Origin of the sequence: Actinomadura sp. RB99 (assembly GCF_014706005.1) — a bacterium.
Classification (GTDB): domain Bacteria; phylum Actinomycetota; class Actinomycetes; order Streptosporangiales; family Streptosporangiaceae; genus Spirillospora.
Map to the genome: position 1 here is coordinate 1 of NZ_JABMCA010000024.1, position 115,343 is coordinate 115,343.

The 115,343-nt window shown below is 74.2% G+C and carries 79 protein-coding genes (1 of these 79 running past the window's edge); 37 read left to right on the plus strand and 42 right to left on the minus strand.

Annotation, left to right across the window (positions count from 1 at the left end; translation table 11 throughout):
• From amrb99_RS21905 to amrb99_RS21925, 5 genes are all read right to left on the minus strand, one after another.
• Positions 1-1,791: DUF5682 family protein (locus amrb99_RS21905; protein ID WP_190858910.1), on the minus strand; the 1,791-nt coding region annotated here is incomplete at its 3' end.
• Positions 1,791-2,885, minus strand: a complete 1,095-nt coding sequence (locus amrb99_RS21910; protein WP_190858912.1) for an AAA family ATPase — start codon at positions 2,883-2,885, stop codon at positions 1,791-1,793. The genes amrb99_RS21910 and amrb99_RS21905, both read right to left, overlap by 1 nt.
• A gap of 15 nt (positions 2,886-2,900) precedes the next feature.
• Entirely contained in the window at positions 2,901-5,093 is a 2,193-nt protein-coding gene (locus amrb99_RS21915) for a DUF4132 domain-containing protein (RefSeq protein ID WP_190858914.1), read from the minus strand.
• 110 nt (positions 5,094-5,203) lie between these two features.
• Positions 5,204-5,479 carry a hypothetical protein gene (locus tag amrb99_RS21920; protein WP_190858916.1) on the minus strand — a complete coding sequence of 92 codons (276 nt, stop codon included), beginning with the start codon at positions 5,477-5,479 and terminating at the stop codon, positions 5,204-5,206.
• Complete coding sequence (locus amrb99_RS21925; protein ID WP_190858918.1) at positions 5,469-6,005, minus strand: sigma-70 family RNA polymerase sigma factor; 537 nt, start codon at positions 6,003-6,005, stop codon at positions 5,469-5,471. Before amrb99_RS21925 ends, amrb99_RS21920 begins: the two co-directional genes overlap by 11 nt.
• Before the next feature lie 249 nt (positions 6,006-6,254).
• Between amrb99_RS21925 and amrb99_RS21930 the strand changes: the two genes are divergently transcribed.
• From amrb99_RS21930 to amrb99_RS21940, 3 genes are all read left to right on the plus strand, one after another.
• A complete protein-coding gene (locus amrb99_RS21930; protein ID WP_190858920.1) occupies positions 6,255-7,442 on the plus strand; it encodes a helix-turn-helix transcriptional regulator in 1,188 nt (395 codons plus the stop codon).
• Between the two features lie 100 nt (positions 7,443-7,542).
• Positions 7,543-7,797: a hypothetical protein gene (locus amrb99_RS21935; protein WP_190858922.1), complete on the plus strand. Its 255-nt coding sequence runs from the start codon at positions 7,543-7,545 to the stop codon at positions 7,795-7,797.
• A gap of 305 nt (positions 7,798-8,102) precedes the next feature.
• Entirely contained in the window at positions 8,103-9,260 is a 1,158-nt protein-coding gene (locus amrb99_RS21940) for a cystathionine gamma-lyase (protein ID WP_206700053.1), read from the plus strand.
• On the opposite strand, the gene amrb99_RS53250 is transcribed toward amrb99_RS21940, so the two are convergent.
• The 4 genes from amrb99_RS53250 to amrb99_RS21960 all read right to left on the minus strand — a co-directional run bounded on the left by amrb99_RS53250 (position 9,225) and on the right by amrb99_RS21960 (position 17,478).
• The gene (locus amrb99_RS53250; RefSeq protein WP_190858924.1) at positions 9,225-11,411 is read right to left on the minus strand and encodes a DUF4132 domain-containing protein; all 2,187 of its coding nucleotides are present in this window, start codon (positions 11,409-11,411) and stop codon (positions 9,225-9,227) included. The two genes, amrb99_RS21940 and amrb99_RS53250, sit on opposite strands and share 36 nt — an antisense overlap.
• A 10-nt stretch (positions 11,412-11,421) precedes the next feature.
• On the minus strand, positions 11,422-14,793 hold the full coding sequence (locus amrb99_RS21950) for a DUF4132 domain-containing protein (protein ID WP_190858926.1): 3,372 nt from the start codon (positions 14,791-14,793) through the stop codon (positions 11,422-11,424).
• 56 nt (positions 14,794-14,849) lie between these two features.
• On the minus strand, positions 14,850-16,238 hold the full coding sequence (locus tag amrb99_RS21955; RefSeq protein ID WP_190858928.1) for an FAD-dependent oxidoreductase: 1,389 nt from the start codon (positions 16,236-16,238) through the stop codon (positions 14,850-14,852).
• A 130-nt stretch (positions 16,239-16,368) separates the two neighbouring features.
• Positions 16,369-17,478, minus strand: coding sequence for an amidohydrolase family protein (locus tag amrb99_RS21960; RefSeq protein ID WP_190858930.1), 1,110 nt, complete (start codon positions 17,476-17,478; stop codon positions 16,369-16,371).
• A 125-nt stretch (positions 17,479-17,603) separates the two neighbouring features.
• Here amrb99_RS21960 and amrb99_RS21965 point away from each other — a divergent pair, with 125 nt between their 5' ends.
• Entirely contained in the window at positions 17,604-19,016 is a 1,413-nt protein-coding gene (locus amrb99_RS21965) for a glutamine synthetase family protein (protein WP_206700054.1), read from the plus strand.
• Here amrb99_RS21965 and amrb99_RS21970 read toward each other — a convergent pair.
• Entirely contained in the window at positions 19,013-19,207 is a 195-nt protein-coding gene (locus amrb99_RS21970) for a hypothetical protein (protein ID WP_190858935.1), read from the minus strand. The genes amrb99_RS21965 and amrb99_RS21970 overlap by 4 nt on opposite strands.
• A gap of 79 nt (positions 19,208-19,286) precedes the next feature.
• On the opposite strand from amrb99_RS21970, the gene amrb99_RS21975 reads away from it, so the two are divergent.
• The 3 genes from amrb99_RS21975 (at position 19,287) to amrb99_RS21985 (ending at position 21,935) form a co-directional block, all read left to right on the plus strand.
• Positions 19,287-19,820, plus strand: a complete 534-nt coding sequence (locus amrb99_RS21975; protein ID WP_190858937.1) for a CGNR zinc finger domain-containing protein — start codon at positions 19,287-19,289, stop codon at positions 19,818-19,820.
• Positions 19,821-20,001: 181 nt separating this feature from the next.
• Positions 20,002-21,342, plus strand: a complete 1,341-nt coding sequence (locus amrb99_RS21980) for an aromatic acid exporter family protein (protein ID WP_190858939.1) — start codon at positions 20,002-20,004, stop codon at positions 21,340-21,342.
• A gap of 35 nt (positions 21,343-21,377) precedes the next feature.
• The gene (locus amrb99_RS21985) at positions 21,378-21,935 is read left to right on the plus strand and encodes an NAD(P)H-dependent oxidoreductase (protein ID WP_190858941.1); all 558 of its coding nucleotides are present in this window, start codon (positions 21,378-21,380) and stop codon (positions 21,933-21,935) included.
• Here amrb99_RS21985 and amrb99_RS21990 read toward each other — a convergent pair.
• Positions 21,870-23,255, minus strand: coding sequence for an MFS transporter (locus tag amrb99_RS21990; protein ID WP_190858943.1), 1,386 nt, complete (start codon positions 23,253-23,255; stop codon positions 21,870-21,872). The two genes, amrb99_RS21985 and amrb99_RS21990, sit on opposite strands and share 66 nt — an antisense overlap.
• 60 nt (positions 23,256-23,315) lie before the next feature.
• Between amrb99_RS21990 and amrb99_RS21995 the strand changes: the two genes are divergently transcribed.
• The 4 genes from amrb99_RS21995 to amrb99_RS53255 all read left to right on the plus strand — a co-directional run bounded on the left by amrb99_RS21995 (position 23,316) and on the right by amrb99_RS53255 (position 26,909).
• On the plus strand, positions 23,316-23,882 hold the full coding sequence (locus amrb99_RS21995; protein WP_206700055.1) for a TetR/AcrR family transcriptional regulator: 567 nt from the start codon (positions 23,316-23,318) through the stop codon (positions 23,880-23,882).
• A gap of 80 nt (positions 23,883-23,962) precedes the next feature.
• Positions 23,963-24,544, plus strand: coding sequence for a TetR/AcrR family transcriptional regulator (locus tag amrb99_RS22000; protein WP_190858945.1), 582 nt, complete (start codon positions 23,963-23,965; stop codon positions 24,542-24,544).
• Positions 24,545-24,592: 48 nt separating this feature from the next.
• Positions 24,593-25,384, plus strand: a complete 792-nt coding sequence (locus amrb99_RS22005) for an MBL fold metallo-hydrolase (protein ID WP_190858947.1) — start codon at positions 24,593-24,595, stop codon at positions 25,382-25,384.
• Between the two features lie 166 nt (positions 25,385-25,550).
• Complete coding sequence (locus amrb99_RS53255; RefSeq protein WP_190858949.1) at positions 25,551-26,909, plus strand: NAD(P)-binding protein; 1,359 nt, start codon at positions 25,551-25,553, stop codon at positions 26,907-26,909.
• Between the two features lie 12 nt (positions 26,910-26,921).
• Here amrb99_RS53255 and amrb99_RS22015 read toward each other — a convergent pair whose 3' ends face one another.
• Positions 26,922-29,162, minus strand: coding sequence for an ATP-dependent RecD-like DNA helicase (locus tag amrb99_RS22015; RefSeq protein WP_347256787.1), 2,241 nt, complete (start codon positions 29,160-29,162; stop codon positions 26,922-26,924).
• A 309-nt stretch (positions 29,163-29,471) separates the two neighbouring features.
• Here amrb99_RS22015 and amrb99_RS22020 point away from each other — a divergent pair, with 309 nt between their 5' ends.
• The 4 genes from amrb99_RS22020 to amrb99_RS22035 all read left to right on the plus strand — a co-directional run bounded on the left by amrb99_RS22020 (position 29,472) and on the right by amrb99_RS22035 (position 33,571).
• Positions 29,472-29,786, plus strand: a complete 315-nt coding sequence (locus amrb99_RS22020; RefSeq protein WP_190858953.1) for a hypothetical protein — start codon at positions 29,472-29,474, stop codon at positions 29,784-29,786.
• 51 nt (positions 29,787-29,837) lie between these two features.
• Complete coding sequence (locus tag amrb99_RS22025) at positions 29,838-31,595, plus strand: M28 family peptidase (RefSeq protein ID WP_190858956.1); 1,758 nt, start codon at positions 29,838-29,840, stop codon at positions 31,593-31,595.
• Positions 31,596-31,698: 103 nt separating this feature from the next.
• A complete protein-coding gene (locus amrb99_RS22030) occupies positions 31,699-33,000 on the plus strand; it encodes a serine hydrolase domain-containing protein (protein WP_241755789.1) in 1,302 nt (433 codons plus the stop codon).
• A gap of 67 nt (positions 33,001-33,067) precedes the next feature.
• The gene (locus amrb99_RS22035) at positions 33,068-33,571 is read left to right on the plus strand and encodes a GNAT family N-acetyltransferase (protein ID WP_190858959.1); all 504 of its coding nucleotides are present in this window, start codon (positions 33,068-33,070) and stop codon (positions 33,569-33,571) included.
• Positions 33,572-33,581: 10 nt separating this feature from the next.
• Here the strand turns inward: amrb99_RS22035 and mtnA are convergent, their stop codons facing one another.
• A complete protein-coding gene (mtnA, locus tag amrb99_RS22040) occupies positions 33,582-34,616 on the minus strand; it encodes an S-methyl-5-thioribose-1-phosphate isomerase (RefSeq protein WP_190858960.1) in 1,035 nt (344 codons plus the stop codon).
• A gap of 159 nt (positions 34,617-34,775) precedes the next feature.
• On the opposite strand from mtnA, the gene amrb99_RS22045 reads away from it, so the two are divergent.
• The 4 genes from amrb99_RS22045 to amrb99_RS22060 all read left to right on the plus strand — a co-directional run bounded on the left by amrb99_RS22045 (position 34,776) and on the right by amrb99_RS22060 (position 42,696).
• Complete coding sequence (locus tag amrb99_RS22045) at positions 34,776-35,549, plus strand: hypothetical protein (protein ID WP_190858963.1); 774 nt, start codon at positions 34,776-34,778, stop codon at positions 35,547-35,549.
• Positions 35,546-37,105: a DNA polymerase Y family protein gene (locus amrb99_RS22050; protein WP_190858965.1), complete on the plus strand. Its 1,560-nt coding sequence runs from the start codon at positions 35,546-35,548 to the stop codon at positions 37,103-37,105. Before amrb99_RS22045 ends, amrb99_RS22050 begins: the two co-directional genes overlap by 4 nt.
• Positions 37,106-37,137: 32 nt before the next feature.
• Entirely contained in the window at positions 37,138-40,434 is a 3,297-nt protein-coding gene (locus amrb99_RS22055; RefSeq protein WP_190858967.1) for an error-prone DNA polymerase, read from the plus strand.
• Positions 40,435-40,557: 123 nt separating this feature from the next.
• On the plus strand, positions 40,558-42,696 hold the full coding sequence (locus amrb99_RS22060; protein ID WP_190858969.1) for a protein kinase: 2,139 nt from the start codon (positions 40,558-40,560) through the stop codon (positions 42,694-42,696).
• A 46-nt stretch (positions 42,697-42,742) separates the two neighbouring features.
• On the opposite strand, the gene amrb99_RS22065 is transcribed toward amrb99_RS22060, so the two are convergent.
• Entirely contained in the window at positions 42,743-43,687 is a 945-nt protein-coding gene (locus tag amrb99_RS22065) for a Ppx/GppA phosphatase family protein (protein WP_190858971.1), read from the minus strand.
• Between the two features lie 86 nt (positions 43,688-43,773).
• Between amrb99_RS22065 and amrb99_RS22070 the strand changes: the two genes are divergently transcribed.
• Positions 43,774-44,202, plus strand: coding sequence for a PH domain-containing protein (locus amrb99_RS22070; protein ID WP_190858973.1), 429 nt, complete (start codon positions 43,774-43,776; stop codon positions 44,200-44,202).
• Positions 44,203-44,214: 12 nt separating this feature from the next.
• Here the strand turns inward: amrb99_RS22070 and amrb99_RS22075 are convergent, their stop codons facing one another.
• From amrb99_RS22075 to amrb99_RS22095, 5 genes are all read right to left on the minus strand, one after another.
• On the minus strand, positions 44,215-45,126 hold the full coding sequence (locus amrb99_RS22075; RefSeq protein WP_190858975.1) for a PfkB family carbohydrate kinase: 912 nt from the start codon (positions 45,124-45,126) through the stop codon (positions 44,215-44,217).
• A 12-nt stretch (positions 45,127-45,138) separates the two neighbouring features.
• A complete protein-coding gene (locus amrb99_RS22080; RefSeq protein WP_190858977.1) occupies positions 45,139-47,094 on the minus strand; it encodes a substrate-binding domain-containing protein in 1,956 nt (651 codons plus the stop codon).
• Positions 47,084-48,622 (minus strand): sugar ABC transporter ATP-binding protein, encoded by a 1,539-nt coding sequence (locus amrb99_RS22085; protein WP_190858979.1) that lies wholly within the window; start codon positions 48,620-48,622, stop codon positions 47,084-47,086. The genes amrb99_RS22080 and amrb99_RS22085 overlap by 11 nt, the downstream gene beginning before the upstream one ends.
• On the minus strand, positions 48,619-49,641 hold the full coding sequence (locus amrb99_RS22090; RefSeq protein ID WP_347256794.1) for a LacI family DNA-binding transcriptional regulator: 1,023 nt from the start codon (positions 49,639-49,641) through the stop codon (positions 48,619-48,621). The genes amrb99_RS22085 and amrb99_RS22090 overlap by 4 nt, the downstream gene beginning before the upstream one ends.
• A 192-nt stretch (positions 49,642-49,833) precedes the next feature.
• Positions 49,834-50,046 carry a hypothetical protein gene (locus tag amrb99_RS22095; protein WP_190858981.1) on the minus strand — a complete coding sequence of 71 codons (213 nt, stop codon included), beginning with the start codon at positions 50,044-50,046 and terminating at the stop codon, positions 49,834-49,836.
• Positions 50,047-50,130: 84 nt separating this feature from the next.
• Here amrb99_RS22095 and amrb99_RS22100 point away from each other — a divergent pair, with 84 nt between their 5' ends.
• Both amrb99_RS22100 and amrb99_RS22105 read left to right on the plus strand, forming a co-directional pair.
• Entirely contained in the window at positions 50,131-51,192 is a 1,062-nt protein-coding gene (locus amrb99_RS22100; protein WP_347256788.1) for a DUF2293 domain-containing protein, read from the plus strand.
• Positions 51,193-51,265: 73 nt separating this feature from the next.
• Positions 51,266-52,057: an SAM-dependent methyltransferase gene (locus amrb99_RS22105; protein ID WP_190858982.1), complete on the plus strand. Its 792-nt coding sequence runs from the start codon at positions 51,266-51,268 to the stop codon at positions 52,055-52,057.
• Positions 52,058-52,088: 31 nt separating this feature from the next.
• On the opposite strand, the gene amrb99_RS22110 is transcribed toward amrb99_RS22105, so the two are convergent.
• Positions 52,089-52,919, minus strand: coding sequence for an aldo/keto reductase (locus tag amrb99_RS22110; protein ID WP_190858983.1), 831 nt, complete (start codon positions 52,917-52,919; stop codon positions 52,089-52,091).
• A 68-nt stretch (positions 52,920-52,987) separates the two neighbouring features.
• On the opposite strand from amrb99_RS22110, the gene amrb99_RS22115 reads away from it, so the two are divergent.
• Positions 52,988-53,689, plus strand: coding sequence for a histidine phosphatase family protein (locus tag amrb99_RS22115; protein ID WP_347256789.1), 702 nt, complete (start codon positions 52,988-52,990; stop codon positions 53,687-53,689).
• A gap of 25 nt (positions 53,690-53,714) precedes the next feature.
• Here amrb99_RS22115 and amrb99_RS22120 read toward each other — a convergent pair whose 3' ends face one another.
• The gene (locus tag amrb99_RS22120) at positions 53,715-54,446 is read right to left on the minus strand and encodes an FCD domain-containing protein (protein WP_190858984.1); all 732 of its coding nucleotides are present in this window, start codon (positions 54,444-54,446) and stop codon (positions 53,715-53,717) included.
• A gap of 168 nt (positions 54,447-54,614) precedes the next feature.
• Between amrb99_RS22120 and amrb99_RS22125 the strand changes: the two genes are divergently transcribed.
• The 3 genes from amrb99_RS22125 (at position 54,615) to amrb99_RS22135 (ending at position 57,960) form a co-directional block, all read left to right on the plus strand.
• Positions 54,615-55,523, plus strand: coding sequence for a proline iminopeptidase-family hydrolase (locus tag amrb99_RS22125; protein WP_347256791.1), 909 nt, complete (start codon positions 54,615-54,617; stop codon positions 55,521-55,523).
• Between the two features lie 62 nt (positions 55,524-55,585).
• Complete coding sequence (locus tag amrb99_RS22130) at positions 55,586-57,052, plus strand: APC family permease (RefSeq protein ID WP_190858985.1); 1,467 nt, start codon at positions 55,586-55,588, stop codon at positions 57,050-57,052.
• A complete protein-coding gene (locus amrb99_RS22135) occupies positions 57,052-57,960 on the plus strand; it encodes an acetamidase/formamidase family protein (protein WP_190858986.1) in 909 nt (302 codons plus the stop codon). Before amrb99_RS22130 ends, amrb99_RS22135 begins: the two co-directional genes overlap by 1 nt.
• Before the next feature lie 44 nt (positions 57,961-58,004).
• Here the strand turns inward: amrb99_RS22135 and amrb99_RS22140 are convergent, their stop codons facing one another.
• On the minus strand, positions 58,005-58,973 hold the full coding sequence (locus amrb99_RS22140; RefSeq protein WP_190858988.1) for a zinc-binding dehydrogenase: 969 nt from the start codon (positions 58,971-58,973) through the stop codon (positions 58,005-58,007).
• Positions 58,974-59,106: 133 nt separating this feature from the next.
• Between amrb99_RS22140 and amrb99_RS22145 the strand changes: the two genes are divergently transcribed.
• The 5 genes from amrb99_RS22145 (at position 59,107) to amrb99_RS22165 (ending at position 62,490) form a co-directional block, all read left to right on the plus strand.
• On the plus strand, positions 59,107-59,634 hold the full coding sequence (locus amrb99_RS22145; protein ID WP_190858990.1) for a pyridoxamine 5'-phosphate oxidase family protein: 528 nt from the start codon (positions 59,107-59,109) through the stop codon (positions 59,632-59,634).
• A 52-nt stretch (positions 59,635-59,686) separates the two neighbouring features.
• Positions 59,687-60,184: a DinB family protein gene (locus amrb99_RS22150; RefSeq protein ID WP_190858993.1), complete on the plus strand. Its 498-nt coding sequence runs from the start codon at positions 59,687-59,689 to the stop codon at positions 60,182-60,184.
• A 73-nt stretch (positions 60,185-60,257) separates the two neighbouring features.
• On the plus strand, positions 60,258-60,857 hold the full coding sequence (locus amrb99_RS22155; RefSeq protein ID WP_190858996.1) for an RNA polymerase sigma factor: 600 nt from the start codon (positions 60,258-60,260) through the stop codon (positions 60,855-60,857).
• Positions 60,850-61,884 (plus strand): CU044_5270 family protein, encoded by a 1,035-nt coding sequence (locus amrb99_RS22160; RefSeq protein ID WP_241755790.1) that lies wholly within the window; start codon positions 60,850-60,852, stop codon positions 61,882-61,884. The genes amrb99_RS22155 and amrb99_RS22160 overlap by 8 nt, the downstream gene beginning before the upstream one ends.
• A 51-nt stretch (positions 61,885-61,935) precedes the next feature.
• Positions 61,936-62,490, plus strand: coding sequence for a hypothetical protein (locus amrb99_RS22165; RefSeq protein WP_190858998.1), 555 nt, complete (start codon positions 61,936-61,938; stop codon positions 62,488-62,490).
• 22 nt (positions 62,491-62,512) lie between these two features.
• On the opposite strand, the gene amrb99_RS22170 is transcribed toward amrb99_RS22165, so the two are convergent.
• The 20 genes from amrb99_RS22170 to amrb99_RS22265 all read right to left on the minus strand — a co-directional run bounded on the left by amrb99_RS22170 (position 62,513) and on the right by amrb99_RS22265 (position 107,624).
• Positions 62,513-65,641 (minus strand): family 78 glycoside hydrolase catalytic domain, encoded by a 3,129-nt coding sequence (locus tag amrb99_RS22170; RefSeq protein WP_190859000.1) that lies wholly within the window; start codon positions 65,639-65,641, stop codon positions 62,513-62,515.
• A 27-nt stretch (positions 65,642-65,668) separates the two neighbouring features.
• A complete protein-coding gene (locus amrb99_RS22175) occupies positions 65,669-68,194 on the minus strand; it encodes a beta-L-arabinofuranosidase domain-containing protein (RefSeq protein ID WP_190859002.1) in 2,526 nt (841 codons plus the stop codon).
• Positions 68,191-70,224 carry a hypothetical protein gene (locus tag amrb99_RS22180; RefSeq protein WP_190859005.1) on the minus strand — a complete coding sequence of 678 codons (2,034 nt, stop codon included), beginning with the start codon at positions 70,222-70,224 and terminating at the stop codon, positions 68,191-68,193. Before amrb99_RS22180 ends, amrb99_RS22175 begins: the two co-directional genes overlap by 4 nt.
• 101 nt (positions 70,225-70,325) lie before the next feature.
• A complete protein-coding gene (locus amrb99_RS22185) occupies positions 70,326-73,286 on the minus strand; it encodes a glycosyl hydrolase (protein ID WP_190859007.1) in 2,961 nt (986 codons plus the stop codon).
• A 31-nt stretch (positions 73,287-73,317) separates the two neighbouring features.
• Entirely contained in the window at positions 73,318-76,515 is a 3,198-nt protein-coding gene (locus tag amrb99_RS22190; RefSeq protein ID WP_190859010.1) for a family 78 glycoside hydrolase catalytic domain, read from the minus strand.
• A 95-nt stretch (positions 76,516-76,610) separates the two neighbouring features.
• Entirely contained in the window at positions 76,611-79,817 is a 3,207-nt protein-coding gene (locus amrb99_RS22195) for a family 78 glycoside hydrolase catalytic domain (RefSeq protein ID WP_190859018.1), read from the minus strand.
• An 11-nt stretch (positions 79,818-79,828) separates the two neighbouring features.
• Positions 79,829-82,558: a family 78 glycoside hydrolase catalytic domain gene (locus tag amrb99_RS22200; protein WP_206700056.1), complete on the minus strand. Its 2,730-nt coding sequence runs from the start codon at positions 82,556-82,558 to the stop codon at positions 79,829-79,831.
• 46 nt (positions 82,559-82,604) lie between these two features.
• Positions 82,605-86,360 carry a glycosyl hydrolase gene (locus amrb99_RS22205; protein WP_190859033.1) on the minus strand — a complete coding sequence of 1,252 codons (3,756 nt, stop codon included), beginning with the start codon at positions 86,358-86,360 and terminating at the stop codon, positions 82,605-82,607.
• Positions 86,357-90,349: a family 78 glycoside hydrolase catalytic domain gene (locus tag amrb99_RS22210; protein WP_190859035.1), complete on the minus strand. Its 3,993-nt coding sequence runs from the start codon at positions 90,347-90,349 to the stop codon at positions 86,357-86,359. The genes amrb99_RS22205 and amrb99_RS22210 overlap by 4 nt, the downstream gene beginning before the upstream one ends.
• Entirely contained in the window at positions 90,350-92,434 is a 2,085-nt protein-coding gene (locus tag amrb99_RS22215) for a family 43 glycosylhydrolase (protein ID WP_190859037.1), read from the minus strand.
• 209 nt (positions 92,435-92,643) lie between these two features.
• Positions 92,644-94,065 (minus strand): L-fucose/L-arabinose isomerase family protein, encoded by a 1,422-nt coding sequence (locus amrb99_RS22220; protein WP_190859039.1) that lies wholly within the window; start codon positions 94,063-94,065, stop codon positions 92,644-92,646.
• Positions 94,066-94,097: 32 nt separating this feature from the next.
• Complete coding sequence (locus amrb99_RS22225) at positions 94,098-96,308, minus strand: alpha-L-rhamnosidase C-terminal domain-containing protein (RefSeq protein ID WP_190859041.1); 2,211 nt, start codon at positions 96,306-96,308, stop codon at positions 94,098-94,100.
• A 9-nt stretch (positions 96,309-96,317) separates the two neighbouring features.
• Entirely contained in the window at positions 96,318-98,816 is a 2,499-nt protein-coding gene (locus tag amrb99_RS53260) for an alpha-L-rhamnosidase C-terminal domain-containing protein (protein ID WP_190859043.1), read from the minus strand.
• Between the two features lie 210 nt (positions 98,817-99,026).
• Entirely contained in the window at positions 99,027-101,075 is a 2,049-nt protein-coding gene (locus amrb99_RS22235) for a bifunctional aldolase/short-chain dehydrogenase (protein WP_190859045.1), read from the minus strand.
• 60 nt (positions 101,076-101,135) lie between these two features.
• Entirely contained in the window at positions 101,136-102,302 is a 1,167-nt protein-coding gene (gene rhaI / locus amrb99_RS22240) for an L-rhamnose isomerase (protein WP_190859047.1), read from the minus strand.
• A 57-nt stretch (positions 102,303-102,359) separates the two neighbouring features.
• On the minus strand, positions 102,360-102,692 hold the full coding sequence (locus amrb99_RS22245; protein WP_190859050.1) for an L-rhamnose mutarotase: 333 nt from the start codon (positions 102,690-102,692) through the stop codon (positions 102,360-102,362).
• A gap of 3 nt (positions 102,693-102,695) precedes the next feature.
• Positions 102,696-103,781, minus strand: coding sequence for a rhamnose ABC transporter substrate-binding protein (gene rhaS, locus amrb99_RS22250; protein ID WP_190859052.1), 1,086 nt, complete (start codon positions 103,779-103,781; stop codon positions 102,696-102,698).
• Between the two features lie 124 nt (positions 103,782-103,905).
• Complete coding sequence (locus tag amrb99_RS22255; protein WP_347256792.1) at positions 103,906-104,934, minus strand: ABC transporter permease; 1,029 nt, start codon at positions 104,932-104,934, stop codon at positions 103,906-103,908.
• Positions 104,931-106,082 (minus strand): ABC transporter permease, encoded by a 1,152-nt coding sequence (locus amrb99_RS22260; protein ID WP_190859054.1) that lies wholly within the window; start codon positions 106,080-106,082, stop codon positions 104,931-104,933. The genes amrb99_RS22255 and amrb99_RS22260 overlap by 4 nt, the downstream gene beginning before the upstream one ends.
• Positions 106,083-106,085: 3 nt before the next feature.
• Complete coding sequence (locus tag amrb99_RS22265; protein WP_190859056.1) at positions 106,086-107,624, minus strand: sugar ABC transporter ATP-binding protein; 1,539 nt, start codon at positions 107,622-107,624, stop codon at positions 106,086-106,088.
• 388 nt (positions 107,625-108,012) lie between these two features.
• Here amrb99_RS22265 and amrb99_RS22270 point away from each other — a divergent pair, with 388 nt between their 5' ends.
• The 6 genes from amrb99_RS22270 to amrb99_RS22295 all read left to right on the plus strand — a co-directional run.
• On the plus strand, positions 108,013-109,038 hold the full coding sequence (locus amrb99_RS22270) for a substrate-binding domain-containing protein (protein WP_347256795.1): 1,026 nt from the start codon (positions 108,013-108,015) through the stop codon (positions 109,036-109,038).
• Positions 109,035-109,751, plus strand: coding sequence for a (Fe-S)-binding protein (locus amrb99_RS22275; protein ID WP_190859060.1), 717 nt, complete (start codon positions 109,035-109,037; stop codon positions 109,749-109,751). The genes amrb99_RS22270 and amrb99_RS22275 overlap by 4 nt, the downstream gene beginning before the upstream one ends.
• Positions 109,748-111,205: a LutB/LldF family L-lactate oxidation iron-sulfur protein gene (locus amrb99_RS22280; protein WP_190859062.1), complete on the plus strand. Its 1,458-nt coding sequence runs from the start codon at positions 109,748-109,750 to the stop codon at positions 111,203-111,205. The genes amrb99_RS22275 and amrb99_RS22280 overlap by 4 nt, the downstream gene beginning before the upstream one ends.
• Positions 111,202-111,822 carry an LUD domain-containing protein gene (locus amrb99_RS22285; protein ID WP_190859065.1) on the plus strand — a complete coding sequence of 207 codons (621 nt, stop codon included), beginning with the start codon at positions 111,202-111,204 and terminating at the stop codon, positions 111,820-111,822. The genes amrb99_RS22280 and amrb99_RS22285 overlap by 4 nt, the downstream gene beginning before the upstream one ends.
• Positions 111,823-111,872: 50 nt before the next feature.
• The gene (locus amrb99_RS22290) at positions 111,873-113,306 is read left to right on the plus strand and encodes a rhamnulokinase family protein (RefSeq protein ID WP_190859067.1); all 1,434 of its coding nucleotides are present in this window, start codon (positions 111,873-111,875) and stop codon (positions 113,304-113,306) included.
• Between the two features lie 215 nt (positions 113,307-113,521).
• Positions 113,522-115,343, plus strand: partial view of a LuxR family transcriptional regulator gene (locus amrb99_RS22295; protein WP_190859070.1) — the 5' portion only. Its footprint extends 1,154 nt past the window's final position; the window shows 1,822 of its 2,976 coding nt (coding positions 1-1,822); the start codon lies at positions 113,522-113,524; its stop codon lies beyond the right edge, outside the window.

Sequence of the window (115,343 nt, forward strand, 5' to 3'; positions counted from 1 at the left end):
GTCCCGGTCGACGCGCAGCGTCCCGGCAGCGTGCAGCAGCGCGTCGCGGGCCGCGGCGAGCGCCCGCAGCCGGGCGCGGTCGGCGGGCGCCGGGCCGCCGCGGATCCCTTCGGCGAGCCACAGGATCCGTTCCGTGCACTCCTCGATGACGGCGCCGAACAGCGGGCTGCGGGCCGTCCCGAGGACGTGGTCGTGCCGCCACAGGCCGAGGACGACGTCCAGCGCGCGGCCGAGCGCGCCGAGGTCGGACGCGCCCCCGATCCCGGCGGCGATGGACGAGGCGATGCGGCCGGACTGGCCGGCGCAGCCGCACAGCGCCGCGTCGAACAGCGACTCCGCGAGCCGCTCGATGTCGCCGCCCGCGGCGGTCGTCCGCTCGTCCAGCGCGGCCGCCGCGGCGTCGCCGAGGGTCGGGCCGTAGGCGCCCGCCTCGATCAGCGCGGCGAGCCGGGCGCCGTCGGGGTCGGACGGGTCGAGCTGCCAGACCTCCTCCAGCTCCGGGTCGGCGCCGGTCGCCGGGCCCGACTCGCGGCGGGCGCCGGGGACGCCGAGGACGCGCAGCCGGTGCAGCGCGCGGCTGCGCTCCAGGCCCCGCGCGGTGGTCAGCTTCAGCGTGATCCGGCCGCCGGCGGCGAGGCCGAGCCGTTCCAGCTCGGCGGCGGCGTCGTGGACGAGCGGCGGCGCGGGCGTGTCGCGGTGCAGGCGGCCGACGCGGTTCCCGCTCAGCGCGGCCACCATCTCGGCGACCGCGGGGTGCGCGCCCGGCGCGAGGGGGCCGCGCGCCGTCCACGGCAGCCGCTGGTCGAGGTCCTCGCCGACCAGCGCGGACACCAGCCCGTCGAGCAGGTCGGTGCGTGCGGGCGAGCGGTGCCCGCGCAGCCGGGTGAGGCCCTCGGTGAGGGTCCGCGCGGCGATCAGGTCGGCGGTCGACACCACCTGCCTGCGCTCGCGCAGCCGCGTCACGACCGTCTCGGTCAGCGCGGCGGCGGCGCCGTCCGGGCCGTCCTCCCAGAGCCGCTGGTAGTACTCCGGCGACGGCATGCCGGACTGGTAGCCGGTGAACGCGTCGAGCCGCCGGAACGAGTACGGGACGAGGAAGCCGCCGCCCGTCGCGCCCTCCTCCGGCGCGGGGACCTCCGGCCATCCGGTGCCGCCGGTGCGGGTGAGGGCTTCGAGCGCGGGCTTGTGGAACCCGCCGGTCACCACGACGACCGGCCGGTCCCCCGCGTCGGCCCGCGCCGCGCGGACCCACGCGGCCATGTACGACTCGCGCGCGGAGTCGTCGGGCCCCGGCTCCGCTTCGCCGCGTACCAGGTCGAAGTACGCGTCGAGGCGCGCGGGCAGGTCGTCGGCGTCGATCTCGAACAGGTGGTCCCACAGCACGTCGGTGTTGTCGACGGCGAACTCGCGGCACAGCCGCTCGGTGGCGTCGGCGTAGCGGCGCTCGGCGTCGGCGTACCGGTTGCCGCGCTCGGCGAACGCGGGATGCCACGCGGGCAGGTCGATGAACCGCAGCTCCGCGCCGGCGGCCCGGCCCGCGTTGAGCGCCGCCCATTCCGGCGAGTAGTCGCAGAACGGCGACCACGACGCGTGCACCCGCTCGGCGTCCCGGTGGAAGCTGTAGATCGCGATCGGCGGCGTGTGGCCGAGGAGCAGCTCGTCCAGCCGCCCGTTGAAGTCGGCGGGGCCCTCGACGAGCACGTACGCGGGGCGCAGCCGCGCGATGGTGTCGCGGACGAGCCGCGCGCACGCCGGGCTGTGGTGCCGGACGCCGATGAACGTGACGGCCATCAGCCGGGCAGCCGGTGCCGGGCCGCGTGCAGCGCCTTCCACTGCTCGCCGTCGCGCCGGCCGGCGGCCTGCTCCAGGTAGCGGCGCAGCCGGGTCAGGTCGTCCGCGCTGTCCTTGGCGGCCGTCCCGGCGAGGCACTCGACGATGTCGGCGGCGCCGCCGGGCTCGCCGCGCAGGAACCAGCCCCGCACGCCGACCGCGTGCGCGACCGACACCGCTTCCGCCGTGCTCATCACGGCCGACAGCCGGTCCATCGGCCGGCCTTCCTCGGTGGTGGCGTTCCGCAGCTCCCGGAACGTGGTGACCAGCACCTCCAGGACGTCGCGGCGCGGCGCGACGCCGACGCCGCTGCGCTCCAGCAGCCGCGCCGCCTCCCGCTCGACCAGGTCCAGCTCGGTCGCGAAGTCGGCGATCGGGAACACCGTCTCGAAGTTGAACCGCCGCTTCAGCGCGGCGCTCATCTCGTTGACGCCGCGGTCGCGGGTGTTCGCGGTCGCGATGACGTTGAACCCCTCCCGCGCGAACACCATCGACTCCGGCCCGGACAGCTCCGGGATGGCGAGGACGCGGTCGGACAGCGGCGACAGCAGCGAGTCCTGGACCTCCAGCGGGCAGCGGGTGATCTCCTCGAACCGGACGACCCTCCCCTCGGCCATCCCGGTCAGCAGCGGCGCCGGCACCAGCGAACGGGTCGACGGCCCCTCCGACACCAGCAGCGCGTAGTTCCACGAGTACCTGATCTGGTCCTCGGTGGTCGCCGCGCCGCCCTGGATCGTCAGCGTGGACGTCCCGGACACCGCCGCCGCGATCAGCTCCGACAGCAGCGACTTCGCGGTGCCGGGCTCGCCGACCAGCATCAGCCCGCGGCTCGTGGCGAGGGTGACCAGCGCGCGGTCGATCAGCGCGGTGTCGCCGACGAACTTGCGGGTCACGCCGAGCGCGTCGTCGCCGACGATGAACCGGCGGGCCCCGGTCAGGCTCAGCGCCCAGCCGGGCGGGCGCGGCCCGTCGTCGTGCTCGCGGAGCCGTTCCAGCTCGTCGGCGAACCGCACCTCCGCGGGCGGCCTCTGGTGGTCGGCGGTCTCTTCAGGCATGGTGTCCGTTCCGGGTCAGGCGGCGGATTCGGTGAGGGCGGTCAGGTCGGCGAGGATCTCGGACGCGGTGACCGGGTCGAGCTCGCCGAAGCTCGGCGGGTCGTCGTTCGAGGCGCGTGTGCGGTACAGGGCCGGCTTGTCGCCGAGCCACACGTGCCTCAGGGTCTGGTGGTCGGCGGACGCGGTGACGTCCCCGGCGTAGATGCCGGGGTCCGGCTCAACGACGACGCACCGGCCGCGGGCCGCGAAGCGGGAGACCCACCGCTCGACGCCGCCGTCCTGGGGGCGGCCGCGGTCCCAGCCGCGGCGCGCGAGCGCGAGGACCGCCTCGTACGGCACCTTCAGGTTCTCGAAGCGCCGCAGCCGCCCGCTCTCGCGCTCCTCGGCGGTGAGCGCGTGGACGGGCCGTCCGAGCTGCGGGAACGGCTGCAGGATCGCGTAGTCGGCGAACACCTCGGCCCAGGCCGCGACGCCCGCGCCGCCGAGCCGCACCGGGTGCGCGATCTCGACGGCCGCGTCCTCGCGGAGGTCGAAGGAGTCGTCACCGGAATCGGCGAGCGTGCCGTCCTCGGCGATCCTGAAGGCCGCCGCGCCGTCCCCGGTCGCGGCGGTCCAGACCAGGCCGCTCGCGAACCGCCGGACGAGCGGATGGCCGGTCACGAACGCGCGGAACTCGGCGGACGTCCACCGGCGCCGCTCCACCATCGCCTTCTCGAAGCGGAGCAGGAGCCCGGCGGCCGCGTCGCGGACGTCCTTCTTCAGCTCCGCGAACGCCTCGTACGCGGCGGGCGCGAGCGCGGGGTCGTCCTTCGCGCCGGGCTTCGGCAGCGCCTTGCGGGGTGCGCCGTCCTGGTCGGTGACGACCGGCCTGAGCGCCTCGTCGAACCCGACGGTGAAGCGGCGCGGGCCGTAGTCGAGCGTCAGGGTGCCGGCCGCGTCCAGGCCGAAGCCGGGGACGAGCCGGTCGGCGAGCTGGTCGGGGGTGAGGCCGAGGCCGCGAGCGGCCTCCCGGACCTTGCGGCTCGCGGCGTCCTGGACGCCCGCGAACCTCGACTTCCGTGCGATGCCGTCCAGCTGCGCCAGCGCGGCGTCGGTCCCGATCTCGGCGAGCACGTCGAGGCCGGTCAGCGCGTGGCCGTGCCGTCCCTCGCCCGGCCAGGCCCGGATGACGGGCGCCAGGCGCCGGGCGGTCCCGTCGTCGCCGCTCCAGCCGAGGCGGGCGAGCGCCCAGCCGTCCTGGGACGGCCCGCCGGCGTCCTGCCATCGGCGGAACAGCGCCCAGCCGAAATCCGCGAGCGACGCCGGGTCGCACGCCTCCTTCACCCTCGCCAGCCCGGAGGCGGGCGGCAGCGCGAGCAGCGCCAGGAGGTGGCGCGTCGCGTCGGCGGTGAGCGCGCTCCGGCCACCCGCGAGCAGGACCCGCGGCAGCCCCTCGAGGGCCGCCCAGCCGCGCGGCTTCGGCGGGCGGGCGAGGCCCGTCTCCAGCGGGTCGGCGGCGAGCAGGCGGGCGACCGCCTCGGCGGCCGCGTCGCCGTGCGCGGCGCGGGCCTCGGCCAGGACGGCGCCGCCACCGGACGGCTCGCCGCACTCCGCCAGATGCCGCAGCGCCCGCTCGGCGGACCGCCGCGCCGTCTTCGCGGTGCCGAGCGCCGCGGGGACGAGGTGGGCGACGGCGGCGGTCCCGTGCCGGCGGAACCACCAGCGGGCCTCGGAGTCTTCGCCGCGCCCGAGGAGCCCGCCCATCAGCACCGCCACCCTGGCGTCCAGGAAGGGCGCCAGCAGCCCGCCGGAACGCGGCGACTTCTTCACGAGGTGCGCCGCCGGCGGTACCGCGTCCATCTCGTAGCGGGCGAGCAGCACCCGCATCCAGCGGAAGGCATCGTGCCGTTCCGGCGCCTTCCAGCCGGCGAGGAGGGGACGCACGACGTCCTCGGGACCGTGCAGCATGGCGCCGACGGCGCCGTCACCGCCGTCCCGGACCATGCGGGCGAGCGTTTCCGCGCCGGCCTCCGGAGGTGCGGCGACCGCGCCAGGATCGCCGTCCAGCCACTCCTCCCGCTCACCGTCCCGCCAGGCGGTCCGCGGGTCCGGCGCCGCGAGGCCGGCGAGCACCGGCGGCTCGAACCCCTCCCACGGCGGCACCGCGAGGATCCCCGGCAGCTCCGCGGCGGACGCCTCCGGAACGTGCGCGCTCGCCCCGCCGCTCATCGGTCGGCCGCCTCGGCTCCGCGCCGGCGGGACCGCCGGCGCGCTCCCGCCGGGAGGTGATCTTCCATGCCGCCCAACGGTAGAGCAGCGCGCCGACAATCCACCGACGTTTAGTGACGTGCCCGGGAACGCCCCGAAACCTCCCCGGCCGGGGTCCGCAGCTCGCACGCGCCGTCCTCGCACGTCCGCTCAAGGCGGCCCCTGGACAGGGCCTCGGCGAGCCCCATGAACCAGCAGGCCGGGCAGCCCCGCAGCGCCACCAGGCCGACCGGCGCCAGGACCAGCCCGGCGATCCCGATCAGGGGGACGAGCGCGACCGCGCCCGCGAGCGCGCCGAACCCCACCGCGCCCCGCACCAGATGCCGTCCCAGCGGTTCACCGGACATGGCCGCCCTCCAGCGCCTCGTGGACCGCCGCCCGCGCCCGGTGCAGCCGCGACTTCATCGCGGGCACGCTCAGCCCGAGCGCGCCGGCGGTCATCCTTCCCGGGATCCCCTGCACGTCCCGCATGATCAGGACGCGCCGCTGGTCCGCGGGCAGCGCGGCGATCGCCGCCGCGACCCGCTCGGCCTCCAGCCGCCGCAGCACGTCGTCCTCCGCCGACGGCACCGCGCCGTCCGGGACGTCCCGTACGCCGAGCATGGGCCGCGCCCGGCGCAGGCACTCGTTGCGGACGATCCGGAACATCCACGACGCCAGCGCGCCCGACGCCCGCAGCGTCCCGATCTTCCGGTACAGGATGATCAGTGCCTCCTGCGCGGCGTCCTCGGCGTCCTGCGGCGACGCGCACAGCGCGTGCGCGAACCGCCGGACGTGCGGGTGCGACCCCGACACCAGCGCCGCGATCGACTCGGCGTCGCCCCGCTGCGCCGCGGCGACCAGCCGCTCCCCCGGCCAGGCCCGCTCAGCCACGCGCCCTCCTCCTGCGCCGCACGACGGTGGCGGTGCACGCGCACACCAGCACCGCCGCACCCGCGACGGCCACTGCGACGATCATGATGACCTCCGTTCCGTGCCGGCCGGTCCACCGGCACGCCCATAGGAGGCCCCGACCCCCCGAAAGGATTCGCGCCGTCCCCGTTTCCGCACGGAAACCCCGCCCCGCCGCCACCCCCTATCCTGCGCGGTCCGGCGTACGTTGGATGATCGGGGTGGTCGACCATGACGGACGACGTGCGGCGCATCGGCGACAACATCCGCGCCGCCCGGCGAGCACGGGGCATGTCTCTGGAGGTCGCGGCCGGGCTCTGCGGCCGCACGAAGGGATGGCTGAGCCGGGTCGAGAACGGGCGCCTGCGCCTTGAGCGGCGCTCCGACATCGCCGCGCTGGCTCAGGCCCTCGAAGTGTCGGCGGACGCCCTCCTCGGCATGCCCGCACCGGAGATCCGCCCCGACCGCCGCGAGTTCAGCCTCGTGCCATTGCAGAACGTGCTCCTCGACGCCGCCCCGGACGACCCGCCGGACGTCCGCGCGCGACCTGTGGCCTTCCTACGAGAGGAGCTGGAGCGCGTCGACCAGGCACTGAGGAAAGCCGAGTACGCGGCGGTGGTGCGGCTCCTACCCGAAGTCATCGGCGAGCTGTACGTGCACGCTTCCACCGGCACCGGCCCCGACCGGGACGAAGCCTTGCGGCTGCTGATCCGCGCGTGCGGCTCCGACGGAACGTGCACCCTGCGCCACCTGGGCGAGACGAACCTGGCCTGGATCAGCGGGGAACGCGCGCGCGAGGCGGCGGAGCTTCTCGGAGACCCGGTCTGGGTGGGCGCCGCCGCGTTCGGCCGCGCTCACGCCCGCAGCTCGACGAACAAGCCTCGCGCTCTCATGACCTCGGCGCGGGCCGCCGACACCGTCGAGCCGCATGTCGGTGACGACCGCTTCTCACGCGAGGTCTACGGGATGCTGCGCCTGTCGTCCGCCCTGGCCTGCCAGGTGGTGGACGACCATGACGGCGCCAGGCAGCACGCCGCCGAAGCGGCGCGCATCGCTGAACCCTTGGGTGACGCCCCGGACGCCTGGGAACTGTTCGGCCCCGCCAACGTCGGCGTCTGGCGCACGTCGCTCGCCGTGGAGGCGGGCGAACCCGGCGAGGCCCTGACGCACGCGGACGCGGTCGAGCCGCGTGCCCTCGCGTCCAACAACCGGCGCGGCGCCCTGCGCATCGAGCGGGCCCGTGCCCACGCGATGCTTGGGCACAACGCGGAAGCCGTGCGCGAACTGCGTCAGGCCGAACGTCTCTCCCCGCAGCAGGTGCACAACCATCCCTTGATCAGGGACCTCATCGCCGACCTGCTCACCCGCGCTCCGGGCCGCGACTTGCGCGGGCTGGCCTGGCGCATGAACCTCGCCTGAGCGTTGAGTCGCGGCGGGTTTCGGGGGCGAAACCGAGGACCCGGAACCGTACTTAGCGTGTTCGTCTCGTCACGGAATGCGAGACGGATGCGGAGGGTGCATGAGGCGGGGGTGTTGCGAGCCGCCGGTGCTCTACTCGTGGGACGTGCCGGAGGCGTCGGCGGGCGGGGTGTCGGACGACTGGGCGACCGTGGCGCGGCATGTGGACGCCGCGCTGCGCGGGGCGCCGGGAGGGGCGCGCGGCGTCGTCCGGCGGGTGCGGGTCAGCCTCATCGGGCGCGGCGCGTACATCGACCTCGGCGAGGTCGCGGAGGCGGCGCGGCTGGACGGCGGCGTCGTGTGGACGGCCCGGTGAACGCGCTGCGGTACCTCGACGCGCTGGCGGGCGAGCTCGCCGGGAAGGGGCGGACGGTCGCGCTACGGCTCGGGGATCCGCCGCTGCTGCGGTTGTCCCACCGGTCGGCGCCGCACGTCGGGGAGAGTGTCATGGTGGTGGTCGTGGACGGGACGCCGTGGTTCCGTGATTCGGTGGGACGGCTCGTGGGGCCGTGCTCGGACGTGCGGGCGGCCGGCGTCGTGGTAGGGCGGGCTGTCGGGCGGGGGCGTCTTCGTGCTGGTGGGAGGCGTGCGGAACGATGGTGGCGACGAAGAGGAGGACGTGTGACGCGTGAGCTTGGGGACGGGACGCTGGCGGTGGGGGCCGGGAGGCCGCCCGCGAAGAAGTACGCGCCGCCGTTGCCGGGGCCGGTCTTCGCGGCGCATTTCCATCTGCCGGGCGAGCCGGTCGGGCCTTACACGTACGGGCGCGACACCAATCCGACATGGACGCTGCTGGAAGCGGCGATCGGAGAACTGGAGGGCGGCGCCGAGGTCGTTTCCTTCTCGTCGGGAATGGCGGCGATCGCGGCGGTGGTGCTGTCGCAGGTGCGGTCCGGTGACGTGGTCGTCCTGCCGGACGACTGCTACCAGACGACGCGGGCGCTGAAGGAGCGACTCGAATCGTACGGGGCGGTCGTGCGGATGGCGCCGACGGCGGGCGACGCGCAGATCGAACTGCTCGACGGCGCCCGGCTGGTGTGGCTGGAGACGCCGTCCAATCCGAATCTGGACGTGTGCGACATCGCAAGGCTGGTCGAGGCGGCGCACGAGGCGGGCGCGCTGGTCGCGGTCGACAACACCCTGGCGACGCCGCTCGGACAGCGCCCGCTGGACCTCGGCGCGGACTTCTCGGTGGCCAGCGACACCAAGGCGCTGACCGGGCACGGGGACCTGCTGCTCGGGCACGTCGCGACGCGGGACGCGGCGCTGGCGGAGAGCGTGCGGCTGTGGCGCAAGACGGTCGGCGCCGTTCCTGGGCCGATGGAGGCGTGGCTGGCGCACCGTTCCCTGGCCACGCTGGAATTGCGCCTGGACCGCCAGGACGTCAATGCGATGGCATTGGCGGAGGCGCTGCGGGAACGGCCGGAGGTCGCCGGGCTGCGGTATCCGGGATTGGCGGACGACCCGTCCCACGAGGTCGCGGCGAGGCAGATGCGGCGGTTCGGCTGCGTCGTCTCGTTCGTGCTTCCGGACGAGGCGTTCGCGGAGCGTTTCCTCGGCGCGATGCGGCTCGTCAACCAGGCGACGAGTTTCGGGTCGGTGCACAGTTCCGCCGAGCGCAGGGGACGCTGGGGCGGCGACGCCGTGGACCCGGGGTTCGTCCGGTTCTCGGTCGGCGTGGAGAACACCGGCGACCTCGTCGCCGACGTCCTCGCCGCCCTCGACGAGGCCGGGAAGGCCCCGTCAGCCGAGGCCCGCGAGGTCGGCGAGGATCTCTGACAGCAGGACCGGGTCGGCGGCGGCGAAGCCGTTCTCGGCGGGGAGCGCCGGGTCGTACTCGCCGGGCGCGGGTGCGATCCAGACGTGCTCCAGCCTCTGCTCGGGGTGCAGGTCGACGTAGCCGGCCACGATGCCGGGATCGAGTTGGACGACGACGTGGTGGGCGCCGGCGCGGCGGGAGATCCAGCGCTGGACGCCGCCGTCGAGGGCGGCGCCGCGCTCCCAGCCCGTCCGGGTCAGGCCGAGGATCTTCCCGTAGGGCACGCGCAGCCCCTCGAAGCGGGCGAGGCGGTCGTCGCGGCCCGCGCCGTCCGCGAGGGTGTGCACGGGGCGGGCGAGCTGCGGGAACGGCTGGACGATCTCGTAGTCGGCGAACACCTCCGCCCAGGCCGGCAGGGCGTCGCCGAGCAGCAGCGGGTGGGCGATCCGCACGTCCGCGGAGACCTCGAAGGCGTCGTCGCGGACGTCGGCGGGCGTGCGGTCCTCGGCGAGCCGGAACGCGGTGCCGCCGGACGTCCAGACCAGGCGGCGCGCGATGTGCCACATCAGCGGGTGCCGGACGAGGAACGCCGTGAACTCGGCGGGCGTCCAGGTGCGGCCCTCGACCATCGCGGTCTCCAGGCGGGCGATCTGGACGGACGCGACGGTGCGGACGTCCTTCTTCAGGGCCGTGAACCGCTGGTGGGCGGACGGGTCGTCGCCGGGGCCGGGCTTGGGGAGGGTCTTGCGGCGTCTGCCGTCCTCGCCGGTCACGTAGGGCCGGAGCAGCTCGTCGAAGCCGACGGTGAAGCGGCGCGGGCCGTGGTCGAGCGTCATCGTCCCGGCGTCGTCGAGGCCGAAGTCGGGGACGAGCCGGTCGGCGAGCTGCCCGTCGCTCAGCCCCTTGCGCGCGGCGACCTGGCGCAGCTTGGCCTGCGCCTGCCGCTGCAACCCCTTGTAGCGGCTGGCCCGCGCGATGCCGTCGAGGTGCAGCAGGGCGAGGTCGGTGCCGATCGCGGCGAGCGCGTCGAGCCCGGCGGCGGCGCGGTCGTGCCCCGCCTGACCGGGCCACTCCTTGATCAGCGGGGTGAGGCGGCGGACGGTCTCGTCGTCGCCGAACCGGCCGAGCGCGGGCAGGACGAACGCGGACCGACCCGGCGTCCCGGCGTCCCGCCACGCCTCGAAGAGCGCCCAGGCGAAGGCGGTGAGGGACGCCGGGTCGCACAGCGCGGCGGTCTCCTCGGCGGCCTCGTGCGCGCCGGGGAACGCGTCCGGGCGCAGCGCCATCGCCCAGAGGTGGACGAGGTTGCGGGCCGCGCCGGGCGGCAGGCGGCGCCCGTCCCGCAGGACGGGCCGGGGCAGCGCCTCGGTGTCCAGCCAGCGGGGCAGGTCCGGCGGCTTCGGCCGCTTGTGGGCGGGTTCGGCCTGCTCCGGCGCGCCCGCGAGCAGCGCGGCGACGGCCTTCGCGGCCTCCTCGCCGTGCACTCCGGCCGCGCCGACGACGTCACCTTCGATGAGGCGCAGGGCGTGGACGGCGTTGCGGCGCGGGCCGACGCGCTTGCCCAGCGCGTCCGGCACCAGGTACGGGACGGCGCCGAGCCCGTGCCGGGCGAACCACGTCCGGGACACCTTCTGCGCCGACTTGAGCCGGTAGAGCCAGTCGGCCATCAGCCGGGCGACGTCCGCGCCCAGGAACGGCAGGAGGACGGGCCCGGTCCCGAACGGGTTGGCCCGCGCCATCCGGACCGACACGTCCCACGCCGCCTCCTCGAAGCGCGCGACGATCGGCTTCAGCGAATGGTCGAAGTCCCAGGTCACCGGGGGCGGCTCCCAGGCGGCCAGCAGCGGGCGGGCGAGGTGCTCGGGCGCGCTCGCCAGGAACCCGGCCTGGCTCGGCAGGTACATCGACCCGTCGCGGACCTTCTCGGCCTCCCGTTCCCAGTCGCCGTCCGCCCACGGCCCGCCGTAGGGCCGCATCGCCGCCCACCGCTCGCGCTCGTCCGGCTCCCAAACGATGCGCCGCTCGCCCGGCGGTTCGAGGCCGGGCACGACCGTGCCCCCCGCCGCGCCGCCCGCCGCGGCCTTCGGCGCGGCGGGCTTGCGCAGCCACGGCGGGTCGACGAGGTCGGCGGGCAGCGCGTCGAGCGGCGCGTCCGGCACGGCGTCCTTCACGGCGTTCCTCTCAGCGGGCGTCGGCGGTGAGCGCGGTCAGATCGGCGATGACCTCGGACGCGGTGACCGGGTCGAGCTCGCCGAACGGCAGCGGGTCCCCGTGGTGCATCCACAGGTCGTCCTGGCGGCGGCACAGGCACACCTGCCGCAGCGTCTGGTCGCCGAGCGCGTCCGGTTCTCCGACGGGGATGCCCGGGTCGAGGTCGATGACGACGTGCCGGCCCGTCCCGGCGGGACGCGAGATCCAGCACTCGACGCCCGCGTCCTGCGGCGCGCCGCGCTCCCATCCGCGCTTGACCAGCCCGAGCAACCGGCCGGCCGGGACGGCGGCGCCCTCGAACCGGGCGATGTGGCCGCTCTTGCGCTCCTCGTCGGTCAGCTCGTGCACGGGGCGTCCGAGCTGCGGGAACGGCTGCAGGATCTCGTAGTCGGCGAACACCTCCGCCCAGGCGGCCACCAGGTCGCCGGCCTGCATGTGGACCGGGTGCGCGACGCCGACCACGACCGTCTCCGGAAGGTTCAGGGCGGTGTCGTGCACGCCCGCGAACGTGCCGTCCTCGGCGACCCGGAACGTGATGCTCTTGTACTGGTCCATCTCCACGGCGATCCACACCAGGCGCCGGACGAGGTGCCGGAACAGCGGATGCCCGGCGAGCAGGTCCCGGAACTCGGTGAGGGACCACCGGCGGTTCCGCACCATCGCCGTCTCCAGGCGGGCGATCAGGTCGGCGGCGACGGTCCGGACGTCCTTCTTCAGCGTGGAGAACGCCTTGTACGCGGCGGGCGCGAGCTCGGGGTCGTCCTTGGCGCCGGGCTTGGGCAGGGCCTTGCGGCGCTTGCCGTCCTCGTCGGCGACGTAGGGCCTCAGCTGCTCGTCGAACCCGACGACGAACCGGCGCGGACCGTAGTCGAGCGTCATCGTCCCGGCGTCGTCGAGGCCGAAGTCGGGGACGAGCCGGTCGGCGAGCTGCTCGGCGGTCAGCTCGAGCCCGGCCGCCACCTCAGCGATCTTGTCCTGGGCGCGCGTCCGGAGCCCCTTGAACTTCACCTTCTGCGCGATCGAGTGCAGGTGCATCAGCGCGACGTCGGTGCCGATCTCGGCGAGGACGTCCAGGCCGGTCACCGCCTTGGCGTGGCCGCCCTCGCCGGGCCAGGCCCGGATCACGGGGGTGAGGCGGCGGACGGTGCCGTCGTCGCCGAGCAGGCCGAGCTGCGCCAGCGCCCAGCCGTCCTTGGACGGGGCGCCGTTGGCCTCCCAGCGCCGGAACAGCGCCCACCCGAACCCGGCCAGCGACGCCGGGTCGCACAGCTCGCGGACGGCGCCGACCCCCGCGTAGACCTCGCCGGGCTTCGACATCGCCAGCATCGTCAGCACGTGCGGGACCGCCGTCTCCGGAAGCGCGCGCTCGCGGTCGCGGAGCAGGATCTGCGGCAGCATCCGGACGTCGGCCCAGTCGCCCACCGCGGGGATCTTCGCTGGGAGGATCTCCAGCGGATCGACGGCGAGCAGCGCCTCGATCGCGTCGGCGGCCTCGTCGCCGTGCGCGCGCGCCGCGTCCACGATGCCGCCGGTGCCGTGGTGGGACGCGACGAACCGCAGCGCGGCCTCGGCCGCCCGCCGCTCCGCGCCCGCCTTGCCGAGCGCGGGCGGCACCAGCGCCGGGACGGCCGCGAGGCCGTGCCGGACGAACCAGGCGCGCGCCGTGCGGCCCGCCTGCTTGAGCCGGACGAGCCAGTCCGCCATCAGCCGGGCCGTCTCGTCGCTCACGTACGGCATCAGGATCGCTCCGACGCCCGCGGGATCGCGCCGCGCCGCGACCACGGCGGCGTCGAGGGCGTCCAGTTCGAACCGGGCGACGACGACGCGCATCCACTCGTCCACGTACCAGGGCTCGGGCGGGTCCCAGTCGGCCAGCAGCGGCCGGACCAGTTCCTCGGGCCCCTCGACGAACAGCATCGGCTGCATGTGGTCGAGCAGTTCGCCCCTCCGGAACTTCGCGACCTGCGTGGACCAGTCCAGCCGCTCCACCCACCGCCAGTAGTGGTGCAGGTCGACCTTCCACTCCTCCCGCTCCCCCGGCTGCCACGCGATCGCGCGGATGCCGGGCGCGGGCAGGTCCTTGAGGACGACCGGCTTGGACTTCGCACGCGGGCGGTTCCAGGGCGGGTCCACGAGCAGCGGCGGCAGCGACGCGGGATCGGCCTCCGGGACGCGCGCGCCGGCGTCCAGCGCGGCCCGGACCGCCGCCCCCGACGCCTCGGGGAGAGCGGGGAGCAGCTCGTTCGCGAGCGCCGCCTCGGCGCGCACGTGTACCGTCAGCAGGTCGGACGCCGCCGGGCGGTCGGACGCGGCGGCGAGGAACCGCAGCGCCCGCGCCGGGAACCGCCGCGCCGCCGCCAGGACCGCGGCCTCGGCGTACTTGCGGTCGAGCCGGTCCAGCAGCGCCTGGAACGCGGCGTCTACCGGCAGCACGGCGAGCGCGTCGAGCAGGGTCCGCGACGTGTCGCCGTCGAGGTAGGGGTCGTCGAGCGCGTCGGCCAGCAGGTCCACGACCCCGTCCGGGCCGATCCCGTCCACGAGGCTGGTGATGACGGCGGCGCTCCGGCTCTGGAAGCCGAGGCCCAGACCGAGCGCGTCGAACTCCGCGCGGTCCGCCACCGCGCACTGGAGCAGCCACCGCTCGGCCGTGTGGACCGCGGCGGCCGTCGCCTGCGGGTCGGCGAGCAGGTCGGCGAACCAGGCGCGCCGCTCGGGCATGAGGTAGGAGGCGACGGCCTTCTGGACGAGGGTGCCGCGATGGCGCGCCAGCCCGTCCGCCGCCTCGGCGTAGACCTCGTCCTCCGCGGTGGCGAGCAGGGCGCGCAGCCGCCGGGCGCTGTCCTCTTGCGCCCATCCTCCCGACCAGTTCTCCTCGGGACGGCGCTCGCGCACCCCTTCCCACCGGCGCTCCATACCGACGACGTCGAAGGGCGCCCAGAGTCCGGCGCGGGCGACGTAGGCGCACGCGGCGAAGACCACGCCGTGCTCCTCGGCCCACGCGTCGATGAACGGGTCCCGCCGCGTGTACATGACCTGCCCGAGCGGCGCGGCGACGAGGGCCACGGCCGCGGCGCCGAGCGGGTCGGGCTCGCCGCGCAGGTACGCGCGCCCGGCCTCGGCCACCGCGGGCGGCGTGCCCGGCAGCGCGAGCACCGCCTCCACGTCCGGCCGGAACTCCTTCAGCATCGCCCTGGCCGTCTCGGCGCCCTTCCGGTCGGCGGGCACCGCCGGCCAGGCGTGCGGCCGGTCGCGGCGGGGGTGCAGCCTGCGCAGCCACGCGTCGGGCATCACCAGGGTGTTCTCGTCGGGGCGGGCCTCGGCCGCGGCGTCCGTCGTGCTCATGACGGCACCGTAGGGGAGATCACCGACAAACCGGCACCGGAACGATCAAGCCGGCGTCACGGGAAGCGGCGCATGTCCTCCTCGACGCGCTCGGCGGCCTTGCGGGCGGCGATGAGGACGGGGTCCCAGACGGGCGAGAACGGCGGCGCGTAGCCGAGGTCCAGGCCGGTCATCTCCTCGACGGTCATCCCGTGCCACAGCGCGATGGCCAGGCCGTCGACCCGCTTGGCGGCGTTCTCCTCGCCGACGATCTGCCCGCCGAGCAGCCGCCCGGAGCGGCGCTCGGCGATCAGCTTGGTCTTCATGGCGGTGGCGCCCGGGTGGTAGCCGGCGCGGGTCGTGGACTCGACCACGACGCTCAGCGCGTCGAACCCGGCGGCGGCCGCCTCGCGCTCGTTCAGGCCGGTCCGCGCGACCTCGACGTGGCAGATCTTGGAGACGGCGGTGCCGACCACGCCGGGGAACGTGGCGTAGCCGCCGCCGAGGTTGATCCCCGCGACGCGGCCCTGCTTGTTGGCGTGCGTGCCGAGCGCGATCGCGACCGGCAGGCCGGAGACGAGGTGGCGGGTCTCGACGCAGTCGCCCGCCGCCCACACCCGCTCGGTCCGGGTCCGCATCCGCCGATCGGTGACGATCCCGCCGGTCGGGCCCGTCTCGATCCCGGCGGCGCGGGCGAGGTCGCTGCCGGGCCGGACGCCGAGCCCGAGGATCACCAGGTCGGCGGGGAGCGTGCGGCCCCCGGCGCGGACCGCCGCCACCCGCCCGTCCGGACCGGTGTCGAAGCCCTCGACCCGGTCGCCGAGGTGCAGGTCGACGCCGATGCCGCGGATCGCGTCCGCGACGAGCGCGCCTATGTCGGGGTCGAGCGTGCTCATGGGCTGCTCGGCGCCGTCCACGATCGCCACGTCGAGGCCGCGCGTCACCATCGCCTCGGCCATCTCTAGGCCGATGTAGCCGCCGCCCACGACGACGGCGCGGCGCGGCTTCTCGCGCTCCAGCACGCGGCGGATGGCGATCCCGTCGTCGAGGACCTGGACGCCGTGCACCCCCTCGGCGTCGGCGCCGGGCAGCCGCGGGCGGGTCGGCACCGCGCCCGTCGCGATCATGAGCTGGTCGTAGGGCTCCCAGGTCTCGCCGCCGCCGTCCACGTCGCGGACGCGCACCCGCCCGCGCTCCGGGTCGATCTCCGTCGCCTCCGTGCACAGGCGCAGGTCGATGCCCCGGTCGCGGAACTCGGCGGGCGTCCGGGCGATCAGCGCGTCCGCGTCGTCGACCACGCCGCCGACGTAGTACGGGATGCCGCACGCCGAGTACGACGCGAAATGCCCGCGCTCGACGACCGTGACGTCCAGCTCGCCGGGCCCGCGCCGCCGGCGCGCCTGCGACGCGGCGCTCATCCCGGCCGCGTCGCCCCCGATGACGAGCAGCCGCTCGCGTCCTGCCATGGGCACCTCCCGAAGATCGCTCCCCGAGCGTATCCGCGGCGCCCCGCCGGCCGGACGCGGCACCGATCGGACACGGCGCTGATCGGACGCGGCGCTGATCAAGCACGGCACCGGTGCGGCACGGCGCCGGTCAGAGGCGGTAGACGCGGCGGGCGTTGCCGGACGCGACGAGCCCCGCGACCCGCTCGGCGTCGGCGGACGTCCAGGCGCCGTCCTCGACGCCGCCCGCGAGGAGCCCCGCGAGGCCGCGCCGGAACAGCAGCGCGCCCAGGTGGTACAGCTCGGCCAGGCCGAACGCGTCGGAGGAGTACAGCACCTTGCCGAACGGGGCGAGCTCCAGCAGCTCGGCGATCAGCGCGGGCGCCCGGTGCCCGAGGTTGTGCGTGGCGAGCCCCGCGTCCACGTACACGTTCGGGAGCACCTGCGCGAGGTACCCGGCCTGCCGGTGGAACGGGTAGTTGTGCAGCAGCAGCGCGGGGGCGCCCGCCGCGTCCATGGCCCGCAGCAGCGAGATGAGCAGCAGCGGGTCGCCGCGGCGCAGGTCGGCGTCGACGTCCCCGTACCCCACGTGGAACTGCACCGGCAGCCCCAGGTCGACCGCGCACCAGATGAGGAAGCGGTGCAGGATCTCGTCGCAGACCCGCATCTCCTCCTGGCGCAGCAGGATCCCGGCCGCGCCGGTGACCTCCGCGTCCGACGGCCGCACCCCCGACAGCTCCAGCCCGGCGCGGTACGCGGCGATCGACTTGGCGCCCGCCGCGTCCGGCGCGCGGGCGGCGAGCCGGGCGCGGACCTCGTCGGCGAACCGGTGGGGGTCCACGCCGTCCGACAGGACCTGCTCGGCGACCGTCTCCAGCCGGACGATCTCGTGCGCCCGCGCCCCGGCCAGCCGCCCGAGGGCGGGCGGGTCCAGCAGGGCGCGCGGCGCGTAGCCGGTGTCCACGCACAGGGCCTCCAGCCCGGCGGCGGCGAGGAACCGGCGGTTCACCTCCGCCGCGCCCAGCTCGGCGCGGCGGGCGAGGTAGGCGTCCGGCTCCGCGTGCGCGTCCAGGTCCAGGACGGGCGCGCACCAGCGCCGCAGCGCGAAGCCGACCTGCGTGTCGAACATGCTCGTCCCGGGCGGCCCGCCCGACCCGGCCTCGGTGAGCATCGCCTCGAACGCCGGGCGGTCGAGGTCGTCCTCGTACACGCCGTGGCAGTGGTGGTCGATCAGCGGCAGCGACTCCAGGTATTCGAGCACCCTCCCTACGTCCCCGGAAACGCGGCGGCGTCCCTGAAATCGCGGGGCGTTCTTCCTACGATGCCTCTGCGGGCACCCGCCCTGCGGGAAGGCCCGCGTCCGCCGCCATGACCGGGAGCCGCACCGTGGAACAGACCTTCGACACCGTCCTCGACGGGCAGGAGCGCGCCCGGCGGGGCGCGCGGGCGGCCGAGGCCGCCCGGCGGCTGGCCGGGGAGGACATCGCCGCCGTCGCGCTGACCTGGGTGGACGTCAGCGGGATCACGCGCACCAAGACCGTCCCGGTCGGGCGGCTGGAGCACGCGGCGACCTGGGGCGTCGGGATGTCTCCGGTGTTCGACGTGTTCCTGCTGGACGACTCGATCGTGTCCGGCCGGTACGCCGGCGGCCCGGTCGGCGACCTGCGGCTGCACCCCGACCTGGACCGGCTCGTCCCGCTGGCGGCGCTGCCGGGCTGGGCGCACGCCCCCGCCGACCGGTACGCGCAGGACGGCGCCGCCCACCCGCTCGACGCGCGGGCGCTGCTGCGCCGCGAGACCGACCGGCTCGCCGCGGGCGGCTGGGCGGCCCGGACGGCGTTCGAGATCGAATGGGCGGTGTCGGCCACCCCGGACGAGTTCACGCCCGCCTGCCACGGCCCGGCGTACGGGATGACCCGCGTCAGCGAGCTGGCCGGCTACCTGCGAGCGCTGCTCATCGCGCTGGACCGGACGGGCGTCTCGGTCGAGCAACTGCACCCCGAGTACGCCGCCGGGCAGTACGAGGTGTCGGTGGCGGCCGAGGACCCGGTCGGCGCCGCCGACACCGCCGTCCTGGTCCGGGAGACGATCCGGGCGGTGACGCTGGAGCACGGCATGCACGCCTCGTTCTCCCCGAAGGTCGTGGCGGGCTCCGTCGGCAACGGCGCGCACGTCCACCTGAGCCTCTGGCGGGAGGACACCGGGGACGGCCCGGCGAACGCGATGGCGGGCGGTCCGGGGCCTTGCGGGATGACGGACGCGGGCCAGGCGTTCGCGGCGGGGATCCTGGACCGGCTGCCCGCGCTGCTGGCGATCGGGGCGCCGGCGGCGGCGAGCTACCTGCGGCTCGTCCCGTCGCACTGGGCGGGGGCGTTCGCGTGCTGGGGGCTGGAGAACCGGGAGGCGGCGCTCCGGTTCGTCACCGGCGCGGAGGGCGAGCGCGACCATGCGGCGAACCTGGAGATCAAGTGCTTCGACGGGGCCGCGAACCCCTATCTCGCGCTCGCGGCGCTGCTGGCGGCCGGGCGGGCCGGGCTGGACGCGGGGCTGACGCTGCCGGACCCGGTCGAGGTCGACCCGGCCGGGCTCTCCGGCGAGGAGCGCGCCGCGCGCGGCGTCCGGCCGCTGCCGGTCTCGCTGGCGGAGGCGGTGGCGGTGTTCGAGGAGGACGCGATCCTGCGGGACGCGCTGGGCGAGGCGGTGACCGACACGGTCGCGGCCGTCCGGCGGGGCGAGGTCGCGCTGTTCGACGGCGCGGCGCCGGAGGAGATCGCGGCCGCGACCCGCTGGCGGCACTAGCGGCCGGGCTCGGGCGGGTCGGCGGTGCCGGCGGTGCCGGCGACGGCGCCGGGCGCGAACGGCTGGACGCGCACCTCCAGCTCGCCGCAGGCGCAGCGGGTGTAGCTCACCACCCCCTCGGAGGTGAGGTGCCGGGACAGCACCTCGTAGACCTCGGAGCGGGGCCAGCCACAGTGCGGGCAATCCTCCACGGCGCGTCCTCAGGGAAGCTTGTAAGGGTTAAAATCAGGATGCCATTTACAGGATGGCATGGGAGCGGGAGCCGGGGCAATGCGGATAACCGGGTACAAAAGCCACGGGGTGGCGGCGGCCGTCGCCCTGGTCAACGCCGTGACCAGCGCCGACGGCGACGACTCCGTGGACGCGCTGCGCGAGCTGCTGCGCGTGAACGGGTTCTTCTGGCACGAGTTCGACCCGGCCGACGCCGGGGAGTTCCGCCGGTGGGGGCGAACGCTGCGCCGGTTCTTCGACGCCGCCGACCTCGACGAGGCGATGCGCCTGCTGAACGGGCTGATGCTGGAGCTGCCGCTGCACCCGCACCTCGCCGAGCACGACCCGCACGGCGTGCACATGCACTACGCGCCGCCCTCGTCCCGGCTGCCGGACCGGTTCCGCGCGACGACGCTGATGCACCTCGCGGAGCTGGTCGTCGAGCACGGCATCGACCGGACGGGCGTCTGCGACGCCGAGGGCTGCGACCGCGTGTACGCCGACACGTCGCGGGCGGGGCGGCGCCGGTTCTGCTCGGAGTCGTGCGCGAACCGGACGAACGTCGCGGCGTTCCGCGCCCGCCGCCGCGGCTGACCGCGGCCCGCCGCCGGCGGCCGAGGCGGCCGGCCGGAGCGCTTCGGCACGCCCGATCGCGGGGTTTGCCGGGACTTTGCCCCGCATCGGGAAGGAAGCGGATCGGCGTCCTCTTGAGTATCGAGTGCCCGAAAGGGCATGCCGACCCACGTACCGCTGATCCCTACCCACGTGTGCACAGATGCCTTTCGTTTTCCGCCGTCCCGGCTTCCTCGACCGCCCCGGTCTCCGCGACCGGTCCGGCCGCGCCGTCCGCTCGCCGATCCAGGTGGCGACCGAAGCCCCGTCGTCGGTGTACCGGATCGCGCGGCTGACGCTCACCGCCGTCGCCGCGTTCCTGATCGCCCGGTTCGTGCTGCCGAGCACCGGCCAGCCGCCGCTGCTCGCGCCGCTGACCGCGCTGCTGGTCGTCCAGCACTCCGTCTACGAGACGATCAAGCACAGCCTGCTGCGGGTCGGCGCGGTCACCTCCGGGGTGATGATCGCCGTCCTGTTCGCCCACGGGGTGGGGTTCTCCTGGTGGAGCCTCGGCCTGTCGATCCTCGCGGCGCTGGTCATCGGGCAGGTGCTGCGGCTCGGCGACCAGTTGCTGGAGGTGCCGATCAGCGCGATGCTGATCTTCGCGCTGGGCGCGTCCAACTGGCCCGGCGCGACCGACCGGATCCTGGAGACGCTGGTCGGCGCCGCCACCGGGCTGGTCGCCACGTTCCTGGTGCCGTCGGTGCGGGTGCGGCCCGCGGAGGAGGCCGTCCAGGACGTCGCCGAGCAGCTCCGCGAGCTGATCCAGGACATCGCCGACGGGCTGCAGGGCGACCGCACCGAGGGCGAGGCGGCCCGGTGGCAGGAGGAGGCGGAGCGGTTCGCCCGCGACATCGGCCGCACCGACCAGGACCTGCGGGACGCGGAGGAGAGCGTCCGGCTCAACCCCCGCACCCAGGCGCGGCGGCTGGTGGACGCGGGCGTCGCGCTGCGCAACGCCGTCGAGACGATGGAGCACTTCACGCTGTCGCTGCGCGGGCTGACCCGGTCGCTGGCCGACGACGAGCGGCTCGGCCCGCGCGGCCGGCTGCTCACCGATCCGACGCTGCGCCGCCAGCTCGGCGACGCGCTGGCCGGGATCGCCGCGAGCGTCGCCGCCTACGGCCGGCTGGCCCGCTCGGACCTGGCCACCGACGCCCGCCCGTACCTGGCGGAGAACGAGCTGGAGGTGCGGGTGGACATCGCCCGCGAGCGGCGCGCCCGGCTCACCCGCAGCCTGCATGAGCGGGCCGCGGCGGGCGACCTGTGGCCGCTGTACGGCGAGGTGTCCATGGACATCGACCGGCTGATCGAGAACCTGCGCGTCGAGCACCGCGCCCGCGCCCGCGAGCACTGGCGGCGGCACCGGGGCGCGACCCGGCACCTGCCGGAGCGGCCGGTCCGGGTCGTCCAGCAGGCGGGGCACCAGCTGCGCCGCGCGGCCGCGTCCGCCGCCGCCGCGGCCGAGCGGACCGCCCGCGACTCCGACGACTTCTACCGCTGAACGCGGCGGGGCGCCGGCCCGGCTAGTTTGGGATCATGGCGACGTTCCGGGTGCTGATGATCTGCGGGAGCCTGCGCAAGGGCTCGACGAACGAGGCGGCGCTGCGCACCGCCCTGGCCGTGGCCCCGCCCGTACTGGACGGGACGATCTACACCGGAATGGGCGATCTCCCGCACTTCAACCCCGACGACGACCGGGAGCCGCTGCACCCGGCCGTGGCGGGCCTGCGCGCCGCGATCGGCGCGGCGGACGCCCTGCTGCTGTGCACGCCCGAGTACGCAGGCGCGCTGCCCGGCTCGTTCAAGAACCTGCTGGACTGGACGATCGGCGGCGGCGAGATGTACGGCAGGCCGGTCGCGTGGATGAACGTCGCGTCGCCCGCCGCCCCGGCCGGGGGCGAGGACGCGCACGCGTCGCTGCGCAAGGTGCTCGGCTACGCGAGCGCCGAGATCGTCGAGGCCGCCTGCGCCCGCGTCCCGGTCACGCGCCCGGACGTGGGCGAGGACGGCCTCGTCCACGCCGACGCCCTACGCGACCAGATCGCCGGAGCGCTCGGCGCGCTCGCCGCCCACCTCGCCGCCCCGCGCCCGTAGGCGGAGCGCCAGCAGGAGCGCGGGCAGGGCGCCGAGGACGGCGATGCACGCCGCGGTGACGAGCATCGCGCCCAGCCCGCCCAGCCGGTACGGGACGCCGAGCACGGCGACGCCCGCGGCGATCCCGGCCTGCTTGGCGGCGCTGGTGATGCCGCCCGCGACGCCCGCGCGTTCCGGCGGCGCCGCCGCGAGCGCGACCTGGCTGGAGACGAGGTTGCCGATCCCGCCGAGGCCGCCCACGACGAACCCGGGCACCAGCGCCGGCCACGAGCGGGCCGGGTAGGCCGCCAGGAGCAGCAGCGAGGACACCGCGATCAGCAGCGGGCCGAGCGCGACGAGGACGGCCGGCGGGAACCGGTGCGAGACGCGGGCGAGCAGCAGCGGCGTCGCGAGGGCGGGGAGGCTGTAGGTGAGGAACCACGTCCCGGCCCGCGCCGGCGAGGTGCTCATCTCGCCCTGCGCGTAGAGCGAGAAGTAGCCGAGGGCGGCGGCTCCGGCCGCGTGGTAGGCGAACGCGGCCGCCGCGTTGGCCGCGTAGAGCCGGTCGCGCAGCAGCGACAGGTCGATCATCGGCTCGGGGACGCGGCGCACCGCGAGCACGGCGGCCCCCACGGCGGCCGCCGCCAGCGGGAGCAGCACGCCGGGGGCGTTCCAGCCGAGGCGCGGCCCCTCGATCAGCGCCCACATCGGGCCGCCGAGCGCGGTGGTGAGGCAGGCCGCGGCCACCGCGTCGAACGGGCGGGGCCGGGGGTCGCGGGACTCGCGGACGGCCGGCAGGGCGACGGCGAGCGCCGCCAGCCCGACCGGCACGTTCAGCAGGAAGATCGCCCGCCAGCCGAACAGCCCGGTGAGGACGCCGCCGGCGAGCGGGCCGGTGGCGATCGCGGCGCCGGACGCGGCGGCGAACACGCCGATCGCCCGGTTGCGGGCGCGGCCCGCCGGGTAGGCGGCGGCCAGCAGCGGCGACGCCGTCCCGTACAGCACGGCCGCGCCGCAGCCCTGGACGGCCCGCAGCGCGGCCAGCGCGCCCGCGGTCGGCGCGAGCGCGCAGGCCAGGGACGCGGCCGTGAACGCGGCGAGGCCGGCCAGGAACGTCCGGCGGCGCCCGAGCCGGTCCGCCAGCGCCCCGGCGGGCAGCAGCAGGACGGCGAGCGCGATGGCGTAGGCGTCGATGGCCCACTGCACCCCGCTGAGGCCCGCGTCCAGGCGCCGCCGCAGGTCGGGCAGCGCGACGTTGACCCCGACGAGGTCGAGGACGAGCAGGTAGCCGGCCGCCGAGGCGACGGCCGTGGTCCACGCCGGACGGTGCGCGACGCGCATGGCGCCTCCTTAATATACAGCGTAGATATACGGCGTATATTAAGGGCTAGACTGCGATCCGTGAAGACCCCGGCCCAGCGCGGGCGCGGCACCCGCGGCCTCACCAGGGACGAGGTGCTCGACGCGACCGTGGACCTCGCGGAGGAGCGCGGCCTCGACGCGGTGAGCATGCGCGCCGTCGCCGACCGGCTCGGCGTGACCCCGATGGCCCTGTACCGCTACGTCGGTGACAAGCAGGGGCTGCTGGACGGGCTCGTCGAGCGCCTGCTGCGCGACATGCCGGACGACGACCCGGCGCTCCCCTGGCGGGACCGGCTGCGCGCGTTCGGGTCCGGCATCCGCGCGATCGCGCGCCGGCACCCCGACCTGTTCATGCTGCTGCTCACCCGCCCGACCGTCACCGAGGAGTCGCGCCGCCCGCGCAACGCGATCCAGGCGATGCTGCGCGACGCCGGGGTGCCGGAGGACGTCGTCCGCCCGCTGCAGCGGCTGCTCGACACGGTCGGCATGGGCCTGGCCGCCTCGGAGGCGAACGGCCGGTTCACCGGCGACCCCGAGGGCGTCGAAGAGGTGTACGACCTGGCGGAGGAGATCTTCATCGCCGCCATCGAGCGGTACGCCTCGTAACCGCACCGCGCATTCAGCCTCTCCAAAAATAGGGAGACCGGTCTATTGAATCGTTAGACCGGTCGGTCTAGAGTGGCGGCATGGCACCACGGGGCGAGACGAGAGAACGGGTCCTGCGGACGGCGGCGGAGCTGTTCCAGCGGCAGGGCTACCACGGCACCGGGCTGAACCAGGTGCTGGCCGAGAGCCGGGCGCCGAAGGGATCGCTGTACTTCCACTTCCCGGAGGGCAAGGAGCAGCTGGCGTCGGAGTCGGTGGCGCTGGCGGGCCGGGAGGTCGGCGACTCCCTCGCGGAGGCGGTCCTCGCCGCCGGGGACGCGCGGGCCGGCCTGGCGGCGATGGGCGGGTACTTCGCCCGCAACCTCCTCGACTCGGACTTCGCGAAGGGGTGCCCGGTCGCGACCGTGGCCCTGGACTCCGCCGCGGAGAGCGAGCCGATCCGCGCGGCGTGCGACACCGTCTACGGGGAGTGGCGGCAGGGCATCGCGCTGGCGCTGCGCGGCTGGGGCGTCCCGGACGACCGCGCCGAACCGCTCGCCGCGACGGTCCTGTCCTCGCTGCAGGGCGCCATCATGCTCGCCCGCGTCCAGAAGGACACGACCGTCATCGACACGGTCACCGCCCACCTCGCCGACCTCGTCGAGCAGACCACCACTCGCTGACCCGCGGCGAGCCGCCGCAGGTCAGCGCATACAGGGAGGCGTTTCGTCATGCGCGTGCACCATCTGGACTGCGCCCGGATGCGGGAGATCGAGCCCGCCGACGGGCCGGACAGCCCGCTGAGGCCCGCCCACGGCGTCAGCCACGTCCTCGTCGTGGAGACGGACGCGTCCGGGCTCGTCCTGGTCGACGCCGGGATCGGCACCGGCGACATCGCGGACCCGTCCGGGCGGCTGATGGACGACTGGGTGGAGATGACCCGGCCGGCGCTCGACCCCGCGACGACGGCCGCGGCGCAGATCGAGGCGCTCGGCCTGTCCCCCTCGGACGTCCGGCACATCGTGGTGACGCACCTGCACCGCGACCACGCGGGCGGGCTGAGCGACTTCCCCGACGCGGCCGTGCACCTGTTCGAGGCGGAGCGGGCGGACGGCGGCAAGACCCCGGCGCAGCTCGCGCACGGCCCGAAGTGGGTGACCTACGACAGCGGGCCCGGCGAGCACTGGAACGGGTTCGACGGCGTGCGGCCGCTCGACGGCATTGCCGAGGACGTCCTGCTGATCCCGTTGCACGGGCACACGCCCGGCCACGCCGGGGTCGCGGTGCGGGACGGGGACCGCTGGCTGCTGCACGCGGGCGACGCGTACATGTACCACGGCGAGGTCGACCGGCCCGATCCCGTCGGGCATCCGCTGATGGACCTGGTCCAGGCGAGCGGGGAGGTCGACCGGGAGCAGCGGCTCGCCGGTGTGGCGAGGCTGCGCGAACTGGTCCTCGACCCCGGCAGCGGCGTCGAGGTGTTCTCGGCGCACGACCCCTGGGAGTTCGCCCGCTACCGGTGAACCAACGGGGGCGCCGCGCCCGAGCCGGCGCTGGCCGGCCCTGATCAGCCGTCGTTCTTCACCGCAGTGCGATCGCGAGGGTGTCCGGGACTGTCATCACGAGACGTCCCGGGCGCCCTCGTCGGCATGCCCGGCCGGGACATCGGCTTCGAGTGAGCGGAGGAACGTGAGCCGTCAACAGCGCGTGCTCGTGGTAGGGGACACCGAGATAGCCCGCCGCACCTGCGGCGCACTGACACGGCAGGGGACGCGCGCCCTCCACCTGCCCCAGCCCGACGACCAGCGGCTCCAGAGCGCGCTGACCGACGACGTGGACGCGGTGGCGCTGCTGGTGCGCGGCGACGTGATCGCGCTGCGGTACGCGCTGCTGGTCGAGTACCTGCGGCCCGGGATCCGCCTGGTGGTCCTGCTGTTCGACCGCACCATCGCCGACCAGCTGCTGACGACCATGCCCAACTGCCAGATCACCTCCCCCGCCGACATCGCGGTGCCGGCCATCATCGGCGCCTGCATGGGCGACCCCGTCCTCGCCGTCGACACCGCGTCCTCCCCGCCCCGCGTCATCAGCGGCACGCCCGACGGGATCGACACCCGGGACTGGCGCCCGCGGCACCGCGTCCGCAACCTCGCCAGGACGCTCGCGGGACAGATCCGCCCGCACGACCGCACGAGCCGCCTCCTGCTGACCGGGCTCGGCGGGCTGGCCTTCACCCTGCTGGTCGAATGGCTGCTGGCGACCCTCGCGCTGCACGCCGACCCGCTCACCGCCTTCTACACGGCGACCCGGATCGTCGCCACGGTCGGGCCGGGCGAGACCGGGCACGCGCCCGGCTGGTACCTCGCCGCGGCCAGCGTCAACATGCTGCTCGGCGTCGTCTACACCGCGCTGTTCACCGCCGGGATCGTCAACCGCTTCCTGTCGGCGCGGAGCATCGACATCGTCGGCCCGCGGATCCGCCCGAGCCGGGACCACGTCGTGGTGGTGGGGCTCGGGCAGGTCAGCCTGCGCCTGTGCATGGCCCTCAGGAAGCTGGGCATCCCGGTGATCGCGGTGGAGCGCGACCCGCGGGCCGCCAACCTCCGGCTCGCCAGGTCCGCCGGCATCCCCGTCCTGATCGCCCACGCGCAGGACCGCGAGGTGCTCGCCGGGCTCGGCCTCGAACGGGCCCGCGCGCTCGCCGCGATGGGAGCCGACGACCTCGACAACGTCGAGGTCGCCATCGCGGCCCTGGCCATCGCCCCGCGCCTGCACGTCGTCCTGCGCGCGGGCGACAGCGCCGTGATCAGCGAGACGAGGTCGCTGTTCTCCATCGGGGAGGTCTGCGACATCACCGCCCTGAGCGTCCACGCCGTCGTCCACGGGCTGAACGGGCACTCCCCTCGCTTCGTCCACCCCTACCGCGGCGGCATCGTCGCCCATCCCCCCGCCCCGGCGGACGCGGACGCGCCGGCGCCCGACGCGCCGCCGTCCGAAGCGGAGGAGGCGACGCTCGTCTCCTCGTCGTCCGTCCGGTGCGGCTGCTGAGCCGCCCGCCCGCTACGGGTGGTTGAGGCGGTGGGCGAGGGCCGTGTGGCGGCGGCCCGCGCCCGCCGTGCGGACGGCCGCGGCGAGCGCCCGCCGCGACCCGACCAGCACGACCAGCTTCTTCGCGCGGGTGATGCCGGTGTAGAGCAGGTTGCGGCGCAGCATCATCCACGCGCCGGTCGTCAGCGGGATCACGACCGCCGGGTACTCGCTGCCCTGCGACCGGTGGATCGTGATGGCGTAGGCGTGCGCCAGCTCGTCCAGCTCGTCGAAGCCGTAGTCGATGCTCTCGTCCTCGTCCGTGAGGACGGTCAGCGACTGCTCCTCCAGGGACACGGCGGTGACGACGCCGACCGTCCCGTTGAACACGCCCGCCTCGCCCTTGTCGTAGTTGTTGCGCAGCTGGGTGACCTTGTCGCCGACGCGGAACACGCGCCCGCCGTAGCGGCGCTCCGGACGGTCGTCCCGGTGCGGGGTGAGGGCCTCCTGGAGCTGCGCGTTCAGCGCCCCCGCCCCGGCGACGCCGCGGTGCATCGGGGTGAGGACCTGGACGTCGCGGCGCGGATCGAGGCCGAACCTGCGCGGGATCCGGTTGGCGACGACGTCGACGGTCAGGTCCGCCGCCTCCTCCTGCTCGTCGCAGGCGAACAGGAAGAAGTCGGGGTAGCCGCGCGTCTGCGGGTGCTCGCCGGTGTTGACGCGGTGCGCGTTCACCACGATCCCGGACCGCTGCGCCTGCCGGAAGATCTTCGTCAGCCGGACGCGCGGGACCGCCTCGGCACCGAGCAGGTCGGCCAGCACCTCGCCCGCGCCGACCGACGGGAGCTGGTCGACGTCGCCGACCAGCAGCAGGTGCGCGCCGCGCGGGACCGCCTTGACCAGCTTGTTCATCAGGATCAGGTCGACCATCGAGCTCTCGTCGACCACGACGAGGTCGGCGTCGAGCGGGCTGTCCTGGTCGTACTTGGCGTCCCCGCCGGGCTGGAGCTGCAGCAGCCGGTGCACGGTCGCGGCCTCGTGCCCGGTCAGCTCGGCGAGCCGCTTGGCGGCCCGCCCGGTCGGCGCGACCAGCACGATCTTCGCCCGCTTCGCGGCGGCGAGCTCCACGACGGACCGGACGGTGAAGCTCTTCCCGCAGCCGGGCCCGCCGGTGAGGACCGCGACCTTGGACGTCAGCGCGAGCTTGACGGCCTCCTCCTGCTCGGGCGCGAGGGCCTGCCCGGTGCGCTTCTTCAGCCACGGCAGCGCCTTGTCCCAGTCGACGTCCGCGAACGCCCCGAGCCGGTCCTCCTTCGCGTCGAGCAGCTCGCGGAGGCCGCGCGCCACCGACCGCTCCGCCCGGTGGAACGGGACGAGGTAGACGGCCGGGATCGTCGCGGCGTCGTCGCCCTCCCCCGGGATCGGCTCGCGGACCACGCCCTCGTCGCGGGCCAGCTCGTCCAGCGCCGGGACGATCAGCTCCCGCTCCACGCCGAGGATCTTCTCCGCCGCCGTGACGAGGTTCGGCTCGGGCAGGAAGCAGTGCCCGTCGTCGGCGGCCTCCGACAGCGTGTACTGGAGGCCCGCCTTGATGCGCTCCGGGCTGTCATGCGGGATCCCCACGGCCTGCGCGATCGTGTCGGCGGTCTTGAACCCGATGCCCCACACGTCCGCCGCGAGCCGGTAGGGCTCCTTCTGGACGGTCTCCACCGACCGGTCCCCGTACTGCTTGTAGATGCGGACGGCGAGCGACGTCGAGACGCCGACGCCCTGCAGGAAGACCATCACCTCCTTGATGGCCTTCTGCTCCTCCCACGCGTCGGCGATCCGCTTCGTCCGCTTGGGGCCGAGCCCGGGGACCTCGACGAGCCGCTCCGGCTCCTCCTCGATGATCCGCAGGATGTCGGTGCCGAAGTGGCCGACCATCCGGTCCGCCATCACCGGCCCGATGCCCTTGATCATGCCGGAGCCCAGGTAGCGGCGGATGCCCTGCACGGTCGCCGGGAGCACGGTGGTGTAGGAGTCGACCTCGAACTGCTTGCCGTACTTCGGGTGCGACCGCCACCGACCGCTCAGCTTCAGGCTCTCCCCCACCTGCGCGCCGAGCAGCGCGCCGACCACGGTGAGCAGGTCGCCGCCGGTCCGCTCCGTCGCGACCCGCGCGACGGTGTAGCCGGTGTCCTCGTTGGCGTAGGTGACGCGCTCCAGCACCGCCTCCAGCACGACCGGACGCGGCGGTTCGGGCTGAGCCGGGTTCGGGGGGCGCGACGTCACGAACCTCATGATGTCGGATCCGCGGCACCGCTCCGACCCGATCCTCGACGGCTCGTTCGACATCCCGGCGCGGGGACGACGCGGGCGGGCGTTCGCGGGATGTGTCGGCGCAAACCTCCGGATCTCGGGTCCGTGCGGCGCGGCCGGGCCGATTTTCTTGATCGTCAGCGGAACATGCAGATCATCGCGGTCGGGAAGTGATCTTGTCGGCCGGACCGTGGCCGGATCCGGCAGCGGTTCTGGATCTTCCGTTGATCGCGACGTACGTTCCGGGCGCACCCGTACCGCACGTACTGGGAGGTAACGCTGGTGTTCCGCTCCCGAACCCCGGCACTGGCGGCCCTGAGCGCCGCCGCCGTCACTCTCGCCGCAGCCGCCCTCGACGCCGCCCCCGCCACCGCCCAGCCCGCTGCTGGGAACGATCCAATCGCCGGTTTCACCGCGCAGGGCTCCCGCTGGCAGCGCCAGTACGAGAAGCTCTTCAGCGCCCTCCCGTCACCGCAGGTGGCCCGCTCGCTGGACGCCGAGCTGTCGAGCGAGCCCGCCGTCACCACGACGACCGGCGACTGGCATCGCGTCCAGCGGATCGTGAAGCGGTTCGCGTCGTACGGCCTGAAGCCGTAGGTCAAGACCTATTACGCCTACACGTCCCTGCCGAAGAAGGTCAACCTCCAGATGACCGCGCCGCAGGCCGCGACGCTGCCGGTCAAGGAGAAGCCGCGGCCCTGGCAGAAGCACTTCGACGAGGTCATCCCCGCGCACAACGGGCTGTCGCCGTCCGGGGACGTGCAGGGCGAGGTCGTCTACGCCAACTACGGCCGCCCCCAGGACTTCGAGCAGCTCCAGAAGGCCGGCGTCTCGGTCAAGGGCAAGATCGTCCTCGTCCGGTACGGGCAGGTGTTCCGCGGGATCAAGCCGCGCGACGCCGCCCGGTACGGCGCCAAGGGCGTGCTGATCTACTCCGACCCGGCCGACGACGGGTTCGCCCGGGGCCCGGTGTACCCGGACGGGCCGTGGCGCGCGTCCGACGGCATCCAGCGCGGCAGCGTCGCGCAGATCCAGCTCGCCTCCGGCGACCCGCTGACGCCCGGCTGGTCGGACGACTCCCCGAAGGCCCGGCGGCTGAAGCCGTCCGAGGCGCCGATGCTGCAGGGACTCGTCCCGACGCTGCCGATCTCCTACGGCGCCGCCGAGCCGCTGCTGCGCTCGCTCACCGGCGCACAGGCGCCGGACGGCTGGCAGGGCGGCCTGCCGTTCACCTACCGCCTCGGCCCCGGCGGCACCAAGGTGCACCTCGACCTCCAGAACACCTTCCAGGTCCGCAAGCTGTGGGACGTCACCGTGACGATCCCCGGCAGCGAGCGCCCCGACCAGGAGGTCGTGCTCGGCGCGCACCACGACGCGTGGGCGTACGGCAGCGACGACAACCTGTCCGGGACGGAGAACGTCCTGCAGATCGGCCGCGCGCTCGGCACGCTCCTCAAGCAGGGCTGGCGGCCCAAGCGGACGGTCGTGCTCGCCACCTGGGACGGCGAGGAGTACGGCCTGTTCGGCTCCACCGAGTACGCCGAGCAGCAGGGCGAACGGCTCCGCAACGCCGTCGCGTACGTGAACATGGACGGCGCGGGCGGCTCCCAGTTCGGCGCCGAGGCGACGCCCGCGCTGGACCAGTCCGTCATCGACGCGGCCAAGGAGGTCGCCTGGCCCGGCACGAGCGGGACGGCCTATGACGCGTGGAAGGCGCAGAACGACGGCACGACCCCGATCGACCGCATCGGCGGCGGCTCGGACTTCCAGGCGTTCTTCCAGCGCTACGGCGTGCCCGCGATGAACCTCGGCTCCTCGTCGCCGGGATCGTCGGGCAACTACCACTGCTCGTGCGACGACTTCTACTGGATGTCGCACTTCGGCGACCCGACCTGGCAGTACCACGCGGCGATGTCCCGGCTCGTCGGCATCGCGGCGCTGCGGCTCGCCGACGCGGACGTCATCGCGATGCGGTACTCGCCGTACGCCGCCGAGACCGCCCAGTACCTGACCGCGTTCACCGAGCAGCAGCGCACGCGGCTCGGCAAGGTCGTGGTGGACGTCTCGCGCGACATCGACCAGGCCAAGGCGTGGCAGAAGGCCGCCGACGCGTTGCAGGCGCGCGCGCAGCAGGCCCTCGGCAAGGGCGACACGGCGGAGTTCCGGCGGCTGAACGCCAAGCTCATGCAGGACGAGCGCGACCTGCTGGCCCAGTCGGGCCTGCCGGGCCGGCCCTGGTACCGGCACCAGATCTACGCCCCGGGCATGGACACCGGCTACGCCACGCAGCGGCTCCCCGGCCTCAACGACGCGCTGTTCCTGCAGAACGACCCGGCGGCCGCGAAGGCGTACGAAGCGCGCCTGTACGACTCCCTCCGCGCGGCCACCCGCACCCTCACCCCGTAAAGCAGGGCCGCTCTGCGGCGCGATCCGCCAGGGCACCGTGCGGACCATCGCGATCACCGGACAGTCCCTCGTGATCATGATTCGGGACGCAACGGGAGGCACGATGGCCGCGGATCGGCTCAGCCGGCGCGACTTCGGCAAGATGATGGGACTGGCCGGGCTCGGGCTGACCGCGCCCGCCCTCGCGGGCGGGTGCGGGACCGAGACCCGGCGGGCCGCGCCCGCCGCGGGCACCCGGACCTGGCGCGTCAGCGGGGCCGCCGGGGCGGGCCTCGGCGGCTTCGACTCCGCGGTCAAGACGCTGATGCAGGCCCGCGACATCCCGGCCGGCGCGCTCGCCGTGATGCGCCAGGGCAAACTGCTGCTGGCGCGCGGCTACACCTGGAGCGACGACACGGCCCTGAGCGTCCAGCCCACGTCGCTGTTCCGGCTCGCGAGCCTGAGCAAGGCGGTCACCGCCGCGGCCGTCATGACGCTGGTCCAGGCCGGGAGGCTCGGCCTGGACGCGCCCGTGACGAGCCTGCTGGCGCTGGCGCCGCCGGCGGGCGGGTCGCTGGACCCGCGCCTCGGGCAGGTCACCGTCCGGCGGCTGCTCCAGCACCTCGGCGGATGGGACCGCGACATCTCCGGCGACCCCACCTACAAGGACCGCAGCATCGCCGCCCTGCTCGGCGTCCCCCTCCCCGTCTCGAAGGAGGACATGGTCCGCTACGGGGCGGGATGGAAGCTCGACCACGACCCCGGCACCACCTACGCCTACAGCAACTACGGATATCTGCTCCTCGGCCAGATCGTGGAGAAGGTCTCCGGCACGGACTACGCCTCCTACGTCCAGCAGAAGGTCCTCGGGCCGATGGGGATCACGCGCATGCGGCCGGGCAGGTCCCTCGAGAAGGACCGCGCGCCGGGCGAGGTCCCGTACTTCTCCCAGCGCACCGGGCCGTCGGTGTTCGACGCGGCGGGCACGACCGTCCCCGCGCCCTACGGCTCGTTCAACGTGGAGAACCGCACCCCGATGGGCGGGTGGCTCGCCTCCGCCGTCGACTACGTCCGGTTCACGAAGATCTTCGACGGCGGCACGGGCGTGCTGAACTCCGCGTCCCTCGCCTCGGTGTTCGCCAAGCCCGAGACCGGGCTGAACTCCGGCGGCTCCTACTACGGCTTCGGCTGGTTCGCCCGGGACGTCACGGGCGGCCGCAACACCTGGCACGACGGCGCCTACGACGGCACGAGCACCATCGTGACGCGCCGGTACGACGGCGTGACCTGGGCCCTGCTGTTCGACCAGCGCGACGACCCGTCCGGCCTGCCCTACGACTACACCACCTTCAGCGCGCCGCTGCACACGGTCGCGAACGGGCTGACGACCTGGCCCTCGGTGGACCTGTTCGGCACCTACTTCTAGGGCCCCGACGCTTCTAGGACCCCGACGGCATCCGTTTCGCGAAGTTCATGGCGGTTACAAGGCGATCATGGACATCGAGATCACGGCGGGGACGGCGGACGACATCGACTCTCTGGAGCCGCTGTGGCTGGCGATGCTCGACCACCACCGCCGCGTGACCGGCGCGCGGTGGCCGGTGCGCGGCGCCGCCGACTCCTGGGAACGCTGCCGCGCGGAGTACCGGACGTGGCTCGACGAGGACGGCGCCCTCCTGCTCATCGCCCGGCCCGCCGCCCCGGCGGCCGGGCCGGACCCGGCCGGGTACCTCGTCTGCCGGCTCCGGTCGTCGGGACCGACCTTCGACCTCGGCGCGCGGCGCGGCGAGGTGGACTCCCTCGTCGTCTCCGACGCGGTCCGCGGCAACGGCGTCGGCTCCGCGCTCCTCCGGGCGTGCAAGGAGGAGCTGCGGAGCCGCGGCGTCACGTACTGGTCGATCGGCGTGGTGGAGGCCAACCGGGACGCGGTGCGGCTCTACGAGCGCATGGGCTTCGGCTCCTGGAGCCGCGAGCTCCTCGCCCGCGTGGACGACTGAGACCGCCTGATCACCCGGTCGGCCGTGCCCCGCCGGGGGTCTCGCCCTTCGCCACCTCCAGGACGCCCGTCTCGGTGACCAGCGCGGTCACCAGGCGGGCGGGGGTGACGTCGAACGCCGGGTTGAACGCGCCGGCGCCGTCCGGGGCCGTCCGGACGCCGCCCCAGGCCAGCACCTCGTCCGCCGCCCGCTCCTCGATCGGGATCCCGTCCCCGGACGGGAGCGCCAGGTCCACGGTGCTCCACGGCGCGGCGACCACCAGCGGGACGCCCGCCGCCGCGCACGCCAGCGCCACGCCCAGCGAGCCGACCTTGTTGGCGGTGTCGCCGTTCGCCGCGATCCGGTCGGCGCCGATGACGGCGACGTCCACCAGCCCGCGCAGGATCGCGCCGGGCGCGGCGCCGTCCGCCTGCACCAGGCACGGGATCCCGGCCCGCACCAGCTCCCAGGCCGTCAGGCGGGCGCCCTGCAGCAGCGGGCGCGTCTCGTCGACGTAGACCGTCTCGACGCGGCCCCGGCCGTGCAGCTCGCGGACGACGCCGAGGGCCGTCCCCCACCCGGCGGTCGCGAGCGCGCCGGCGTTGCAGTGGGTGAGGACGCGCAGCGGACGGTCCGGCGTGCGGGCGGCGATCCAGTGCGCGCCGAACGCGCCGATGGCCCGGTTGCCCCGCACGTCCTCGTCGAGCAGGGCCTGCGCCTCGGCGACCACGGCGTCCACGCCCTTCGGGACGAGCGGGACGGCCCGGTCGACGCCCGCCGCGAGGTTGACCGCCGTGGGGCGCGCCTCCCGGATCCGGGCGATCGCCGCGTCGCGCGCCGCGCCGTCCCAGCCCTCGCGCTCGGCCTGGAGCAGCGCGACGGCGACGCCGAACGCGCCGGCCACGCCGAGCGCGGGCGCGCCGCGCACCACGAGCCGCCGGATCGCGTCCACGAGCCCGCCGACGTCCCGCACCACCACGTGCTCGACGCGCCCGGGCAGCACGGTCTGATCCAGCAGCCGCAGCCCGTCCCCGGCCCATTCCACGGTGCGCACGTCGTCGGTCATACCGCCCATTCTGCCTCCCGGACGCCGGGAAGCCTTACCCGGCAGGGCTTTCCGGCCGCCCGCACGCACCCGCTGTTCCATACCGTGACCTGCGGTAACTTGACAGGGGTCGAACCTGTGTTCGAAATTAGGCGGAGGGGCGCGAGAGGAGGGACGACCGTGCCGGAGGCGGCGCTGCGGGACCTGGCGAGGTCGCTGGAGCACGCGTCCGCGCCGCCCGCCCGCGCGGTCCCCGTGCTGCCCGCCCTGCGCCCGGTGATCCCCAGCGGGCTGCGCCCCGGCTCGCTCGTCGGCCTGGACGGGCCCGGCGCGGCCTCGCTCGCCCTCGCGCTCGTCGCGGGCGTCTCGCGGCACGGCGGCGAGGACGGCGCGGGCGGCTGGTGCGGGATCGTCGGCGTCCCGTCGTTCGGCGTCGTCGCCGCCGCCGGGATGGGCGCCGAGCCCGAGCGGCTGCTGCTGGTCGACGACCCCGGCGACCGCTGGCCGGACGTCGTCGCCGCGCTGGCCGAGGCGGTCGAGCTGGTGCTGCTGTGCCCGCCGGAGCGCCCCGGCGCCGCCACCGTCCGCCGGCTGTCCGCGCTCGCCCGCAAGCACGGCTGCGTCCTCACGCTGACCGGCCCCTACGCCCGCGACTGGCCGGGCGTACGGCTGCGGCTGCGGCTGGACGGCGTCGCCTGGGAGGGCGTCGGCGACGGCCACGGGCGGCTGCGCGGCCGCCGCGCCCGGGTGGTCGCCGAGGGCCGCGACGCCCCGGGCCGGGGCCGCCGCGCCGACCTGTGGCTGCCCGCCGCCGACGGAACCGTGGCGCCCGCCGCCCCGGCGCGGCGGCCGCTGGAGATCGTCCCGCCGCCCGCGGTGAAGGACGGCGCGCCCGTCCACACCCGCCGCGACGGCGCACCGGCCGCCGTCGCCGTCAGGGAGGGGATCGCGTGACGCGGGTGCTGGCGGTGTGGTGCCCGGACTGGCCCGTGACGGCCGTCGGGGTGGACGCCGGGACGGCCGGGGCCGTGGTGGTCCAGGGGCGGATCGCGGCGTGCTCGGCGGCGGCGCGGGCCGAGGGCGTCCGGCGCGGGCAGCGGCTGCGGGACGCCCAGCGCCGCTGCCCCGACCTGGTGGTGCGGGAGCGCGACACCGACGCCGAGGGGCGGCTCTTCGAGGCGGTCGTGGAGGCGGTCGCGGAGCTGGCGCCGCGGGTCGAGGTGGTCCGCCCGGGGCTGTGCGCGATCGCGGCGCGCGGCCCGGCGCGGTTCTACGGCGGCGAGGAGGCGCTGCGGGTCCTGGTGCAGGACACGGTCGTCGAGGCCGGGCACGACTGCGGGTCCGGGATCGCGGACGGCCTGTTCGCCGCCGAGCTGGCCGCGCGCGCCGGGCAGGGCGGCGTGGTCGTGCCGGAGGGCGGCGCGGCGGCGTTCCTCGCGCCGTACCCGCTGTCGGTGCTGGACCGCCCGGAGCTGGCCGACCTGCTGGCGCGCCTCGGCATCAGGACGCTCGGCGCGTTCGCGGAGCTGCCGTCCGGGCACGTCGCGGGGCGGTTCGGCGCGGACGGGGCGCTCGCGCACCGGCTGGCGCGGGGCGAGGAGCCGCGCCCGATCGCGCCGGTCCGCGCGGCGGCGGACCTGTCGGTCCGCGCGGCGTTCGACCCGCCCGCCGAGCACGCCGAGCAGGTCGTGTTCACGGCGAAGCGGCTGGCCGGCGAGCTGCACGACGGGCTTGCGGCGGGCGGCCTGGCATGCGTGCGGCTGGAGGTCGAGGCCGGGTTCGCCGACGGGCACGTCCTGCGGCGGCTGTGGCGGCACGACGGGCGGCTGTCGGCGCTCGCGGTCGCCGAGCGGGTGCGGTGGCAGCTGTCGGCGTGGCGGGACGGCCGCCCGGCGGCGGGCACCGACCCCGAGGGCATCGAGGCGCCCGCCGGGGAGGAGGCCGTGTGGGGCGGCGTGACCTGGCTGGAGCTGACGCCCGACCAGCTCGTCCCGGACGGCGGGCGGCAGGAGGCGCTGTGGGGCCGGACCGCCGTCACCGACCGCATCGCCCGCGCCGCCGACCGGATCCAGGGGCTGCTCGGGCACGGCGCGATCACCCGTCCGGTGCTCGCGGGCGGGCGCGGGCCGGGCGAGCAGGTCGTCCGGGTGCCGGTCGGCGACCTGCCGCCGGCGAACCCGCCGGACGGGCCCTGGCCGGGCCGGCTGACCGCGCCCGCGCCCGCCGTGGTGCCGGTCGCGGCGCCGGAGGCGGAACTGCTCGACGCGGACGGCGCCCCGGTGGAGGTGTCGGCGCGCTGCGCGGTGTCGGCGCCGCCGGCCGCGCTGCTGCTCGGCGGCCGCCCGTCGGCGGTGACCGGGTGGGCGGGCCCGTGGCCCGCGGACGAGCGCTGGTGGGACCCGGCGCACGCGCGGCGCCGCGCCCGCTTCCAGGTCGTCACCGAGGACGGCGCCGCGTACCTCCTGGCCGTCGAAGGCCGCCGCTGGCACGTGGAGGCCGCCTATGACTAGCGGTCCCCCTTCCGCCGGCTCGGGGGTGCGCCGTGGGGTGGCGTAATCCGGCGATCCCGTGGCGGGAGTTCGAGGAGCGGCTGTCGTGGCGGTCCGGGGAGCGGCCGCCGGACGAGGCGCGGGACGAGGCGCCGCCGGAACCACGGCAGGAGACGCGGGAGGCGCCGCGGCGCGCGGAGGGCGGCGTGCCGTGGGCGGAGCTGCACGTCCACTCGTCGTTCAGCTTCCTCGACGGCGCCAGCTCACCGGACGCGCTGGTCGCGGAGGCGGCGCGGCTCGGCGTCGAGACGATGGCGGTCACCGACCACGACGGGATGTACGGGGCGGTCCAGTTCGCGCAGGCGGCGCACGAGTCGGGCATCGGGACGGTGTTCGGCGCGGAGCTGAGCCTCGGGCTGCCGGGCCCGCAGACCGGCGAGCCCGACCCGGCGGGGCGGCACCTGCTCGTCCTGGCGCGCGGCCCGGAGGGCTACGGGCGGCTCTGCTCGGCGATCACCGGGGCGCAGCTCGCGGGCGGGCGCAAGGGCCGTCCGGTGTACGACCTGGACGCGCTCGCCGGGGCGCACGGCGGGCAGTGGGCGGTGCTGACCGGCTGCCGCAAGGGACCGGTCCCGGCGGCGCTGGAGTCCGGCGGCCCGGACGCGGCCGAGCGGGAGCTGCGCAAGATGATCGGGATGTTCGGCCGGGACAACGTGTTCGTGGAGCTGGTCGACCACGGCCACCCGGACGACGACGAGCGCAACGACGCGCTGTTCGCGCTGGCCGCGCGGGTCGGGGCGGGCGTCGTCGCGTCCAACAACGTGCACTTCGCCGCGCCGGGCGGCGACGCGCGGCTGGCGCAGGCGATGGCGGCGGTGCGCGCGCGCCGCAGCATGGACGACATGGTCGGCTGGCTGCCCGCGAGCGGCACCGCGCACCTGCGCAGCGGAACGGAGATGGCGGCGCGGCTGGCGCGCTTCCCCGGCGTCCTCGACCGGACGGCGGAGCTCGGCCGCGAGTGCCGGTTCGGCTTCGACGTGGTCGCGCCCCGGCTGCCCGACTGGCCCGTCCCGGACGGCCACACCGAGGCGACCTGGCTGCGGCACCTGGTGAAGGAGGGCGCGCTGAAGCGGTACGGGCCGCCGGAGCGCGAGCGGGTCTCCGGCGCGTACGCGCAGATCTCCAAGGAGCTGGACGTCATCGAGCAGCTCGACTTCCCCGGCTACTTCCTGATCGTCCACGACATCGTGGAGTTCTGCCGGAGAGAAGGCATCCTGTGCCAGGGGCGCGGGTCGGCGGCGAACTCGGCGGTCTGCTACGCGCTCGGCATCACCGGCGTCGACGCCGTCCGGCACGGGCTGCTGTTCGAGCGGTTCCTGTCCCCCGGCCGCGACGGCCCGCCCGACATCGACCTCGACATCGAGCACAGGCGCCGCGAGGAGGCCATCCAGTACGTCTACCGCAAGTACGGGCGGGAGTGCACGGCGCAGGTCGCGAACGTCATCAGCTACCGGCCGCGCATGGCCGTCCGGGACGCGGCGCGCGCGCTCGGGTTCTCCCCCGGCCAGCAGGACGCTTGGTCCAAGGGCATCGACCCCCGCGACCCGGTCGGGTCGGAGACCGACATCCCGGCGCCCGTCATGGAGCTGGCCGGGCGGATGCTGACGCTGCCCCGGCACCTCGGCATCCACTCCGGCGGCATGGTCATCGCGGACCGCCCCGTCGGCGAGGTCTGCCCCATCGAGTGGGCGACGATGCCGAACCGCAGCGTCCTGCAGTGGGACAAGGACGACTGCGCCGCCGCCGGCCTGGTGAAGTTCGACCTGCTCGGCCTCGGCATGCTCGCGGCCCTGCACGACTGCTTCGACCTCGTCGCCGAGCACCACGGGCAGCGGCACGACCTCCAGTCGATCCCGCCGGAGGACCCCGAGGTGTACGAGATGCTGTGCGACGCCGACACCGTCGGGGTGTTCCAGGTCGAGTCGCGCGCGCAGATGGCGACGCTGCCCCGGCTGCGGCCGCGCGAGTTCTACGACCTGGTGGTGGAGGTCGCGCTGATCCGCCCCGGCCCGATCCAGGGCGGGTCCGTCCACCCGTACCTGCGGCGCCGCAAGGGCCTCGAACCCGCGACGTGCCCGCACCCGCTGATGGAGCCGGCGCTGCGGCGCACGCTCGGCGTCCCGCTGTTCCAGGAGCAGATGATGCAGCTCGCCGTGGACTGCGCCGGGTTCACCCCGAACGAGGCCGACCAGCTGCGGCAGGCGATGGGCGCCAAGCGCGCGCCCGAGCGCGTCGAGCGCCTCCGCGAGCGGCTGCTCAACGGGATGGCCGAGCGCGGCATCCCCGCCGGCATCGCCGAGGACGTCTACGAGAAGATCCTCGGATTCACCGGCTTCGGGTTCCCCGAGTCGCACGCGCAGAGCTTTGCGCACCTGGTGTACGCGAGCGCCTGGCTGAAGCGGCACTTCCCCGCCGCGTTCACGGCCGCGCTCGTCCGCAACCAGCCGATGGGGTTCTACAGCCCGCAGTCGCTGCTGGCGGACGCGCGGCGGCACGGCGTCGTCGTCCGGGGCGTGGACATCAACGCCAGCAACGTGCATCCGACGCTGGAGGAGCCCGTCGAGGTGGCGTCGGACCATCCGCACGCGCCCGCCGCGCCGCAGCCCGCGATCCGCGTCGGCCTCGCCGGCATCCGCAACCTCGGCGAGGACACCGCCGAGCTGATCGCGGCCGGACGCCCCTACACGAGCATGGAGGACCTGGCCCGGCGCGTCCCCGTGTCGGCGGCGGCGCTGGAGGCGCTCGCGACCGCCGGGGCGTTCGGCTGCCTCGGCATGACGCGGCGCGAGGCGCTGTGGGCGGCGGGCGCCCTCGCCGGCACCGGCCCCGGGCAGCTCGAAGGCGTCACGCCCGGCGCGGCGGCCCCCGCGCTGCCGCCGATGACGCCGATCGAGGAGACCCTCGCCGACCTGTGGGCGACCGGCGTCTCCCACACCCACCCCGTCGCGCACGTCCGGGACGCGCTCGACGAGCTCGGCGCCCTGTCGTCCGAACGCCTCGCCGCGACGCCGTCGGACACCAACGTCGTCGTCGCGGGCCTGGTCACCCACCGGCAGCGCCCGCCGACCGCCGGCGGCATCGTGTTCATGACGCTGGAGGACGAGACCGGCATCATCAACGTCGTCTGCCCGCCGCAGGTGTTCCAGCGGCACCGCGGCCTGGCCGTCGACTCGCAGGCGCTGCTGGTCGGCGGGCGCCTCGAACGCGCCGACGGCGTCACCAACGTCCGCGCCACCCGGCTGCGCCGCCTCCCCGTCCCCGGCCGGGTCCGCGCCCGCAACTTCCACTGATCGCGGGCCGAACGCGGGCCCTGCCGGGCGCGTCCCACATGTGTCATCGTTGTCACGGAGAGGGTCGCGTGCCGCCGTGGAGGCGGCCGCCAAGGCGCGGCTCCGGCGAAAGGCAGATCGCCGATGGAGAGCCCACGCTCACAGCCACGGCCCACCGCACCCGCGCCGCGGGAGCTGGAGCCGGACGATCCGACGCGGGTCGGGCGGTACCGCATCGAGGCCCGGATCGGCGAGGGCGGCATGGGCGCGGTGTACCTCGGCCGCGACCCCGGCGGGCGCGCCGTCGCGGTCAAGGTCGTCCGCCCCGACCTCGCCGGCGACCGGATGTTCCTCGCCCGCTTCCACGACGAGGCCGCGCACGCCCAGCGGGTCGCGTCGTTCTGCACCGCGCAGGTGCTGGAGCACGGCGACGACCTCGGCCTCGCCTACATGGTCACCGAGTACATCGAGGGCCCCTCGCTGCTCGACCACGTCACCGCCACCGGGCCGCTGTCGCCCGGCATGCTGCACGGCGTCGCGGTCGGCGTGGCCGCCGCGCTGGTCGCGATCCACAGCGCGGGCCTGGTGCACCGCGACCTCAAGCCGAGCAACGTGCTGCTGTCCATCTCCGGCCCGCGCGTGATCGACTTCGGCATCGCGCGGGCGCTGGACGCCGCGTCCTCGCACACCCGGACCGGGCAGGTCGTCGGCACCCCCGGCTGGTTCGCGCCCGAGCAGATCACCGCGCAGCGGATCACCACGGCGGTGGACGTGTTCGCCTGGGGCTGCCTGGTCGCGTTCGCCGCGACCGGCCGCAACCCGTTCGGGCAGGGCTCCTTCGAGCTCATGGCGGCGCGCGCCGTGCACGCCGAACCGGAGCTCGGGCCGGTGCCGGAGCCGCTGGCCGGGCTCGTCCGGGCCGCGCTGCGCAAGGACCCCGACCAGCGGCCGAGCGCCCGGGAGCTGCTGCTCGACCTGGTCGGCGGCGCCGGCGAGGCCGACGTGTCGCACACCCTCGGCGCGTCGTGGACGACCCCGCCGGTCCCCCGGCCGGACGTCACGTCCCGCGACCCCGGCGGCGCGGCGCCCCGGCCGCACTCGCCCGGCGGCGCGGCCCCGATGCCGCAACCGCCCGCCGGCGGTGCCGGGCCGGTGCCGCATCCGGCGACGGCGCCCGCGAACGAGCTCGCCCAGGCCGCTCCGGCGCCCGAGAGCGAGCGCCGGCAGCAGATCCCGCACGCCCGGACCACGCCGTCCCACGAGGCGTACGCCTCCCCCGAGATCGGCCCGCCGCCCGTGACGGTGCCGCACGGACGGCGCGACCGCCGCGGGCCGGTGATCGCGGCGGCGGGCGCCGTCCTCGTGGCCGCCCTGGTCGCGGCCGGGGGCGCCTACTTCCTCACCCGCCCCGACGGCGACCACGGCAAGAGCGGCGGCAGCGCCGCCCCCGCCACGGGATTCCCCTCCGGGCCCATGCTGGTGCGGATCGACACCCGGCCCGGCTGGCCGAAGGACTGCCACGCCGACATCGGCACCTACACGCCCGGCTCCGCCGCGCCGAAGACGCTCGTCGGCGGCCCGTCCTGCGACACGCTCCCCGAACGCTCACCGGACGGCACGCGCATCGCGTTCAGCCGGTCCAGCGGCGGGACGAACTCGGCGTGGGTCATGAACGCCGACGGGTCGGACGCGCGGAAGGTCACCGACATCGCGGGCGGGCGGGTGACCTGGTCGCCCGACGGCAAGCGGCTCGCCTTCATGGGCGGCGCCGGCGTCGGCGACACCACCGGGACCCACCAGATCTACGCGATCGCCCTCGACACCCGCACGGTCACCCGGCTCACCGGCGACGACTCGGCCAAGGACGACCCCATGTGGTCGTCCAAGGGGCAGATCGTCTTCTGGAGCAGGAAGGACGGCGCCGAGCAGATCTACACCCTCGACCCCGACCACCCGTCGCGGCAATGGACGCGGCTGACCAAGGACGGCGTCCGCGCGGTCGACCCGGAGTGGTCGCCGGACGCCTCCAAGATCGCCTACACGCACGGGCCCTCCGCGACGAGCGACATCTGGCTGATGAACGCCGACGGCTCGAACCCGCACCCGCTCACCACGGGCGGCGCCCACGCCATGGACCCGGGCTGGTCCCGCAACGGCCGCTGGCTCTGCTACGTCAGCGGCCCGGTCGGCACGCCGGAGATCCACGCCGTCCGCGCCGACGGCACCGGCGACCGCGTCATCACCCCGGCGGGCCAGGTCCTCGGCCACCCGAGCTGGTCATGACGGCCCGCAGCCCGCACGCACGGCACCCGAACGGCGGTACAGCGGTCTAGCGGCCCGGCGTCAGCGGCGACGCGTGGTCGATGCGCCGCAGGATGACGCCCTCGCGCAGCGCCCAGGGGCAGATCTCCAGCTCCTTCAGCTCGAACAGGTCCATCGCCGCGTCGGCGACGATCGCGCCCGCGAGCAGCTGCGGCGCCCGCGACTCCGACACCCCGGGCAGCTCCGCGCGCTCGGCGGACGTCAGCTGCGCGAGCTTCTCGGTCCAGTCGGTGAGGTCGGTGTCCTGGAGGACGCGCCGCTGGTACGGTCCATCGCCCGAGGGCGCCGCGCCCGCGATCCGGGCGAGCTGCCGGAACGTCTTGGACGTGGCCACCGCGTGGTCGGCGGGCCCGTACCGGGACACCTCCCCGACGTGCCGGGCGATCTCCGCGCGGACGTGCCGGCGCAGCGCGCGGACCTCGTCGGCGGGCGGCGGGTCGGCGGTGAACCAGTCGCGGGTGAGGCGGCCCGCGCCGAGCGGCAGCGAGAACGCCGCGTCCGGCTCCTCGTCGATGCCGGACGCGATCTCCAGGGAGCCGCCGCCGATGTCGACCACCAGCAGCCGCCCGGACGACCAGCCGAACCAGCGGCGGACGGCCAGGAACGTCAGCCGCGCCTCGTCCTCTCCGGACAGCACGTCGATGCCGATCCGCTTCTCCGCCCGGATGCGGTCGAGGATCTCCTCGCCGTTGGCGGCGTCGCGGATGGCGGAGGTCGCGAACGCGACCAGGTCCTCGACGCCCTTGTCCTCGGCGACCTGCAGGGCCTCGTCGACGAACTCGCGGAGCAGGCGCTCGCCCCGCTCCGACAGCCGGTCGCCGTCCTCCAGGTGCGCGGCGAGGCGCAGTTCCGCCTTGTGGGAGAACGCGGGCAGCGGGCGGGCTCCCCGGTGGGCGTCCACCACCAGGAGGTGCACCGTGTTCGAGCCCACGTCAAGCACGCCGAGTCGCATGTCCCCGACGGTATCGGACACCCGCGCGGCGGGGACGCCAGACCGGCCTTCACCGGACGGAACACCCTTGCCACTACGGTGGGCGCATGGACGGGCAGGAGTCGCGGCGCTGGCGGGTGCCGCCCAAGGTCGTCGCGGCCAAGTGCGCGGCGGCCGCGGCGGTCGCGGCGGTGGCCGCGTTCAGCGGCGGCGACTCGGAGCGGCTGCTGCTGGCGGGCGTCGCGGCGCTGGGCCTCGCGGCCGTCGCGCTGCGGGACCTGCTGGCGCCCGTCCGGGTGGCCGCCGACCGCGACGGCATGACGGTCGTCACCGGGTACGCGGGCCACCGCCGCGTCCCGTGGGAGGCGGTGACCGCGATCCGGGTGGACGAGCGCCGCCGGCTGCTGCTGCACACCCAGATGCTGGAGATCGAGACCGCCGACGACCTGCACCTGTTCAGCGCCTTCGACCTCGGCGCGGACGTGCACGACGTCGCCGACGACCTCTACCGCCTCCGGGCCCGCACCACCCGCTGACCCGCCCGGCGGTCAGGCGGGCAGCTCGTCGGGGGTGGGGTAGGAGGTCTGCGCGCCGGGCTTGCGGACGGCGGCGGCGCCGACACGGGTGGCGTAGCGGGCGGCGTCGCGCAGGGAGTCGCCGCGCGCGAGGCGCAGGCAGAGCGCGGCGGTGAACGCGTCGCCGGCCCCCGTGGTGTCGACGGCCTCCACCTTCGGCGACGGGATCGGCGCCGTGCCCTCGGCGTCGGCGACGACGACGCCGTCCGCGCCGAGGGTGATGACGGCCGAGCGGGGGCCCGAGCGCAGCAGCGCCGCCGCCATCCGCTCCGGGTCCGTGCCGTCCGCCGTGCCGGGGCCGCCGAGCAGCCAGGCGGCCTCGTGCTCGTTCACCACGAGGGGGTCGCAGAGCGCGAGGACCTCGGCGGGGACGGGCGCGGTGGGCGACAGGTTCAGCACGACGCGGGCGCCCGCCGAGGCCGCCGCGCGGGCGGCGGCCTCGATCGCGGGCATCGGCACCTCGAGCTGGAACGTCACCACGGACGCGGCGGCGATCATGTCGCGGGCGGCGGCGACGTCGTCCGGGGTGAGCCGGGCGTTGGCGCCGGGCGAGACGATGATGCTGTTGTCCCCGTCCGGCCCGACCGTGATCAGCGCGACGCCGCTCGGGCCCGGCGTGGCGGCCAGGTGCGCCAGGTCCACGCCGGCCTCGGCGAGCGCGTCGCGCAGCAGCGCGCCGTGCCCGTCGTCGCCGACGCGGCCGACGATCCCGACCCGGCCGCCGAGCCGGGCGGCGGCGACCGCCTGGTTGGCGCCCTTGCCGCCCGGGTGGGTGGCGAGGTCGGAGCCGAGGACGGTCTCCCCCGGCGCGGGCCGCCGGTCCACGCCGACCACCAGGTCCGCGTTGACCGAGCCGACCACGACGACGTCGTACTGTTCCGGCACGGAACTCCCCTTCTACTGCGTGGCGAACTGGGCGGCGTTCTCCGGCGTGGCGATCTTCACCGGCACCGGCGCGTTGGCGACCAGCCCGCCGCCCTTGGCGGCCTTGAGCGCGCTGTCCACGGCCATCTTGCCGAGCAGCCGGGGCTGCTGGGCGACGGTCGCGTTCAGCGTGCCGGCCTGGACGGCCTTGATGCCGTCCGGGGTGCCGTCGAACGCGACGACCTTGACCTGCTTTCCGGCCTTGCCGCCGAGCGCCTTGATCGCGCCGAGCGCCATCTCGTCGTTCTCGGCGAACACCCCGTTCACGTCGGGGTGCGACTGGAGCAGGTTCGTCATGACGTCCAGGCCCTTGGTCCGGTCGAAGTCGGCGGGCTGCTTGGCGACGACCTGGATGCCGGGGTACTGCTTGAGGCCCTCGCCGAAGCCCTGCCCGCGCTCGCGGGAGGCGGAGGTGCCGGGCTGCCCCTGGATCACGACGATCTTGCCCTTGCCGCCCAGCAGCCGCGCCATCTGCGCCGCGGCGTCCTTGCCGCCCGCGACGTTGTCGGACGCGACGAGCTGCTCGACCTTCGCGCCGTTGACGGTGCGGTCGGCGGCGACGACGGGGATGTCCGCCCGGTTCGCGGCCTTCACCGCGGGCGCCGCGGCGTCGGAGTCCACCGGGTTGACGATGATCGCCTTCATCCCCTGGCTGGTGTAGTTCTGCACCTGGTTGACCTGCTGCGACGCGTCGTTCTGCGCGTCGCCGACGGTCAGCTTCACCCCGACCTTCCTCGCCTCGTCCTGCGCGCCCTGGCGGAACTGGACGAAGAACGGGTTGTTCAGCGTGGACACCGACAGCCCGATCCGCACCGAGCCGCCGCCCGCCGCGCCGCCGGACTTGGAGTCGTTGCCGCCGGTGGTGGCGACGACCGCGGCGAGCGCGACGATGACCGCGACGACCGCGGCGCCGCCCGCCCAGAACGTCGCGGGCCGGACCCGCAGGCCGCGCCGCCGGACGGTGTCCAGCAGGACCGCCGCCGCGATCACGACGCCGATGACGACCTGCTGCCAGAACGCCGACACCGACAGCAGGTTCAGGCCGTTGCGCAGCACCGCGAGGATCAGCGCGCCGACCAGGGTGCCGAACGCCTTGCCCTTGCCGCCGGACAGGCTGGCGCCGCCGATCACGACGGCGGCGATCGCGTCCAGCTCGTAGCCGTTGGCGGCCTGCGGCTGCGCCGAGGCGAGCCGGGACGCCAGCACGATCCCGGCGACGGCCGCGAACGCGCCGGACAGCGCGTAGGTGACGAGCTTCTGCCGGTTCACCCGGATGCCCGACAGCCGCGCGGCCTCCTCGTTGCCGCCGATCGCGTACATCGCGCGGCCGCTGTAGGTGCGGGCGAGGATCAACGCGGTCAGCAGCCCCATCACGATCATCACGATGACCGGGACGGGCAGGTACGAGCCGATCGTGTCGCCGAGGTGGGTGACCGCGCCGGGGAACGCGATCGGGCTGCCGTCGGAGATCACCAGCGCGAGACCGCGCGCGACGCCGAGCATCGCCAGCGTCGCGATGAACGGCGGCAGCTTCCCGTAGGTGATCAGCGCCCCGTTGACCAGGCCGGCGACGAGGCCGACGAGGACCGCGGCGACCAGCGCCAGCGGCCAGGCCAGGCCGTGCTGCGTCGCCGTCCAGGCGAGCACCACCGCCGACAGCGCGGCGACCGCGCCGACCGACAGGTCGATCCCGGCGGTGACGATGACGAACGTGACGCCGAACGCCAGGATCGCGGTGACGGCCGCCTGCACCCCGACGTTCAGCAGGTTGGTGACGGTCAGGAAGTCACCGGACGCGATGGCCAGCGCGACCACCAGGATGATCAGCCCGGCCAGCGCGCCGTTCTCGCCCAGCAGCCGGCCGGCGGCCCGTGCCGCGCCGCCGGACCGCGGCCCCTGCGGCCGCTTGCGCAACGTCTCAGTGGACATCGTCGTTCTCCTCGTGGTTCTCCCCTGCGCCGCCGGGCCCGGCGACGGCCAGCGCCATCACCGCGTCCTGCGTCGCCTCGGCCGCCGGCAGTTCGCCGGCCAGCCGGCCCCGCGCCATCACCAGGACGCGGTCGCTCATCCCCAGCACCTCCGGGAGGTCGCTGGAGATCATGAGCACCGCGTGCCCGGAGGCGGTGAGGGCGTTGATCAGCTCGTAGATCTCGACCTTCGCGCCGACGTCGATGCCGCGCGTCGGCTCGTCCAGCACGAGCACCTTCGCGTCGGCGAGCAGCCACTTGCCGATCACGACCTTCTGCTGGTTGCCGCCCGACAGGGTGCGGACCTCCTGCCGCAGCCCGCTCATCCGGACGTTGAGCCTCCCGGCGATCTCGCCGGCGGCCCGGTGCTGCCCCGCCCGGTCGACGAGGCCGCCGCGGGTGGCGCGGCCGAGCGTCACCAGGCCGAGGTTCTCCTGGACGTCGGCGCCGAGCACCAGCCCCTGGCCCTTGCGGTCCTCCGGGACGAGCCCGACCCCGGCCTCCATCGCCGCGTGGACGTCGCCGGGCGGCAGCGACGTGCCGTCCACGATGACCTCGCCGCGGTCGGGACGGTCCGCGCCGAAGATCGCGCGGGCGACCTCGGTGCGGCCGGCGCCGACCAGCCCGGCGAGCCCGACGACCTCGCCCGCGCGGACCTCGAACGACACGTCCTCGAACACGCCGTCCCGGGTCAGTCCCTTGACCTGGAGCAGCGGCGGGCCGGCCTCGGTGCGCTCGCGCGGGTACTGCTGGTCGATCGAGCGGCCCACCATCAGCCGGACGAGCTCGTCGCGGGGCGTGGCCGCCGGCACCTCCGCGACGGACCTGCCGTCGCGCAGCACCGTCACGCGGTCGCCGATCCGCGGGATCTCCTCCAGGTGGTGGGTGATGAAGATGACCGCGACGCCCTGCTCGCGGAGCCGCGCGACGATGCCGAACAGCCGGTCGACCTCGCCGGTGGTGAGCACTGCGGTCGGCTCGTCCATGATCAGCACGCGGGCGTCCAGGCTCAGCGCCTTCGCGATCTCCACCATCTGGCTGCGCGCGATGCCGAGCCCCGCCATCCGGTCGTCCGGATCGGCCTGGACGCCGACCTTCGCGAGCAGGTCCCGCGCGGCGGCGTTCATCGCCCTGCGGTCGAGGAGCCCGAACCGGCGCGGCTGGCGGCCGAGGAACAGGTTCTCCGCGACCGTCATCTCCGGGACCAGGTTGAACTCCTGGTAGATGGTCGCGATGCCGAGCCGCTCGGCGTCCTGCGCCGTGCGGATCTCCACAGGCCGGCGGTCCACCTCTATCGTCCCGGCGTCGGGGCGGTGCGCGCCGGACAGCGTCTTGATCAGTGTGCTCTTGCCGGCGCCGTTCTCGCCGAGGAGCACGTGCACCTCGCCGGGCCGCAGGCCGAAGTCGACGCCGTCGAGCGCGAGCACGCCCGGGAACGCCTTGCGCAGCCCGCGCACCCGGAGGATCTCCTTCTCGGCAGGCAGGCTCATGGGCGGCCACTCCCTTCGCTTCCGTGTCGTTCGTCGCCGGGCTCGCCGCAGGAGCGCCGCACGACCAGCCGCGCGTCGAGCACCACCGGCTCGACCGGGCGGCCCTCGATCCGCTCCAGCAGCGCCCCCACCGCGCGCCGGCCGAGCTCCTGGACGGGCTGGCCGATCGCGGTGACCGGCGGGTCCACATGGGTGAACCACGGGACGTCGTCGTAGGAGGCGATCCCCACGTCCCCGGGGATCGCCAGCCGGCGCGCGCGGATCTCGTCGAGCGCGCCGAGCGCCATCAGGTTGTCGCCCGCGAAGATCACCTCGGGCGGTTCGGGCAGGTCCAGCAGCCGGGCGGCGGCGGCCCGCCCGCTGGCCGCCTGGAAGTCGCCGGCCTCCAGGTACTCGGGCCGCACGGGGAGCCCGGCGGCCTCCAGCGCCGCCCGGAACGCCGCGGTCCGCTCGCGGCCGGTGGACAGCAGCGCGGGGCCGGACACGAACGCGATGCGCCGGTGCCCGAGCCGCGCCAGGTGCGCCACCAGCGCGCCGATCGCGGCGGTGCCGTCGGCGCGGACCGTCGGGACGTCCAGCCCCGGCAGGGTCCGGTCGAGGAACACCAGCGGCCCGCCGTCCCGGACGACGTCGCGGACCAGCGGCGTGATCTCCGCCGTGGGGCACAGCAGCAGGCCGTCGACCCGCTGCTCCAGCAGGGTCCGGACGTAGTGGTCCTGGCGCTCGGGGCGCTCGTCGGCGTTGCCGATGACGACCGAGTAGCCCGCCGCCCGCGCCCGGTCCTCGATCGCGCGGGCCAGCTCGGTGAAGAACGGGTTGAGGATGTCGCCGATGACCAGCCCGATCGTGCGGGTGGTGTCGGTGCGCAGCGAGCGCGCGACGGCGTTCGGGCGGTAGCCGAGCTCGTCCACGGCCGCGAGGACGCGGGCCCGCGTCGCCTCGGTGACCGACGCGCTGTCGTTGAGGACGCGCGAGACGGTCGCGACGGAGACGCCGGCGAGCCGCGCGACGTCCTTCACCCCGGCCAAGGCGCACCTCCCATGGAAACGATCGTGTAAACGATTACATCGTGCTCTTGTAAACGATTACACGACGGATCGCATTCCCGCAAGCGGCGAACTCCCCGAAACCCCCGGAACCGACCCCGGCCGGAGCCGTGCGGACGAGGCCCAGCGCCTGTGTCGAAGTGGGCCGGGACTGTCAGCCACGGCCTAGTCGGCGTGCAGTTCGGCCAGGTCCAGCACGCCCGCCAGGTCCTCCACGGTGGCGTAGTAGCCGACGATCGCGCCGTTCCTCGTCACGAGGTACGCGTCGGCGCCGCGCACGCCCGCGAGGGCGGCCCACACCCCGTGCGCCCCCGACAGCCGCACCGCCGTCACCCGCAGGCCGCCCGGACCGGTCCAGCTCGCCCGATCATCCCCCATGCACGGAACGCTACGCTCCGCTACTTTCCGTCATCGACGCAGGTCGGCCGGGATCGTCCGAGAGGTCCTATAGCGTGGGGCGCCGTGAGCGAGGTGCAGGAGTCCCGGCTGGCGCGCCGGGTGTCGGACGCCGCCGGAGAGCTGCTGAAGCGGTCCCGGGCCGTGGCGCCCGTGGAGGTGTTCGTCCGGCTCGGCTGGATCCGGACCGCGACCGTCGACGAGTGGCGGCAGGGGCGGCACGACCACCTGCACGCCGCGATGACCGTCCGGCCCGACAAGATCGCCGCCGCGCTGCGCGCCCTGCGCGCCTGGGCCGAGGCGAACGGCCTGGAGCCCGCCGAGACCCCCTACGCCGCCGCCACCCGCGACCACCGCGAGCTGCGCTTCACCGCCGCCGGGCGCGACGCCGCCGAACGCGACCACCGCACGCACTGGCTGTCCCCCGACCTGACGCCCGCGCAGCGCGAGCGCCTCGCCGCCCGGCACGCCAAGGCGCCCGACATCACCGTCCTGGTGCCGCCGGGCGACTGGACGTGCCCGGGGTGCCGCGCCCCCGGCGGATTCCAGGTCGTCGAGGACGGCACGCCGCTCTGCCTGGACTGCGCCGACCTCGGGCACCTGGTGTTCCTGCCGTCCGGGAACGCCGCGCTGAGCCGCCGCGCGAAGAAGGAGAGCGGGCTGTCGGCCGTCGTCGTCGAGCACAACCGGCGCCGCAAGCGCTACGAGCGGCGCGGCGTGCTGGTCGAGGAGGCGGCGCTGGAGCGCGCCGAGGAGCAGTGCCTCGCCGACGGGGACGCGCGGGCCCGCCGCCGCGAGCGCGACCGGGAGCGCCGCGCCGGGCAGGACGCCGACTTCCAGGCCCGGATGGCCGCCGAGATCGTCCGGCTGTTCCCCGGCTGCCCCGCGGGGCGCGCCGAGGAGATCGCCCGGCACGCCGGGCTGCGCGGCAGCGGCCGGGTCGGCCGCAGCGCGGCGGGCCGCGACCTGGACGCCGACGCCGTCACGCTCGCCGTCATCGCCTCGATCCGGCACCTCGACACCGGCTACGACGCGCTGCTGATGGCGGGGGTGCCGCGCCGCGAGGCCCGCGACCGCATCCGCGGCGACGTGGACGCGGCCCTCGCCGCCTGGCGCCGCCGCCCCTGAGCGCGCCTCGCCCCCCTTGTCCGGCACCGGCGTTCCGCTTGCCGGGCCCGGACAGCCAGAGGATCATGTCCGCGTGACCGACGCCACCGCGGATCTCGACCCCGGAACCCCCAACGTCGCGCGGATGTACGACTACTGGCTCGGCGGCAAGGACAACTTCGCCGCCGACCGGGAGGCCGCCGCGCGGATCGTGGAGATCTCCGAGGGCCGGGTGGTGCGCGGCGTCCGGCTGAACCGGGCGTTCCTGCGCGCCGCCGTGCGGGACGCCGCGCGGGCCGGGATCGCGCAGTTCCTCGACCTCGGGTCGGGGCTCCCGACGCGGGAGAACGTGCACGAGGCCGTCCGGGAGGTCCGCCCGGAGGCGCGGACCGTCTACGTCGACAACGACCCCGTCGTGTGCGCGCACGGGCGGGCGCTGCTCGCGGACGCGGAGCGCGTCGGGTTCGTCCAAGGCGACCTGCGCCGGCCCGAGGAGATCATGGCGCACCCGACGGTCCGCGAGATGATCGACTTCTCCGAGCCGGTGGCGCTGATGCTGGTGTCGGTGCTCCACTTCGTGGACGACGCCGAGGACCCCGCCGCGCTCGTCGCCCGCTACCGCGACGCGCTCGCGCCGGGCAGCCGGCTCATCCTGTCCCACCTGGCCACGGACGCGTTCCCGGAGGCGATGGCGGAGGCCGAGCGGGTCTACGCGGACGCCAGCGCCCCCCTCGGCGCCCGGCCGCGCGCGCGGATCCGCGGCTTCTTCGACGGGTTCGAGCTGCTGCCGCCCGGCCTGACCGGCCCGCGCGAGTGGCTGGACGGCGGGGTCCGGACCGACGGCGAGCGGTTCGCCGGGCTCGTGGGCGTCGGCGAGAAGCGCTGACGCCGGCCCGCCCCGCCGCGCGGCGGGGCCGTCAGGCCATCTCGAACGTGGCCGGGTCGGGGCCGACCCGGGCGCCCTTGTCCAGCTCGCCGATCGCCTTCATGTCGTCCGGGCCGAGGTCGAAGCCGAAGACGTCGATGTTCTCGGCGATCCGCCGCGGCGTCACCGACTTCGGGATCACCACGTTGCCGATCTGCAGGTGCCAGCGCAGCACCACCTGCGCCGGGGTCCGGCCGTGCGCCTGCGCGATGCGGTCGAGCACCGGGTCGTCCAGCAGCCCCTGGCCCTGCCCGAGCGGCGCCCACGCCTCGGTGTGGATGCCGTGCTCCCGGTGGAACGCGCGCAGCTCGTCCTGCTGGAAGTAGGGGTGCAGCTCGATCTGGTTGACCGCGGGCACGGTGCCGGACTCGTCCATCACGCGGCGCAGCGTGTCGATCGTGAAGTTGGAGACGCCGATCGAGCGGATCCGGCCGTCCTCCTTGAGCTTCTCGAACGCCCGCCAGGTGTCCATGTAGGTGTCGTGGCCGGGCATCGGCCAGTGGATCAGGTACAGGTCGAGGTAGTCCAGGCCGAGGCGGCGCATGCTCGCGTCGAACGCGCGGAGCGTCTGGTCGTAGCCCTGGTCGCTGTTCCACAGCTTGGTGGTGATGAACAGCTCCTCGCGCGGCAGCCCGGAGGCGCGGAGCGCGCGGCCCGTGCCCTCCTCGTTGCCGTAGGCGCTGGCGGTGTCGACGCTGCGGTAGCCGTCGCGCAGCGCGACCTCGACGGCGTGCTCGGCCTCCTCGTCGGTCACCTGGAACACCCCGAAGCCGAGCTGCGGCATCATGGCCCCGTCGTTCAGCCTGACGTCCGGTACGGTCATGGTCCTCCCCTTCGGATGGTGCCTGACTGGAATCCGCCGGTTCCGGAATCAGCCGTGCCAGGAGAGCCGTGCCCACCAGATCGGCGGCCGAACCTGTGAGCCGGCTCGCACCGGCATACTGGGACGGCGCGCACATCGGGGTGGAACGCTGCGACCGGGGGCACGGGATGACGACGCTCTATCTGGCACGGCACGGCGAGACCGTGTGGCACGAGGAGAACCGGTACGCGGGCGTCAGCGACGTCGCGCTCAGCGAGCGGGGCCGCCGGCAGGCCGCCGCCCTCGGGCGCTGGGCGGCCGCCCGGGGCATCGGGGCGGTGTGGGCGTCGCCGCTCGGCCGCGCCCGCGGCACCGCCGCGCCGGCCGCGAACGCGCTCGGGCTGCCGCTGAAGGTGGACACCGACCTGAGCGAGGTCGACTTCGGCGCCGCCGAGGGGCGGGTGCTCGCCGAGATGCCCGCGGACGAGGTCGCCGCGTTCCGCGCCGACCCGGCGGGCTCGCCGTTCCCCGGCGCCGAGGACCCGGCCAAGGCGGCCGCGCGCGGCGCCGGCGTGCTCCGCCACATCGCGGACGCCGAGCCGGGGGCGCGCGTCCTGGTCGTCACGCACAGCACGCTGCTGCGGCTGACGCTGTGCGAGCTGCTCGGGCTCCCGCTGGCGTCCTACCGGCGGGCGTTCCCGCGCGTCCGCAACTGCGCGGTCACCGAACTCGACCTGTCCGGCGGGTCCGCCGGACTGATCGCCTACAACCTGCCGACCGGCGACGAGTGACCCGGCGCCCCGCCGGTTAGCCCTTCTACCGCGCGCCTGGCGGCCGGACGCGCTCGGCCAGCCGGCGCAGCGCCTCCTCGGTGATCGCGAAGTGGCGGCCGGCGATGCGCGCGGCCTCGTCGCCGTCGCCGCGCGCGACCGCCGCGGCGAGCGCGTGGTGGTGCGGCTTGGCCTCCTCGTAGATCGCCCACGTGTACGGCTCGGCGGACACCCCGAGGCTGACCTCCGACAGCAGCCGCTCGTGCAGCCCGACCAGCCGCGCGTTGTGGGTGGCGCGGGCGACCGCGGCGTGCAGCCGGACGTCGTGCTCGCGGGCCTCGCCGGGCGTCGCGGCGGCGTCGAACCGGGCGAGCGCCTCGGCGATGGCCGCGCGGTCGGCGTCGTCGGCGCGTTCGGCGGCGGTGCGGGCGATCAGGCTCTCGACGAGCCGCCGGTAGTCGAACAACTCCTCGAACTCCGTCCAGCGCTCCAGCAGCGCGCTGCGCACCGCGCCCTCGCTGGCCTCGCCCCATTCGGCGCGGACGAAGGCGCCGCCGCCCCGCCCGCGCCGCACCTCAACGAGGCCGGAGCCGGCGAGCCGGCGCAGCGCCGCGCGCACGCTCTCCCGGCTGACCTGGAGCAGCGCGGCGAGGTCCCGCTCGCTGGGCAGCCGGTCGCCGAGGCTGAACTCGCCGAGCGCGATCGCCGTCGCCAGCCGGTGCGCGACCTGCTCGCCGGTGGTCGCGGGACGCAGCGGTCCGAGCGCCTCGTGCTCCATGCTCCCCGTCCCTCCGCTCCGCCCCGCCGGAAACGATAACTTCCTTCAAAGGTCTAGAAATCAGACCTTTTACCGCATAGTCTCGCATCCGGCCGCGCGGCCCCCGCGCCCGCCGCCCGCCCGCCGCCCCGCCGGGACCGGGGTTCTCCCAGCTCACAGGAGGTACGCGTGATCGCACCGGCCGCCGCCGAGGGCCACGCCCCCTTCCGCGGCCACCGCACCTGGTACCGCGTCACCGGCACGCCGGGCTCGGGCCGGGCGCCGCTCGTCGTGCTGCACGGCGGCCCCGGCTGCACCCACGACTACGTGCTCTCCTTCGCCGACCTCGCCGCCGCCACCGGCCGGCAGGTGATCCACTACGACCAGCTCGGCAACGGCCGCTCCACCCACCTGCCGGACGCGGGCGCGGACTTCTGGACCGTCGAGCTGTTCCTCGACGAGCTGGACAACCTCCTCGCCCACCTCGGCATCGCCGGCGGCTACCACCTGCTCGGCCAGTCGTGGGGCGGGATGCTCGGCGCCGAGCACGCGGTGCGGCGGCCCGCGGGCCTGCGCTCCCTGGTGATCGCGAACTCGCCCGCGTCGATGCCGCTGTGGCTGGAGGCCGCCGCCGGGCTGCGCGCCGCGCTGCCCGCAGGCGTCGAGGCGACGCTCCGCGAGCACGAGGCCGCCGGCACCACCGGCTCCCCCGCGTACGCCGAGGCCATGCGGGTCTTCTACGACCGGCACGTCTGCCGGATCCCCTGGCCGGACGAGGTCGCCCGCACGTTCGCCGCCATCGACGCGGACCCGACCGTCTACCACACGATGAACGGGCCCAGCGAGTTCCACGTCGTCGGCACCCTCCGGGACTGGACGATCGTGGACCGGCTCGACCGGATCGCCGCCCCCACGCTGATCATCTCCGGACGGCACGACGAGGCCACGCCCGGCGCCGTCCGCCCCTACGCCGACCGCATCCCCGGCGCCCGCTGGCAGATCTTCGAGGACTCCAGCCACATGCCGCACGTCGAGGAGCGCGCGGCCTGCATGTCCGCCGTCGGCGCGTTCCTCGACGCCCACGACCCCGTCCGCTGAACGACCCCGTCCACCGAACGCCCCAGACCCCGTCCGCTGAACGACCCCCGGAAAGGCGCGCGATGACGACCGCCAGCCCAGACCCCGCGCCGTCCGGCGCCTCCCCCGGCGCCGCCGCGCGCCCCGCGAGCCCCACGAGCCCCACCGCGGGCGCCGCCGCCGAGTCGGCGGAAGGGACGCTGAAGTCCTTCGGGTACGACCAGGAGCTCAAGCGCTCGCTCAGCCTCGCCGACCTGGTGATCTACGGCCTGGTGTTCATGGTGCCGATCGCGCCGTTCACCATCTTCGGCGTCGTGTTCAACGGCTCCAAGGGCATGGTGGCGCTCACCTACGTCATCGGGCTGGTCGCGATGCTGTTCACCGCGCTCAGCTACCGGGAGATGTCGCGGGCGTTCCCGATCGCCGGGTCCGTGTACGCCTACGCCGGGCGCGGGATCAACGACAAGGTCGGGTTCCTCGCCGGCTGGGCGATCCTGCTGGACTACCTCCTCGTCCCGACGCTGCTGTACGTGATGAGCGCGGCGGCGCTGAACTCGCTGCTGCCGGCCGTCCCGCAGTGGGCGTGGGTCGTGGTGTTCGTCCTGGTCAACACGGTGATCAACTTTCTGGGCATCGAGTCGACGGCGCGGCTGAACCGGCTGTTCCTGGTCGCCGAGCTGGTGGTGCTCGCGCTGTTCGTCGGGTTCGGCCTCGCCGCCGTCGCGCAGGGGAAGAACGGCGCCCACTTCTCCTTCGACCCGCTGCTCAAGCCCGGCCTGCTCACCCCCGGGCTGATCTTCGGGGCGCTGTCGATCGCGGTGCTGAGCTTCCTCGGCTTCGACGGCATCTCCACCCTGTCGGAGGAGGTCCGCGACTCCAGCCGCAGGATCGTCGGCCGCGCCACCGTCGTGGCGCTGTGCCTGGTCGCGGTGCTGTTCGTGGTGCAGACGTGGGTCGCGGCGCTGCTCGTCCCGGGCAAGACCGAGTTCGCCGGCGACGACGCCACCAACTCCGCGTTCTACGACATCGCGCAGATCGCGGGCGGGCACTGGCTGAAGGTCACCGTCGCGGTGGCCGCGGCCCTCGCCACCGGCATCGCCAACTCGCTGGTCGCGCAGGCCGCCACGTCCCGGCTGCTGTTCAGCATGGCGCGCGACCGCAAGCTGCCCGCGTTCCTCGCCCACATCCATCCCACGCGCAAGACGCCCGAGCGCGCGATCCTGTTCGTCGCGGTGATCTCGCTGATCCTCGGGCTGTTCTTCACCGGCCAGATCGACGTGCTGTCCTCGCTGGTGAACTTCGGCGCGCTCTTCTCGTTCCTGCTCCTGCACGTCGCGGTCTTCGTGCACTTCAGGCTCCGGAACCGGAGCACCCGCTGGGGCCTGCACATCGCCGCCCCCGCGATCGGCTTCCTGATCATCGGTTCGGTGCTCTGGAACGCCGACGCGCGCGCGAAGATCGGAGGCGTCTGCTGGCTCGTCCTGGGGGTGCTGGTGATGCTGTTCTACCGGCGCTCCGGCCGCGGTACCGACCTCAAGCTGGAGGACTGATGCACATCCGCCGCGCCAGCGTGCACAACGCGTGGGACAACGCGATCGAGCCGATCGCGGCGATCGCCCCCGGCGCCGAGCTCACCGTCGAGACGGCGGACGCGAGCGGCGGGCAGCTCGGGCCCGCCTCGAGCGCGGCCGACGTCGCCGCGCTCGACTTCGGCCGGGTCAACCCCGTCACCGGGCCGTTCCTGGTCGAGGGCGCCGCGCCCGGCGACGCCCTGGTGATCGACGTCCTGGACATGGCCGTCGGCGACTGGGGCTGGACGGCCTGCATCCCCGGCTTCGGGCTGCTCGCCGACGACTTCCCGGACGCGCACCTGCGCGTCTCCGCGATCGGGGACGGGGGCGCCGAGCTGCTGCCGGGGCTGCGCGTCCCGGTCGTCCCGATGATCGGCACGATCGGCGTCGCGCCGCCCGAGCCCGGCGCGCACTCGATCGTCCCGCCGCGCCGCTGGGGCGGCAACATGGACGTCCGGCACATCGGCCCCGGCGCCCGGCTCGTCCTTCCGGTCGGCGTGGACGGCGCGCTGCTGTCCCTCGGCGACGCGCACGCGGCGATGGGCGACGGCGAGGTCTGCGGCACCGGCGTGGAGACCGACGCGACCGTCCGGCTCCGCGTGGACGTGCGCCGCGGCGCCGCCCCGTCCACCCCGCTGATCGAGACCGACCCGCGCACGCAGCGGACCGGCGCCGCGCTCGTCACCACCGGCATCGGACCCGACCTCATGGCGGCGTCCAGGGACGCGGCGCGCGCCCTCGTCGCGGAGATCGCGGCCCGCACCGGCATGGCCCCGGTGGACGCCTACCTGCTGGCGAGCGTCGCCGCCGACCTGAAGATCTCCGAGGTCGTGGACGCGCCGAACTGGATCGTCTCCGCCCACCTGGAGCTGTCCCTGCTGCCGTGACGGGACGGCCCGGCCGCACGCCCGGCCGCGCGGCCGGGCCGTCCTCACACGATGAGCAGCGTCTTGCCGACGACCGACCGGGACTCCATCGCCGCGTGGGCGTCGGCGGCGCGCTCCAGCGGCGGCCGCTGCCCGATCACCGGGCGGATCCGGCCCGCGGCGGCCTCCTCCATCGCCCGCAGCGCCCGCTCCTTCGCCCCGATCCCGAACCCCATGAGCTGCTCGATCCCCAAGACCGTCACGCCGCGCTCCGCCGCCTCGTCCGGCGGGACCACCGTCGCCGCGCCGCTGGACGCCCCGTGCACGGAGAACCGGCCGCCCCGGGCCGTCGCGCCGAACGCCGCCCGGCCGATCTCACCGCCCACGCCGTCGAACACCACGTCGAACCCCGCGCCGGTCGCGTCCACCGCCTGCTTCGCCCAGCCCGGCGCCGAGTAGTCGACGGCCTCCGCGCCGAGCTCCCGGACCAGCGCGAGCTTCGCCTCGCCCCGCGCGGCGCCGACGACCCGGGCCCCCGCCGACAGCGCCAGCTGCACGAGCAGGCTCCCGAGCCCGCCCGCCGCCGCCTCGACCAGCACCCGGTCGCCCGCGCGGACCTCCGCGCCCTCGAACAGTCCCAGCGCCGTCCCGCCGTCGTTCAGCAGCGCCGCCGCCTCCGGCAGGCCGAGGCCGTCCGGCACCGGGACGAGGTCGTCCACGTCCGCGACGGCCCGCTCCGCGTTGCCGCCGAGCCGGTCCGCGGTCCCGGTGGCGACCCGCCTGCCCAGCCACTCCGGCGCGACGCCGTCCCCGATCGCGGCCACCCGCCCGGCCACCCCGCCGCCCGGCACGTACGGCGGCTCCGGCAGCGGAGGCCCGGGGGTTATTCCCCGTCGCAGCTGCGTCTCCACGAAGTTGATCTCGGCGACCGCCACCGCGACGACCACCTGCCCCGGACCGGCGGCCGGTTCCGGCGCCTCCCCCGACACCAGGACGCCCGGGTCTCCGAACCGCGTCACGCGCACGACCTTCATCGGCACACTCCCTATCGCTCACGGCAACGCTCACACCTCGACCGGGCTTGAGGTCAACCCGGCGCCCGCGATGAGTTCCCGGCCGCGGACCGGTCATATCTCCGACGAAGCACCAACGGAGAGGTGGAGAGCGATGACCGAACGCGACCCCGTCGAGGTCAGCGACCTGGACATCTACGGCAGCGGCGGCCCCATGCCGTGGGACCGGGCCCGGACCGCGCTGGCCGAGGGCCTGCCGCGGATGGAGACGCCCGTGTTCCTCGGCACGGTCCGCCCGGACGGGCGCCCCCACTCGGCGGGCATCGGCGCGCTGTGGCACGACGGCGACCTGTACTTCACCAGCGGCCCGGGGACCCGCAAGTCCCGCAACCTCGCCGGGAACCCGGCGTGCACGCTGTCCGCCCGGCTGGAGGGCCTGGACCTCGTCCTCGAAGGCGAGGCGGCGCGGGTCACCGACCCGGCCGTGCTCGAACCGGTCGCGGCCGCCTACCGCGACGGCGGCTGGCCCGCCGAGGTCGACGGCGACGCCTTCACCGCCCCGTACAGCGCGCAGAGTGCCGGCCCGCCGCCATGGCACCTGTACCGCTTCACCGTCCGCACCGCGATCGGCGTGGCGTTCGTCGAGCCGTTCGCCGCCACCCGCTGGACCTTCCCCGCCTGACGCCCGCCCGCAGCGGGCGGCTCCGGGAACGGCGCTGCCCTAGGGTGGTGCGATGAACGAACCGCGTGGGGACCTGCGTCCGCCGAGCCTGAACGCCGACGAGCCGACGACCCTGCTGGCGTTCCTGCGCTACCTGCGGGACGCCGTCGTGGCCAAGGCCGCCGGCGTCCCGGACGAGGCGGCCCGCGCGCCCGGCGTCCCGTCCGGCACGAGCCTGCTCGGCCTGGTCAAGCACCTCACGCACACGGAGCTGAACTGGTTCGTGTGGGCGTACGAGGGCGCCGACGTGCCGCGGCTGGACGACGGCGAGCCGCCGCTGCCCGGCGAGACGGCCGCGGACATCGTCGCCGGCTACCGCGCCGCCGCCGCGCGCTCGGACGCGATCGCCGCGGCCTGCCCGGACCTGGACCGGCCGGGCGCCCGGTCGCTGCGCGAGACGCCGCCGCCGTCCATGCGCTGGCTGCTGGTGCACATGATCGAGGAGACCGCCCGGCACGCGGGCCACGCCGACATCCTGCGCGAGCGCATCGACGGCTCGGTGGGCCGCTGACGCACCGGGAACCGATCGGCCGCGGGCGGGCAACAAGGGGCGTCCCGTTCCAGAGCCGAGAGGCCCCCACACCATGAGCGACACGAGCCGGGCCGAGGCCGATGACGCCTCCGTCATCGGACGCTCCCGGCACGAGCCGGAGGCGTTCGCCGAGATCTTCCGCCGGCACGCGCCCGACATCAAGCGCTACGTCACCCGGAGGCTCGGCGGCGACGCCGCCGAGGACGTCGTCGCCGAGACCTTTCTGGCGGCGTTCAGCCGGAGGCACGCGTACGACCTGGCGCGCCCGAACGCGCGCCCGTGGCTGTACGGCATCGCCACCAACCTGATCGGACGGCACGTCCGGACGGAGGTCCGGTACCTGCGCGCCCTGCGGCGCACGGGCGCCGACCCGGTGACGGCGGCGTTCACCGACCGCAGCGACGAGCGGCTCACCGCCGAGGCGTCCGGCCCGCGGCTGGCGGCGGCGCTGGCCGCGATGCCGAAGGGGCGCCGCGACGCGCTGCTGCTGGTGGCGTGGGAGGGCCTCAGCTATCCGGAGGTCGCGCGGGCGCTGGGCGTCCGCGTCGGCACGGTCCGGTCGCGGATCAACCGGGCCAAGGCGCAGCTGCGCCGCGAGCTCGGCGGGACGGACGTCATGGCCATCGTCAGCGAGGAGCCCGTCCATGAATGAGATGACCCGACTCGAGCGGTTCCGGTCCGAGATCCCCCGGCCCGGACCGGAGGACCTGCGGGCCGAGGAGGAGCGGCTGCGGGCCGCGATGCTCGCCCCGGCGACCGGCCGGCCGAAGGCGCGCGGGACCCGGCGCTTCCGGCTCGCCGTGGCCGTGACCGCCGGAGGCGCGGCCGCCGCCGTCACCGCGGGCCTGGTCGTGGCCGGATCCGGCGGGGGGCCGCACCGCGCCCCGGCCGTCCACGCCATGCCGGTCGCGCACGTCGAGCTGCTCCAGCACGCCGCGGACGCGGCGGGCCGGGCGCCCGAGCTGCACCCGAGGCCCGGCCAGTTCCTCGTCTACCGGTCCGTGACGATGGATCCCGTGGAGAGCAGCACCGGCGGCCGCCACGCCCGCTACCTGGCGCGCGCGAACCGCACGATCTGGCTGCCCGTGGACGGCGACGCGACGCACGGCGTCCTGGAGACGGAGGCGCTGCCGCCCAGGCCCTATCCCGGCGAGGCGCTCCCGCCGGAGGCGCGCGGGGAGGCCGGGCGCAGCGGTCCGGAGAAGGCCGCGGACTTCGACCGGCGCGCGGAGTGGCTGCGCACCGACTACGCCTACCTGAGCCGCCTGCCCGCCGACCCGGCGAAGATGTACGAGCACCTGTACTCCCACCTCGGGACGGGTCCGGCGGCGGACGGCCAGGCGTGGCAGAACGTGGGCGGCATGCTCACCGAGGCGTACATGCCGGCCGCGCAGCGCAAGGCGCTGTTCCGGGCGGCGGCCGCGATCCCGGGCGTGCGGACCGTGGGCAGGGCCGTGGACGCCGCCGGCCGCACGGGCGTCGCCGTGTCCCTGGACGTCCCCGGCGCCGGGCAGCGCGACGAGTACGTCTTCGACCCGAAGACGTACCTCTACCTGGGTCGGCGCTCCGTCGTCACCGACGCGTCGCTCGCCGGGGCCCCGGCGGGCACCGTCCTCACCGCGACGGCGCAGCTGAGCGTCCGCCTCGCCGACCGCGCCCCGGCGGTCGCCCGCCGCTGACGCGCCGCAAACCCGTTGCGGCGGTGGCGTGTCCCGGCGAATCCTGGGCCCATGGGCGAACTGCTCGGCTTCTGCGTGGTCGCGAACGTGCGGCGGGAAACGGCCTCCGGTGAGGGCGGGCTGGTGATCCGCCGCGGGCTGAGGCACTTCTCGGGCGGGACGAAGCTGTGGGTGCTGCCGCCGCAATGGGGCGACGGCGGCACCGACCTCCTGGTGGCGGGCCGGCACCGGGGCAGGCGCGGCGGATACGTGCGGATGGTGGTTCCGCGCCGGCACATGGAGAACTTCCGGGTCCGCGGGATCTACGACCCGGCTCTCATGCGCGTGCTGACCGCACCGGGCGCGCCGGGCGGCGAGGTCAGGCTCTGGGAGGGCCGCGAGGAGGCCGAGAAGGTCGCGGCCTGGTGGTCCACCGCGGTCCTCCCGGCCAGGACGTGCGGGGCCGAGGGCCATCCGCACGACCTGGGCGGGGTGAGCGATCCGCCCCCGCTCGAACTGCGGAAGGACGGCCGGGTCTACTACCTGGCGCATTTCAATGCGAGCCGGGCCGTCTACTCGCTGCTGCCGCCGCCCGTCGAGGCGCCGGGCCCGCCCTCCGGCCGGTGACCGGAGGGCGGGCCCGGGCTCGTCAGGCGACGGTGCCGTGGAAGGTCCAGGTGCCGGAGCCGACCTCGGCGGGCTCGGCGGCGCCGGGGACGTGGACCTCGGCGGTGCCGCCCGCCGGGACGGTGACGGTCAGCGTGACCTTGCCGCCGTCGCGCGTCCAGGACGAGCGGACCTCGCCGTACGGGGTCCGCCGTGTCGCGGACGCGCGGGTCAGGTCGCCGACGACGGCCGGGTCGATGACGAGGTTCCGGTAGCCGGTGGAGCCGGCCGCCTGCCGGATCCCGGCGAGCCGGGAGGTGAACCACGAGTCGATCGAGCCGAGCATGAAGTGGTCCTGCGACTGGCCGCTGCCGCCGTCCCAGGACTCGCCGAGGGCGGTGTTGCCGTGCACGACCTGGTAGCCGTAGCTGGGGCTGTCGGTCCGCGTGGCGATCCGGTAGACGACGTCGTCGGGCAGGACGCGGAACGCCGACGGCAGCGAGATCTCGCCGAGGAGCAGGTGGTACCCGGCGTCCTTGACGCTGCCGACCAGGTGGTCGAGCAGCTTCTGGCGGTCGCCGGCGGGGACGGCGCCCATGTCGAGGGCGAGGGCCTCGGCGCCCTGGCCGCCGCCCGCGAAGGTGCCCGTGGAGGCGACGTAGTACTTGTCGGCGAGGGACTTGGCGCTCTGGTCCGCCTTGGCCTTGTAGGCGGCGGCGTCGGCGGTCTGGCCGAGCACTCCGGCGATCTTCGCCAGGGTGTCGTTGACGCGCCAGTAGCCGTAGGTGCCCGACACCGTCTTCGGGAACGTCCGGTCGGGCGTGAACCAGTCGCCGAGGCTGTAGTCGGTGAGCCCGCCGGTCGCGCGGGCCTCCAGGTACGCGGAGTACTTCTTCATCTGCGCGTAGTAGGTCCGCATCGTCTCGGTGTCGCCGTAGTTCTGGTACAGCTGCCACGGGACGACGACGAACGCGCCGCCCCAGTTGGGGTCGTCGCGGTAGGCGCCGGCGAGGACGGTGTAGTCCGGCACGGTGGACGGGATGAGGCCGGTGTCGGTCTGCGCGTCCGCCATGTCCTGGACGACTTTGCGCAGCAGCGCGTGCACGTCGTAGTTGGCGGCGAGCGCGTCGCCGACGAGGTGGTCCTGCTCCAGCCAGCCGAGCTTCTCGCGGCTCGGGCAGTCGGTGAGGATGCTCTGCATGTTGTTCTCGATGGCCCGGCGGACGAGGCCGTGGACGCCGTCGATGAGGTCGTTGGACGAGCTGAACGAGCCGGCGGAGGCGGTGTCGTTGCGCAGCGCCTGCCCGCGGACGGTGATCGTCGCGCCGGCGGGCAGCCCGCGCACCTCCAGGTACCGGAACGAGTGGTAGGAGAACTGGGGGTGCCAGGTCTCGGCCCCGGCGGTGCGGGTCGTGTACTGGTCCCAGATCGGCGCGCCGACGTTGCTGGCCGACTGGTACGCGCGGCCGTCTTTGAGGCTCTCGGACGGGTACACGCGAACGGCGGTGCCGGCGGGCGCGGTCACGGTGATCTCGGGGCGCCCGGCGATGACGCGGCCGACGTCGAACACCTGGTAGCCGTCTCCGGAGCCCACCTGCTCACCGGGCAGGGTCTCGACAACGCGGACGGGTTCGGCCTCGCGCCCGCTGAGCGCGCCGGGCGCGGAGACGGGGACGGCGTCCTCCCAGCCGGAGCGGGACGCGCCGGGCCGGTCCCAGCCGGGGCGCTCGCGGCGGGCGTCGTGGTCCTCGCCGCCGTACCAGTTGGAGAAGGTGACGGGACCGAGGACGGTCTTCCACGTCCCGTCGCTCGCGACCCGCATCACCTGGCCGTTGGCGAGGGTGACCTCCAGCTGCGCCATGAGCTTGGGGTCGCTGATCGTCCCGGAGAACTTCCGGTACCGGTCGGGCGTGGAGATCACGTTGGCGTTGCCGTTGCCGAGCTCGACGCCGAGGGTGTTGCCGCCGGGCCGCAGCATCGAGGTGACGTCGTAGGCGGCGTACTGGACGCGCTTGGCGTAGGCGGTGTTGGCGGGTTCGAGCTCGGCGCCGCCGACGCGGCGGCCGTTCAGCCGCGCCTCGTAGACGCCGAGCCCGGCGACGTAGAGGCGGGCGTCGCGGACGCCGCGCGGCAGCGAGAAGTCCTTGGCGAAGATCGGCAGCGCTTCGGGGACCGGCGACTGCGGAGGCTGCTGCCCGGTGACGGACGCCTTGTTCGCGAACGCGCCGTCGGCCGTGTCGGACGCGCCGACGGTGAAGTCGGCGGGCGCGTACGGGACCTTGCCGCCCGCGGCGGGCTGGTCGGTGCGCGGGAACAGCAGCACCTCGTCGAACGCCTTGGCGTCCTTGAGGTCGACGGTCAGCGTCAGCGGCGCGTCCGAGACGTCCGCCTTCGGGTAGGCGGAGCTGGACCAGCCGGCGAACTCCTGGTTCGTCGTCTCGGTCCCGTCGGTGAGGTAGCGGGTGCCCCACTTGCGGTTGACGTTGCCGCCGTTGTCGGACGCGGTGACGGTCCGGCCGGCGGCGAGGTTCGTGCCGGGGGCGGCCGAGTCGCGGACCTCCAGCTCGGCGAGCTGGAGCCGGTACGTCTCGTCCGGCACCTGCTCGACCATCGGCAGCCCGAGCCTGGTGACGTCGAGGCGGACGTACCGGGCGGTGGTCTTCGGCAGCCTCACCACGATGGGGTCGGGCTTCTTGGTGCTGGTCTGCCAGTCCTTCTGGCCGATCCAGCGGCCCCGCCAGTCGCTCTGGGCGGTGAGGCCGGTCTCGAACCAGGACGGCGACGACCAGCCGGACGCCTTCGGGCCCGTCCACACGCGGACGCGCCAGTACACGCGGGCGCGGCTGCCGAGCTTCTCGCCCGCGTAGTCGACGCGCTGGGAGGCGGAGGCGACGCGGCCGGAGTCCCACAGGTCGGGACGGCCCTGGTTTAGCGCCTTCTCGCTGGTGGCGGCCTGGATCCGGTAAGCGGTCTGCGCCGTGTTCCGGCCGCCGCGCAGCTGCCAGGTGAGGGGCGGGGTGGTGTCGTCAATGCCGAGCGCCTGGGACAGGTCGTCGGCCCGCAGGCCGGTGACGTCCGCGCGGGCGTCGGCGTGCGCGGGCGGGGCGAGGAGGGCCAGCGGCAGGACGACGGTCACCGCTGCGGCCGCGAGGCCGCGGATCGGCTTGCGCAAGGGGGTTCTCCTAGGAGGTCCGGGCCGTCAGGAACGGCCCTGGGCGTGCAGGTCCGCGATGCCGGCGGCCGTCAGGACGTGGTTGTAGAGGCGGAAGCCGGTGACCTGACCGTCCATGGCCGGGTTGCGGGTGTCCTGGGAGCGGCCGAGGTAGTTGTGGGTGGTGGCGCCGAGCGCGAGCGGGCTCATGACGAGGCCGTCCTTGCGTCCGGCGGGGGCTCCGTCGACGTACAGGACGGCCGATCCGCCCCCGGCGGTCACGGCGACGTGGGTCCAGGCGCCGGACGGGAGTGCGGACGGCGCGTCGGCGTAGTCCTCGCCGTCCATGCCGGTGATCTTCATGGTGAACCGGGCCCTGGCCGACCCGGTCCGGGCGATGACGGCGATGTACGTCGTCTTGTTGAACCCGAGGTCGAACACCCGCGTGTTGTTGGCGACGGTGTCAAGGTTCAGCCAGACCGAGACGGTGAGCGCGTCGAGCCCGGCGAGGAGCCCGGCGGGCAGGGCGACGTGGCCGCCCGTGCCGTCGAGCACGACCGCGCCGCCGTCGTCCGCCCACGAAGCGCCGGACGCCAGCGACGCGTCCGGCCACCGGCCCGTCGCGTCGGCGAGGCTCCGCCCGGTCAGCGGGAAGTGCGCCAGCAGCGCGGGCCTGCGGCGCGGCGCGGGCGTCGCCCAGTACACGGTGTAGCGCTCGTGCTGGACCTCGGAGAACGGCTTCAGCCGCACGGTCGCGTCGTCCGCCGACGCGGTGTAGGCCAGCGGGGTCCGGCGGTCGGCGCGCAGCGAGCGCGGGTCGATCGCGGGGAACGCGTTGAGCGCCCGGTCGCCGTACTCCCCCGCCAGCACGACCGGGCCGACGCTGACGGCCTGGACGCACGGGTTGTCGGGCGCCTGCCGCCAGACCGGCGCCATCGGCGTCGCGACGTCCACGACGTCGCCGCGCTTCCAGTGCCGCTCGATCGCGGCGTACGTCCCCGGGCGGGCCTTCACCGGGACGGCGGCGCCGTTCACCCGGATCCGCGGGCGGGCGCCCCGCGCGTCCAGCCAGCCCGGCACGCGGATCCTCAGCGTGAACCGGGACGAGCCGGAGGTCACGGTCAGGCGCGTCCGGTCGGTGTGCGGGTATCCGGTCTCCTGCCGCACCGTCACCCCGCGTTCCCGCCACGTCACCTCGGACGGGATGAACAGGTTGACGTACAGTTCGTCGCCGGAATGGAAGTAGACGCTGTCGGCGAATTTCGTCGCCGTCTCCATTCCCGTTCCGTGGTCGCAGGAGAAGTTGTCGTAGTCGGAGCTGTAGCTGCCGGGCGCCGCCTTCAGGCCGCCCTTGACCTCGCGCTGCGAACCGGGGAACAGGCCGGTGTAGTAGGTGACGAATCCGTGCTCGGAGTCGGGGTCCTGCTCGCCGAGCATCTGGTTGAGCAGCGTCCACTCGTAGTGGTCCATGTAGGCGGACTCGGACGGGTCGTGCAGGAAGAGCAGCCGCGAGAGCTTCAACATGTTGTAGGAGTTGCAGTTCTCGCAGGTGTCGGAGCCGAGCCGGCTGGCGATCTCGCCGGGCGGGCCGAACAGCTCGTTGTTGCTGTTCCCGCCGATCACGTAGGAATGGCGGTGGACGACGGTGTCCCAGAAATAGGCGGCGATGTCGTGGTAGCGGCTCTCGCCGGTCGCCTCGTACTCGCGGACCGCTCCGACGATCTTGGGGATCTGGGTGTTGGCGTGCAGGCCGTCCAGGGCGTCGCGGCGCTCGGCGAGCGGGCCGTAGACCGCCTCGTGGTCGAAGCGGCGCGCCGTCGCGAGGTGCTCGGGGTCGCCGGTGACCTGGTACAGCTCGGCGAGCACGTCGTTCATGCCGCCGAACTCGACGTTCAGCGCTTTCTGCATCTGGTCGGCGGTCAGCCTGGCGGTGCGGGTCCCGGCCCACGCGGCCATCCCCTTGAGGACGGTCAGGGCCTGGGCGTTGCCGCCGAGCCGGTACTGGTCGAGCAGCCCAGCCATGATCTTGTGGAGGGTGTAGTAGGGCGCCCAGGGGTGGCCGCCCGCCTCCAGCTGGTCGAAGACGGCCTCCTCGAACGCCGACAGGTAGCCGGCGGCGAACCCGGCCGACGGCGACGCCGCCTGGCATCTCGCCAGCTCGGCGACGATGTACCGGCCCTTGGCCGCGTACGCGTCGTCGCCGGTGTTCGCGTGCGCCTGTGCGAGCGCCGACAGCAGGTGCCCGGTGGAGTGGCCGCGCAGCTGGACGTCCGGCGCCTCCCAGCCGCCGCACGGCTGCGCCGACGACGGCAGCCCCATGTTCAGCCGGAAGGTGTGCAGGAGCCGGTCGGCGTCGACGAACTTCAGGTACTCGCAGGTCCGGGCCATGTTCGCGCGGAACGGGCCGTCCAGCAGCGTGACGTCCGGCAGCGGGAACGGCGCGAGGACCGGCTTCGGCGAGACGCGGACGGTCCCGGCGCGGGCGGACGATGCGGGCAGGGCGGGGAGGGCGAGCGCCGCCGAAGCGGCGCCCGCCGTGCCGAGGAACGCCCTGCGATTCAGGGCGCCGGTCATGCCCGCTGGCTCCTGATGGTGTGGTTCCCGTGCAGGCCGTCGACATAGACGTACTCGCCGTCGCTCCGGACGCCCTGCGTCAGCGCGCGGGTGCCGTCCCAGACGAGGTGCCCGTCGACCCGGACCTTGATCCGCTCGCCGAAGGTGGGCACGCCGGCGCGTCCCGTCGCGGCGTGCGGCGCCTTCAGCTTCGCGGTGTAGGCGCCCTTGGCGACCTTCCAGGAACCCTCGACGGCGCCGAGCGTCGTGGTGATGCGGCCCTGGGCGAAGGAGAGGTCGGCGGTGTGCGGGACGAAGTCGAACGACCGGCCGCCCGTCCCGGTCGGGTTCAGGCCGAGAACGCCGAAGGTCAGCGCGGTGACGGGGCCGGTCGCCCAGGCGTGCGCGAGGCTGGTGTAGGAGCTGCAGAAGACGCAGCCGTCCCCGGGGTTGCGGTACGACTCCCAGAACGTGCTGCCGGTGCCCTGCGGGTTGCTCAGCATGTAGCCCCACTCGCGCCGGATGATGTCGACGCCGGCCTGGTCGGCGGCCTGCCCGCCGGCGGCGAAGTGCGCGTTGACCTCCATCGATCCGGAGAAGACGCCCGGGTTGCCCTTGTTCTCGGGCGCGGTGGAGGCGACCTCGTTCCAGTTGCCCTTCAGCTCGGCGCTGATCCGGCGGGCCTGCTCCTGGTCGGCCAGTCCGTACCAGACGGCGAGCGAGTTGCCGTCCTGCGGGTGGATGGCGTTGTTGGGGTAGAACTTGTACGCGCCGGCGGCGTCGTCCCAGAAGTTGGCGTTGATCGCGGTGCGCAAAGCGGCGGCGCGCTGGGCGTAGGACTCCGCGAGGGCGGTGTCGCCCTGGGTGCGGGCGAGCTGCGAACCGGTGTCGAGGACGCGCCACAGCAGCACGTTCGCGATGAGGTTCTCGCCCTTGGCGAGGATCCGGACGGAGTCGGACGTGCCGGTGATCGACAGCAGGCCGTTCGCGTCGACCTTCGCGGAGCTGTAGTCGACGGCCTTCTTGTACCGGTCCCAGATCCCCGAGACCCAGCGCGCGTCACCGGTGTACTTGTAGTAGTCCCAGCTCGCGGCCAGGGTCCACAGGTGGTAGGTGTCCGAGCCGTACTTGTTCAGCTCCGGTCCCGCGTAGGGCAGCTCGCCGGTGTCGCGCTGGTGCTGGTAGATCACGTCGAGCGAGTTGCGGGCGGACGTGGTGTCGTCGAACGCCGCGTACGCGGACGGGATCTCGACACCGAGGTCGCCGGGCCAGACCGTCCGGTCCCGCTTGGCGCCGTCCACGAGGATGGACGCGCCGGAGCCGATGTCGCCAGTGTTGTCCCACAGCGCCGCCGGCGCCTCCCACACGCGGCCGGTCTTCGGCGAGATCGTGTTCAGCTGGACGGTGTAGGCGCCCGCGTACCAGATCCGGTTCAGCAGGTCGTCGCTGGAGTAGAAGTAGTTCGCGTACTTCGACGGGTCCTTCACCTGCGGCGCGGGCGTGTAGTGCAGCGACACCCCGTCCAGGTCGACGCTGCCGCCCGTCCGCATGAAGATCGTCAGGTAGCGGAACCCGCCGCGCAGGTACTTCTCCGGCGTGGTGTAGGCCGTGCGGCCGTCCACGTCGGCGGTGAGGGAGCCGTCGCGGCTGCGCGGGCCGCCGGTGGAGGCGTCGCTGTCGGTGGCGACGTAGGCGGACGACTCGTTGAACGCGAGCCCGACCTGCTGGGCGCCGTCCGATCCGGCGAAGTGCAGGGTGGTGAGGCCGCCGACCTCCTTGCCGAAGTCGAGCGTGACGTACGACCCGGCGCCGCTGAGGGTGGTCTTGTGCCCCTTGAGGACGGCGGACGGGTCCGTGACGTCGCCGCTGGTGTTGTAGACGGCGACAGGGCGGACCGTCCGGGACGACGGCGACAGGATGTACCGCTTCCACGGCGCCGCGTCGTGCCCTTGGGCCGGGGCGGCAGCGGCCGGGACGGCCTGGGCGGCGAGCAGGGCGGACATTCCCAGGGTCAGAGCGGCGATGCGCCGCCCGGATACGCTGTTGTGCATGGATTCCTCGGATTCCGATCCGTGTGCGGGACGGGGTCGACGGGGGTTCATGTGCGGGAGGGCGGGCCAACGCCCTCCCGCACGCGTTCTCGGGGGCCGGCTCAGCGGGTCCGGATGACCGCCTCGCCGTACGGGACGAGCCGGACCGGCCCGATCAGCCCGTACGCCTGGCGCGACGCCCCGCCGTAGACGGCCGGGTCGGACACCCGCAGCCGGTTGTTCAGCGTCGTGGCGACCTCGACCTCGATGGTGTTGGCGCCGCGCCGCAGGTAGGGGCCGATGTCCACGGCCGGGTACAGCACGCTGACCGGCGGGACGCGGCGCCCGTTCACCGACACCCGGCAGGTGTCGAAGACCTCGCCGAGGTCCAGGACGGCGCCGGCGCCGGCGCCGTCCCAGGTCACCGTGGTGGTGTAGGTGCCGATGCCGGAGACGTCCGCGAGCTCGGGGATGTCCGGCCACGCCTTGAGGGCGTCGAGCGCCAGGTCGTGCTGCTTCGTGCCGTCCGGGGTCATGTCCTCGACGCGCAGCCGCCAGGCGGTGAGGGTCTGCGCGGCGGGGACGGCGCCGATGGCGGTCGTGACCGTGCGCCCGTCCGCGAGGGTGGTCGCGTAGGTGCCGGCGGTGGTCGCGCGCGCGACGAGCCGCTGCCCGTCCACCCGCACCTCGGTCTCGGCGGCGGTGGCGGACGGGTGGTTCCCGCCGCGGGCCAGCACGATCACGGTCGCCTCGGACGGCTGGAGCGCGATCCGGACCGTGACGGTGTCGCCGTCGGCCTTGTAGACGGCGACGGGCTCGGTCTCGCCCGTCCACAGGTCCAGCCGGTACGGGACGGCCTTGCGGTCGGCGCGGGTGAACGACACCTCGTGGTCGATCGCGGCGACCGGCGGCTTGACCGTCTCCGCGTGCTTGCCGTTGCACAGGTAGAAGTAGTCGACGCGGCCGTCCCGGCGGTGGGCGTTGAGCAGCGTGGAGCTCTGCGCGTAGCTCGCCTCGGGCCGCAGGCCGAGCGCGTCGAGCGCGCCCTGGACGTCGGTCTCCGCCGCGACGTTCTTCACGCGTGGTAGCGCGAACATCTCCTTGACGACGGCGCGGAGGGCGTCGTTCTCGCCGTCCCTCGCGATGCCCGGCACCGTCGCGGCCGACCAGTCGCCGAGGAAGACCAGCGGGAGGCCCGCCTTGGCGAGCTTCAGCATCGTGCGGGCGCTGTCGAGCGGAAGCGTGCACTCGTTGCCGTTGAACCGGTCGCCCTCGACGAACAGCACCTGGTAGGCGGGGCCGTCGGGGGCGAGCCGCCCGTCCCGGACCGTCGCGGACGGCAGGTCCAGCAGCGGCGCGCTGATCATCTGGTGCGTCCAGCCGAGCGGGACGCCGTACTTGGTGAACCAGCCGGCGCCGATGCCGGTCTTGGTGTACCCCTTCTGCCGGAACACCGCGACGTCGACGCGGCTCGTACCGGCGCGCATCGCCTGGTGGACGCGCCCGAGGTACGCGGCGATGTCGGGGGCGTGCCGCCAGGTCGGCTGGCGCGGCCCCCACGACTCGGCGAACCCGATGCCGCCGTTGTACGGGGTGAACGCCGCGAACCCGGGCCAGGCCGCGCCGGGCGCGGTCGCGTAGGAGAACCCGTGGAACACGGTCTGGTTGAGACCGGCCGCGTAGGCGCCGCCCATGGTGCGCAGCAGCTTGTCCCACGTGGTGTTGTACGCGCCGCCCTGGTACGCCCCCGCCTCGCAGGACAGCACCTCCCGGCCCGCCATGTCGCGGCCTCCGGCCAGGGCGCGGTAGTCGTCCAGGTTCTTGAACCCGAGCGACTCGCCCTCGGGGACGTCCAGGATCGCCGCGGACCGGATCGCGTCGGTCTGGAGCCCGTACGGCTGGGCGCGCAGTTCCAGGCCCACGGAGTGCGCCCACGTGCGCAGCGCCTCGAAGTGGTACTCGTTCAGCAGGTCGGACACCGTCAGCCAGAAGTCGTGCCGCGCGTGCGCGGTGCGGCCCGCCTCGTAGCTGTGGACGGTGTTCTCCTTGTTCAGGACGATCACCGGCAGGTACGGCATGAGGTCGTAGCCGCGCCGCCGCCTGAACTCGGCGGGCAGGTCCGGGGTCCAGTTGAGGGCGGGCGTCTCCAGCTCGATCGAGTCCTCGAACAGCGTCGCGCCGGCCTTCTTGATCAGCTTGCGGACGCGCGGGGTGAGCAGCCGCGCCTCCCAGAACGCGGTGACCGCGCGCGTGCCCGCCCTGCTGAAGTGGTCGACGACCCACGAGTCCGGGCTGCTGTGCGGGCCGCCCTCGGGCTGCTGCCCGCTGCCGCGCCGCCAGTACGACAGCAGCAGCCAGTCGCCGCCGGCCGGGGCCGTCCAGGTGATCCGGCCGTCCTTCGCCCGCTCGGTCAGCTCGGTGAAGGAGGCGAAGTCGAGCCCGGTCTCCTTCCGGGTCGCGTTCGCCGGGTCGATCTTCACGGCGTGCACGGCGACGAGGGTCCGCTTCGTCACGCCCTTCGCCGCCGCCGCGACGGGCTCGGGCACGGGGCCGTCGTGCGTCGCGCCGCCCGCGACGGTCACCGTCCCGTAGGCCAGCTCCTGGACGGCGGCGTCGTCGTCCGGGGTGATCGTCGGGACGGCGGCGGGCCAGGACGGGCCGATCGTCAGGTCCACGGTCAGGCCGCGGCGGGCCGCCTGGTCCAGGGCGGCCTCGACGCCGGCGACCCACGCCGCCGTCCCCCAGCCGTGCCCCTGCGGGTCCAGGACGGACCCGTCCTTGACGCTGTGGTGCACGGCGGAGATCTCGCCGCCGCCGAATCCGGCGTCGGCCATCTGGTCGATCTCGCGGCGGATCTCGGCCGGGTCGACCAGCCCGTCCGGCCACCACCAGCGGAACCTCGGCCGCACGGCCGCGCCGGGCCGGGCGAACCCGGCCGTGCCCGGCGCGGCCGGGGCGGCGGCGACCGCCTCTCCCCCGAGCGCGGGGGCCGCGGCCGCCACGACGGCGGCGGCGGTGCCGATCTGCAGCACCCGCCTGCGGGTCAGCCCGCGCGGTCCCTGCTCGTTACGGTCGTCGTTCACTGTCGTCTTCCTCCTGAATCGATCGCGCCGGTCAGGTGCGCGCGATCACGGTGGTGCGGCCGGAGCCGACCGGGCCGATGGCGAGCAGCGGCCCGGTCGCGTCCCGGCCCGTGGTGCGGGGGGCGCGGGCGTGGGGCCCGGTGACGCGGACGTCCCGGGGGTCGGTGCCGCCGAGTTCCACGACGACTCGGGCGGCGGTGTTGGGCGGCACGTCCACGTCGAGGCGGTAGCCGGCCGCGCGGTCGAGCGCGACGGCGACGGGGCCGCGGACCGTCGGCACGGTCCCGGAGATCCGGGTGAGGGCGCCGGGCCGGGGGCGCACCTCGATCTCCGCGGCGCCCGGCGCGGTGATCTCCACGCCGAGCACGCGGCGGGGGATCGCGTTCGCGGGCGCCGAGCCCCAGGCGTGCGAGAACGTCATGTTGCTCTTCAGGGACGGGTCCCACGCCTCGCCGACGATGGTCGCGCCGAGGTCGTCCATGAGGTGCAGCCAGGAGTTCGTGCCGGTGGCGGTCATCAGCCCGATCGCGTCCTCGGCCCGGCCCGTCGCGAACAGCGCGTCCAGCAGGAACTGCGCGCCGTAGACGCTGACCCTCATGCCGCCGTCGGCGAGCGTCTTCCCCAGCGCCCGGACGACGGGGTCGGGCACGGTGCCCTGACCGGCGACGCCGAGCGCGACCGGGAACGCGGTGGCGTGCTGAGCGCTGTGGGTCGTGCCGGCGCCGTCCACGAACCGGCCGTTCGCGGCGTCCAGCAGCGTCGTGCGCATCGCGTTCGCGAGCGTGTCGGCCTTCGCCCGCCACGTCCTGGCGTCGGCCGTCTTGCCGAGGACGGCCGCGATGTCGGCCATCGCGGTGAACGCGGCGTACTGGCAGGCGTTCACCACGGTGTTGACCTCGGTGAACACGTAACCGTCGCGGTTGGAGGCGGGCCAGTCGACCAGGTCGCCGAGGTCCTGGCTCGACGCGCCCGGCTTCTTGTGCACCAGTCCGTCGTCGCCGAGGTAGGACGTCAGGTGCTTGGCCGCGAGGAGGTCGTAGTCGGCGGCGAGCTGGTCGGGGTCGCCGGTGTGCAGGTAGTCCCGCCACGCCGACATGACGTTCATCAGCCGGTACTCGGTCGGCCAGGTGTGGTTGCGGGCCAGGTAGGCGTCGGACGCGCGGGCCAGCGCGAACGACCGCTGCACCGCGTACTCCGACGCCTGGTTGATCAGCGCGTCGCCCTCGTAGGGGCCGCGCTCCCGGGTCGGGGTGTCGATGTACAGGTCGCCGCGGGTGACCTCGATCGAGTACCGGCACATCTCGTAGACCCGGTCGAGGTCGCGGCTGGAACTGGCGAACGAGGCGTCCGAGGCCCGCCAGTCGACGCGCCACGCGCGGCCGGTGGCCGCGTCCGACAGGTCGAGGTCGTCGTCGCAGATCAGCTGCGCGTAGCGGAAGCCGCGGTAGCCCCAGTGCTCGGCGGACTGGAGGCCGTCGCGCAGCGTCCAGACCTCCCGGTAGGTGACGCCGGCGCGCAGCGCGTACCGGACGGTGCCGTCGGCGTTCAGCTCCTCACCGAGCCGGACCTCGACGGTCTGCCCGGCCTTGCCGCGCACCGACAGCCGCAGCCCGCCCGCGATCTCCTTGCCGAGGTCGACGAGCCAGGTGCCGGGCGCGACCTTCCGCACCGACGCGGGCCGGACGTCGTGCAGCCGGACCGGCTCGACCAGCGCCGGCACCAGCCCGTCGATGGCGGGCTTGACCTGCGGGGCGTCCCAGCCGGAGTCGTCGAAGCCGGGGCTCGTCCACCCGGCCGGCTCTTTGCGCAGGTCCCAGTACTCCTGCGGGCCGACGTAGTAGGACGTGCCGATCGTGCCGGCGTCGCGCAGCATCCCGGCCTGGCGGCGCGCCTTCCACGACGCGCCGCTGGCGAAGGTGCCGGTCGTCCCGTCGGCGTAGGTGACGGCGAGCTGCGCGACGAACCGCTTGTCCTCGGTGGTGAACGCGAGGGCGGCGAGCGCGTTGCGGCGGCCGGGCGTCACCAGGCCGGTGACGTCGAACGAGTGGTAGCGCGGCGCGCCCGCCCCGGCCCGCTGGGACGCGAACCCGGCGACCTCGCCGTTGACCCAGATCTTCGCCGGGTACTGCCGGACGGGCGTGGGCGACTGCGCGGCGACGTGCAGGACGGCGGCGGCGATCGGCTTGCGCGCCGGGGTGAACTCGGTGCGCAGCAGCGCCCAGTCGTCGTCGGCCGCGCCCGCCGAGGACAGCGTCGACTGGCCCTTGCCGAGCGTCAGAACGCCGTCGGCGACGGTCCCGGTGCTGAACGTGCCGAGGCCGTCACTGAAGTCCTCGCTGATGAGGGCCTTGCCGTCGGGCGCGGTGAAGGCGACGGCGTCCCACTGGTTCGCCTCGGTCGAGCCGTTGCGCATCCCGACGGTGCCGGTGGCGTACGTGCCGTCGGTCGTGGTGTCGACGGCCGTGCCGTCGATCGAGGTCGTGAACGTCGATCCCTTCATCTCGACGGTGATCTCGTACCAGCGGCCCGTCTCGATCGGGACGCCGAGCGCCTTCTCCTCCAGCACCCGGTACGTCCCGTTCACGCACACGTGCTTCTTCAGCACGCCCGGCGATCCGGCGCGCAGTTGCCACAGGTAGTTCGCGCTCGCCGAGGACGCGCGGAACCACAGGCCCGCCGCCACGGCGGTGATCTGCACCCGCGCCTTCAGTACGCCGTCGCCGGGGGCCGTCGCGGCCGGGACCCAGATCGGCTCGGCCTTCCAGCCGTCCAGGCCGGTCGCGACCAGCGTCGGCGCCGACCAGCGCGACGCCTTCGGCCCGTCGAACGTCCGGACCCGCCACCAGTACGCCGTCCCGGCGGCGAGCGCGGGCCCGCCGTACGGGACGGCGACCGACGCGGCCGACGCGACCCGCCCGCTGTCCCAGTGGTACGGGCCCTTGGCGAGCCGCGACGGGGTCGTGGCGAACTGCACCTGGTAGTGCGTCTGCTTCGTCCCGGGTCCGAGGTCGGCGACCTGCCAGCTCAGCCGCGGCTTCGCCGCCGTGACGCCGAGGCCGTCCGGCAGCAGCGACGTCAGCAGCCCGGACGGCGTGCGCGCCGCGACGCCCTTCCCGGCGGGCGCGGCGGGCGCCGCGGCGGCCGTCCCGGCGTGCCCGAGGACGATGGCGCCGGTCGCCCCGATCGCCGACGCGCCGAGGAACCGCCGCCTGCTCAGCCCATCGCTCATGCGGGTTCCCCGCGAGGGGACGACCCCTCGGTTCGCTTCGCTCATGCGTGCACCCTGTGGGGGGACGACCCCCCACACCCCCCGGTTCGCTTCGCTCATTTCACGGCCCCTTCGAAGGTCCAGTCACCGGAGCCGATCTGGAAGACGGCGCGGTCGTTCTCGATCCCGACCCACTTGGCGTCCTTGGGCGCGTCCGGCCGGGCCGTGCCGCCGAACAGCGGGAACTCGACGCGGGCCGTCGCGTTCGGCGGGACGGTGGCGTCGAGGCGGAGCCGCTTGCCCGTGCGGCGCCAGGACGCAGCGGCGCGGCCGCGCGGCGTCTCGTAGGTCGCGGCGGCGCGGGTGACGTCGCCGACCACGGCCGGGCGGACGAGCAGGGACGCGTAGCCGATCGAGCCGTCGGTCTGCGACAGCCCGGCGAGCCCGGCGTGGAACCACTCGTCGATCGCGCCGAGCATGAAGTGGTTCTGCGAGTTCCCGGACGTGGGCCCGTCCCAGTTCTCGGTCAGCGACGTCGCGCCGTGCACCACCTGGTAGCCGTAGCTGGGGTTGCCGGTCTGGGTGGCGACGGCGTGGATGACGTCGTCGCGCCCGGCGGCCGACAGCACCCGGAACACCGACGGCAGCGCGATCTCGCCGACGGTGAGGTGGTAGCCCTTCGCGGTGATGCTCTGCACGAGGTGGGCGAGCACCTTGTCCTTGGACGCTGCGGGCACGATGCCCATGTCGAGGGCGAGCGCGTCGCACGCCTGGCTGCCGGACCCGTAGGTGTCGCCCGTCGCGTACTTGCCGTTGAACGCGTCGCCGATGTCCCCGGCCAGCTTGGTGTACTTGGCGGCGTCGTCGTCCTTGCCGATGACTTTCGCGATGGACGCCAGCGCCGTGACCGCCCGGTGGTAGCCGAACGTTGCCGTGACGCCGAGCGGGGTGCTGTTGTCGAAGGTGATCCAGTCGCCGAGGCCGTAGTCGAGCAGGTTCCCCTTCGCCTTGGACGACAGGTAGTCCACGTACCGCGCCATGTTCGGGTAGTAGGTGCGGAGCGTGGCCTCGTCCCCGTACGCCCGGTACATCTGCCAGGGCGCGAACACGATGACGTTGCCCCAGTTCGGGTCGTCGCGGAACCCGCCGGAGAACACGGTGTACTCGGGCGCGATGTCCGGGACGAGCCCGTCGGCCGTCTGCGCCTCGGCGATGTCGCGGACGATCTCGCCGTAGTAGGCGGTCACGTCGTAGTTGCGGGCGACGGCCGGGAAGACCAGGTTCGCCTGCTCCAGCCAGCCGAGCTTCTCGCGGTGCGGGCAGTCGGTGAGGACCGAGTACATGTTGCTCTGCACGGCCCGGTCGATGATCCGGTGGATGTCGTTGAGCAGGCCGTGCGAGCTGGTGAACGACCCGGCCGTGTCGTTGGCGGCGCGCAGCGCGATGCCGGTGACGGTCCCGTCGTCCGGCGCGGACGGCAGCCCTTCGAGCTGCACGTACCGGAAGCCGTGGTAGCAGAACCGGGGATGCCAGGTCTCGGTGCCCGTCCCGGACAGGGTGTAGGTGTCCCAGATCGGCGAGCCGGTCGTGCTCTGGCTGACGGTGCCGTCGCCGGACAGCAGCTCGCCGGGGCGCATCGTCACCTTCGTCCCGGCCGGGCCGCTGACCCGCAGCCGCGCCCAGCCGGCGACGTTCGTCCCGAGGTCGACGACGTACACGCCGTCCTTCGGCTGGGTGATCTTCTGGGTGCGGAAGGTGCCGGCGGGTTCGATCGGCGGGGCCATCCGGGCGGTGAGCTTCGCGGTCGGCGCGTCGCGGCGGACGGCGGCCGTCCAGTCCGCCGGGGCGCGGCGGGCGTCGAAGTCCTCGCCGCCGTACCAGCTGCTGAACGTGGTGGCGCCGAGCGCGGTCTTCCAGGACGTGTCCGACGCGACGACCTCGCGCGACCCGTCGGTGTAGGTGATCTCGAGCTGGCCGAGGAACGCGGGCCGGCCGTCCGAGCGGGTGAGCTTCTGGTAGCGGCCCGGCGTGGCCGGGACGTTCGCCATGCCGTTGCCGACCTCGGCCTGGATCGTGTTGCCGCCGCGCCGCAGCAGGCCCGTCACGTCGTAGGTCGAGTAGACGATGCGCTGCTTGTACGCGGTGTAGGGCGGTTCGAGGACGGCGTCGCTCACCGGCCGCCCGTTCACGGTGACGTCGAGGACGCCGAGCGCGGTGGCGTACAGCCGTGCCGACCGCACCCGCTTGCCGAGGTCGAACTCCTTCTTGAACAGCGGGAGCGCCTCCGGCTGGGCGTGCAGCGGCGGCGGGGCCTGCTGGCCCTTGACCGTGGCGGCGGTGTCGAACGCCTTGCCGTCGCTGGAGGTCTGGACGGTGAAGTCCTCGGGGAAGTTGGCGGTCCTGCCGTCGTCGGTCATCACGTCGGTGCGCGGGTAGAGCAGCACCCGGTCGAACCGCCGCTCCTCGCCGAGGTCGATCTGCACCCAGATCGCAGAGGCGAGATCCTGGTCCTGGTACTGCATGCTGGTGTAGCCGAACGGCGCGGCGTCGCTGGTCAGCGAGCCGTCGGTAATCGCCTTCGGTTCCCACTGGCCCGCGACGGTGTAGCTCTCCGACGCGGTCACCGGCGCGTGCAGCGCCGCGTTCGCGCCGGACGCGCCGTCCTGCACCTGGACCTCGGCGAGCTGGAGCCGGGACACCTTGTACGGCCAGCCCTCCTTGATCGGGAGGCCGAGCCGGGTCACGTTCAGCCGGACGTACCGGGCGGTGCGGGCAGTGAACGCGACCGTGGCGGGGGTGGGCTTCGGGTCGGACCACGCCGGGTTCCCGATCCACTGCGCCGTCCAGTCGGACGCGGCGAGCAGGCCGGTCTCGAAGTGCGCGGGCTCGCTCCACGCGGACGCGCGGCCCCGCTCGTCCCACACCCGCACCTGCCACGACACGCGCTGCCGCGAGCCGAGGGCGCGGCCGGCGTAGGCGGTGGCGACCGCGCCGCCCGCGACCTTGCCGGAGTCCCACAGGTCGGGGCGGTGCAGCCGGGCGTCCGCGCTCGCCGCGCGGACCTGGTACGCGGTCTGCGCCGCGTTGCGCGGTCCGGCGGCGAACCGCCAGCTCAGCGTCGGGTTCGCCGCGTCGATCCCCAGCGGGGACCGCAGGTGCGCGGCCTGGAGCCCGGTGGGCGTCAGCGTCCGCGCGCGGGCGGGGTCGCCGGGCGCGGCCGGCGCGGCGCTCGCCGCCGAGGGCAGCACGCCGGTGGCGGTCACGGCGGCGGCCGCGACGCCGCCGGCCTGCACGAATCGTCTCCTGGAAAGCTCGCTCGTCATCGTGGTGCTCCTCAGGCGTGCGTCGACTGGAAGGTGAGGCGGCCGGACCCGGCCTGGAAGACCGCGTAGCCGCCCTGCATGCCGGTGAAGCGGGCGCCGCCCGGCCCGGACACGCGGACGTCGCTCGCCGACCGCGCCGGGACGCGGATCTCGGCCGTGACGTTGACCGGGACGTCCACCGAGAGCGAGACGCCGTTCCCCTGCCGCTTCCACTGGACGCCGACGTCGCCGCGCTGGAGCGGGATCGTGCCCGTCGCCCCGCTGATGCCGGACAGCGGCGGCTGGATCCGCACCGACGCGGACGCCGGGGCGGTCACGGTGACGCCGAGGAGGGACCGCTGCACGTCGACGAGGGACGTCGAGCCCCACGGGTGCGAGAAGCTCTGCCCGGTCTCGGGCGCGTCCCACGACTCCCAGGTGAAGGTGCCGCCGCGCGCGAGGATGTTGCCCCAGCCGGGTCCCTCGGTGTCGGTGAGGCGGGTGACGATGTCGCCGGGGCGGCCCGCGTCGTCGAGCGCCTGGAGCAGCCGGTGCGCGGTCATCGGCCCCATCTGCATGCCGAGCCCGGCGATGTAGGAGCCGATCGCCTCGCGGGACCCGGCCGGCGCGATCCCGTACGCGACCGCGTACGCGTTGGCGATCTGCGAGGCGTGCGTGCTCTGCGTGCCGTCGCTCTTCAGTCCGTCGATGTAGATGCCGTCGGCGCGGCGGAGCTTGGTGTTGATGGCGCCGGTGAGGGTCCCGGCCTCCTTGCGCAGCGTGGCGGCCTCGTCGGTCTTGCCGAGCGCGTCGGCGGCCCGGGCGGTGGCGTTCAGGACGTCGACGCCGAGGACGTTGATGACCGTGCGGGCGGCGGTGTCCATGTCGTGGCCGTAGCGCATGGTCGCGGGCCAGTCGATGATGCCGTACTTGTACTGGCCGGACCCGCCTTCGAGGTCGGTGACCAGCCCGGTGCCCGAGTCGATGTAGCGGCGGACGTATCCGGCGACCGCGTTCATCACCGGGTACGCCTGCGCGAGGGTGGCGGCGTCGCCGGACTGCTCGAAGTAGTCCCACACCCAGCCGGGGAACATCTCGGTGTAGTCCGGGATGTCGCGCTTGCCGTCGCCGTTCGGGTAGACGGAGTTGAGCCGGCCGTCCGGCCAGTAGCGGGCCTGGGAGGCGATGAACTCCTGGATCGCCTGCCGGGTGAGCCGCCGCTCCCCGAACGCGCCCATCGCGGCGGTCGAGGTGTCGACGGCGTCGCCGAGGAACTGGCCCTTCTCCCGGGTCGGGGTGTCGAGGAACTGCGACTGCGACCCGTACAGCGCCGACCGCGCCATCATGGCGTAGGCGTCGTTCACCCCCTTGTCGGACGTGCGGACCGTCGCGGTGCGGTCGACGGAGTTGTGCTGGACGACGGCGGAGATGTCCTCGGGGTCGATGCCCGCGCCGGGACCGACCTCGAAGTAGCGGAACCCCTCATAGGTGAACGCCCGGAACGTCTGGTCGCCGTCGCGCTGCGTGTAGCCGTAGGTGAGGTCGGTGTCCTGGTTGTCGTCCTTGGAGCGCGACACCGTGCCGTCGTCGGCGAGCAGGTATCCGGCGTGCATGTCGACGTGCCGGCCGGCGGTCCCGTTCCGGAACCGGACGACCGGCACCGCCGGGATCACCTTCCCGAAGTCGGCGACGAGCGCGCCCGACGCCAGCTTCGTCACCTTCACCGGGTGGACGGTCTCGTACGCCAGGGACGTCTCCTGCCCGTGGACGTGCTTGAACGTCGAAGTCGGGTGCGCGCCGACGACCTGCGGCGCCGCCCAGGACGAGGCGTCGAAGCCGGGCCGGTCCCAGCCGAGCGGCTCGGCGGTGCCGTCGACGTCCTCGACCCAGTCGGCGCCGTCCCCGTTGCGGCGCGGTGCCGTCTTCCACGGGCCGCGCGCCACCTTCCAGGTGCCGTCGCTGACGACGACCTGCCGGGTGCCGTCGGCGTGGTCGATGACGAGCCGGACCAGCAGCCCCGGCTCGCCCTTCGGCCGCCCCTGCCCGGACCCGTACCAGTGGTAGACCGCCCCGAGCGTCGCGTCCCCGCCCGCCTTCAGCCGCGAGGTGACGTCGACGGTCTTGTAGAACAGGTCGTCGGCGTACTCGAACGCCGGTCCCCGGTCGACCGTCTCGCCGTTGAGGCGCAGGTCGTACTGCTGGTCGGCGGAGATGTGGACGCGGGCCCGCACCACCGGCGACGCCCCGACGGTGAAGTCCTTGCGGGCCAGCGTGTAGTCGTCGGACTCGGCGGTGGTCCGGCGGATCCAGGACGCCCCCCACTGGCCGTCGCTCAGCCCGGTGTCGAACGACGCCGCCCGCGACCACGGGGACGCCTTGCCGGTGCGGTCCCAGGTGCGGACCTTCCAGGTGTAGGTCGCCTCGGACGCCAGCGCCGGCCCCGCGTACGGCACGTACTCCTGGCTCGCCGACGTCACCCGTCCGCTGTCCCACACGGTCTTGCCGGACGCGTCGCGCACGGCGATCTCGTAGGCGGACTGGACCTCGCCGGGGTCGACGTCGCGGGGCCGCCACCCGAACCGCGGCGCGCCCTCCACGCTGAGCGGCCGGGCCTGGTCGCCGACGGTGAGGCTTGCTGGTGCCTGCGGGGCGTGCCCTGCCTTCACCGCGCCCTGGGCAGTTCCGGGCAGCGCCACGACGGCGGCGGCCGTCATGGTCGCGGCGGCCGCGAGGACGGTGCGGGACCCGGTGGAACGATTCACGATACGGCGGATCATGAGGAAGAACCTCCAGTGGGGGGATGCGGCCCTACGGCCGTACGGAGAAGCCGCTCAGCTGCACGTTGGCGTTGGTGGAGTCCCAGCTCCGGCTGACCTCGATGCGCACGTACCGGGCGCTGACCTTGTCGAACGTCGTCGTCCCGCCCTCCTTGGGCGTGTCGGCCGCGGTGGCGACGGTGCGCCACGTCCGGCCGTCATCGGAGACCTGGACGGCGTAGTCGCGCGGCCCGTAGTTGGAGCGGCCGCCCACGACGACCGAGCCGAACCGGACGGGGGCGCCGAAGTCGAGCCCGTACCGCACCGGGTCCTCCGCGGTCGGTCCCTGGCCCGCGGCGCGGCCCCACGAGACCCAGAACGTGCTCGCCGAGCCGTCCACGGCGAGCTTCGCCGGGTAGCGGTCCTGGCCCGCGTCCGCGATGACGCGCGGGAACGGCGCGCCGCCCGGGTTGAGCGCCAGGTCGCCGGAGTGCCGCAGCGTCACCGCGGTCTCGGCGGACGGCCCGGCGTCGCTGCGCGCGGTCACCTTCAGCGTGCTCGTGCCGGACGAGACGCCCTGGTCGCGCACGTCGACGGGCACCGTCACCGATCCGCCGGCGGGGACCGTCACCTTGCCCTGCCGCGGCGTCGCGGTGATCCCGTCGGCGGCCGACGCCGCGACGGTCACGTTCGCCGCACGGCCGGAGGCGTTGGTGACCCGCACGGTCGCGCGGTTGTAGCCGCCGTCCGCCAGCGGCAGCTCGGGTTCGAGGGCCTCGGCGGTCAGCACCGGCCGGTCGCCGCCGGTCGCGGTGAGGGTGAGGGGGCCGAACAGCCCGTAGTCCATCGGCGCCCGCGAGGACGCGCCGGTGCCGGGCGCGACGCGGACCGCGTTGAGCAGCGTCGAGGCGACCCGGACGGTGATCGTGTTGTCGCCGGGCCGCAGGTACCGGCCGACCTGGACGTGCCGCAGGTCCGCCTGGTCGAGCGGCGGCAGGTCGTGGCCGTTGACGTTCACCTTGACGGTGTCCACCGGCGTGCCGAGGTCGATCTCGGCGGCGTCGATGCCCTTCCAGCCGTCGTCGAGGGTGACGTGCGCGGTGTAGGTGCCGACGCCCGACACGTCCTTGAGGTCGACCGGGTAGCCGCCGGCCGTGGTGATCGCCGACCAGGCGGGCAGCGCGCCGTTCTCCCCCGCCTTCAGCGTGACGGGGCCGAGCGTCTTGTGCGCGGTGTCGCCGGGCTTGCCGGACGGCCCGGGGCCCCACGAGTCGACCGACAGGGACCACTCGTTCAGCTTCACCGGCTGTGGGACGGCCGCCGTCCGCTGCCCGCCGGGCCGGTCCGGCTTGCCCTGGCCGGGGAACGTGGCGTCGTGCCGCGGCGTGACCGCGATGACCGTGGCGTCGTTCGCCGCGAGCCGGACGGGAACGGTGACCGTGCCGTGCCCCGACGTGTAGTCCGTGATCGGGGTGATCTTCCCGGTCCAGGTGTCCAGCTTGTACGGGGCGCCGTCGCCGGTCAGGGTGACCGTCTGCGCGGTCGTGGTGTTCGTCTGGTTGTACAGGTAGTAGTAATCCGTGGAGCCCGCCTCGCGGCGGACGTCGAGGATCGCGCCGGAGCCGTCGTGCGGGGTCGCGGCCGGCGTGACGCGCAGGCGGCGCAGCGCGTCGGGCGCGTCCGCCTCGCTCGCCGCCCGGACCACGGTCCGCTGCTTGAGCAGCTCGGAGACCACCGAGGTGAGCTTCGCGTCCTGGCCGCCCGCGTCGCCGTCGCCGGGCACCGTGCTCGGCGCGTCCCCGACGATCACGACGGGGAGGCCCTGCCGCGCCAGGCTCAGCAGCTTCTCGGCGGCGGCCAGCGGCATCGTCTTCTGGTCCTTCAGCAGCACCGCGTGGTAGGCGGAGCCGTCGCGGAACAGGGCGCCGCCGGAGTAGGAGGCGTCCTTGCGCTGGAGCTGCGCCGGGCTGAGGTACTCGTAGGTGTATCCGGCCGACGCCAGCTCCGAGGAGTCCTGGATCAGCTTGTTCGACCCGGAGCCGGTGGTGCCGGTCCCGTTCATGCCGAAGTCCTGCCAGTACACGGCGAGGTCGAAGCGGGGCTTGCCCTGCCGCAGCACGAGCTGCATCCGCGCGAGGTTGTCGTTGACCGCGCGGTAGTCGGCCCAGTTCGGGCCGCCCTTGTCGCCCCACGCCTCCGAGTAGGAGGTGTTGCCGCCGTAGGTCATGCCGGGCCAGACCGACTGGGGTCCGGCGCCCGCGGGTCCCCGGCTCAGGTACGGGAAGCCGTGCCAGACGACCTGGTTCACGCCGCCGGCGAAGCCGCGGTAGACGGCCTGGAGGTTGGAGGCGTCCGATCCGGCGCCCGCCGTCGAGCCCCACACCGTGCCGGAGAACGCGCAGCACTCGTCGGACACCACCGGCTGCCCGGACAGGTGGGCGCCCGTGGCGACCACGCGGTAGTCCTGCACGTTGCTGTAGGCGCCGACCGACTGCCCGAACGCCAGCGACTCGCCCTCGGGCACGTCGATGTGCGAGGCGGCCTCCGAGACGTCCACCGGGATGCCGTACGGCTGGATGCGGGTCTTGATGTGGTGCTTGTGCGCCCATTCGCGCAGCACGTCGAGCCGGTTGCGGATGTACAGGTCGCTGAGCGTCTGCCGGTAGTCGGTGCGGACGCGGGCGCCGACGCCGCCGCCGAAGTCGAAGAACGGCCGGTCGGTGATGCCCTGGTCGCCGACGCCCGCGAGCGCGGGCAGCACGTCGACGGGCGAGTAGCCGCGCAGCTTCGTCCACTGGTCGACCAGCTGCGACGTCCACTTCTGCGTGGTGCCGAGTTCGAGCGAGTCCTCGAACAGGTCGGTCTCGCCGATCCGGGCGAGGAGCTTGCGCACGTCGGAGGTGAGGATGTTCTTGTCGTAGAAGTCGGTGGTGGCCTTCGCGCCGGCCTCGCTGAACGGGTCGAGCGCGTAGTTGGTGCCGGTCGCGGTGTAGCCGGACAGGGACTGCCCGCTGGGCGTCTGGTAGAAGGCGATCAGCGCGTAGGTGCTCTTGTCGTCGCCGGGGAAGTCGACCGCGACGTTGCCCTGCTCGTCCACCTTCGACGTCACGTCGGTGACGCTGGAGCGATCCAGCATCCGCGGCGCGCTGGACGAGGCGCTGCAGCCCGCGTCGGAGCACTTCGCGACGAGCGCGGCGACGAGCGTCTTCTTCGCGCCGGCGGGCGGCGCGACGTTGAAGTTCGTCGGCAGCCCGCCGGAGCGGCTCGTGCCGCCCTTGTGGAACTCGTAGGAGAAGACGATCTGCTGCTGGGCGCTGGGGTCGTTGACGTCGGCGACCGTGGGGACGGTCGCGGGCCAGCGCGGGCCGATGGTGAGGTCCAGGCCGAGGCCCTTGTCCCTGGCCGCGGCCAGCATCGTCCGGGTCTTCTCCGCCCAGAGCGGCGTGCCCCAGCCGTAGGTCTTCAGGAAATCGGGGGTGTTGCCGCCGGTGCCCTCGACGTTGAAGGGGGCGACCTCGGCGCCGCCGCCGCCCGCCTTCTTGATCTGGTCGAGCTCGGCGGCCAGCTCCTTGTCGTCGGTGTAGGCGAGCGGCTGCCACCAGCGGTACTTGGGCCGCACGGAGGCCGGCGGGTCGGCGAAGGTGCCGCGGGTCAGGGCGGGCACCGTCGGCCCGAACGACTCGGCGCCCTCCGCCGCCCCGACGACCGCGAGCCCGGACACGGCGAGCAGCGCCGCCACCGGCACGGCGGCGAGCCGCGCCGAGGTCCGGCGGGCTCCGGCCGCCGGACGGACTTTGGAGCGGGTCATGAGGAGTAGCCCTCCAGTTCGATGACGCGGCTGTAGTTGTGGTCGTTGGAGTCGTGCACGAGCAGCCGCAGGGCGGACGCCTGCACGGGGGCGAAGGTCCGCTCGACCCTCCCGGCGGTGTTGCCGGTGACGGTCGCGACCGTCGTCCACTGGCCGCCGACCTGCGCCTGGACGTCGAAGTCGCGGAGGCCGGACTTGGCGGCGGAGTTGCTCGGGCTGTCGAGCGTGTAGACCTCGACCCGGCCGATCCTCTGCGGGTCCTTCCAGGTCGCGGTGAGGGTGTCGGGGAAGGACTTGGAGGTGTCGTCGTTCCAGCCGCCGACGCCGTTCAGCCAGACGCCGGAGTCGGTGCCGCCGTCGTTGGCCCAGGCGGGCGACGACCCGCTGTGCGTGCTGGACGCCGACATGGTCGCGGAGCGGACGAGGTTCCCGGTGACGAGGACCGGCGCGGTCACGGACTCGTCGTCGGCCGTGACGGTGACGGTGCCCTTCGTGCCGTCCGCGTCCGGGCCATTCACCTCGACGGGGATCTCGGCCGAGCCGCCCGCCGGGATCGTGACCCGCGCGGGGGCGGACGCGGTGAACCCGGCCGACGCGGCCGCCTTCACCGGGACGGTGACGGCGCGGCGCTCCAGGTTCGTCACGCGGAACCGGGCGTCGGCGGCCGTGCCGGGGATCACCGGGACGTTCACGCCGAACGGCGGCTCGGCGGCGAGCTGCGTCCGGTCCTGCCGCACCGCGGTGGGCGTGCGGACGGCGAACGTCCACGAACCCGACCCGACCTCGTAGACGGCGTGCCCGTTCTGGACGCCGAGCGAGCGCGCGCCCGCCGGGGCCTGCGCGGCGGACGCGCCGAGCAGCGGCACCTCGACGCGCGCGGGCGCGCCCGGCGGGACCGTCACGTCGAGCCGCAGGTCGTGCCCGGACCGGCGCCAGGCGCTGGACACCGTGCCGCGCGGGGTGTCGTACGACGACGAGGCGCGGGTGAGGTCGCCGACCACGGCGGGCCGGATCACCAGGTCGCCGTAGCCGACCGAGCCGTCGGCCTGCCGGATGCCGGCGAGCCCGGCGCCGAACCACTCGTCGATCGCGCCGAGCATGAAGTGGTTCTGCGAGCCGTAGCCGGTCGGGCCGTCCCAGTACTCGGTGAGCGCGGTCGCGCCGTGCACCACCTGGTAGCCGTAGCTCGGGTTCGTGACCTGCTGCGCGACGGCGAGGATGACGTCGTCGCGGCCGGCCGCCGACAGCGTCCGGAACACCGACGGCAGCGCGATCTCCCCGACCGTCAGGTGGTAGCCGTTCGCCTTGATGGTCGAGACGAGGTGGTCGAGGACGGCCTGCTTCTGGTCGGCGGGCACGATGCCGAGGTCGAGCGCGAACGCGTCGCCGGCCTGGCTGCCCGACCCGTAGGTGTGCTTGCCGGTGTCGAGGTACTTGGCGTTGAACGCGTCGGCGATGTCGCCGGCGAGCCTGGTGTACTTCTCCGCGTCGTCGTCCTTGCCGAGCAGCTTGGCGATCTTCGCGAGCGCGGTGGCGCTGCGCTGGTAGCCGTAGGTGGCGGCGACGCCGGTCGGGGTGGTCTTGTCGACGGCGGCCCAGTCGCCGAGGCCGTAGTCGAGGAGGTTCCCCTTCGCCTTGGACGTGAGGTAGTCCAGGTAGCGCTGCATGTTCGGGTAGAAGTCGCGCAGCGGCTTGGCGTCGCCGTAGGTGACGTAGTGCTGCCAGGCGGCGAGGATGATCGCGCTGCCCCAGTTCGGGTCGTCCCAGACGCCGCCGGAGAACGTCACGTACGCGGGCGCGATGTCGGGGACGAGCCCGTCGGCGGTCTGCGCCTCCGCCATGTTGCGCAGCAGCGCCGGGTAGTAGGCGGCGACGTCGTACCCGCGGGTGATCGTGCCCTGGACGAGCTGGGTCTCCTCCAGCCAGCCGAGCTTCTCCCGGTCCGGGCAGTCGGTGAGGATCGACATCATGTTGCCCTGCACGGCCCGGTCGATGATCGTGTGGATGCCGTTGAGCAGCAGGTCGGAGCTGTCGAACGAGCCGGCGGAGGCGTTCCCGGCGCGCAGGATCGTCGCCGAGACCGTGTCCGCGGTCGGCGCCGCGTCCAGACCGCTGATCTGGATGTAGCGGAAGCCGTGGTAGACGAACCGGGGGTGCCAGGTCGCGGTTCCGGTGCCCGCAAGGGTGTAGGTGTCCATGATGGGCGGGTTCTGCGCGCCGCCCGCGATCATGGTGCCCTGCTCGACGAGGCCGTCCGCACCGAGCCGCTCTCCCGGCTTGATCGTCAGCTTCGTGCCACGCTCGCCGCGCACGCGCAGCTCGGGCCAACCGACAATGTTCTCGCCGAGGTCGAAGACGTAGGTGTCCTTCTCCGGATGCGTGACCTTCACCGTCTTGCGGGTGCCGACGGGGACGATCGCCGGGGACATCCGCGCGGTGAGCGCGATGCCCGGGTCGGGCGCCTCGGTGGCCGGCTTCCATGACGACAGGTCCGCGGACGGCCCGTCCCAGCCCTGCTGCGCGAGCCGGGCGTCCTCGTCCTCGCCCCCGTACCACTGGCTGGACGTGGTCGGCCCGAGATCGGTGCGCCAGGACCCGTCGGTCGCGACGCGGGCGGTCGTGCCGTCCTCGAGCGTGACCTCCAGCTGCGCGAGCAGTTTGGGCGCCCCCTGCGCGCCGACGTACTTGGTGTAGCGGTCGTTGGTGGCGGCGACGTTGTAGGTGCCGTTGCCGAGCCGCACGCCGATCGCGTTGCCGCCGCGCCGCAGCAGCTTCGTCACGTCGTAGGCCGCGTACTCGACCCGCTTCTTGTAGTCGGTGTTCGGCGGTTCGAGGACGGCGTCGCTGACCGGCCGCCCGTTGATCGTCGCGTCGTAGATGCCGAGCGCGGTGATGTACAGCCGCGCCGACCGGACGGTGTTCTTCAGCGAGAACTGCCGCGCGAGCAGCGGCAGCGCGGGCATGGACGTCTGGTAGGCGGGCGGCGGGACCTGGTCGGTGACCGTCTTCACCACGGTGAACGGGCCGTCCGCCGCGTCGGAGGTCTGCACGGTGTAGTCGACCGGGAAGTTCGGCGTCTTCCCGTCGCTCGTCATCACGTCGGTGCGCGGGTAGAGCCTCACCGACGCGACGTCCTTGGCGGCACCGAGGTCGAGCTGCAGCCAGATGTGGTGGCCCGGGTCCTGCGACTTGTAGGCGTTGCTGGTGTAGCCGAACGGCGCCTTCTGCGTGGTGAGCGACCCGTCGGTGAGGAACTCCGGCATCCACTTGCCCGGGTACTCGCGGACCTCGGACGCGGTGACCGCCGCGCCCTTCGCCACGTTCGCGCCGGACGGGTCGAGCGCCTCGATCTCGGCGAGCTGCAGCCGGGACAGCAGCGACCCGCTCTCGCTGATCGGCAGGCCCAGCTTGGACACGTCGACCCGCAGGTAGCGGGCCTTCGTCCCGGCGGGCAGGCCGACCGTGACGGGGCTCGGCGCCCAGTTCAGCCACCGGTCGTCGGTGATCCATTTCCCGGACCAGTCGTCCTTGCCGAGCAGGCCCATCTCGAACCGGGCCGGGGGGCTCCAGGCGGACGCCCGCCCGGAGCCGTCCCAGACCCGGACCCGCCACCACACCTGGCGGCGGGAGGTGAGCGCCGTGCCCCGGTAGACGGCGTTCGGGGTGCCGGACGCCACCTTCCCGGAGTCCCACAGGTCGGCGCGGCCGAGCCCGTTCCGGGAGGTGGCCGCCTCGACCTGGTAGGCGGCCTGCGCGGCACCGCGGCCGGGCGCGGTGAGCCGCCAGCTCAGCGCCGGCGCCGTGTCGTCGATGCCGAGCGGGGCGTCGAGCGCGTCGGTGCGCAGCCCGAAGGCCCGCAGGCCGGACGCGTCGGCGCGCGCCGGGACCGCGAAGGCGGCCCCGATCAGCAGCGGGAGGAACGCCGCCGGAAGAGCGGCGCGGGTCAGTGCTGTGCGGGTGGGGGTCGTGCGGGTGGGGGTGGTGCGCATTCAGGCTCCCCGGACGGTGGTGAGGAACTTCAGGTCACGGGCGGGCTCGGCGGTGAAGGTCGCGCCGCCGTCACGGCTGACGGCGGACGCGCCGCCCTGGTACGGGTCGTGGTCGTTGTAGGCGACGCCGTAGCAGCCCGTGGTCGCGGTGGAGGAGATCCGGACGGTGTAGTGCGCGCCGCGCCGGACCGGGATGCCCGGGTGGACGGTCACGTTCCGCGCGGACCAGCCGATCTCCGCCGCCGGGACGGAGCCGGACCAGAGCGTCCGGGTCCCGTCGGTGACCTCGATGTCCAGCGGCTCGGACGGCGGGGTGCGCTCGACGCGCCCCTGCTCGGTGCCGTCCTTGAACGCGGTGACGGCGAGGGAGGCGAGGCGGCCGCCGCGCCCGGCGGTGAACGACTGCTCGCGCCGGACGCCCCCGGCGACGTCGCAGCCGGTGCGGAAGCCGGCGGTGCCGCTGCTCTGGTCGAGGCCGGGGACCGCCGCCTGCCGTCCCGGGTGCCCGGGGTCGAGGCGGACGGTCGCGTTGCCGCACTGGACCGGGGTGATCGATCCGTCGGCGCCGAACGCGAGCGGCTGCCAGTGGTAGTTGGCGAGGGCCTCGTTGGTGTGGCCGTTCCACAGGTCGCTGAAGTACATGTAGATCGGCGGCGCGCCGTGCCGCTGGCGGAGCGTGGCGACCTGGGCGGGCTGCCCGCCGCAGGAGTTCGCGGTGATGCTCGTCCCCGCGGTCGGGACGACCCACTTGGACAGGTCGCCGGAGAAGTCGTCCGCGAGCAGGTCCTGACCGGACGCCGAGGTCACCCGGACGTTGTCGAACTTCGCCGACTCCAGGTCCGCGCCGTTCCACTCGCGGAACCCGACCTTGCCGACGGGATACGTCGCGTCGGTGTAGGTGTCGACCTGCGTCCCGTCGACGGACGTGGTCAGCGTGGAGCCGGACGCGGTGACCGACACGTGGTGCCACTCCCCCGCCGCGATCGGCTTGTCGAGCTGCACGACGTGGCTGGCGGTGGTGGACCCGGCGCGCCGCAGCACGCTCAGCTTCCCGTTGCCCGTGCCGGAACCGGTGAGCAGGAACAGGTAGCCGTGGTCGTCCTGGTTCATCCGGACGGAGAACCCGGCCTGCGCCAGCTTGCCCGACGCCGTCGGCAGCGGCGCGACGTCGAAGGAGAAGGTGTAGTCGGACCAGTCCTCGCCCTGCTGCGACAGGCCGTACAGGCCGCCGTGGACGGTGAGCGCGCCGTCGGCGGCCGTCCAGGCGTCGCGGCCCTTCCACGGGCCGAGCGGGCTCGTCGCGGTGAGGTAGGACGTGCCGGTGCCGGTGCAGTACCCGCAGTTCGGGTCCGACATCGTCAGGTAGTACACGCCGTTCCGCTTGAAGATCGACGGCGCCTCGACGCGGGTCACGCCCGTGACGTCGTAAGGGCCGGCGGCGCGCAGGTAGTCGGGGGTCAGCTGGATGACGGCGATGTGCCATCCGGCGTTGCTGCACGCCAGGTAGCCGGTGCCGTCGTCGTCGACGAACACGTCCAGGTCGGCGGTGCAGTGCGTCCCGGCGGGCAGGTCGGGGACCGGCTGCTCGGTGAACGGACCGGTCGGCCGGTCAGCGGTGTAGACGCGGAACTTGTCCGCGGCCTCCTGGTCGTTCACCCACATGACGTACTTGCGGGTCGCCTTGTCGTAGACGGTGTGCGGCCGGAAGCAGAACTTGCAGGAGCGGGCGTCCACGACGTGGCCGCGGTCGGTCCAGTGGACGAGGTCGGGCGAGGAGTACACCTTGAAGCCGCAGAACGTGCTGTTGACCGTCCACTGGTAGCCGCAGTCGTAGCTCGTCCCGTACAGGTAGTAGGTGTCGCCGAACCGCTGGATCGCGCCGTCGTGGGCGTCGACCGCGTTCCCGCCGGTGTCGAACCGGACGGTCTGCTCGCCGTCCGGCCCGTAGTTGGTGATCGGGCTGACCGTCGACGCCAGCGCGGGCGGCGCGGCGGGTGCGGCCAAGACGCCGAGCAGCAGCGCCAGGGCCGCGGCGAGGGCGAGGCCGCGGCCTCGCCAGGGCCGGCGTGGGGGGATGGTGCGCATGGACGGGGCGTCCTCTCGGAGCTGCGCTGTGGGGTGGGGGGCGGCGCGTCGTCCGTTTCCGGGCATGCGGAACAGAGCCCGTGGCCGTGCGGGCGGGGTTGCACGGCCACGGGCCTGCGCTCGTCATCGCCTAGGGACGGATCCCCCGATCGCGCCTAGAGAGAAGTTCGAGTCCGTCAGGGTCGGTCGTCCGGCGGGTGCCGCCGGGGTCAGGGGTTCACGGTGACCAGTTCGATCTCCAGGAGGTCGGCGAGGGCCTTCAGGTCGGCGATCCGGTGGCCGGTGCCGAGGGCCCAGTGGTGGGAGATGCCGGTGGCGCTCCAGGCGTCGACCCATTCGCCGGGGTCGCAGCCGAAGTCGACGCGGGACGTCGTGTTCCCGATCTGCAGCAGCGGGCCGTCCACGGTCTCGCCCTCGGACGCGACGAACGCGAACCGGCCGTCGCGGCGCTGGATGACGCCGAACGCGGTGACCGGGCCGTGCTTGACGTCGAACTCCACGGACACGCCGTAGCCGCGCTTGCCGTGGTAGACGCCGAGGCCGCGCAGCAGCGGGCGGCGGGCGCTGATCGCCAGGTGGGCGGGCCCGTCGTGGCCCATCTCGACGTGGCCGCGGTGGAAGTCGAGCGCCTGCAGCTCGGTGAACGAGCCGCCCGCGCCGAGCCGGTCGGCGATCAGCATGGCGAGGGAGGTGCGCAGCTCGTACTCGCCGGCCGCCGGGATCCCGCGGGCGGTGAGCAGCGACGCGCCGAGGATCATCCCGGCGCCGAGCCGCTCGTGGATCTCGCCGTCCAGGCCCCGGTGGTAGTAGGCGAGGCTGTCCAGCTCGAAGTCCTCGACGAGCCGGTCCAGGCCGACCGACACCCGCGCGGCCCAGGTGAGGTCCTCGTCGTTGACGGAGGCGTCCAGCTCGAAGATCTTCTCCGCCTCGGCCTTCTTCGCGGCGGTCTCGGCGTCGGTGACCTTCTCCACGCGGACCCGCAGGTCGTCGAACTCCAGCACCTCGACGTGCCCGCCGAAGTTCGCGCTGACCAGCGTCAGGTCGGTGGACACGTCCAGCATGCCGGGGTACAGGTGGCCCATGAGGCCGTGCCGGCCGCGGCGCAGCGCCGCGCGCACCCCGGCGGCCCGCACCCAGCGGCCGATCTTCGCCCAGGCCCGCTCGTCCTCCAGGTAGCCGGAGACCGAGCGGAACGGGACCCCGCACCGCGCGAAGGCGTTCGCCATCTCCGGCAGCGGGCAGGCGCCGCAGTAGGCGAGCCACTGCCCGGTGTCGAACGTGGCGTGGTCCATCGACTCGGTCGGCTGCAGGTTGATCAGCAACACCGGGGCGTCCGCCCGCTGCGCGACGGGGACGAGCATCGTCGCGGTCATGTAGGTGGTGAGGAAGCCGACGATGATGTCGCAGCCCTCGGCGCGCAGCCGCTCGGCAGCGGCCGCACCCTCCTGCGCGTCGGAGATGAACCCGACGTCGACCACCTCGGCGCCGAGCCCGCGCATCCGCTCCGACACCCGCTCCGCCGACCGCTTCAGCTGCGGCAGCAGATCGGGGAACTGCGGCCAGTACGCGCCGAGCCCGCCGGCCACGAGTCCCACTTTCACGGGCGGCGGCGCCCCGGTGTTGCCTGCCATGCCTGCTCCTCTCGATTACCTGGCCGTCCCTGTCATTCGGCTGTCAGGGTGTGGCGGCCGGACGGCGCGCCGTCCACGTAGACGTACTTCCCATCGCCGGACACGCCCCGCGCGGTCGCCTCGCCGTGCGCCCAGACCGTCCGGCCGTCCAGGGTGACGCGGGACGTCGACGGGGTGACCGGGACGGCGAGCCGGCCGGACGTGCCGCGCGGGGCGGTGACGTCGAGCCGGAAGCCGCGGCCGGTCGTCCGCCACGACGCGGCGATGGCGCCGTGCGGCGTCGGGACCGTTCCCTCGGCCCACGTCAGCCCGCCGGTGAACGGGACCACGGACCACGACGAGTACCCGGGACCGGTCGGCTGGACGCCGAGGACGCGGGTGGTGAGCGTGACGGTCGGGCCGCTCGCCCAGCCGTGCGCGAGGCTGGAGAACTGCTTGAGGTTCGGCGTGCCGTCCGGCTGCATGTGCTCCCAGAACGTCGAGCCGGGGTCCTGCCGGAGCTGGTGGCCCCAGAACGTCCGGATCAGGTCGAGGCCGGACGCGTCGCCGGTGTCCAGGCGCGCGTCGGACTCGAACGAGCTGGGCAGCGGCGCGTAGAACGGCGGCAGGCTCGCGTTCGGGGTGGCCTGGGAGACGGTCAGCGACCCGTACTGCGACCAGTTGTTCTTGCGCAGGTAGGCGAGGGCGCGGGTGGCGCGGTCGCCGCCCGCGACGCCGGCGAGGACGGCCGTGGCGTTGGCGTCCTGCGGGTAGGCGCCGGGGATCTCCCGCGACAGCCGGTAGGCGCCCGCCTTCTCGTCCCACAGCTGGTCGTTGATCGCCTTCTTGACGGTCGCGGACCGGTCGCCGTAGGTCGTGGCGGCGGGCGCGTCGCCGCGCGCCTTCGCCATCGCGGCCATCTGCGTGAGGTTGCGGGCGTACAGGGCGTTGACGTACGTCTCGTGGCCGCAGTCGGAGTAGCCGTAGTGGCCGCAGGAGCCGACGGCGCCGAACGCGATGAGGCCCTTGTCGTCCTGGGCGCGGACCGACTCCAGCCACGCCGTCGCCTTGGTGAGCTGCGGCCACCACTCGTCGAGGTAGGCGCGGTCGCCGGTGTAGAGCCAGTGCTCGTACATGTTGTTGACGAACCAGGTGACGTACTCGCCGTAGGTCCGCAGCTCGTCGGCGTTGTGCTGGCCGACCTGGCTCTCCGCGGGCATGAACCCGTCCGGGAGCTGCTGGGAGGCCAGCGACGACAGCGAGTTGTCGACCGCCTCCAGGTCGCCCGTGGACAGGTAGGTGACGGGAGCCTGCACGGCCAGGTCGCCCTGCCAGACGATCCGGTCGCGCTTGCCGCCGTCGTAGATGACGGACTTGCTCGGGTCGGCGTGCGGGACCTGCGCGTCCGCGTGGTCGCCCTCGCCGGCGGCGTACGGCCAGCTCTTCGCGGTGTTGGACGCGCCGGTGTTCACCTGCACGGTGTAGGCGCCCGCGTACCAGATCTTGTTCAGCTCGTTGTCGCTGGACAGGAAGTGGCCCTGGTAGCCGTCGAGGTCGCGCTGGTTCGGGGCGGCGGTGAAGTCGACGGACACCCCGTCGATGTCGACGGTTCCGGGGCCGTCGAGGAACAGCGTCGCGTAGCGGAACCCGCCGCGCAGGACGCCGTCGCGGACCGTGGTGGGCAGCTTCTTGCCGTCGAGCGGCAGGGCGTGGCTGTCGGTGTCCTGCGTGTAGGGCTGGCCGGGGAAGCCGTTCCAGATGTTCGCGGTGTCGCAGCCCGGCGCGATCTTGCCTTCGCCGTCGTTGGCGTCCGGCGTGAGCGCGGCGTACCGGATCGACTCGGAGAAGCACGCGCGCAGCTTCGGCGGCGTGGACGAGGCGCCCTTCACCCGGACCTTCAGGTGCCCGGCGACCTCCTTGCCGAAGTCGATGACCAGCAGCGGGGAGCCGGTGCGGTCGGCGGCGCCGGTCAGCCGGACCGAGCCGCCGCCGTCGCGCAGCGCGGCGTCCGGCGACCCGTCGATCCGGCCCTGGCGCGGGTCGGCCTTGTAGATCGCGACGGGGCGGACGGTGCGGCTCGACGGCGACAGCACGTACGGGCGCCACTGGCCGTGCTCCGGGCCGTAGGACGCGTCCTGCCAGGGGCCGCGCGGCCGCGGGGACGCCGAGGCGGGCAGGGCGACGGCCGCCGAGGCCGACACCGCCAGGGCGGCGGCGACGGCGGCGCGGGCGAGGGAGCGGCGAGCGGTGGGGGGAACCATCATCACTCCAGGTCAGCGGGAGGCGGTCAGGACGGACGAGCCGGTCAGGCCGGGCACCTGCACGAGGCCGTCGCGGACGGTGACGCCCGGCTTCACGGCGGTGCCGTTCCGCCAGACGACCGAGCCGTTCACGCGGACCTCGGACGCGCCGGACGCGGGCACCCCCGCCGTGGCGGTCGTGCCGCCCGGCGCGGCGACGCGGAGCGTGAAGGTCGTGCCGTGCCGCTTCCAGGCGGCGGTGATGTCGCCGTGCGGCGTCGGCACCTTGCCCTCCGCCCAGTTCAGCCCGTCCGGCGGGTGCGGCAGGACGGTGAACGACGAGAACCCGCCGGAGGCCGGCGTGACGCCGAGGACCTGGTTGGTGAGGAACGACGTCGGCGAGGCCGCCCAGCCGTGCGAGAGGCTGGTGTAGGAGCCGAGCTGCGGCGCGCCGGCGGTGCTGACGTTCTCCCAGAGGGTGCCGGGCGCGTCCTTGCCGAGCATCGGGTACCAGGTGCGGCCCAGCACGGACATCGCGCCCGCCATGTCGCCCTGCGAGGCGTAGGCCAGCAGCGACTGGCCCGACACGAACGGGCTGATGTACTGCGGGACGACGCCGCCGGCCTTGTCCACGGTGAGGTCGCCGTGCGGGTCGGCGAGCCGGTCGCCGAAGAACTTCAGCACCGACTTCGCGCGGTCCCCGGTGGCGACTCCGGCGACGACCGCCATCGCGTTGCCGTCCTGCGGGTGGTTCCCGTCGGTGGGGCCGACCTTGTAGGCGCCCGCGGCCGCGTCCCACAGGTCGTCGTTGATGGCCTTGGCGGTGCGGGCGGCATTGTCGCGGTAGGTCTTGGCGAGCGCCGCGTCGCCCTGCGCCTCGGCCGCCTGCGCGGCCTGGCCCAGCACGTGGACGTACAGGGACGAGACGTAGGTGCCCTTGCCCTCGTTGCCGTAGCCCCAGGTGCCGCCCGCGCCCTTCATGTCGAGCAGCCCGTCGGAGCCGACCTTGGACTGCATCCACGCGACGTTCTTCTTCATGGCGTCGTACCACTTGTCGAAGAACGCCTGGTCGCCGGTGTAGAGGTAGTGCGTCCAGTAGTTGCCGACCCACCAGGCCGCGTACTCGCCCCAGCCCATGTTGTAGCCGAGCTTGTCGGTCAGGTAGAGCCCGGGGATCTGGCCCTGCGGCGACTGGCCCTTCGCCATGAACGCGACGGCGTTGGCGGCGGGGCCGCTCTGCCCCGTGGTCAGGTACGACACCGCGTCGGAGACGGCGTTGTCGCCGCCCCAGATCATCCGGTCGCGCTTGGCGCCGTCGCTGATGACGCTGTCGCCCTCGCCAACAATCGCGTCGTTGCGGACGGGACCCTCCTGGCCCGGGTAGGGCCGGCCCGTCTTCGGGTCGATCGTCGCCATCTGGACGGTGTAGGCGCCCGCGTACCAGAGCCGGTTCAGGGTGTCGTCGCCGGACAGGAACGCGCCCTTGTACCCGTCGAGGTCGGGGTTGGCGGGGTCGGCGGTGAACTTCAGCCGCAGGTCCGACAGGCGCACCTCGCCGGGGCCGTCCAGGAACACCATCAGGTAGCGGAACCCGCCGCGGATGACCGGGTCGGTCATCGCGGTGCGCCCGCTCTTCGTGCCGAGGTAGTGGGTCTCGGTGGCGAGGCCGACCGGGTCCTGGCTGTAGTCGGACGCGGTGGTGAGGTACTGGCCGCTCTCGCTGAAGGCCAGGCCGAGCCTCGGCGTGCCCTCGCGGACGTCGGCGGTCACCTGGACCTGCCCGCCGACCTCCTTGCCGAAGTCGTAGACGACGTAGGGGCGGCCGTAGTCGTTGGAGGCGAGCGTGGTCGTCCCGCCGTGGAACGCTCCCGCCGGGTTCCGCACGGTGGCGCCGTAGGGCGCGGCGGACGCGCGGCCCTGCTTCGCGAGCGTCCAGACGGCGTGGATGCGGGCGCCCTGCCCGGGGTCGTCGGCGTTGCGGAACTCGACCTTGATCGTTCCGGACGCGCCGGTGAGCCGCGCCGGGACGTCTACCTCGTAGTGGACGAGCCCGTCCTTGTCGCCGCTCCACACCCCGGCCTGCTTCGGGTCGGGCGTGCGCTCGTGGACGACCGTGCCGTTCACCAGCACGTCGTAGTGGGCGGTCGCGCTGCCGGCCTCCTCGACCCGCAGCGTGACCGGGCCGCGCCCGGCGCGCATCGTGTAGGCGAAGCCCGCGCCGGCCGCGCCGCCGGTCTGGCGGACCGTGACGCCGTCGGCCTTGCCGGTCGTGGACGTCCCCGGCTCCAGGCCGTGGCCGGCGGTCTCGGACGCGGCGGAGTCGGCGGACACGTAGTCGCCGTTGACCCCGTACGCCTCCCCCACCCGCGCGGGACGGACCGTCCGGCCGGACGGCGCGAGGACGTAGTGGCCCGCGCGCGACAGCGACGGCAGGCCGAGCGGGTCGGAGGCGGACGGTGAGGCCGACGCGGCGCCGGCGGGGGCGGCGACAAGGACGGCGGCGGCGAGGGCGAGGGAGGTGACGGTGGACACGCGTGCTCGTGCGAACTTCTCGGCCGGGGGCATCGTTATCCCTTCGGGTTCACTTGGTCGAGCGGGCCCATGGAGGGAAGGCCGGCGGTCCGGGTGGGGACGGCGCGGCGGCCCGGCAGTGGAGTGCCGGGCGCCGGCGCGCGGTCCGGACCGCCGGCCCGAACATCGTCGTCGGGACGGGTCGTCGGGTCGCGGGATCGGGACGCGGGGTCAGCGCAGGAACGCGGCGGCGACTCCGGCGTCCACGGGGATGTGCAGTCCGGTCGTGTGGGTCAGGTCCCCGCCGGTGAGGGCGAAGACGGCGGCCGCGACGTGCTCGGGCAGCACCTCGCGCTTCAGCAGCGTCCGCTGCGCGTAGAACTCGCCGAGCCGCTCCTCCTCCACCCCGTAGACGGCGGCGCGCTTGGCGCCCCAGCCACCGGCGAAGATGCCGGAGCCGCGGACGACGCCGTCCGGGTTGACGCCGTTGACGCGGACGCCGTGCTCGCCGAGCTCGGCGGCCAGCAGCCGGACCTGGTGGGCCTGGTCGGCCTTGGTGGCGCCGTAGGCGATGTTGTTCGGGCCGGCGAACACGCCGTTCTTGGAGGCGATGTAGACGATGTCGCCGCCCATCCCCTGCTCGACCATCACCCGCGCGGTCTCCCGGGAGACCAGGAACGAGCCGCGGGCCATGACGTCGTGCTGGAGGTCCCAGTCGGCGACGGTGGTGTCCAGCAGCGGCTTGGAGATCGACAGGCCGGCGTTGTTGACGACGAGGTCCACGCCGCCGAACGCCAGCACCGCGTCCCGGACCGCCGCGGCGATCTCGTCCTCGGAGGTGACGTCCGCGCCGACCGCGACGGCGACGTCCGCGGCCCGCAGCGCGCCCGCGCCGATCTCGGCCGCCACCTTCTCGGCGGCGCCGAGGTCGCGGTCCGCCACGACGACGCAGGCGCCCTCGGCGGCCAGGCGGCGGGCGGTGGCCGCGCCGATCCCGGAGCCGCCGCCGGTGACCAGCGCGACGCGGGTCGCGAGCGGCTTCGGCTTCGGCATCCGGCGGAGCTTGGCCTCCTCCAGCTCCCAGTACTCGATGCGGAACTTCTCCGCCTCGTCGATCGGCGCGTACGACGACAGCGCCTCCGCGCCGCGCATCACGTTGATCGCGTTGACGTAGAACTCGCCGGCGACCCGCGCCGTCTGCTTGTTCGCGCCGAACGAGAACATCCCGACGCCCGGGACCAGCACGATCGCCGGGTCGGCGCCGCGCATCGGCGGCGAGTCCGGCGCGGCGTGCCGGTCGTAGTAGGCCGCGTACTCCTCGCGGTACGCGGCGTGCAGCTCCTTCAGCCGGGCCTTGACGTCGTCGAGCGGCGCGTCCGGCGGCAGGTCCAGCACCATCGGGCGGACCTTGGTGCGCAGGAAGTGGTCCGGGCAGGACGTGCCGAGCGCGGCGAGCCGCGGGTGCTCGGCGCGGGAGACGAAGTCGAGGACGGCCTCGGCGTCGGTGTAGTGTCCGACCTGCGGCCGGTCCGTGGACGCCAGCCCGCGGATCAGCGGGAACAGCGCGGCGGCGCGGGCGTGCCGCTCGTCCTGCGGCGGCGTCGGGTGGATCACCTCGCCGAACGGGTCGGCCTTGCCGTGCTCGGCGATGTACGCCTCGGCGGTGCGGATGATGTCGAGCGAGTTGGCCTTGCACTCCTCGCTCGTCGCGCCCCACGCGGTGATGCCGTGCCCGCCGAGGATCACGCCGATGGCCTGCGGGTTCGCCTTCTTGATCGCGGCGATGTCGAGGCCGAGCTGGAAGCCGGGGCGCCGCCACGGCACCCACGCGACCCGGTCGCCGAAGATCCGCCGGGTCAGCTCCTCGCCGTCGGCGGCGGTCGCGATCGCGATGCCGGAGTCGGGGTGCAGGTGGTCGACGTGCGCCGCCTCGACGAGGCCGTGCATCGCGGTGTCGATGGACGGCGCCGCGCCGCCCTTGCCGTGCAGGCAGTAGTCGAACGCGGCGACCATCTCGTCCTCGCGCTCGACGCCCGGGTAGACGTCGACGAGCGCGCGCATCCGGTCGAGGCGCAGGACCGCGAGGCCCTTCTCGGTGAGCGTGCCGAGGTCGCCGCCGGAGCCCTTCACCCACATCAGCTCGACGTCGCGGGCCGTCACGGGATCGGTGACGGTGCCCTTCGCCGAGGCGTTCCCGCCCGCGTAGTTGGTGTTGCGCGGGTCCGAGCCGAGCGTGTTGGCCCGTTCCAGCAGCTGCTCCACCTCGGGTGGAGTGGTCATCGGTGCTCTCTCCTTATCGGACGGCTTGTCGGAATCGACGGCGTGTCGGAATCGGCGGCGTCAGGCGCCCCAGCCGGCGGCCTGGCCGTCCTTGCGCTCGGCGACGACGCGCTCGAAGTAGCCGGACGCCTGGTAGGCGGCGACCGGGTCCGGGTGCAGGCCCATCTCCTCGCGCAGCTCCGCCAGCAGCGGCCGCACGTCGGTGTTGTAGGCGTCCATGAACACCGCGTTCGCCGCCAGCACGTCGCCGGACTCCTGCGCGGCGCGCAGCGCGTCGCCGTCCACCAGCAGCGCCTTCGCGGTGGCCTCCTGCACGTTCATCACCGAGCGGATCTGGCCGTGGATCTTCGGCTCGATGTTGTGGCACTGGTCGAGCATGAACGCCACGCCCGTCTCCGGGGCGTAGCCGCCGCCCCGCACCACCTCGTACATGATCCGGAACAGCTGGAACGGGTCGGCGGCGCCCACCATCAGGTCGTCGTCGGCGTAGAAGCGGGAGTTGAAGTCGAACCCGCCGAGCTTCCCCTCGCGCAGCAGGAACGCCACGATGAACTCGATGTTGGTGCCGGGCGCGTGGTGCCCGGTGTCCACGACGACCTGCGCCTTCGGCCCGAGCTTGAGGCAGTGCGCGTAGGACGTGCCCCAGTCCGGCAGGTCGGTCATGTAGAACGCCGGCTCGAACAGCTTGTACTCCAGCAGGAACCGCTGGTCGTCGCCGAGCCGCTCGTAGACGGCGGCGAGCGCCTCGGCCATCCGGTCCTGCCGGGTGCGGATGTCGTCCTGGCCCGGGTAGTTCGTCCCGTCGGAGAACCACAGCTTCAGGTCCTTCGACCCGACCGCGTCCATGATGTCGACGCATTCGAGCAGGTGGTCCAGGGCCTTGCGGCGGACCTTCGGGTCGGGGTTGGTGACGCTGCCGAGCCTGTAGTCGTCGTCCTGGAAGACGTTGGTGTTCACCGCGCCGATCCGCACCCCGCGCTCCTTGGCGTGCGCGGCCAGCGCGGCGTAGTCGTCCACCTTGTCCCACGGGATGTGCACGGCGACGCTCGGCGCGACACCGGTGAAGCGGTGCACCTGCGCGGCGTCGTCGATCTTCTCCTGCGGGGTGCGCGGCACCCCCTGCTGGGCGAAGACCTTGAACCGGGTCCCCGAGTTGCCGTACGCCCAGGAGGGAGTCTCGATCTGCTGGCGGCGCAGGGCGTCCTTCACCGCGCTGGTGTCGTTCACGGATGTAACCTCACGTTTCTGCTGTCCGGGGCCGCCGCCGGGAGGGGGCGGCGGCCCTCAGTCGAGATGGAAGACCTCGGGGAGCGGCCGCATCCCCTCGTCGGGGCGGCCGTCGAGGTCCTCGAAGAACGGCGCCATCTCCGCCTGCCAGCGGGCGTTGACGTCGGTGCGGGCCATCGCCTCCTGCGCGGCCGCGAAGTCGTCGGTCTCCAGGTAGCCGACGAGCAGGCCGTCCTCGCGCAGGAACAGCGAGTAGTTGTGCCAGCCCGTCTCCCGCAGCGCGTCCCGCATCTCCGGCCAGACCGCCTGGTGGCGTTCCTTGTACTCCTCCAGGCGGTCCTGCCGGACCTTCAGCAGGAAGCAGACGCGCTTCGTGCCGTCAGCCGCCATCGATCAGAAGTGGTACTGGTCGATGTTCTTGGCGTCGAAGACCGTCGGCGGGCCGAGGATGACCTCGCCGTTGGCGCCGATGGTGCGCTCGCCGAGCTTGCCGGCCTTGAACGTCTCGCCCTGCTTGCCGGTGATCTGCCCGGACGACAGCGCCGCCGCGGCGTAGGACGCGAGGTAGCCGAGGTTCTTCGGGTCCCACAGCTCGAACGACTTGACCGTGCCGTCCTTGATGAACTTGCGCATCTGGTCCGGCGTGCCGAGGCCGGTCAGCGTGACCTTGCCCTTGTACTTGGAGCCGTCGATGTAGCGGGCGGCGGCCGCGATGCCGACCGTGGTGGGCGAGATGATGCCCTTCAGGTTCGGGTACGCCTGCAGCAGGCCCTGCGTCTGCTGGAACGACTTCTGGTCGTCGTCGTCACCGTAGGCGATCTTGACGAGCTTCATGCCGGAGTACTCCGGCTTCTTCAGCTCGTCCTGCATGTACTTGATCCAGGTGTTCTGGTTGGTGGCGTTCGCGGTCGCCGACAGGATCGCGATGTCGCCCTTGCCGCCGATCTGGTCGGCCAGCAGCTTGACCTCGCTGCGGCCGATCTCCTCCGAGCTGGCCTGGTTGATGAACACGTTGCGGCACTCGGGCGCGGTGTCGGAGTCGTACGCGACGATCTTGATCTTCTTGGCCATGGCCTGCTTGAGCGGGCCGCACACCGCGTTCTGGTCGTTGGCCGCGATCAGGATCGCGTCGTGCCGCTGCTGGATCAGCGTGTTGATGTAGGACACCTGCGAGGACGCCGACGCGTCGGACGGGCCGACCTCCTTGGCCTCGCCGCCGTACTCCTTGGCGGCGGCGATGCCGGCGTTGTCGACGATCGTCTCGTAGGGGTTGTTCACCTGCTTGGGCAGGAACGCGATCTTCAGGCCCTTCTTGAGGGGCGCGTTCGGGTCCGCCTTGCCGTCGCCCGCGGCGGCCTTGTTCCCCGAGTCGGACGAGGAGTCCTTGGTCGTGCCGCCGCACGCGGCGAGGGAGAGGGCGAGTGCGCCCGCGGACGCGACGGCCACGAGGCGGCGCGGGGCGCGCAAACGAAGGGTCATCACGAGTGCCTTTCGGGATTCCAGGTCGTGCTCTGGGGTGGGATATCGGACGCGGCGGGGGACGCGGGTCGGTGCTTCTCGAGGGGGGACGACCCCCCACACCCCCGGCCGGCTTCGCCGGGGGTCATGGTGCGGCGGCGGGGACCGCGGGTCGCGCGCCCCTCCGCCGGCCTTGTGCCTCGCGCACCACGGCGATCAGCCGCGGCGTGAGGACGCTGATGATGAGCAGCAGCCCGGTGACGATCGACTGGACCTCGGTGGAGACGTCGTTCAGCATCAGCAGGTTGCGCAGCAGGCCGATGAGCAGCACCGCGGCGATGACGCCGCCGAGGGTGCCCTTGCCGCCGTCGAAGTCGATGCCGCCGAGCAGCACCGCCGCGATGACGGTGAGCTCCAGGCCGAGGCCGTTGTCGGCGCGGGCGCTGCCGTAGCGGAGCGTGTAGACGATGCCGGCGAACCCGGCGACGAGCCCGGACACCACGAACAGGATCAGCTTGAGGCGCTTGACCCGGATGCCGGCGAAGTACGCCGCGTCCTCCTGCGAGCCGATCGCGAACAGCGACCGCCCGACGCCGGTGGCGTGCAGCACCACCGCGGTGACGACCGCGAGGACGGCGAACAGCGCGATCGGGTACGGGATCGGCGTGCCGGGGATCGACTCGGTCGCGAGGTCGGTGTACCGGGTGGGGAACTCCGAGATCGCCTCGGTGCCGAGCACCACGTACGCCAGGCCCCGGTACAGGGTCATGGTGCCGATCGTCACCGCGAGCGAGGGCAGCCCGAGCCGGGTGACCAGCAGCCCGTTGACCAGGCCGCAGACGACGCCGACGACCAGCACGATCGGGATGATCGTCTCGATCGCCATCCCGTGGTCCCACATCTTGCCGGTGAGCGCGCTGCACAGGCCGAGCACGGACGCGACCGACAGGTCGACCTGCCCGCACACCACCAGCAGCGTCATCGGCAGCGCGATGAGCGCGATCTCGCTCAGGTCGCCGAGCGCGAACGACAGGTTGTCGGTGTTGGCGAAGTCGGGCGAGAACCCGGCGCCGCCGGCGAAAACGATCACCAGCAGCGCGGTGACGGCGGTCTCCCACCGCAGCAGCCGGCCGAGGGCGATCCCGCGCGGGGCGCTCTTCGTGTCAGTGCTCACGACACCTTTCCTTTCGGCGCCTCGTCCCCGGTCGCCGGCGCGGTCGCGGCGGAGGACGCGGAGGATCCGGCGGACGGGGCGGCGGGGCCGTCGTCGCGGTGCGCCCCGGACTCCAGCGACCGCTGCTTGAGCGCCTTGGTGACGCGCAGGGCCAGCAGCCGGTCCACGCTGATCGCCAGCAGCAGGAGGACGCCGGTGATGGCGTCCTGCCAGAACGAGTTGACCTTGAGCACCACCAGCACGCTGCCGATGGTGGTGAGCAGCAGCGCGCCGAGCGCCGCCCCGTACACGGTGCCGACGCCGCCGGTGATCGCGACGCCGCCGACGACGACGGCGCTGACGACCTTCAGCTCCCAGCCGTGCGCCGCGTCGGCGACGACGGTGCCGAACCGGGCCAGCCACAGCACCCCGGCGAGGCCGGCGAGGCCGCCGCTGACGAGGTAGGCGGTGAGGACCCGGCGGCGCAGCGAGATGCCGGCGAGGTTCGCCGCCTCGGGGCTGGACCCGATCGCGTAGAACTCCCGTCCGGAGGAGTAGGAGCGCAGGTAGTAGCCCATCAGCAGCATCACGACGACGGTGATGACCGGCAGGTACGGGACGCCGAGGACGGAGTCGTTGCCGAGCGACAGCACCGAGGACGGCAGGTCCGCGGCGCCGATCTGCTCACCGTGCGCGATCTTGTAGTCGAGGCCCTGGATGACGTAGAGGGTGCCGAGCGTCACGACCAGGGCGGGGACCTTGCAGAAGCTGACGAGCAGGCCGTTGACCAGCCCGCAGGCGAGCCCGATGGCGACGCCGAGCAGCACCACCAGCACCACGTTGCGGTCGCCGCCGGAGGCGAACTTGCCGGTGGTGAACGCGACGAGCCCGACGACGGAGCCGACCGACAGGTCGATGTTGCGGGTGACGACCACCATCGACTGGCCGACGGCGAGCAGCGCCAGGATGGAGGCGTTGAGGAAGATGTCCTTGACGCCCTGCCCGGACAGGAACCGGTGGTTCGCGAGCTCGGTGCCGAGGACCAGCACGATCAGCGCGCCGAGGATGCTCAGCTCGCGGGCGCGCAGCACCAGCTCGACCAGGCGGCGGCCGCCGCCGGGCGGTCCGCCGGAGCCCGGCTTGGCCGGGGACTGGGTGAGCACGGTCATGGGTCAGGCCGCCTTTCCGGTTCCGGCGCGCCCGGTCGCGGCGGCCATCACGGTCTCCTCGGTCGCGTCCGCGCGGGCGATCTCGGCGGTGAGCCGGCCCTCGTGCATGACCAGGACGCGGTCGGCCATGCCGATCACCTCCGGCAGGTCGGAGGAGATCATCAGCACCGCGAGGTCCTGCGCGGCCAGCTCCGACAGCAGCCGGTGCACCTCGGCCTTGGTGCCGACGTCGATGCCGCGGGTCGGCTCGTCCACGATGAGCACGGTCGGCTCGGTGGCGAGCCACTTGGCGAGCACGACCTTCTGCTGGTTGCCGCCCGACAGGACGCCGACGGTGTCGCTGAGGCGGGCGTACTTGAGCTGGAGCCGCAGCGCCCAGTCGGCGGCGCGGTCGCGCTCGACCTTCCGGGAGATGAGCGGGCCGCGGCCGGTCTCCTTGCGCAGCGAGCGCAGCTGGGTGAGGCCCATGTTGCGCTCGATGGACATGTCCATCACCAGGCCCTGCTGGCGGCGGTCCTCGGGGACGAGCGCGAGGCCGGCCGCCATCGCGGCGGTCGGGCTGCCGGGCGGCAGCTTCTCCCCCGCCACCTCCACGCCGCCGGCGTCCCAGCGGTCCACCCCGAAGATCGCGCGGGCGACCTCGCTGCGGCCCGCGCCGACCAGCCCGGCCAGCGCGACGATCTCGCCGCGCCGCACCTCGAAGGAGACGTCGGTGAAGGCGCCCTCGCGGGTGAGCCGGCTGACCTTCAGCGCGACCTCGCCGGGCGCCACGTCCTGCTTGGGGTAGAGCGCGTCCAGGTCGCGGCCGACCATGCGGCGGACGAGGTCGTCGGCGGTGAGGTCGGCGACCAGGTCGGTGCCGATGTAGGTGCCGTCGCGCAGTGTGGTGACCCGCTGGCAGATCTCGAAGATCTCCTCCAGCCGGTGCGAGATGAACAGGATCGCGCAGCCCTGCTCGCGCAGCGTGCGGGTCACGTTGAACAGCCGCTCGACCTCCTGGCCGGTGAGCGCGGCGGTCGGCTCGTCCATGATGAGCACCCGCGCGTCCCGGGAGATGGCCTTGGCGATCTCGACGACCTGCTGGTCGGCGATCGACAGGCCGCGGGCGGGCTGCTGCGGGTCCAGCGCGACGCCGAGCCGCCGGAACAGCTTCGCGGCCTCGGCGTGCATGGTGCGGCGGTCGATGCGGCCGAGCCCGGCGCGCGGCTGGCGGCCCATGAAGATGTTCTCCGCGACCGACAGGTCCGGGAACAGGGTGGGCTCCTGGTAGATGACGGCGACGCCGGCGGCCTGCGCGTCGGCGGGGCCGTTGAACGCGGCGGGCTCGCCGTCGACGCGGACCTCGCCCGCGTCGGGGCGGTGCACGCCTGCGAACGTTTTTACGACGGTCGACTTGCCCGCGCCGTTCTCGCCGGCGAGGGCGTGCACCTCACCGGCGTGCAGCTCGAGGGTGACGCCCTGCAGGGCTCGCACGGCGCCGAACGACTTACTCACGTTGACCAGTGCCAATGTCGGCGGCGTCGACCTGCCGGGTGCACTCATGGCCACCCTCCTCGCACGGGGAGTCTGTGACGGATGGATGAAAAACGTTTTAACGGGATGTTGCGGAGGACGCTAGATGTGAGCCGGAGCACTCGTCAAGGGGGGACTTCGGCCCGGACCCCCCGGAACGCTGCGAAAACCCTTGTGCGGCCGGGCGTCGGCGAGTTTGCGAAGTTCCTCCCGTCCGGGTCCGGACAGCGGGGTTTGGGCCCGGCGACTTCCGACAGCGGGGTTGACACGTTTTAATGCCATGACCCAAAGTGAGCGGCGGCACACCAGCGGAGCGACCCGGGGGCACAGATTGAGCACAGACGACACCGGGCGCCCCCGAGCGTGCACCGCGGCGGGCTCCGCCGGCGGCAACGGCGGTAACGGCGCGACCGTCGGGATCAAGCAGGTCGCGGCGCACGCCGGCGTCTCGCCGGGCACCGTCTCCAACGTGCTCAACCGGCCCGAGCGGGTCGCCGCGGCGACCCGCGCCCGGGTCGAGCAGGCCATCGTGGAGCTCGGGTTCGTCCGCAACGGGTCGGCGTCCACGCTGCGCGCCGGGCACTCCAGCACGATCGGCCTGATGGTGCTGGACCTCGCCAACCCGTTCTTCACCGACGTCGCGCGCGGCGTCGAGGACGTCGCCAGCGAGCGCGGCTACGCGGTGATCCTGTCCTCCTCCGGCGAGTCCGACGAGCGCGAGCAGCGCAACCTGCGGGTGCTCGCCGAGCAGCGGGTCCGCGGCGTGCTGCTGACCCCGGTCGGCGACGAGGGCGGCAACGCCGACCGGCTGCGCGACCGCGGCGTGCCGGTCGTCCTGCTGGACCATCCGACGCCGCGCGCCAACCAGTGCTCGGTCGCCGTCGACGACGTCGCGGGCGGCGAGCTCGCGGTGACGCACCTGCTGGAGGACGGCGCCCGCACGCTCGGGTTCGTCACGGGCCCGCCGGGCCTGCGGCAGTGCGCGGACCGGCGGCGCGGCGCGCTGCGGGCGCTGCGCGCCGCGGGCCTCGGCCGCGACGTGCTGCGCGAGGTGTCCGTCGGCGCGATGAACGCCCGCGCCGGGCAGGAGGCGGCCCGGCGGCTGCTGGACTCCGGCGCCCCGCTGCCCGAGGCGATCTTCTGCGCCAACGACCTGCTGGCCCTCGGCGTGCTGCGGGTGCTGCAGCAGGCCGGCGTGAAGGTGCCGACTGACGTGGCGCTCATCGGGTACGACGACATCGAGTTCTCGGCGGCGGCGGCCGTCCCGCTGAGCTCGGTGCGCCAGCCCACCTACCAGCTCGGACGCATCGCGACCGAGCTGCTGCTCGAGGAGTGCGACGAGTCCGGCGGGCACGCCCACCAGCAGGTCATGTTCCAGCCCGAGCTGGTGGTCCGCGAGTCCAGCCGGGCCGCCGCCGACGACCGGGAGAGCAACTCGGCATGAAGGTCGCACTGTTCCTGACGTGCGTGAACGACACGATGTATCCCGGGACCGGGCGCGCGATGGTGCGGCTGCTGCGGCGGCTCGGCCACGAGGTGGAGTTCCCCGAGGCGCAGACGTGCTGCGGGCAGATGCACCTCAACACCGGCTACCGCACGCAGGCGCTGCACATGGTGAAGGGCTTCGCCGAGACGTTCGACCCCTACGACGCGGTCGTGACGCCGTCGGCGTCGTGCGGCGCGATGATCCGCGACTGGCACCCGAGGCTGGCGCCGCGCACCGCCGGCGTCGCGTCCCGCGTGTACGAGCTGTCGGAGTTCCTGGTCGACGTCCTCGGCGTCACCGACGTCGGCGCCTACTTCCCGCACCGCGTCACCTACCACCCGACCTGCCACTCGCTGCGGATGCTGCACGTCGGCGACCGGCCGCAGCGGCTGCTGCGCGAGGTCCGCGGCATCGACCTGGTCGACCTGCCGGACGCGCGGGAGTGCTGCGGGTTCGGCGGGACGTTCGCGCTGAAGAACTCCGAGGTGTCGGCCGCGATGTGCGCGGACAAGGTCACCGCCGTGCGGGAGACGAAGGCGGAGGTGCTGTGCGCCGCCGACAACTCGTGCCTGATGCACATCGGGGGCGCGCTGTCGCGCACCCGCGCGGGGGTGCGGACGGTCCACCTGGCCGAGATCCTCGCCTCCACCGAGGAGGAGCCCACACCATGAGCGCCGAAGCGATGCCGACCTATGTCGGGATGCCGTCGTTCCCCGACGCGGCGCGCCACGCGGTGGCCGACACCCGGCTGCGCGGCAATCTCGCGCACGCCACCACCACGATCCGCGACAAGCGCGCCGCCGCCGTCGCCGAGCTGGACGACTGGCCGGCGCTGCGCGAGGCGGGCAAGCAGATCAAGGACCACGTCCTCGCCAACCTGGGCCACTACCTGCGGCTGCTGGAGGAGAAGGTCACCGAGGCGGGCGGGACGGTGCACTGGGCGCGCGACGCCGCCGAGGCCAACCGGATCGTCGCGGACCTGGTGAAGGCGACCGGCGAGACCGAGGTCGTCAAGGTCAAGTCGATGGCCACGCAGGAGATCGGGCTGAACGAGGCGCTCGCCGAGGACGGGATCACCGCCTACGAGACCGACCTCGCGGAGCTGATCGTCCAGCTCGGGCACGACCGGCCGTCGCACATCCTCGTTCCCGCGATCCACCGGAACCGGTCCGACATCCGCGACATCTTCCTGCGCGAGATGGAGGACGTCCCCGACGGCCTCACCGACTCCCCCGCCGCGCTGGCGGAGGCGGCGCGGCGGCACCTGCGCGCCAAGTTCCTGTCGGCGAAGGTCGGGATCTCCGGGGTGAACTTCGCGGTCGCCGACACCGGCACGCTCGTCGTGCTGGAGTCGGAGGGCAACGGCCGGATGTGCCTGACCATGCCCGAGACGCTGATCTCGGTGATGGGCGTGGAGAAGATCGTGCCGAGCTGGCGCGACCTGGAGGTGTTCCTCCAGCTGCTCCCCCGCTCGTCGACCGCCGAGCGGATGAACCCCTACACGTCCGCGTGGACGGGCGTGCACCCCGGCGACGGGCCGCGGACGTTCCATCTGGTGCTGCTGGACAACGGCCGCACCGACACGCTCGCCGACGAGGTGGGCCGGCAGGCGCTGCGCTGCATCCGCTGCTCGGCGTGCCTGAACGTGTGCCCGGTCTACCAGCGCGCCGGCGGCCACGCCTACGGCTCCCCCTACCCCGGCCCGATCGGCGCGATCCTGTCGCCGCAGATCAGGGGCATCGGGTCGGAGGTGGACGCGTCGCTGCCGTACGCGTCGTCGCTGTGCGGGGCGTGCTTCGAGGCGTGCCCGGTCGCCATCGACATCCCCGAGGTGCTGGTGCACCTGCGGGCCCGCGCGGTGGAGAGCGGGCCGCGCCATCCCCTCGAACGGGTCGCGATGACGGCGGCCGGATGGACGCTGCGGTCCCCCACCCGGCTCGCGCTCGCGCAGCGCGCCGCGTCGGCGAGCCGCCGGATCGTCGCGCCGCGCGGCCGGATCCGGCGGCTGCCCGGACCGCTGAACGCCTGGACCGAGACGCGGGACGCCCCCGCACCACCGCCCGAGTCGTTCCGCGCCTGGTGGAAGCGGACCGGCGGCGGCCGCACGGAAGGAAACGAGCAGTGAGCGCGCGCGAGGACGTCCTCCGCCGGATCGACGGGATCGTGCCGGCGCGTCCGGCCGCCGAGGTCGCCGCCGGGTACGCCGCGATCGACCGCGGCTACCTGCGCCGCCACCACGAGGACGGCGTGCTGGACCTGTTCGCCGAGCGGGTGGCCGACTACCGCGCGACGGTCGTGCGCGTCCCGGCGGCGGAGCTGGCCGCGACGGTCGCCGAGCGCCTGGCCGCCCGCCCCGGGGTCTACGGGATCCCGGCGGACCTGCCGGAGGAGTGGACGGCGCAGGTCGCCGGCGACCTGATGCGCGGGCCGGACGTCGCCGCCCTCGACGGGCTCGCGGGCGCCGTCACCGGCTGCGCCGCCGCGATCGCCGAGACCGGGACGATCGTCCTGGACCACGGCCCGGCGCAGGGCCCGCGCGCGCTGTCGCTCGTCCCCGACTACCACCTGATCGTCGTGCTCGCCGGCCAGGTGGCGCCGGACGTGCCGGAGGCGCTGGAGCGGCTCGACCCGCACCGCCCGCTGACGTTCGTGTCCGGGCCGTCCGCGACCAGCGACATCGAGCTGTCGCGCGTCGAGGGCGTGCACGGGCCCCGCACTCTGGAAGTCGTGATCTCAGAATGAGCGAAGCGAACCGGGGGGCGTGGGGGGTCGTCCCCCCACAGGAGACACGAATGACGGAGACGTTCGCCGCCGTGGACCTCGGCGCGTCCAGCGGGCGCGTGATGGCCGGACGGGTCGGGCCCGGCACGCTGGAGCTGGAGGAGGTCCGGCGGTTCCCGAACCGGCCGGTCCGCGTCAACGGCACCCTGCACTGGGACGTCCTCGGCCTGTACGGCAACGTCCTCGACGGGCTGCGCGCAGCGCCGGCCGGGCTCGCGTCGGTCGGCATCGACTCGTGGGCCGTCGACTACGGGCTGCTCGACGCCGACGGCAGGCTGATCGGCAACCCCGTCCACTACCGCGACGCCCGCACCGACGGCGTCATGGACCGGATCCGCGCCGAGGTCGGCGACGACCTGCTCTACCAGACGTCGGGCCTGCAGTTCCTGCCGTTCAACACCGTCTACCAGCTCGCCGCCGACGACCTGTCGCGCGCCGCCACGCTGCTGATGGTCCCCGACCTGCTGGCGCACTGGCTGACCGGCGCGGTCGGCGCCGAGCGGACCAACGCGTCCACGACGGGCCTGCTGGACGTGCGGGACGGCGCATGGTCGCGCGACCTGCTCGCCCGCCTCGGCCTGCCCGCCGCGATCCTGCCGCCGATCCGCGAGCCCGGCGAGGTGCTCGGGACGCTGCGCCCGGACGTGGCGGAGGAGACCGGCCGCCCGCCGACGCTCCCGGTCGTGGCAGTCGGATCGCACGACACGGCGTCCGCCGTCGCCGCCGTGCCCGCGACCACCGGCCGGTTCGCCTACATCTCCTGCGGCACCTGGTCGCTGGTCGGCGTGGAGCTGCGCGAGCCCGTGCTGACCGAGGCGAGCCGCAAGGCGAACTTCACCAACGAGGGCGGCGTGGACGGCACCGTCCGCTACCTGCGCAACGTCATGGGGCTGTGGCTGCTGCAGGAGTCGATGCGCGCGTGGGGGAACCCCGACCTGCCGGCCCTGCTCGCCGAGGCCGCGGACGTCCCGGGCCTGCGCAGCCTCATCGACCCCGACGACCCCGAGTTCCTGCCGCCGGGCGACATGCCCGCGCGGATCGCCGCGCACTGCCGGCGCCGCGGGTTCCCCGAGCCCGCGTCCCGCGCCGAGACCGTCCGCTGCGTCATGGACAGCCTCGCCCTCGCCCACCGCGCGACGCTCCGGCAGGCGTCCCGGCTGTCCGGGCAGGAGATCGACGTCGTGCACCTGGTCGGCGGCGGCAGCCGCAACGAGCTGCTGTGCCGGCTGACCGCCGACGCGTCCGGGCTGCCGGTCGTGGCCGGGCCGGTCGAGGCGACCGCGCTCGGCAACGTCCTCACCCAGGCCCGCGCGCACGGCCTCGCGGGCTCCCTCGCCGAGTCCCGCGCGCTGGTCGCGGCGACGCAGCCGCTCCGCCGGTACGAGCCGGCGGGCGACGGCGCCCGCTGGGACGAGGCCGCCGCCCGCCTCGGCCTCGACCGCTGACCCGCGGACAGGAATGTCACGTTCCCGGGACGGTTTGGCTCCCCCCGGTTGACACGCGGGGCGCGTCGGCGGTTGATAGCAGGGACGCGCGGGGCGTGTTGTCCCGCTCCTATTGACGTTCGACCCGATAAGGTAAAACCCGCTTGAAGGACCGGGAACAACGACGACAAGCATGATCACGGCGTGTCGGCCGCCTGTCTCTGTTGGGGTGTGACATGAGCGACGCCGGTGCTCCGCTGGTGGGGCGACAGGACGCGCTCGGCGCGCTGGACCGCGCCCTGGACGCGGCCGCCACGGGCTACGGCTTCCTCGCGCTGGTCGGCGAGCCCGGCGCCGGCAAGACCCGGCTGCTGAACGAGCTGGCCGACGGTGCGAACGCCCGCAAGCTGCCCTACCTGGCCGGGCGCGCCGCCGAGTTCGAGCAGGAGATGCCGTTCGGCGCCGTCGTCGACGCGCTCGACGACCGGCTGGAGGACGACGTCCCCGACCTGTCGCCCACCGCGCTGCGGCTGCTCGGCACCGTCTTCCCCGCGCTCGCCGACCGCGTCGCCGGCCCGGACGCCGGGCACGCCCCCGACGGGGCCGCCGACCCGGTCGCCCGCTACCAGGTGCACCGCAGCGTGCGGCACCTGCTGGAACGGCTGGCCGCGCCGTCCGGGCTGGTGCTGATCCTCGACGACCTGCACTGGGCCGACGACGCCACGATCGAGCTGATGGACCACCTCGTCCGGCACCCGCCGCGCGCGAACGTGCTGGTCGCGGTCGCCTACCGGCCCGCGCAGGCGTCGCCGCGGCTGGCGGCGCTGGCGGACGCCGCCGGGCCCGTCGGCACCCGGGTGCCGGTGGAGCCGCTGAACCGCGACGAGGTGGCGGAGTTCCTCGGCCCGGACGTCTCCCGCAACCGCTGCGAGCAGCTCTACAAGGCCAGCGGCGGCAACCCGTTCTACCTGGAGGCGCTGGCCCGGATGGGCCGCCACGACGACCGCCTCCTCGGCGAGGACGGGATCGAGCGGCACGACTGGGAGCGGGGCGTCGCGAACCTCACCGAGGTGCCGCCCGCCGTCCGGACCGCCCTGCAGGTCGAGCTGAGCGCGCTGCCGCCCGAGGCGCTGCTGATGGCGCGCGGCGCCGCCGTCGCGGCGGACGTGTTCGAGCCGGAGCTGGCGGCGGTCGCCGCGGAGATGCCGCAGGAGGACGCGCTCGCCGCGCTGGACGCACTGACCGCCGCGGACGTGGTCCGCCCGACCGCGGGCGGCCGGTTCCGGTTCCGGCATCCGCTCGTGCGGCACGTCGCGTACGCCTCGACGGCGGCGGGCTGGCGGTTCGCGGCGCACTCGCGGGTGTCGGCGCGACTCGCCGAGCTCGGCGCACCGGCGGCGGTCCGCGCCCACCACGTGCTGCGGTCGGCGCGGTTCGGCGACCGGGAGGCGATCTGGACGCTCGTCGAGGCGGCCCGCGTTGTCGCGCTCCAAGCGCCCGGCACCGCCGCGTACTGGCTGGAGGCCGCGCTGCGCCTGATGCCGGACGGCACGGACGGCTCCGGCGCGTCCGCCAACGGCACGGCGGGCGACGGCGCCTACCCCGACCGGATCCAGCTGCTGGTGGAGTTGGCGCACGCGCAGGCGGTCAGCGGGCACGCCGAGGAGGGCCGCGAGACGGCCCGCACGCTGCTGAGCCTGCTGCCGCCGGACGACACCGTCCGGCGCGCCCGCACGGTGCAGCTGTGCGCGGTGATGGACCGGCAGCTCGGCCGCATCCACGAGGCCCGCGCCCTGGTGCTGGACGAGCTGCGCCGCATCACCGACCGGCAGACCCCCGAGGCGGTGCTGCTGCGCATCCGCCTGGTCGCCGACCGGATCCAGCGGATCGACACCCGCGGCTCGCACGCCGTCCTGGAGACGATTCCCGAGAGCGCGCCGCAGTGGGGCCCGGGGCTGATCGCCGCGGTCGCGGCGATGCGGCCGATGGTGTCGTACGGGCGCGGCGAGGTGGCCGAGGCGATCGCCTACGCCGAGGCCGCCGACCAGCGGTTCTCCG

Bases quoted from the DNA above. Each gene is read 5' to 3' on its own strand.
- amrb99_RS22265 (WP_190859056.1), bottom strand. From the start codon at position 107,624: ATGAGTGCACCCGGCAGGTCGACGCCGCCGACATTGGCACTGGTCAAC.
- amrb99_RS21990 (WP_190858943.1), bottom strand. From the start codon at position 23,255: ATGCGCGTCGCGCACCGTCCGGCGTGGACCACGGCCGTCGCCTCGGCG.
- amrb99_RS22220 (WP_190859039.1), bottom strand. From the start codon at position 94,065: ATGGCAGGCAACACCGGGGCGCCGCCGCCCGTGAAAGTGGGACTCGTG.
- amrb99_RS22145 (WP_190858990.1), top strand. From the start codon at position 59,107: ATGACCGAACGCGACCCCGTCGAGGTCAGCGACCTGGACATCTACGGC.
- amrb99_RS21910 (WP_190858912.1), bottom strand. From the start codon at position 2,885: ATGCCTGAAGAGACCGCCGACCACCAGAGGCCGCCCGCGGAGGTGCGG.
- amrb99_RS21985 (WP_190858941.1), top strand. From the start codon at position 21,378: ATGGCGACGTTCCGGGTGCTGATGATCTGCGGGAGCCTGCGCAAGGGC.
- amrb99_RS22060 (WP_190858969.1), top strand. From the start codon at position 40,558: ATGGAGAGCCCACGCTCACAGCCACGGCCCACCGCACCCGCGCCGCGG.
- amrb99_RS22005 (WP_190858947.1), top strand. From the start codon at position 24,593: ATGCGCGTGCACCATCTGGACTGCGCCCGGATGCGGGAGATCGAGCCC.
- amrb99_RS22225 (WP_190859041.1), bottom strand. From the start codon at position 96,308: ATGATGGTTCCCCCCACCGCTCGCCGCTCCCTCGCCCGCGCCGCCGTC.
- amrb99_RS22150 (WP_190858993.1), top strand. From the start codon at position 59,687: ATGAACGAACCGCGTGGGGACCTGCGTCCGCCGAGCCTGAACGCCGAC.
- amrb99_RS21935 (WP_190858922.1), top strand. From the start codon at position 7,543: ATGAGGCGGGGGTGTTGCGAGCCGCCGGTGCTCTACTCGTGGGACGTG.
- amrb99_RS22120 (WP_190858984.1), bottom strand. From the start codon at position 54,446: ATGGAGCACGAGGCGCTCGGACCGCTGCGTCCCGCGACCACCGGCGAG.
- amrb99_RS22165 (WP_190858998.1), top strand. From the start codon at position 61,936: ATGGGCGAACTGCTCGGCTTCTGCGTGGTCGCGAACGTGCGGCGGGAA.
- amrb99_RS22140 (WP_190858988.1), bottom strand. From the start codon at position 58,973: ATGAAGGTCGTGCGCGTGACGCGGTTCGGAGACCCGGGCGTCCTGGTG.
- amrb99_RS22180 (WP_190859005.1), bottom strand. From the start codon at position 70,224: ATGCACAACAGCGTATCCGGGCGGCGCATCGCCGCTCTGACCCTGGGA.
- amrb99_RS21955 (WP_190858928.1), bottom strand. From the start codon at position 16,238: ATGGCAGGACGCGAGCGGCTGCTCGTCATCGGGGGCGACGCGGCCGGG.
- amrb99_RS22025 (WP_190858956.1), top strand. From the start codon at position 29,838: ATGACCGCGCCGCAGGCCGCGACGCTGCCGGTCAAGGAGAAGCCGCGG.
- amrb99_RS21920 (WP_190858916.1), bottom strand. From the start codon at position 5,479: ATGTCCGGTGAACCGCTGGGACGGCATCTGGTGCGGGGCGCGGTGGGG.
- amrb99_RS22275 (WP_190859060.1), top strand. From the start codon at position 109,035: ATGAAGGTCGCACTGTTCCTGACGTGCGTGAACGACACGATGTATCCC.
- amrb99_RS22085 (WP_190858979.1), bottom strand. From the start codon at position 48,622: ATGAGCCTGCCTGCCGAGAAGGAGATCCTCCGGGTGCGCGGGCTGCGC.
- amrb99_RS22065 (WP_190858971.1), bottom strand. From the start codon at position 43,687: ATGCGACTCGGCGTGCTTGACGTGGGCTCGAACACGGTGCACCTCCTG.
- amrb99_RS22175 (WP_190859002.1), bottom strand. From the start codon at position 68,194: ATGACCGGCGCCCTGAATCGCAGGGCGTTCCTCGGCACGGCGGGCGCC.
- amrb99_RS22080 (WP_190858977.1), bottom strand. From the start codon at position 47,094: ATGTCCACTGAGACGTTGCGCAAGCGGCCGCAGGGGCCGCGGTCCGGC.
- amrb99_RS22000 (WP_190858945.1), top strand. From the start codon at position 23,963: ATGGCACCACGGGGCGAGACGAGAGAACGGGTCCTGCGGACGGCGGCG.
- amrb99_RS22035 (WP_190858959.1), top strand. From the start codon at position 33,068: ATGGACATCGAGATCACGGCGGGGACGGCGGACGACATCGACTCTCTG.
- rhaS (WP_190859052.1), bottom strand. From the start codon at position 103,781: ATGACCCTTCGTTTGCGCGCCCCGCGCCGCCTCGTGGCCGTCGCGTCC.
- amrb99_RS22290 (WP_190859067.1), top strand. From the start codon at position 111,873: ATGACGGAGACGTTCGCCGCCGTGGACCTCGGCGCGTCCAGCGGGCGC.
- amrb99_RS22190 (WP_190859010.1), bottom strand. From the start codon at position 76,515: ATGAGCGATGGGCTGAGCAGGCGGCGGTTCCTCGGCGCGTCGGCGATC.
- amrb99_RS22195 (WP_190859018.1), bottom strand. From the start codon at position 79,817: ATGACGAGCGAGCTTTCCAGGAGACGATTCGTGCAGGCCGGCGGCGTC.
- amrb99_RS22245 (WP_190859050.1), bottom strand. From the start codon at position 102,692: ATGGCGGCTGACGGCACGAAGCGCGTCTGCTTCCTGCTGAAGGTCCGG.
- amrb99_RS21975 (WP_190858937.1), top strand. From the start codon at position 19,287: ATGCGGATAACCGGGTACAAAAGCCACGGGGTGGCGGCGGCCGTCGCC.
- amrb99_RS22210 (WP_190859035.1), bottom strand. From the start codon at position 90,349: ATGCGCACCACCCCCACCCGCACGACCCCCACCCGCACAGCACTGACC.
- amrb99_RS22110 (WP_190858983.1), bottom strand. From the start codon at position 52,919: ATGACCGTACCGGACGTCAGGCTGAACGACGGGGCCATGATGCCGCAG.
- mtnA (WP_190858960.1), bottom strand. From the start codon at position 34,616: ATGACCGACGACGTGCGCACCGTGGAATGGGCCGGGGACGGGCTGCGG.
- amrb99_RS22205 (WP_190859033.1), bottom strand. From the start codon at position 86,360: ATGACCCGCTCCAAAGTCCGTCCGGCGGCCGGAGCCCGCCGGACCTCG.
- amrb99_RS22215 (WP_190859037.1), bottom strand. From the start codon at position 92,434: ATGCGCACCATCCCCCCACGCCGGCCCTGGCGAGGCCGCGGCCTCGCC.
- amrb99_RS21980 (WP_190858939.1), top strand. From the start codon at position 20,002: ATGCCTTTCGTTTTCCGCCGTCCCGGCTTCCTCGACCGCCCCGGTCTC.
- amrb99_RS22280 (WP_190859062.1), top strand. From the start codon at position 109,748: ATGAGCGCCGAAGCGATGCCGACCTATGTCGGGATGCCGTCGTTCCCC.
- amrb99_RS21930 (WP_190858920.1), top strand. From the start codon at position 6,255: ATGACGGACGACGTGCGGCGCATCGGCGACAACATCCGCGCCGCCCGG.
- amrb99_RS22160 (WP_241755790.1), top strand. From the start codon at position 60,850: ATGAATGAGATGACCCGACTCGAGCGGTTCCGGTCCGAGATCCCCCGG.
- amrb99_RS22260 (WP_190859054.1), bottom strand. From the start codon at position 106,082: ATGACCGTGCTCACCCAGTCCCCGGCCAAGCCGGGCTCCGGCGGACCG.
- amrb99_RS22070 (WP_190858973.1), top strand. From the start codon at position 43,774: ATGGACGGGCAGGAGTCGCGGCGCTGGCGGGTGCCGCCCAAGGTCGTC.
- amrb99_RS21950 (WP_190858926.1), bottom strand. From the start codon at position 14,793: ATGAGCACGACGGACGCCGCGGCCGAGGCCCGCCCCGACGAGAACACC.
- amrb99_RS22030 (WP_241755789.1), top strand. From the start codon at position 31,699: ATGGCCGCGGATCGGCTCAGCCGGCGCGACTTCGGCAAGATGATGGGA.
- amrb99_RS22130 (WP_190858985.1), top strand. From the start codon at position 55,586: ATGACGACCGCCAGCCCAGACCCCGCGCCGTCCGGCGCCTCCCCCGGC.
- amrb99_RS22135 (WP_190858986.1), top strand. From the start codon at position 57,052: ATGCACATCCGCCGCGCCAGCGTGCACAACGCGTGGGACAACGCGATC.
- amrb99_RS22095 (WP_190858981.1), bottom strand. From the start codon at position 50,046: ATGGGGGATGATCGGGCGAGCTGGACCGGTCCGGGCGGCCTGCGGGTG.
- amrb99_RS22155 (WP_190858996.1), top strand. From the start codon at position 60,258: ATGAGCGACACGAGCCGGGCCGAGGCCGATGACGCCTCCGTCATCGGA.
- amrb99_RS22235 (WP_190859045.1), bottom strand. From the start codon at position 101,075: ATGACCACTCCACCCGAGGTGGAGCAGCTGCTGGAACGGGCCAACACG.
- amrb99_RS21915 (WP_190858914.1), bottom strand. From the start codon at position 5,093: ATGAGCGGCGGGGCGAGCGCGCACGTTCCGGAGGCGTCCGCCGCGGAG.